Source organism: Ascidiimonas meishanensis, assembly GCF_037782385.1.
GTDB lineage: Bacteria > Bacteroidota > Bacteroidia > Flavobacteriales > Flavobacteriaceae > Ascidiimonas > Ascidiimonas meishanensis.
Genome location: NZ_JBBEXD010000003.1, coordinates 461,371 through 576,713 on the forward strand (window position 1 = coordinate 461,371; position 115,343 = coordinate 576,713).

At 35.8% G+C, this 115,343-nt stretch carries 74 protein-coding genes (1 of these 74 running past the window's edge); 38 read left to right on the forward strand and 36 right to left on the reverse strand.

Annotation, left to right across the window (positions count from 1 at the left end):
• On the reverse strand, positions 1–75 hold the 5' portion of the coding sequence (locus WBG07_RS07060; RefSeq protein WP_340199881.1) for a hydroxymethylglutaryl-CoA reductase, degradative. Its footprint begins 1,248 nt before the window's first position; only the first 75 of its 1,323 coding nucleotides appear in the window; it begins with the start codon at positions 73–75; its stop codon lies off the left edge, out of view.
• A gap of 173 nt (positions 76–248) precedes the next feature.
• Here WBG07_RS07060 and WBG07_RS07065 point away from each other — a divergent pair, with 173 nt between their 5' ends.
• Both WBG07_RS07065 and WBG07_RS07070 read left to right on the forward strand, forming a co-directional pair.
• Entirely contained in the window at positions 249–2,405 is a 2,157-nt protein-coding gene (locus WBG07_RS07065) for a S9 family peptidase (RefSeq protein WP_340199883.1), read from the forward strand.
• Between the two features lie 18 nt (positions 2,406–2,423).
• Entirely contained in the window at positions 2,424–4,013 is a 1,590-nt protein-coding gene (locus tag WBG07_RS07070) for a peptide MFS transporter (protein ID WP_340199884.1), read from the forward strand.
• On the opposite strand, the gene WBG07_RS07075 is transcribed toward WBG07_RS07070, so the two are convergent.
• From WBG07_RS07075 to surE, 5 genes are read right to left on the reverse strand one after another with little or no spacing between them, the layout of a single operon-like run.
• Positions 4,010–6,043: a ComEC/Rec2 family competence protein gene (locus tag WBG07_RS07075; RefSeq protein WP_340199886.1), complete on the reverse strand. Its 2,034-nt coding sequence runs from the start codon at positions 6,041–6,043 to the stop codon at positions 4,010–4,012. The two genes, WBG07_RS07070 and WBG07_RS07075, sit on opposite strands and share 4 nt — an antisense overlap.
• Before the next feature lie 29 nt (positions 6,044–6,072).
• The gene (locus tag WBG07_RS07080) at positions 6,073–6,624 is read right to left on the reverse strand and encodes a C40 family peptidase (protein WP_340199887.1); all 552 of its coding nucleotides are present in this window, start codon (positions 6,622–6,624) and stop codon (positions 6,073–6,075) included.
• Positions 6,625–6,672: 48 nt separating this feature from the next.
• Complete coding sequence (lpxB, locus tag WBG07_RS07085; RefSeq protein ID WP_340199888.1) at positions 6,673–7,791, reverse strand: lipid-A-disaccharide synthase; 1,119 nt, start codon at positions 7,789–7,791, stop codon at positions 6,673–6,675.
• Positions 7,792–7,793: 2 nt separating this feature from the next.
• Positions 7,794–8,084 carry a hypothetical protein gene (locus WBG07_RS07090; protein ID WP_340199889.1) on the reverse strand — a complete coding sequence of 97 codons (291 nt, stop codon included), beginning with the start codon at positions 8,082–8,084 and terminating at the stop codon, positions 7,794–7,796.
• Entirely contained in the window at positions 8,077–8,856 is a 780-nt protein-coding gene (gene surE / locus WBG07_RS07095; RefSeq protein WP_340199890.1) for a 5'/3'-nucleotidase SurE, read from the reverse strand. Before surE ends, WBG07_RS07090 begins: the two co-directional genes overlap by 8 nt.
• 142 nt (positions 8,857–8,998) lie before the next feature.
• Between surE and WBG07_RS07100 the strand changes: the two genes are divergently transcribed.
• A complete protein-coding gene (locus WBG07_RS07100; RefSeq protein ID WP_340199891.1) occupies positions 8,999–11,131 on the forward strand; it encodes a carboxy terminal-processing peptidase in 2,133 nt (710 codons plus the stop codon).
• 160 nt (positions 11,132–11,291) lie between these two features.
• Positions 11,292–12,095, forward strand: coding sequence for a DNA/RNA non-specific endonuclease (locus WBG07_RS07105; protein ID WP_340199893.1), 804 nt, complete (start codon positions 11,292–11,294; stop codon positions 12,093–12,095).
• 229 nt (positions 12,096–12,324) lie between these two features.
• On the opposite strand, the gene rodA is transcribed toward WBG07_RS07105, so the two are convergent.
• From rodA to WBG07_RS07140, 7 genes are all read right to left on the reverse strand, one after another.
• Positions 12,325–13,608 carry a rod shape-determining protein RodA gene (rodA, locus tag WBG07_RS07110; RefSeq protein ID WP_340199895.1) on the reverse strand — a complete coding sequence of 428 codons (1,284 nt, stop codon included), beginning with the start codon at positions 13,606–13,608 and terminating at the stop codon, positions 12,325–12,327.
• Positions 13,601–15,466, reverse strand: coding sequence for a penicillin-binding protein 2 (mrdA, locus tag WBG07_RS07115; RefSeq protein ID WP_340199897.1), 1,866 nt, complete (start codon positions 15,464–15,466; stop codon positions 13,601–13,603). Before mrdA ends, rodA begins: the two co-directional genes overlap by 8 nt.
• A complete protein-coding gene (locus tag WBG07_RS07120; protein ID WP_340199898.1) occupies positions 15,463–15,972 on the reverse strand; it encodes a rod shape-determining protein MreD in 510 nt (169 codons plus the stop codon). Before WBG07_RS07120 ends, mrdA begins: the two co-directional genes overlap by 4 nt.
• Positions 15,965–16,780, reverse strand: coding sequence for a rod shape-determining protein MreC (gene mreC / locus WBG07_RS07125; protein WP_340199899.1), 816 nt, complete (start codon positions 16,778–16,780; stop codon positions 15,965–15,967). The genes WBG07_RS07120 and mreC overlap by 8 nt, the downstream gene beginning before the upstream one ends.
• A gap of 17 nt (positions 16,781–16,797) precedes the next feature.
• On the reverse strand, positions 16,798–17,826 hold the full coding sequence (locus WBG07_RS07130; RefSeq protein ID WP_340199900.1) for a rod shape-determining protein: 1,029 nt from the start codon (positions 17,824–17,826) through the stop codon (positions 16,798–16,800).
• A 64-nt stretch (positions 17,827–17,890) separates the two neighbouring features.
• The gene (purH, locus tag WBG07_RS07135; protein WP_340199902.1) at positions 17,891–19,417 is read right to left on the reverse strand and encodes a bifunctional phosphoribosylaminoimidazolecarboxamide formyltransferase/IMP cyclohydrolase; all 1,527 of its coding nucleotides are present in this window, start codon (positions 19,415–19,417) and stop codon (positions 17,891–17,893) included.
• An 82-nt stretch (positions 19,418–19,499) separates the two neighbouring features.
• Positions 19,500–19,955 (reverse strand): GAF domain-containing protein, encoded by a 456-nt coding sequence (locus tag WBG07_RS07140; RefSeq protein WP_340199904.1) that lies wholly within the window; start codon positions 19,953–19,955, stop codon positions 19,500–19,502.
• Between the two features lie 91 nt (positions 19,956–20,046).
• Here WBG07_RS07140 and xrtF point away from each other — a divergent pair, with 91 nt between their 5' ends.
• Together xrtF and WBG07_RS07150 are read left to right on the forward strand one after the other, a co-directional pair.
• The gene (gene xrtF, locus WBG07_RS07145) at positions 20,047–20,574 is read left to right on the forward strand and encodes an exosortase family protein XrtF (RefSeq protein WP_340199906.1); all 528 of its coding nucleotides are present in this window, start codon (positions 20,047–20,049) and stop codon (positions 20,572–20,574) included.
• A complete protein-coding gene (locus tag WBG07_RS07150; RefSeq protein WP_340199908.1) occupies positions 20,571–21,002 on the forward strand; it encodes an exosortase F system-associated membrane protein in 432 nt (143 codons plus the stop codon). Before xrtF ends, WBG07_RS07150 begins: the two co-directional genes overlap by 4 nt.
• A gap of 342 nt (positions 21,003–21,344) precedes the next feature.
• Here WBG07_RS07150 and groL read toward each other — a convergent pair whose 3' ends face one another.
• The 7 genes from groL to miaB form a co-directional block, all read right to left on the reverse strand.
• Positions 21,345–22,982 carry a chaperonin GroEL gene (groL, locus tag WBG07_RS07155; RefSeq protein ID WP_340199909.1) on the reverse strand — a complete coding sequence of 546 codons (1,638 nt, stop codon included), beginning with the start codon at positions 22,980–22,982 and terminating at the stop codon, positions 21,345–21,347.
• Between the two features lie 49 nt (positions 22,983–23,031).
• Entirely contained in the window at positions 23,032–23,310 is a 279-nt protein-coding gene (locus WBG07_RS07160; protein ID WP_340199910.1) for a co-chaperone GroES, read from the reverse strand.
• Positions 23,311–23,454: 144 nt separating this feature from the next.
• Positions 23,455–23,808, reverse strand: a complete 354-nt coding sequence (secG, locus tag WBG07_RS07165) for a preprotein translocase subunit SecG (RefSeq protein WP_340199911.1) — start codon at positions 23,806–23,808, stop codon at positions 23,455–23,457.
• Between the two features lie 7 nt (positions 23,809–23,815).
• On the reverse strand, positions 23,816–24,664 hold the full coding sequence (locus WBG07_RS07170) for a hypothetical protein (RefSeq protein WP_340199912.1): 849 nt from the start codon (positions 24,662–24,664) through the stop codon (positions 23,816–23,818).
• A 3-nt stretch (positions 24,665–24,667) separates the two neighbouring features.
• The gene (locus tag WBG07_RS07175; protein ID WP_340199914.1) at positions 24,668–25,171 is read right to left on the reverse strand and encodes an LptE family protein; all 504 of its coding nucleotides are present in this window, start codon (positions 25,169–25,171) and stop codon (positions 24,668–24,670) included.
• A gap of 44 nt (positions 25,172–25,215) precedes the next feature.
• On the reverse strand, positions 25,216–26,472 hold the full coding sequence (locus WBG07_RS07180) for a sigma-54 interaction domain-containing protein (RefSeq protein WP_340199916.1): 1,257 nt from the start codon (positions 26,470–26,472) through the stop codon (positions 25,216–25,218).
• Positions 26,473–26,534: 62 nt separating this feature from the next.
• Positions 26,535–27,980, reverse strand: coding sequence for a tRNA (N6-isopentenyl adenosine(37)-C2)-methylthiotransferase MiaB (gene miaB, locus WBG07_RS07185; protein ID WP_340199917.1), 1,446 nt, complete (start codon positions 27,978–27,980; stop codon positions 26,535–26,537).
• Between the two features lie 130 nt (positions 27,981–28,110).
• On the opposite strand from miaB, the gene WBG07_RS07190 reads away from it, so the two are divergent.
• The 12 genes from WBG07_RS07190 (at position 28,111) to WBG07_RS07245 (ending at position 43,878) form a co-directional block, all read left to right on the forward strand.
• On the forward strand, positions 28,111–29,025 hold the full coding sequence (locus WBG07_RS07190) for a lipid A-modifier LpxR family protein (RefSeq protein WP_340199918.1): 915 nt from the start codon (positions 28,111–28,113) through the stop codon (positions 29,023–29,025).
• 75 nt (positions 29,026–29,100) lie between these two features.
• Complete coding sequence (gene topA, locus WBG07_RS07195; RefSeq protein WP_340199920.1) at positions 29,101–31,593, forward strand: type I DNA topoisomerase; 2,493 nt, start codon at positions 29,101–29,103, stop codon at positions 31,591–31,593.
• A gap of 6 nt (positions 31,594–31,599) precedes the next feature.
• Positions 31,600–32,757 (forward strand): formimidoylglutamase, encoded by a 1,158-nt coding sequence (locus WBG07_RS07200; protein ID WP_340199921.1) that lies wholly within the window; start codon positions 31,600–31,602, stop codon positions 32,755–32,757.
• A gap of 129 nt (positions 32,758–32,886) precedes the next feature.
• Complete coding sequence (gene porK, locus WBG07_RS07205; protein WP_340199922.1) at positions 32,887–34,248, forward strand: T9SS ring complex lipoprotein PorK/GldK; 1,362 nt, start codon at positions 32,887–32,889, stop codon at positions 34,246–34,248.
• Between the two features lie 42 nt (positions 34,249–34,290).
• Complete coding sequence (gene porL / locus WBG07_RS07210; protein ID WP_340199923.1) at positions 34,291–34,935, forward strand: type IX secretion system motor protein PorL/GldL; 645 nt, start codon at positions 34,291–34,293, stop codon at positions 34,933–34,935.
• Between the two features lie 35 nt (positions 34,936–34,970).
• Positions 34,971–36,536, forward strand: a complete 1,566-nt coding sequence (porM, locus tag WBG07_RS07215) for a type IX secretion system motor protein PorM/GldM (protein WP_340199925.1) — start codon at positions 34,971–34,973, stop codon at positions 36,534–36,536.
• 16 nt (positions 36,537–36,552) lie between these two features.
• A complete protein-coding gene (gene porN, locus WBG07_RS07220) occupies positions 36,553–37,443 on the forward strand; it encodes a type IX secretion system ring subunit PorN/GldN (protein ID WP_340200083.1) in 891 nt (296 codons plus the stop codon).
• Between the two features lie 121 nt (positions 37,444–37,564).
• Positions 37,565–38,620 carry an NAD(P)/FAD-dependent oxidoreductase gene (locus tag WBG07_RS07225; protein ID WP_340199927.1) on the forward strand — a complete coding sequence of 352 codons (1,056 nt, stop codon included), beginning with the start codon at positions 37,565–37,567 and terminating at the stop codon, positions 38,618–38,620.
• Positions 38,621–38,862: 242 nt separating this feature from the next.
• Positions 38,863–40,305, forward strand: a complete 1,443-nt coding sequence (locus tag WBG07_RS07230; RefSeq protein WP_340199929.1) for a hypothetical protein — start codon at positions 38,863–38,865, stop codon at positions 40,303–40,305.
• 4 nt (positions 40,306–40,309) lie between these two features.
• Positions 40,310–41,335, forward strand: coding sequence for a caspase family protein (locus WBG07_RS07235; protein ID WP_340199931.1), 1,026 nt, complete (start codon positions 40,310–40,312; stop codon positions 41,333–41,335).
• Positions 41,322–43,013 carry a helix-turn-helix domain-containing protein gene (locus WBG07_RS07240; RefSeq protein ID WP_340199932.1) on the forward strand — a complete coding sequence of 564 codons (1,692 nt, stop codon included), beginning with the start codon at positions 41,322–41,324 and terminating at the stop codon, positions 43,011–43,013. Before WBG07_RS07235 ends, WBG07_RS07240 begins: the two co-directional genes overlap by 14 nt.
• Positions 43,014–43,092: 79 nt before the next feature.
• Positions 43,093–43,878, forward strand: a complete 786-nt coding sequence (locus tag WBG07_RS07245; RefSeq protein WP_340199934.1) for a class I SAM-dependent methyltransferase — start codon at positions 43,093–43,095, stop codon at positions 43,876–43,878.
• A 44-nt stretch (positions 43,879–43,922) separates the two neighbouring features.
• Here the strand turns inward: WBG07_RS07245 and WBG07_RS07250 are convergent, their stop codons facing one another.
• The 4 genes from WBG07_RS07250 to WBG07_RS07265 form a co-directional block, all read right to left on the reverse strand.
• Entirely contained in the window at positions 43,923–44,846 is a 924-nt protein-coding gene (locus WBG07_RS07250; protein WP_340199936.1) for an alpha/beta hydrolase, read from the reverse strand.
• 86 nt (positions 44,847–44,932) lie between these two features.
• On the reverse strand, positions 44,933–45,325 hold the full coding sequence (locus WBG07_RS07255) for a hypothetical protein (protein ID WP_340199938.1): 393 nt from the start codon (positions 45,323–45,325) through the stop codon (positions 44,933–44,935).
• A gap of 101 nt (positions 45,326–45,426) precedes the next feature.
• The gene (locus WBG07_RS07260) at positions 45,427–46,185 is read right to left on the reverse strand and encodes an acetolactate decarboxylase (RefSeq protein WP_340199940.1); all 759 of its coding nucleotides are present in this window, start codon (positions 46,183–46,185) and stop codon (positions 45,427–45,429) included.
• Between the two features lie 2 nt (positions 46,186–46,187).
• Complete coding sequence (locus WBG07_RS07265) at positions 46,188–46,574, reverse strand: DUF983 domain-containing protein (RefSeq protein ID WP_340199942.1); 387 nt, start codon at positions 46,572–46,574, stop codon at positions 46,188–46,190.
• Between the two features lie 67 nt (positions 46,575–46,641).
• On the opposite strand from WBG07_RS07265, the gene WBG07_RS07270 reads away from it, so the two are divergent.
• A complete protein-coding gene (locus WBG07_RS07270; protein WP_340199943.1) occupies positions 46,642–48,555 on the forward strand; it encodes an ABC-F family ATP-binding cassette domain-containing protein in 1,914 nt (637 codons plus the stop codon).
• Positions 48,556–49,652: 1,097 nt separating this feature from the next.
• On the opposite strand, the gene WBG07_RS07275 is transcribed toward WBG07_RS07270, so the two are convergent.
• The 4 genes from WBG07_RS07275 to WBG07_RS07290 all read right to left on the reverse strand — a co-directional run bounded on the left by WBG07_RS07275 (position 49,653) and on the right by WBG07_RS07290 (position 54,702).
• Positions 49,653–51,833: a hypothetical protein gene (locus WBG07_RS07275; protein ID WP_340199945.1), complete on the reverse strand. Its 2,181-nt coding sequence runs from the start codon at positions 51,831–51,833 to the stop codon at positions 49,653–49,655.
• Positions 51,834–52,110: 277 nt separating this feature from the next.
• A complete protein-coding gene (locus WBG07_RS07280; RefSeq protein WP_340199947.1) occupies positions 52,111–52,920 on the reverse strand; it encodes a hypothetical protein in 810 nt (269 codons plus the stop codon).
• Positions 52,921–53,192: 272 nt separating this feature from the next.
• Entirely contained in the window at positions 53,193–54,113 is a 921-nt protein-coding gene (locus WBG07_RS07285; protein ID WP_340199949.1) for a hypothetical protein, read from the reverse strand.
• Between the two features lie 385 nt (positions 54,114–54,498).
• Positions 54,499–54,702, reverse strand: coding sequence for a hypothetical protein (locus WBG07_RS07290; protein ID WP_340199951.1), 204 nt, complete (start codon positions 54,700–54,702; stop codon positions 54,499–54,501).
• 620 nt (positions 54,703–55,322) lie between these two features.
• Between WBG07_RS07290 and WBG07_RS07295 the strand changes: the two genes are divergently transcribed.
• The 10 genes from WBG07_RS07295 to WBG07_RS07340 all read left to right on the forward strand — a co-directional run bounded on the left by WBG07_RS07295 (position 55,323) and on the right by WBG07_RS07340 (position 69,916).
• Entirely contained in the window at positions 55,323–55,481 is a 159-nt protein-coding gene (locus WBG07_RS07295) for a hypothetical protein (RefSeq protein WP_340199953.1), read from the forward strand.
• A 94-nt stretch (positions 55,482–55,575) separates the two neighbouring features.
• Positions 55,576–57,867: a beta-glucosidase family protein gene (locus tag WBG07_RS07300; RefSeq protein ID WP_340199955.1), complete on the forward strand. Its 2,292-nt coding sequence runs from the start codon at positions 55,576–55,578 to the stop codon at positions 57,865–57,867.
• A 484-nt stretch (positions 57,868–58,351) separates the two neighbouring features.
• Positions 58,352–61,255, forward strand: coding sequence for a hypothetical protein (locus WBG07_RS07305; protein WP_340199957.1), 2,904 nt, complete (start codon positions 58,352–58,354; stop codon positions 61,253–61,255).
• Positions 61,252–62,889, forward strand: a complete 1,638-nt coding sequence (locus tag WBG07_RS07310; protein ID WP_340199958.1) for a metallophosphoesterase family protein — start codon at positions 61,252–61,254, stop codon at positions 62,887–62,889. The genes WBG07_RS07305 and WBG07_RS07310 overlap by 4 nt, the downstream gene beginning before the upstream one ends.
• Entirely contained in the window at positions 62,886–63,287 is a 402-nt protein-coding gene (locus WBG07_RS07315; protein ID WP_340199959.1) for a hypothetical protein, read from the forward strand. Before WBG07_RS07310 ends, WBG07_RS07315 begins: the two co-directional genes overlap by 4 nt.
• Positions 63,288–63,469: 182 nt before the next feature.
• Entirely contained in the window at positions 63,470–63,913 is a 444-nt protein-coding gene (locus tag WBG07_RS07320; protein WP_340199960.1) for a MarR family winged helix-turn-helix transcriptional regulator, read from the forward strand.
• 12 nt (positions 63,914–63,925) lie between these two features.
• Complete coding sequence (locus WBG07_RS07325; RefSeq protein ID WP_340199961.1) at positions 63,926–65,056, forward strand: efflux RND transporter periplasmic adaptor subunit; 1,131 nt, start codon at positions 63,926–63,928, stop codon at positions 65,054–65,056.
• 3 nt (positions 65,057–65,059) lie between these two features.
• Positions 65,060–68,266 (forward strand): efflux RND transporter permease subunit, encoded by a 3,207-nt coding sequence (locus WBG07_RS07330; RefSeq protein WP_340199962.1) that lies wholly within the window; start codon positions 65,060–65,062, stop codon positions 68,264–68,266.
• Positions 68,250–69,575 (forward strand): TolC family protein, encoded by a 1,326-nt coding sequence (locus tag WBG07_RS07335; protein WP_340199963.1) that lies wholly within the window; start codon positions 68,250–68,252, stop codon positions 69,573–69,575. The genes WBG07_RS07330 and WBG07_RS07335 overlap by 17 nt, the downstream gene beginning before the upstream one ends.
• 158 nt (positions 69,576–69,733) lie before the next feature.
• Positions 69,734–69,916 (forward strand): CPXCG motif-containing cysteine-rich protein, encoded by a 183-nt coding sequence (locus tag WBG07_RS07340; RefSeq protein WP_340199964.1) that lies wholly within the window; start codon positions 69,734–69,736, stop codon positions 69,914–69,916.
• Between the two features lie 186 nt (positions 69,917–70,102).
• Here the strand turns inward: WBG07_RS07340 and WBG07_RS07345 are convergent, their stop codons facing one another.
• The 3 genes from WBG07_RS07345 to WBG07_RS07355 are packed head-to-tail and all read right to left on the reverse strand — an operon-like array spanning position 70,103 to position 70,561.
• Positions 70,103–70,231: a hypothetical protein gene (locus WBG07_RS07345; RefSeq protein WP_340199966.1), complete on the reverse strand. Its 129-nt coding sequence runs from the start codon at positions 70,229–70,231 to the stop codon at positions 70,103–70,105.
• 12 nt (positions 70,232–70,243) lie between these two features.
• The gene (locus tag WBG07_RS07350; RefSeq protein ID WP_340199968.1) at positions 70,244–70,366 is read right to left on the reverse strand and encodes a hypothetical protein; all 123 of its coding nucleotides are present in this window, start codon (positions 70,364–70,366) and stop codon (positions 70,244–70,246) included.
• 51 nt (positions 70,367–70,417) lie between these two features.
• Positions 70,418–70,561, reverse strand: coding sequence for a hypothetical protein (locus WBG07_RS07355; protein WP_340199970.1), 144 nt, complete (start codon positions 70,559–70,561; stop codon positions 70,418–70,420).
• A gap of 245 nt (positions 70,562–70,806) precedes the next feature.
• Between WBG07_RS07355 and WBG07_RS07360 the strand changes: the two genes are divergently transcribed.
• Together WBG07_RS07360 and WBG07_RS07365 are read left to right on the forward strand one after the other, a co-directional pair.
• Positions 70,807–70,971: a Lacal_2735 family protein gene (locus WBG07_RS07360; RefSeq protein ID WP_340199972.1), complete on the forward strand. Its 165-nt coding sequence runs from the start codon at positions 70,807–70,809 to the stop codon at positions 70,969–70,971.
• Between the two features lie 90 nt (positions 70,972–71,061).
• Positions 71,062–71,439: a DoxX family protein gene (locus WBG07_RS07365; RefSeq protein ID WP_340199974.1), complete on the forward strand. Its 378-nt coding sequence runs from the start codon at positions 71,062–71,064 to the stop codon at positions 71,437–71,439.
• On the opposite strand, the gene WBG07_RS07370 is transcribed toward WBG07_RS07365, so the two are convergent.
• On the reverse strand, positions 71,436–71,795 hold the full coding sequence (locus tag WBG07_RS07370; protein WP_340199975.1) for a DoxX family protein: 360 nt from the start codon (positions 71,793–71,795) through the stop codon (positions 71,436–71,438). The two genes, WBG07_RS07365 and WBG07_RS07370, sit on opposite strands and share 4 nt — an antisense overlap.
• Positions 71,796–72,089: 294 nt before the next feature.
• Here WBG07_RS07370 and WBG07_RS07375 point away from each other — a divergent pair, with 294 nt between their 5' ends.
• Positions 72,090–72,311, forward strand: coding sequence for a hypothetical protein (locus WBG07_RS07375; protein ID WP_340199976.1), 222 nt, complete (start codon positions 72,090–72,092; stop codon positions 72,309–72,311).
• Positions 72,312–72,341: 30 nt separating this feature from the next.
• Positions 72,342–72,713: a DUF2237 family protein gene (locus WBG07_RS07380; RefSeq protein ID WP_340199978.1), complete on the forward strand. Its 372-nt coding sequence runs from the start codon at positions 72,342–72,344 to the stop codon at positions 72,711–72,713.
• A gap of 14 nt (positions 72,714–72,727) precedes the next feature.
• On the opposite strand, the gene WBG07_RS07385 is transcribed toward WBG07_RS07380, so the two are convergent.
• The 3 genes from WBG07_RS07385 to WBG07_RS07395 all read right to left on the reverse strand — a co-directional run bounded on the left by WBG07_RS07385 (position 72,728) and on the right by WBG07_RS07395 (position 92,679).
• Positions 72,728–81,955, reverse strand: a complete 9,228-nt coding sequence (locus WBG07_RS07385) for a Tc toxin subunit A-related protein (protein WP_340199980.1) — start codon at positions 81,953–81,955, stop codon at positions 72,728–72,730.
• Between the two features lie 68 nt (positions 81,956–82,023).
• Complete coding sequence (locus WBG07_RS07390) at positions 82,024–89,811, reverse strand: SpvB/TcaC N-terminal domain-containing protein (protein ID WP_340199982.1); 7,788 nt, start codon at positions 89,809–89,811, stop codon at positions 82,024–82,026.
• Positions 89,812–90,375: 564 nt separating this feature from the next.
• Positions 90,376–92,679, reverse strand: a complete 2,304-nt coding sequence (locus WBG07_RS07395; RefSeq protein ID WP_340199984.1) for an FdhF/YdeP family oxidoreductase — start codon at positions 92,677–92,679, stop codon at positions 90,376–90,378.
• A gap of 435 nt (positions 92,680–93,114) precedes the next feature.
• Here WBG07_RS07395 and msrA point away from each other — a divergent pair, with 435 nt between their 5' ends.
• Together msrA and WBG07_RS07405 are read left to right on the forward strand one after the other, a co-directional pair.
• The gene (gene msrA / locus WBG07_RS07400; RefSeq protein ID WP_340199985.1) at positions 93,115–93,609 is read left to right on the forward strand and encodes a peptide-methionine (S)-S-oxide reductase MsrA; all 495 of its coding nucleotides are present in this window, start codon (positions 93,115–93,117) and stop codon (positions 93,607–93,609) included.
• Between the two features lie 135 nt (positions 93,610–93,744).
• The gene (locus WBG07_RS07405; RefSeq protein ID WP_340199987.1) at positions 93,745–94,689 is read left to right on the forward strand and encodes an aldo/keto reductase; all 945 of its coding nucleotides are present in this window, start codon (positions 93,745–93,747) and stop codon (positions 94,687–94,689) included.
• Between the two features lie 92 nt (positions 94,690–94,781).
• Here the strand turns inward: WBG07_RS07405 and WBG07_RS07410 are convergent, their stop codons facing one another.
• Positions 94,782–95,210: a hypothetical protein gene (locus tag WBG07_RS07410; RefSeq protein ID WP_340199989.1), complete on the reverse strand. Its 429-nt coding sequence runs from the start codon at positions 95,208–95,210 to the stop codon at positions 94,782–94,784.
• 488 nt (positions 95,211–95,698) lie between these two features.
• Here WBG07_RS07410 and WBG07_RS07415 point away from each other — a divergent pair, with 488 nt between their 5' ends.
• From WBG07_RS07415 to WBG07_RS07425, 3 genes are all read left to right on the forward strand, one after another.
• Positions 95,699–97,405, forward strand: a complete 1,707-nt coding sequence (locus WBG07_RS07415) for a hypothetical protein (protein WP_340199991.1) — start codon at positions 95,699–95,701, stop codon at positions 97,403–97,405.
• Between the two features lie 690 nt (positions 97,406–98,095).
• Entirely contained in the window at positions 98,096–106,075 is a 7,980-nt protein-coding gene (locus tag WBG07_RS07420; protein WP_340199993.1) for a SpvB/TcaC N-terminal domain-containing protein, read from the forward strand.
• A gap of 76 nt (positions 106,076–106,151) precedes the next feature.
• Positions 106,152–115,025 (forward strand): Tc toxin subunit A-related protein, encoded by an 8,874-nt coding sequence (locus tag WBG07_RS07425; RefSeq protein ID WP_340199995.1) that lies wholly within the window; start codon positions 106,152–106,154, stop codon positions 115,023–115,025.
• Positions 115,026–115,343: the final 318 nt, after the last annotated feature.

Consider the following 115,343-nt stretch of genomic DNA (forward strand, 5'->3'; position numbering starts at 1 on the left):
GAAATAATGCGAAGTTAGCCATGTTATCTTCTGTTCCTTAGAAAGTTTTGAGAATCCTTCTACAACTTTATTCATAATATATAGCCTTTATTAAGCGTAGCAAAGATACTAAATATGAGTGCTTGTAGTATTCTGGTAATTTTTTTGTTGAATAGTATAACGTCTACTCTTATGTTTAACGAAAAAAGTTTACTTTTTTGTTAAATTATTAGTAAACTTGACGTTTTATTAATCAATCTTTAATTTGAATGAGAAAACTATACACGTTTATCTTTCTTTTTACCGGTTTTTGCAGCCTATTGCAAGCCCAACAACAATTAGATTTACAGGAAATTTGGAGCGGTACTTTTACTACAAAAAGTATGGACAAGCTCAATTCCTTAAATAACGGAAAACAATATGCAGTTCTTAATTCAAATCTGGGGGTTTCTACAGTAGATAAATACGACTATGAAACATTGGATAAAGTAGAAACTATCGTGTCTTCTGCTGATTTGGAGTCTGTAGAGGCTTTTTCGTCCTATACTTTCAGTAAAGACGAATCTAAAATACTATTAGCAACAAAGGTAACTCCTGTTTACCGTCGTTCACGACTCGGAAAATATTTTGTATATAATATAAAAAGTAAAGAAGTTCAATTGGTTTCTGAAGAAAAAATTCAGGAACCTTTATTTTCTCCAGATGCCTCTAAGGTAGCCTATGTTTTTAAAAATAACATTTACATAAAAGATCTTACAAACGGAGAAACTACTCAGGTAACCAAGGATGGGGAGACCAATAAGATTATAAATGGTGTAACTGATTGGGTTTATGAAGAAGAATTTAGTTTTGTGAGAGCATTTGAATGGAATTCAACTGGATCTCATTTGGCATTTATAAGGTTTGATGAAACTAATGTTCCAGAATTTTCTATGGATATGTATGGTAAAAATCTTTACCAAACACAACATGTTTTTAAATATCCTAAAGCAGGAGAGACAAATTCAATAGTTTCATTACATGTTTATGAGCTTATGTCTACTAAAACTGTAAATGTTCCTTTGCAAGATGCCTATTATATTCCTAGAATAAAATGGACTAATGCTGCAAACAAATTAAGTGCTCAAATACTTAATCGTCATCAGAATAGATTAAGCCTGGTAATTTATAATACCAAAGATGAGTCTGTAAAAGAAATTTATCAAGAAAAAGATGAAGCATATATAGATATTACTGATAACCTTACATTTCTTAATGATAATAGTTTTCTTTTTACAAGTGAAAAAGACGGGTTTAATCATATTTATTTATTTGATAAAAATGGAAAATTCATTCGGCAGATAACCAAAGGGTCTTGGGAAGTAACAGCTTTTTATGGTTTTAGTCCTAAAACAGCTCGGGTTTATTATCAGTCTACAGAGCAAGGTTCAATTAACAGAGCTGTTTATTCTATTGGTATTAATGGCAAGGGTAAAAAATTGTTAACTGAAAGAATTGGTAGTAATTCAGCAGTTTTTAGTGAAGATTACACTTATTTTATTAACACCTATTCCAGTATCTCTACTCCTTACCGTTATACCCTACGTAAAGGAAAAGACGGGAAAGAGCTGAAAGAAATAGTAAATAATAATGCCTTGTTGACAAAGCTTAAGCCTTACGAGTTGTCACCAAAAGAATTTTCAACAATCACTGTAAATGGGAGTGAACTAAACATGTGGATGATTAAACCTAAAGGCTTTGATCCAGAAAAGAAATATCCGCTATTTATGTATCAATACAGTGGTCCAGGTTCTCAACAAGTAGCGAATAGATGGACTGGTATTAATGATTATTGGTATCAAATGCTGGCGCAACAGGGTTATGTGGTAGTTTGTATAGATCCAAGAGGAACCGGTTTTAAAGGAGCAGCTTTTAAAAAAGTAACATATCAAGAACTTGGTAAGTATGAAGTAGAAGATCAAATTGCTGCTGCCAAAGAACTTGGAGGTAGATCTTATATTGATGAAAGTAGAATAGGGATATGGGGTTGGAGTTACGGAGGCTTTATGTCGTCAAACTGCTTGCTTAAAGGTAATGATATTTTTAAAATGGCTATTGCGGTAGCTCCCGTTACAAGCTGGCGTTTTTATGATACTATCTACACAGAGCGTTATATGAGAACCCCGCAGGAAAATGCTTCTGGTTATGACGAAAATTCACCCATCAATCACGTAGAGAAATTAAAAGGTGCCTTTTTGCTAGTGCATGGTTCAGGTGACGATAATGTACATGTGCAAAATACAATGAGAATGGTAGAAGCATTAGTACAGGCCAATAAACAATTTGATTGGGCAATCTATCCAGATAAAAATCATAGTATTTACGGAGGTAATACACGCTTACAACTTTATACAAAGATGACTAATTTCATTAAAAACAACCTATAATAATAAAACTCAAAATTTATGGAATTTAAATATGGCGGTTCAGAGATCAATCAAAGAACAGTTTTAGGGCATCCTTCTGGTCTTTTTGTTTTGTTCTTTACAGAAATGTGGGAAAGATTTTCTTACTATGGTATGAGAGCTTTGCTGGTACTTTTTCTAACCAAATCTATTTTAGAAGGTGGATGGAACTGGGAAAGAGCAGATGCTACATTACTTTATGGTTGGTATATTGGATTGGTTTATTTAACTCCAATTATAGGGGGTTTTATTGCCGATAAATTTTTAGGATTTAGAAATGCGGTAGTTTTGGGAGCGCTCATTATGACCCTAGGGCATGCATCTATGGCGCTAGAATTATTTTCGGAAGTCTTCTTCTATTCAGGACTTGTATTATTAATATTAGGGAACGGGCTTTTTAAGCCCAATATCTCTTCTATTGTAGGGCAACTATATAAGAATAACGGAAAAGAAAAAGATGCAGGATATACTATTTTTTATATGGGAATCAATGCAGGTGCTTTTTTAGGGATTTTGTTATGCGGATATATAGGCGAAAAAGTAGGGTGGCATTATGGTTTTGGCCTTGCCGGTATTTTTATGTTCTTTGGAATGCTACAGTTCTTTTACGCTCAAAAAATATTTGGTAATATAGGGTTGTCTCCAAAAAATCAACCAGAGCTAGATGATGCAGTAGAAGATCAAGTAGAAAAGGTGCAAGAAGATCTGTCTGCCGTGGCTAAACAAGCTGAGAAGTCAAAAATTGACAGAGATAGAATTATTGTCATAAGCATTTTTGCGCTGTTTACAACCTTCTTCTGGTGGGCTTTTGAGCAAGCTGGTGGCTCTATGACCATCTTTGCTTCTGATTATACCGATAGAGCATTAGAAGGCTCTGCAGCAACTACCTTTAAAACTGTTAACGCAATAATAACGATAGTTCCACTACTGGTGATTACTTGGGTTTTAATCAAACTGTTTACCCAAACATTTAAAAGTTACGGTTTGTCAAACACATGGCTAGGAATTAGTTTTTTGATTATATGGGGTATTGTTATCTGGATGCTTTTTAGAGAATTTTCGAGCAATCAAACTGAGGTTGCGGCTTCTTGGTTCTCCGTTTTAAATTCATTGTTCATTATCATTTTTGCGCCACTCTTTTCAAAGATGTGGCAAAGTAGGTTTAACCCTTCTGGCCCTATTAAATTTGCACTGGGTCTTATTTTGGTAGGTGTTGGGTTTGCGGCATTAGCTTATGGAGCTTCTACCATTCCTCAAGGGGCTAAAACCGCTTCAGTAAGTATGCTTTGGCTGGTATTAGCCTACTTATTTCATACACTGGGAGAATTATGTCTTTCTCCGGTGGGTCTCTCTTATGTAAGTAAGTTAGCGCCTTTAAGATTAGTAGGAATGATGTTTGGGATTTGGTTTATATCCAATTTCCTAGCAGGAGTAATTGGAGGGTGGACCGCAAGTTATATGGATCCAATATTAGAAGATTATGGACTCTCTACTTTCTTTCTTATTTTTACTCTAATACCTATAGGGATGGGATTTGTTATGATTGCTATAAGCCCTATTATAAGAAAAATGATGCATGGGATTCGCTAATATTCAGTAAAATCTAAAATATAAGCTCCCTTTTCATAGGTATCATGAAAAGGGAGTTTTTCTTTTTTACATGTTTGTTTCCAACGTTTTTTTAGACTGATATAATTACTGCCATCAGAAATAATCATTTTTGGTTCATAAAGTTTAATGATGCGTTCTAGATTTATCTTAGGAGAGTTTACTAGTAAAATAATCTGCCTCTTAGGTATAGGTATAGGATCCTGAAGGGAATCTAAAATAATAATCCGCTCTTTATGAGTAGATAACGAAACCGGAAGCATTTCCTTTTGAATCGTTTTTGCAGGGTGCTGAATCTGATAATTTTTTATAGGGTAAGATGTTTCAGGTTTCTTTAAAAGATCACCGTAAATAATCAATTTTTCACCTTTGTGTTTTGCAATAAGCGTTTCCCGATTTTGATGAAATACAATTAAGGAATCTTGTTTTTTTATGGCAATGTTATTCCAAATAATGAGTCCAAATAAGCATAGAAAACCTACTGTAGAAATAACAATATTCTTTTTTGAAGTTTTTTGCAGTAGAAACACTAAACCAATAATCAACACATAGGATGCAATGAGCATTTTGATGTCAAAAAAGAGACCCTTAAAAACAAAAGCTTCCTGTTGGGCAATCCAGCTTACAAATTGGTGAAGTAATTTTAAAATATTGGCATAGAAGGTCACCAAAAAATTGGGAAGCAGATGTGTCATGGATAATATAATAATTAGAACTCCACTTCCTAAGATAAGTCCAAGAAACGGTAAAATCACAAGATTAGATAAAAAGAACAAACTTGGAAACTGGTGAAAGTAGTATAAGCTCAAAGGCAATAAACCCAGTTGAGCTGAGAATGTAACACAAAGTATAGACCATAAATATTTCGTAATCCAATATCTTGGAACCCATTTTTTATAAATGATAGGTTGTATCCAAATAATTGCAAGTACAGCTGAATAACTCAATTGAAAACCAACATCAAAGATAAGAAGTGGTTTGAATAGTAATAAAAAAAACATACTTGTAAATAATACATTGAAGGTGCTAGTAAGTTTTTTCCGGTTTAATGCATAAGCGAAGAAAGAAAACATAGTAACAGATCTTACTACAGAAGGGGAAAATCCGGTTAACAAAGCAAAAAGCCATAGCAATAAGATAACAATGATAGATTTGTAAACCGTGCCATTCTTTACAGATGCCAAAGGGCTAAACATATAATTTAAAAACAAAAGTAAAATGCCTACATGAAGTCCAGAGATAGCCAAAATATGAATAACACCAGCTGCTGCAAAGTTTGCATACATTTCTTTGGAAATATCATTCCTGTATCCTAATAACAACGCATTCATAATTGCTAGTTCTTTTGCATCAAAGGCGTACTTCTCTAGATTCCTTCTAATCGTTTCTCGATATTCTTGGGTAAGAACAAGTAGGGAAGGAGTTGTTTTTAGCGAAACAAGTTCTTCCTGATTTATGTATAATTGATGATAGATTTGCCTCTTAGCCAAGTAATCTTCATAATTAAATTGACCGGGATTTAGTGGTTTATTTATTGATATAAGAGTTGTGTTTGTAGCAAATTCGGTACCCGTAGGGAGCGTTTTGGAATTATTTATTTTAATGTTTATAAGTACTTTGCCTCTAACCTTTGATGAGTCCATCTGTAATAATACTCCTTCATATCGATTGTAATTAGCGGACGATTTAAGTGCATGTGTTACTTTTACAAACCAAAGATGTTCTTTTTGGTAATTGGTTTGATGTGTGTAATGAGTTTGAAAGTTTTTTTCAAGATGAATCTGCATTACAATACCACCAAGAAGAAAGAAAATAAGGAAGCTTACTAAAGTAAAATCAGATTTTTGTAGAAACCGTTTATTGGCTTTTTGTTTAAAAAATAGAAACAAACTAAAAGTTACTCCAAATACAATGATAATTGGTGCCAAAGAAAGTTGCAGGTAATAACCTGTAACGATTCCTAAAATGTAGCACAGCACTAGTACTGAGAATTTATAATTCAGTAATTTCATATATAAAATTACTGAAAAATCTTATAAATTTACAAAATACGTCGTGCTTCTTTAAAGGCATAATTCCAATAACCTTCATTTATAGAAGAAATTAAAACCCCTCTGGAGGTTGTGGAATGAATGAATTTTACATCATTATTTTTAACAGCAACCACTAGACCAACATGATTGATTCGTCTTTTATTTTTTCCAGTCGTGAAAAAAAGTAAATCTCCTTTTTGAACATCTCGTATTTTTATCTTTACTCCTTGAGATGCCATCATAGAAGAAGTACGTTGAATAGGCACTTCATGTTGTTTGAATGCAACGAATAACAATCCAGAACAGTCCATTCCTTTAGATGTTATACCCCCATATTTGTAACGTGTTCCGCTGTAGGATAGCGCGGTACGCACAATTTCATTTGCTAACGCACTTTCGTTTTCGACAGTATTGTTAACAGTATTGCTATCAGAAGTATTTTCGTCCTCATCAGGAGCCTTGACGGTAATAGAAACAGGTTTAACGGAAGTAGTTTTTTTTGAAGATTTACAACCAATAATAACCGTAAGTAAAACAAGTAGGGGCAGTATTCGTTTCATTAGTGATCATATTTTACTGCAAAATACTACAAATCTTTAAACATAGACTCATTTTTTAATTGCTTGAATAATCAAATCCGCAGTTTTTTTACTGGCTCCTCCTCCGCCAAGCTTTTCTTCTAACGCATCATATTGAGCAATTAATTTGTTTCTATGGGAAGGTTCAAGTATTAATTCCAATTCTTTTTGAAGGCGTTTTCTGGTGAAATCACTTTGAATAAGCTCTGTAACCACAGGTGCATCCATGATGAGATTCACCAATGAAATATACTCTAAGGAAATAATACGTTTTGCAATTTGATAAGAAATCCAGTTTCCTTTATAGCAAACAACCTCGGGTACTTTAAACAAGGCAGTCTCAAGGGTTGCAGTTCCACTAGTTACTAAAGCCGCATATGCTACACTTAATAAATCGTAGGTTTTATTAGAGACGAAGTAAATATTTTTATCGGAAATAAAATTTTTATAGAAATCATGATCTAAACTTGGAGCCCCTGCAATTACAAATTGATAGTCAGGAAAATCTGGAGCAACAGCCAGCATCACCTGGAGCATTTTTTGTATTTCTTGTTTTCGGCTTCCGGGAAGTAAGGCGATAATTTTCTTTTCCTGATCCAAACCGTGTTCAATGCAAAATTCAGATTTAGTTTTAGTAATTCTTCCAGAAATTGCATCAATTAATGGGTGGCCTACAAAATGCACCGGGAATAAATGCTTCTTTTCATAAAACTCCTTTTCAAAAGGCAGAATTACATACATTTTATCTACATCACGCTTTATAGCCTGAATTCTACTTTCTTTCCAAGCCCAGATTTGAGGTGATATATAATAGTGTGTGGGAATACCTTGTTCTTTAGCCCATTTTGCAATTCGGAGATTAAAACCAGGGTAATCAATAAAAATGATAACATCTGGAGAAAAGGCCGCAATATCTTTTTTACAAAATGAAATGTTTTTAAGAATCGTACGCAAATTCAACACTACCTCCAGAAAACCCATAAATGCAAGATCCTTAAAGTGTTTTACCAATACTCCCCCTATATTTTGCATGAGATCTCCTCCCCAGAAGCGTACTTCTGCGTCTTTGTCATTTGCAAAAATATACTTCATTAAATTGGAGCCATGAAGGTCTCCTGAAGCTTCACCAGCAATAATGTAATACCTCATAATTACATAATTTTGTATAAGAGAATGAGCATAGCACTTAATACTGTTGCCATTAATACTCCTCTGGCTCTATAATCCCTATTTAAGTGTAAAAAAAGAAAAAAAGAAATAAGATTCATAATGCCACCCATAGCTATGATACTTCCTATACTTCCCTGAGAAAAAGCCAACTCATAGGTAGTTTTCATTGTGAGTTTTGTATAATAAGATAGTGCTACTATAGCAAGTAGAACACCTAGGGAGTTAGAAATAACCCCAACAAGGAAGCCAATAAAAATTTCCTTCTTAATCATTTAAGTCCCAAGTATTGATATCTTGTATGGCATGATGCGCAGTAAGATCAAATTGAACCGGTACTACAGAAATATAATTATTGGCTAGTGCCCATTCATCTGTATCTTCACCTTTATCTTCGTTTACAAATTTACCAGTAAGCCAATAGTAATCTCTCCCTTGAGGATTTGTTCTTTTGTCAAATACTTCCACCCAGTTTGCTTTAGCCTGTCTGCAAACCCTAACCCCTTTTATTTCTTCTTTTTTAGCCTTTGGAATGTTAACATTAAGCACAACACCTTTAGGCATACCATTTTTAAGGGCATTGGCAGTGATACTTTTTGCATATTCTTTAGCAACTTTAAAATCTGCTTCCCAAGAATAATCGCAAAGTGAAAAACCAATGGCTGGAATTCCTTCAATACCAGCCTCAACCGCCGCACTCATGGTTCCAGAATAAATTACGTTAATAGAAGAGTTAGAACCATGATTGATTCCACTTACACAAATATCAGGTCTTTTATTAAGAATTTCATTAACTGCTAGTTTTACGCAATCAGCAGCTGTACCACTGCAAGTATACTCAATTTGTTCTTCCTCATCATCTATAGATATGGGACTGCAATACAAAGTAGAATTGATGGTTATGGCATGACCCATCGCAGATTGCGGACTGTCTGGAGCAACAACAACTACATCTCCAATTTCGTTCATTACACTAATAAGAGCTCTCAATCCAGGAGCTGTTATGCCGTCATCATTTGTTACTAATATCAATGGTCTACTCTTCATAGCTATATCTTAATTTAAAGAAGCAAAAATAGGGAATTGATGCGTTATATAGACAATATAGTATGTTTAACAAAAAATTAGTAACATTGTATAAAGCTGGCATGGTTTTTTCAGTAAATTAGACATATTAAAATTGGATATTATGAAAAGGAATTTGTTATTCTTAATGGGAGCGTTTATTATTTCAATTGCTTCTTGTAGTTTCACTAATAAAACATTTGAAAGTTCAGACAAAGACAAAGTTCTTATAGAACTTATAACATATGTATTGGAGAAGGGTCATTTTGACCCCAGAGAGGTAGATGATAACTTTTCTGAAAATGTATTTCGCGACTACATTAATGCCCTTGATCCTTTAAAGAGATTTTTTCTGGCTTCAGATATTAAGGAATTCAAATCTTATAAGTATAAAATAGATGATCAGCTTAAAGAGTTAGACATTACTTTTTTCAATCTTACTTATACAAGGTTGATGAAAAGAATGGAAGAAAGTAAAGATATTTATAGAGAAGTATTGGAAAAACCTTTAGACTTTGCTCTTAGTGAAACAATAAACACAAATTATGACGCCTTACCCTATGCCAGCTCAAAGAAAGAGTTGAAAGACAGATGGAGAAAGCAGGTTAAATTTTCTACCCTTTCAGGATATTTGTCTCGACTAGAAGAAGAGGAATCAAAAAAAGAAGAAGATCCTTCTTATAGTACGAAATCTGAAATAGATCTTGAAATAGAAGCTAGAAAGTCTACTTTAAAAACTTTTGATGAGTTTTTTGACCTTACCAAGGATTTGGAAAGAAAGGATTGGTTTAGTCAATATATCAACAGTATTGTAGAAGAGTTTGACCCGCATACATTCTATTTAGCTCCTGAGGACAAAGAACGCTTTGATATTAACATTTCTGGTAAATTTGAGGGAATTGGAGCCAGACTTCAAAAACGAAATGACAATATAAGGGTGACAGATGTAATTTCTGGAGGACCAGCCTGGAGAGGTCAACAGGTGGAAGTTGGAGATGAAATATTAAAGGTAGCCCAAGGAGACGAACTCCCAGTTAGTATTGTAGGGATGAGGCTTGATAATGCCGTAAAATTAATTAAAGGTCCCAAAGGTACAGAGGTTCGTCTTACCTTAAAACGTGTTGATGGTACCATTGAAGTAATTTCAATTATTAGGGATGTAGTAGAACTAGAAGAATCGTATGCTAAATCATCTTTAGTGAAAAAGAATGAACGCACATTTGGAATCATTAATTTACCTAAATTTTATATAGATTTTGATAATTATAAAGAACGTAATGCCGCTTCTGATGTAGCTAAAGAAATAGAGAGACTAAAACGTGAAGGTATGGAAGGATTAATTCTTGATTTACGTGATAACGGTGGAGGATCTCTTAAAACAGTGGTAGACATGGCTGGATTGTTTATAAAAGAAGGTCCAGTAGTTCAGGTGAAAACTACAGGTCCCGGAAAAGAAGTTTTAAGCGATGATGATGAGCGCATTCAATGGGATGGCCCATTGGTGATTTTAGTCAACGAATTGTCTGCTTCTGCTTCGGAAATTTTAGCCGCAGCCATGCAAGATTACAAAAGAGCTATTGTAATAGGGAGCAAGCAAACCTATGGTAAGGGAACCGTTCAAAATGTAATAGATCTTAATCAATTTCTCAAAAGAAATAATGAGTTTGGAGATGTAGGCTCATTAAAGCTTACCACTCAAAAGTTTTATAGAATTAATGGAGGTTCTACTCAATTAGAAGGTGTTAAAAGCGATGTAGTAGTGCCAGATAAGTACAGCTATATTGAAATAGGAGAAAAAGATCAAGATAACCCTTTACCATGGGATAAAATTGAGGCTGCAGATTATGAACCTTGGAATGAATATATTGATTACGAAACTACTATAAAACGTAGCGAAGAAAGAATGACAGCTAATCCATTGTTAAAATTAATTGATGAGAATGCAAAATGGGTAAAACAACAACAAGATAATTTTGAATACCCGTTAAACTTGGATGCTTACAAAAAAGAGATTGAGGCAAATGAAGAAAAAGCTAAATATTTTAAAGGAATAACCGATTATAAAACAAATCTCACTTTTGAGTCTCCTTTATATGAACAAAAACTCTTCTCACAAGATACCGTTCTAAAAGATAAGCGCAACAGATGGCATAAGAATCTTTCAAAAGATGTTTATGTAGAAGAAGCGGTGAATGTTTTACTTGATTTGAAACTTAGTAATATTAAGAAAGGTAAGGTGGCAGGGATAAAAGGATAAAATAATGAAATACTAATTTCTAGTAACCTGAACTGAAATGTTCAGGTTTTTTTTGTTTTTAATATCTAGAGGCTAAACAATATTTCTCTATTTTAAAATGCCAAAATAAGGAGGCTGTTTATTTTTAATGATTCACAATGGATTCGTAAATTGCGAAATTATGAAACTAAAACAACAGTATATTTATCCTTTGTTGATGGGTCTTGTGATTGTTGGGTTTTACCTATACGAACAGAAACAAAGTATAATAGCAAAACCAGACTTAGAAGAAAAAGGTAATAGCGCATACAACAATTTCTACCTTCCTTCATCTACCACCAATCAAATCGTACACCATGAATTTTATTCTTTATCCTACAATGAATTGCATGAGCAGGCAGAATGGGTAGCTTATGAATTAAAGAAGGAACATGTATCTGATGCAGATCGTAAAAGGCCTTATTTCAATGAAGATCCAAAAGTCTCCACGGGTTCGGCGGGTTGGCGTAATTATAAGAATTCAGGATATGATCGGGGTCATCTTTGTCCAGCTGGTGATAGGCGTTTTTCGCTTGAAGCTTATAATGAAACATTCTACACAAGCAATATTAGCCCTATGGAACACACCTTTAATAGTGGCATTTGGAATAGATTAGAGCAACAAACTCGAAAGTGGGCTAAAAGATATGATGGTGTTTTTGTGGTTACTGGAGGAATCTTAGGCGATAGCCAAAACGCTATTGGTTCGGAAAAAGTTACCGTACCAACTTATTTCTATAAAATACTGTTAGACAATCGGCTAGGCAGCTATAAACTCATTGCATTTTTAGTGCCTCACCAACAAAGCAATGATGATTTAAAAAACTTTATTGTTACTGTAGATCAAATTGAGCTACTTACCGGAATAGATTTTTTTCCTAATCTTCCTGATGATCAGGAAAATATTGCAGAAGCTAAAGTCTATCTTAGAGATTGGAGCCTTTAAATATTTAAACTAAGCATAATAACCCGCACAAGGAGAGTTTTCTGGTAAGATACATAGAAAGTTATCCCACTCTCCAAGGCAATAATGTATACATTGTCTTTGAGTAATGAAATCTACTCCACCTGTAATAAACCGTTGTTCGGATCTGCTCAGTTTTTTGCAGTAATTTATTGAATGTATTTTTTTCATCATTTTTATTTACTTTAAAAGTAATAAAATTCTTTCAAAACTACAACCACTCATTAATACGATTTGCATCTAGTTTTAGAAATATAAAAAGTAAAATTGTAAAGCCTAGTAATCCAGACCCTCCATAACTAAAAAATGGTAAAGGAATCCCTATTGTTGGCAATAGACCTATTACCATACCTATATTAATGGCAAAATGAAAAAAGAGAATGGAAGCAACGCTATAACCATAAATTCGGCTAAACTGAGACTTCTGCCTTTCTGCCAAAAATAGAAGTCGCAAGAGTAAGATCGTAAACAAAATCACAACGGCGGCACTTCCTAGAAAGCCCCATTCTTCGCCAACAGTGCTAAAAATATAATCAGTATGCTGTTCTGGCACAAAGTCTCCTTTAGTACGAGTGCCCTCTAAAAAGCCTTTTCCAAAGAATCCACCAGAACCAATTGCTTCTTCAGATTGGTTGGTGTTGTACCCAATAGTTTTTTTAATCTTCTCTAACTTTACCGGATCTTTCTCTAACCTTAGCCAGAGACTAAAGCGATCTCGATGTCTTTGTTCAAAGACATTGTCATAAATAAATCTTACGGAAAAAGAAAAAATAATGCAACTAGTTAAAGTAACAAGAAAAGGGAGTATAGAAGTGCGCTTTTTCTTCCTTTTCTGGATAGCAAAAAAGATAATTACAGCAAAGAAAACAATAACTGCTACCCATGCCGGACCAAAAACCAGCGTAGCTACAAATAACGCGGCAGCGCCTAAACCAATCAGTAAGTAAACAGGAGAGAGGCCCTCTCTGTACAAGACAAAAAAGAAAGCGGCATAAACCATAGCACTACCGGGGTCTGGTTGTGGAATAATGAGAAGCGCAGGTAAAGCAATAATCAGAAATGACTGCATTTGATCTTTTAAAACATGAATATTGGTTTGAATATCACTTAAATGTTTCGCAAGAGCTAATGCTGTTGCTGCTTTTGCAAATTCTGAAGGTTGTAAAGTAATACTACCAAAAGAATACCACGATGTAGCCCCGTTTATATTTTTACCAAATAAAAACAAAGCTACTAAAGAGACTAATGAAATGAGATAGATAATACTTGAAAAACGCTCATAAAACTTGGCATCAACCGCCATGATAAGCATAATGGTTACTAGAGAAACACCAATAAACAAAAGCTGTTTGCCATAGGACTGAGTTAGGTCTAATAGAGAGTGATCTACTTCAGTTAACGTGGCAGAATAAATATTTAACCATCCAATAAATACAAGTATTGCATAAATTAAAATGGTGAACCAGTCTGTTTTTTGGAGGAGCTTATTATTCATTAATTTTAAAGGATTCTCCGCTTAATGGTTTCGCATACTCTTCTTCAAGGCTCATTTCAAACATCCTTTTCTCAAGGTCTGTGCGAGTGATCTCTCCTTTGATATATTTTTCAATCATTAATGAGGCAATAGGGCCAGCATATCTTGAACCCCAGTAGCCATTTTCTACAAATACAGCAATCGCTATCTTAGGGTCATCAACAGGTGCAAAGGCAACAAAAATGGAGTGATCTGTAAGCTGGGTTCTTTTACCATCTATTCGCGTATAGTTTTCTGCGGTTCCAGTTTTCCCGGCAATTGCTATATCTTTAACTTTTAACCATTTTGCAGTACCATAATTATAAACATCATACATGCCTTGTACAACAGGCTCAAAATGCTCAGGATCTATGGTTGTCTTTTTAGGAATTGTATATTTCTCATTTTCAATAGGGTTGCCATTTACTGTTTTTATAATATGAGGTGTATAGAAATATCCTCGGTTGGCAATTGCGGCGGTTATATTTGCTAACTGTATAGGAGTTGTCAAGATCTCTCCTTGCCCTATAGCATTAGATAATGTGTTGGTAGCGAACCATCTGTTTTCACCATAAACCTTATTATAATAGTTTGTATTTGGAACTTTACCAGACTTTCCAATTGGAAGGTCATAACCCAGATAATCACCAAGTCCAAAACTTCTCACGTGCTTCTCCCATACAGACATCCCTAAAGCTGCCTTAGGGTATTTCTCAATAATTCTTCTGTAGGTATTTGCAAAATAAGCATTACATGAATTGTAAATCCCGCGATTTAACTTATTTACAGAACCACTGGGACAGTGACAACCCATAAAAGCACTTCGTCCATAGCGATAACCATGGTAACAGGTAAAAGCCGTTTCAGTAGTGATTACACCTTCTTGCAGACCTATCAGGGCATTAATTGCTTTGAATGGAGATCCTGGAGGATACATGGCTAGTAAGCCTCTGTCATAAAGGGGTTTTGCAATAGAGTCATAGTATAACTCTGTGTAATTTTTTGATCGTTTTCTCCCTACAAGGAGCGAAGGATCATAGGTAGGAGCAGATACTAATGTCAATATTTCACCAGACTTTGGATCTAGTGCTACAATACCTCCTCTTTTATTTTGCATCAATAATTCTCCATAGGCCTGTAGCCTACTATCTATGGTAAGGCTAATTTCATTTCCAGGTTTAGGTAAGGTATCAAACATTCCATTTTTATACGGTCCTAAATCACGATTAAAACGGTCTTTTTGAATATATTTTACTCCTTTTCGTCCTCTAAGTAAGTCCTCATACTCTTTTTCTATTCCTTGTCTGCCAATAATTTCTCCTTGCACATAATATGGGTTGTTCCTCAGGTCACGCTCATTTACCTCACTAATGTAACCTAAGATATTACCCGCGTTCTTGGTTATATAATTTCGCAAAGATCTTTTTTGTATATAAAATCCTTTATATCTACGCATTTTTTCTTGTAGAGAAGCATATTCTTCTTTTGATAACTGTGGGACAAAAACGGAGGGAAGTCTAGGAGAGTAATTTCTGGCTTTTGTGTATTGTTTGATAAATTGTTCTTTGGAAATATTTAGAAGTGTACAAAACTCCAAAGTATCAATTGCTTTTACTTCTCTGGGAATAACCATCACATCATAGGCAGGTTGATTCGCTACCATTAAAATGCCATTACGATCGTAAATATGCCCCCTTTCTGGGTAGTCATAAAAAGCTTTGATAGCCGTATCATCTAAAATATTTCCCGTAGGAGGATTTACAATTTGTAAATACGAAAGTCTACCAATATATGTTAGTGCAATGATGATGATGATAGATGACAGTAAAAGCTTTCTCATGTTTTCTTTCGTCTAAATAGAGGTATCGCCAAGAAACTCAAAAAAATAGTGAATATTCCTGTTGATAACGTTTTTTTAAGAATAGAAAGTATATCTACAAAGCTAAAAATCTCTAACGAGAACAATAGTAAATGATGTGTTAAAATAAGAATACTTACATAGACTAATCTCTGTCCTAAAGCGGTTTGGCTTATTTTTAAATTTTGAAATTCATAGACATTACCAAATGCAAATTTCAATACACTAGGTCTCATATATGCAATAGCTACAGATGCAGCAGCATTTACGCCTCCGCTATCGCTAAAGATATCTATCGTGAGTCCTAGAAAAAATGAAGCTATTAAAAATAGTCCCTGTTTGTCTTTGCGCACCGGATAGAGCAGTATAAAAAGCACATAAATAAATGGGCTAATAAAACCTAGAAAATAAACATGATTAAAAATAAGTACTTGTAGAAGTACTAAGGTAATAAACCTGAAAGTGTTTACGATAACTTCATTATTCATCCTTTATCTGATTTTCAAGTTGAATAATTTCTTTCCTGTCTTTGTTTTTAATAACATATACATGTTTTACATTGGCCATGTCATTAAAAAGTTTCACGGAGATGTTATAATAATTGTCAGAAGTAGTAAGCTCAAAATTCTCTATGGTGCCAATTAAAATATCTTTTGGAAAAATAGTTGACATGCCTCCAGTTACAATGGTATCTCCTTTTTTGATGTTTACGTTTTTTGGGATATCAGTAAGTTGAACATACCTGTAATCTTTCTGGTTCCAAACTAAGGTTCCAAAGTAAGAAGTGTTCTTAAGACTTGCATTTATTTCTGATAAGGAGTTTAATACCGATTGAACAACACTGTAATTCGCTGAAGTATTATCAATAATTCCAATAATTCCCTGAGAGCTAATTACCCCCATATCGTTTTCAATACCAAGTGATTTTCCTTTGTTAATAGTTAAATAATTATTGGTTTTCTTAAAGCTATTTTTAATAATACTTGCAGTAATTAAATTGAATTGTTTGGTGGAATCCATAGGTATAGAATCTATAACCTCATCCTGATTCATCAATAAACCACGAAGTCTTTTGTTTTCTTCTAGCAATTGTTGGTTCTGATCTCTTAAACCAAAATAAGATGAAATATCATTTACGGAAGCATATAAACCTCCGGTTAACCAGTTGGCAGAATTAATAAATTTACTTCTGTGGTAAGTATGTGATTGTATTGTTAGGCTTAGAGAGACTACAAAGAGCAGAATAAACAGGAAGAAAATCCGGTTTCTTAAGAAAAATGCTATGATATTCTGCATGGAGACCTATTCTTTTCCTATCTAATAAGAATACTTTTATACCTGTCAATGTTTTTTAGTGCAATACCCGTACCTCTAACGACGGCTCTTAATGGGTCTTCTGCTATAAAAACAGGTAAATCTGTTTTTTGCGAAAGTCTTTTATCCAGTCCGCGAAGCATAGAACCACCCCCTGCAAGATAAATACCAGTATTATAAATATCAGCAGCTAGTTCTGGTGGAGTTTGTGATAGTGTTTCCATTACCGCATCTTCAACGCGTAGGATAGACTTATCAAGTGCTTTGGCAATTTCTCTCCAAGTAATCTGTACTTGTTTTGGTTTCCCTGTAAGCAAATCACGTCCCTGTACACTCATTTCTTCTGGTGGAGTTTCTAAATCTTCAGTAGCCGCTCCTATTTGGATTTTTATATTTTCAGCTGTAGTTTCCCCTACATAAAGGTTGTGCTGGGTTCGCATATAATAGATAATGTCATTTGTAAAAACATCTCCAGCTATTTTAACTGATTTGTCGCACACAATTCCTCCTAACGCGATAACTGCAATTTCTGTAGTACCTCCCCCTATATCAACAATCATATTACCTTTAGGCTGCATGATGTCAAGACCTATACCTATTGCCGCTGCCATTGGTTCGTGTATAAGATAAACTTCTTTCCCATTTACCCTTTCTGCGGACTCTTTTACTGCTCGCATTTCAACTTCTGTTATTCCAGAAGGAATACAAATTACCATTCTTAACGAGGGTGTGAATAATCGTTTTTTTAATGCTGGAATATTTTTAATGAACATATTGATCATTTTTTCCGAAGCATCAAAATCTGCAATAACACCATCTTTCAAAGGGCGGATAGTTTTTATATTTTCATGGGTTTTCCCTTGCATCATATTAGCTTCTTTCCCAACCGCAATAATTTTCCCGCTTATACGATCTCTTGCCACAATAGATGGACTGTCTACCACTACCTTATCATTGTGAATGATAAGTGTATTTGCAGTTCCGAGGTCAATGGCGATTTCCTCGGTTAAGAAATCAAAAAATCCCATATACTTTCTTGTTTTTTAGAGTTTAATCAATGGTTTCTAGGGCATGCTATCAAATGTAATGAATTTAATGCTTAAAATGACGGGTGCCTGTGAATACCATAGCCATATTATTTTCATTACAATAATCTATACTCAATTGGTCTTTAATAGAACCTCCAGGTTGTATTACAGCGGTTACGCCTGCATCACCAGCAATCTCTACACAGTCTGGAAATGGAAAAAATGCATCACTTGCCATCACACTGCCTTTCAGGTCAAAATTGAAATTATTGGCTTTTTCTATAGCTTGCTTTAGCGCATCCACACGACTTGTTTGCCCAGTACCACTGGCGAATAATTGTTTGTTTTTTGCCAGTACAATTGTGTTAGACTTCGTATTCTTGCATATTTTGGAAGCAAAAATGAGGTCTTCTAATTCTGCTTCAGTAGGCTTATTATTTGTTCTGTAGGTAAGCGCTGCCAAAGAATCTGTTTTAAGATCTTTATCCTGAACCAAAACGCCATTTAGGCACGTTCTCACAATGGTTTCAGGCAATAGAGTGGTTTTTTGTACAAGAACAATTCTGTTTTTCTTGGAAGTAAGAACTTCTAAAGCTTCTTTTTCAAAAGAAGGTGCAATTACCACTTCACAAAAGAGCGAATTAATATCTTCAGCAGTTGCTTTATCAATTTCTTTATTGCTTATTAGAATGCCTCCAAATGCTGATATTGGATCTCCAGCCAATGCAGCCCCATAGGCTTCTTTGACTGTTGATCTGGTAGCAATTCCGCAAGCGTTATTGTGTTTTAAAATGGCAAATGTTGGCGCGTCATTTGTAAATTCAGCCATTAGATTTATAGCCGCATCTACATCTAAAAGGTTATTGTAGGAAAGTTCTTTTCCATGAAGCTTATCAAACATTTGATCAAAATCACCAAAAAAGAATCCTTTTTGATGCGGGTTTTCACCGTATCGTAATTCTTTACCTTTTGTAATACTGGCTTTGTAAACAGTTTCTTCTTCATTAAAGTAATTGAAAATGGCAGTATCATAGTGAGATGATACATTGAATGCCTTTGCCGCAAAGCGTTTACGCTCTTGAAGACTAGTTGTGCCTGCTGAGGTAGTAATTAAATTTAAAAATTCTGAATAATCATCTACAGAAGACACGCATATTACATCCTTGAAATTTTTGGCAGCCGCACGAATAAGTGAAATACCACCTATATCTATTTTCTCGATAACTTCCTGCTCTGAAGCGTCACTAGCTACTGTTTTTTCAAATGGATACAAATCTACAATCACAATATCAATTTGAGGTATTTCATACTCAGAAAGTTCTGCTACATCTGTTGCATTATCCTGTCTGTTAAGAATCCCTCCAAACACCTTTGGATGTAATGTTTTTACTCTTCCGCCGAGAATAGAAGGGTAACTAGTTATATCTTCAACTGGAATTACATCAATTCCAAGATCTCGAATGTATTTCTCCGTTCCGCCGGTTGAATAAATAGTAATTCCCAGCTCATTAAGTTTTTCAACAATTGGTTGAAGGCCATTCTTGCTAAATACAGAAATTAAGGCAGATTTAGCAGTTTTTAAAGTGTTCATTATGACGGTGTTGTGATTGACTGCAAAAGTAATTTTTTTACCTTAAAATCAACTCAATATTATGGAATAAAAATGTAAAAAATTAAAGAATTGTAGCAACTTGTTTATTTACAAATTCTAAGAATTCCTCATCAGCTTTAGAAAAAGGATTAGCTGTATGAGAATCTATATCAATTTGACCAATATTTTCGCCATTTAGGAAAAGCGGAATCACAATCTCTGCTTTTACAAAAATACTACAGGCAATATAGTTATCTTGTGCTTTAACGTCTGGCACTACGAAATTTTCATTGGAAACCGCCACTTGTCCACAGATACCTTTTCCAAATGGAATAATTTCATGATCTGTAGGTTCTCCAGCAAACGCTCTTAGTTTAAGCTCATTCTTGTTGCCATTTTTAAAATAGAAGCCTACCCAATCATAATACGCTATTTCTTCTTGAAGCAGCTCGCATATTTGAGTGAGTTTTTTAGAGGTGTCTGCGTCTTCTGTATTTAGAATAGAATTAACACTGTTTTTGAGTAGCTCAAAATTCATGGATGTATTTTTAAGTTTCCAAAAGTATTTAAAAAATCGTACACAAAGGAAGCATAAATGCATATTTTTGTTATAGTTAACAATAAGTCTCTTGTTTAAAATTTTAAAAAAATATCAGCCCGCCATTGCTTTTGTTGTGAAGTTTTTTTTAGTTTATGGCGTACTTACCCTACTTTATAATTATTATTTAAGTCATTACAATCAAGAACCAGATAGCATAACCCAGTTAGTAGCATATCAAAGTGAAAAGTTAATGGATGTAATTAACTATGAAAGTACTACCCATATTTTAGATGGCGAGTCTTTTGTGCGTTTTTTAGTGCGTGATAAACCCATAGCAGTTATTGTGGAAGGATGCAACTCTATAAGCGTTATTATTTTATTTCTTTCGTTTGTAATTGCATTTAAAGGGAGTTTTTTAAATACAATTCTATTTATTTTAGGAGGAAGTTTACTGATTTACTTAGTAAACTTGTTTCGGATTGTGCTTTTATTGATAGGTTTTTATGAAGTACCTGAATATAAAGACTTTTTACATGCCATTATTTTTCCTTTAATTATTTATGGGATTGTTTTTTTGATGTGGATGATTTGGGTTTCCAAACTAGCTAAAAAATGAAAAAATATTTGAATTTTTTTTGGATTCTATTATTGTTCGTGTTATTGGTTTTGGTGAGAATGTTTGAAAGTCAATTGTTTTATGATCCTTTTTTGAATTATTTTAAAGGTGGCTTTTATGCTAATGAAGTGCCAGAATTTAATGGAACTAGACTATTTCTCAGTCATTTTTTCCGGTACATTATTAATACCGTGATATCACTTTTATTACTTTGGATTATTTTTAAAAACGGTCAATTTATAAAGGTAGCTATAGTTCTTTATGTAATACTGTTTGTAATTTTAATACTGGCATATTTTTTACTTATTGAATACAAATTAGAAGAGCATCATCTTTGGACTTTTTATACGCGTCGTTTTCTCATCCAGCCTTTATTGGTATTTATCTTAATACCTGCCTTTTATTATCAAAATAGATTTTCAGAATAGGTAGTATTGTTTTTTAATTTTTAAAAGAACAATACATAAAGAAAGAAAGAAGAATCATATAAATAATGTTTATATGTTTTAGATACTTAGGTCTTAAATAGATTTACTTCCATAACAACGTAATCTTGAATAGGATAAAATCTTAAAGGAAAAGATAATATTTTCAGATCTTCCTTATTTTACAGAAGCAAAGTTGAACTACGGTATTGCGCAGAAACCACTTTTGTACATCTATTTAGCCCAACACTTTTTTGAAATTAAGGTATCTAAAATCTCTACATAAAAAATGAGGCTACTTAATAAGCAGCCTCATTTTTTTTTATAATTAAAACTATTAAGTTATTACATCATGCCTGGCATTCCGCCACCCATTGGGGGCATTCCGCCACCTGCAGGAGCATCTTCTTTTATGTCTACTAAAGCACATTCTGTTGTAAGAATCATTCCGGCAACAGAAGCAGCATTTTCTAAAGCAATTCTAGTTACTTTTTTAGGATCAATAATACCAGCTTTCAGCATATCAACGTATGCTTCAGATTTAGCATCGTATCCAAAATCTCCTTCACCTTCAATTACTTTAGCAACTACTACAGAACCTTCTCCACCTGCGTTTTCAACAATAGTTCTAAGCGGTGCTTCTATAGCACGTGTAACTATTTGTACACCAGTAGCTTCATCTGGATTTTCTGTGTTTACTTTACTTAAAACACTTTTAGCTCTTACTAGTGCAACACCTCCACCTGCAACAATGCCTTCTTCAACTGCAGCTCTTGTAGCATGCAGGGCATCATCCACACGATCTTTTTTCTCTTTCATTTCTACTTCAGAAGCAGCGCCCACATAAAGAACAGCAACACCACCTGCAAGTTTAGCAAGACGTTCCTGTAATTTTTCACGATCGTAATCGGAAGTAGTTGTTTCAATCTGAGCTTTTATTTGATTTACACGTGCTTTAATGTCATCTGCAACACCAGATCCATTTACAATAGTAGTAGTATCTTTATCAATACTCACTTTCTCAGCTGTACCTAGCATTTCAATAGTAGCATTCTCAAGTGTAAATCCTCTTTCTTCAGCAATTACAGTACCCCCTGTAAGAATGGCAATATCTTCAAGCATTGCTTTCCTTCTATCCCCAAATCCTGGAGCTTTTACTGCAGCAATCTTAAGAGCACCTCTTAGTTTGTTAACTACTAGAGTAGCGAGTGCTTCTCCATCAACATCTTCGGAAATAATCAAAAGAGGTTTTCCAGTTTGCGCTACAGGCTCTAAAACAGGTAAAAGGTCTTTCATTGTAGAAATCTTCTTGTCAAAAAGAAGAATATATGGATTGTCAAGGTCAGTAATCATTTTTTCTGAATCCGTCACAAAATAGGGAGAAAGGTATCCTCTGTCAAACTGCATTCCTTCTACTACATCTACATAAGTGTCTGTTCCTTTGGCTTCTTCAACAGTAATCACACCTTCTTTGCCAACTTTCTCAAACGATTGTGCGATTAGTTCACCAATGGTTTCATCATTATTTGAAGAAATGGAAGCAACCTGCTTAATTTTTTCAGAAGAGTCGCCTACAGATTTTGTTTGTTTTTCAAGATCAGCAACAATTGCCTCTACTGCTTTATCAATTCCTCGTTTTAAATCCATGGGATTTGCACCAGCGGCTACATTTTTAAGACCTTCCTTTACAATCGCCTGCGCCAGAACGGTAGCGGTAGTAGTACCATCACCTGCTAAATCATTTGTTTTAGAAGCAACTTCCTTCACCATTTGTGCTCCCATATTTTCAAGCTCATCTTTAAGCTCAATTTCTTTTGCAACAGAAACACCATCTTTGGTAACGGTTGGAGATCCAAAGGATTTGCTTATAATAACATTACGACCTTTTGGTCCTAAGGTAACTTTTACCGCATTTGCTAATGCATCTACACCACGTTTTAAACCATCACGTGCTTCGATATCAAATTTTATATCTTTTGCCATAATTGACTATTTTTTTAGAATTTATTAATTGGAGTTTGAAATGATTAAATTAAATAACGGCAAGAATATCACTCTCACGCATCATTAAATAATCTGCACCTTCTAACTTGAGCTCTGTGCCAGAATATTTACCATATAAAACAGTATCTCCTACTTTTACGGTAACGGGCTCATCTTTTGTACCAGGGCCAACTGCCACAATTACACCTTTTTGAGGCTTTTCTTTTGCAGTGTCTGGAATAATAATACCCGAAGCAGTAGTAGTTTCTGCAGCAACTGGTTCTACCAGCACTCTGTCTGCTAATGGTTTAATATTAACTTTACTCATTTGTATAAAATTTTGTTTGATTAATGTTTTAACGTTCCTGCATTATAGACAGAAATTGTGCCAACTCATATTTACTGACATGTATACATAAAAAAATGCCAGCTTATGACAAGCTGGCATTTTTGATGCTTATAAAGTATTCACTTAATTTGTTTCCGTAGAATCATTTACCGCTGCAGGAGTCTCGGTTTCTTGATTTTCTGCCGGGATTGTATTTTCTGTATTTTGATTTTCAAGAAGTTTAGAATCTCGGGTAGCTCTACCATCTTTTGCCACCGTATTTGATAGCAATATTAAAGCTATTAGGATAGTAGCTAAAGTCCAAGTACTCTTATCAAGAAAGTCTCCTGTCTTTTTTACACCTCCAACAACTTGATTTCCTCCGCCTCCAAAAGAAGAAGATAAACCTCCACCTTTAGGGTTCTGTACCATAATCACTAATACGAGTAGTATAGAAACTACGATGATTAGTATTAAAAAAATCCAAAATGCACTCATTTCAATATTAATTATTTTGCTGTATTCTTTTTATCGCCTTAATTTGGTCTGCAAAGAAACCACTTTTTTCCGGATATTTCAAACTTAAAATTTTGAAAGCTTGTACGGCTTTTTTATACTTTTTTTGTTCAACATAAACCCTTGCAAGTGTCTCTGTCATAAGTCCTTCTGCCTCTATTTTGTTTTCCGTTGCCAAATTAATATTTGGTATCTGCTCTTTTGAGGGAACAATTTTTGGATTGGTAGAAATAAATCTTTCTATTAACGCAAATTTGCGCTCTTTTTCTGAGAATCCTTTTTTTTGTAGTTGAATTTCTTTTGATGTATCTTCTTTTCTTTCAATAGGTTTGGCGGCAGATAATTTCAGCCATTCAGAAAAGGAATGTTTCTCACTTCTGCTAAATTCCAATGGTTTCCCCATTTCAATTTTTACATCTCGTTCCGGATCTTTGGGTTGAAATAAACCGGGATCTAGTACTGCATTGGCATCACTTTTAGAGCCTAAGTATTCTTCAGGGATATGCGCCCTGTCTTCTGCTTTAATTTCTTCTACTTCAACAGGTATATTAGAAAGTTGTAAAGAGTGTTCCGTAATTGCTTCTGCTATGCTATTTTGCTTAAACTCTTTTGAAGTAATAAAATCAAAAAGAATGGCCCTGTCTGTAGTTAGTGAAGCTGTTTTTTTAAGTGCTTGATTGTATTTAAAGCTTTCTAGATTTTTTAACCCTTTAAGGTGAATGGCGGCGGCAGCCTGAAAATATGGATATGCCTCCAATACTTTTTCTAGTTCTGCAGTTTGCCCCGGGTCTATATGTCCTGGGTTTTGAAGCAAATATGTGAATTCCGAAACTACCATACGTTACCAGTCTGCTAATGAAGCATTAAAAATATCCTGACCTATCCGCTCAAAAATTGCTTCATGAGCTTCAGATTTAATAGATTCAATGGCTGTGGATGCAGGGTAGTCAAAGAAAAATGAAAATCTACGTTCAAAATCTTTTTCATCCTCTACGTTATTTGTATATCGTAGACTCACCGCAATAGTAAGTCTATTTTGTGCTGCTGTTTGATCTGCAGTAGCACTATTAGGGATGATTCTGTATTCTACAATTTCTCCTTCGTAAACCAAATCGGCATCAGCAGTTGTTAAATCCAGGTTGGTTTGGGTTACAATTAGGTTTTGGAGAAATTGAGTGAAATCTCTATCCAGTCCCGGTTCTATAATGGGTGCGTTGTTTTGAAAATAATTTACTTGAAAAGTTTTGGCATTACCTGTGTTACCTCCCGTAAAGTTATAGGCACCGCATGCACTCAGAAAAATGCTGGTAAAAATTGTAATTACTATAATCTTACATATTCTCATATTCATATAAACCTTAAAGATAAGATCATTATTTTAATTCATATTTAAAGGTCAAACTGCTTTATTTTTCGATATAAAGTACGTTCAGAAATACCTAATTCGTTGGCGGCAGCTTTTCGCTTTCCTTTGTTTCTTTCCAAGGCTTTTTTAATTAATTCTAGCTCTTTGTCTTGTAGTGAAAGTGTTTCTTCTTCTTCAATTTCTTCTGCGAAATGATATTTGTCTTCCGTTACAATAGGAGTTGGTTCACTATGGTCTGCAATTTGGAGTACTTCCATTGCTTCATCAGCAGACTCATAAGTTACCGTGTCTTCGTCTCCGTAGATTTTTTGAATAAGTCCTTGATTTTCCTTTTGAACTTTTTCATTATTTCCACTTTCCATTAATTCCATTGTGAGCTTTTTAAGATCATTAAGGTCGTTTTTCATGTCAAACAACACCTTATAAAGAATCTCTCTTTCATCACTGAAATCGTTCTTTGACTTAGTTCCAGAAATTACAGCAGGCAAGTTACTTCCCATATTAGGCAAGTAACTGCTGAGAGTGGAAGCAGAAATCTCCCTGTTTTTTTCCAATACAGAGATTTGTTCGGCAACATTTCTCAATTGTCTTATGTTTCCGGCCCAGTGATATTTAGTCAATAATGTTAGTGCTTCTTCCTGAAGCCTTATGGTTGGCATTTTGTATTTATGAGCAAAGTCTGATGCAAATTTTCTAAATAGTAAATGAATATCATCTTTTCTTTGCCTTAAAGGTGGAAGATTGATTTCAACAGTACTTAATCTATAGTACAAATCTTCTCTGAATTTCTCTTTTTGAATAGCTTCAAACATAGCCACATTGGTAGCTGCTACTATTCGCACATCTGTTTTTTGTGCTTTTGAAGAGCCTACTTTAATAAATTCGCCATTCTCCAGAACACGCAGAAGTCTTACCTGAGTAGTTAATGGTAATTCACCTACCTCATCTAAAAATATGGTGCCACCATTTGCTTCTTCAAAATACCCGCTTCTTGTGGAGGTAGCTCCAGTAAAAGAACCTTTCTCATGTCCAAAAAGTTCACTATCTATAGTGCCTTCTGGAATGGCACCGCAATTAACAGCAATAAATTTGCCATGTTTTCTATGTGAAAGTGCATGAATAATTTTTGGAATACTTTCTTTTCCAACACCACTTTCGCCAGTAACTAATACCGAAATATCAGTAGGCGCAACCTGTATCGCTTTTTCAATTGCACGATTTAATTTGATATCATTTCCAATGATACCGAAACGTTGTTTTATGGCTTGAACATTCTCCATATTAAGTCAATTGGTTTACGAATAGCGTACATTTAACAACTATGGTTGCCAATTCAATCTATTTAATTATTTGATGAATAGCCTACTGCCTCACCAATAAGAGTGGCAGAAGTACAATCGTTAATTTTTACATTTACAAACTCACCCATCTTATAATACTCTTTAGGAAAAACCACTACGGTATTTTGGCTATTTCTACCCATCCAATGTGCATCAGATTTTTTGGAAGTTCCTTCAATAAGGACTTCTTCTATTTTGTTAAGGTGTTGTTGAGTTCTAAATGCTGAGTGCTTTTGTTGCAAAGCAATAATTTCTGAAAGTCTTCTTTTCTTAACATCTAAAGGAACATCATCATCCATCTTTCTTCCGGCGAGTGTCCCTGGCCTTTCAGAATATGCAAACATAAATCCAAAATCATACTTTACAAATTCCATTAATGATAAAGTGTCTGCGTGATCTTCTTCTGTTTCTGTTGGGAAACCAGTGATCATATCTTGCGAAATCGCACAATCTGGTATAATCTTCCTAATACTCTTTATCAAATTAAAATAATCTTCACGGGTATGTAAACGATTCATTTCTTTCAAAATACGATCGCTTCCACTTTGAACAGGTAAGTGAATATAGTTACAAATATTCGTATAAGCGGCAACGGTGTGCAGTACATCTACTGTCATATCTTGAGGGTTAGATGTAGAGAATCGAATACGCATTTTGGGTTGCGCTTCTGCAACCATTTGCAATAACTTTGAAAAGTCTACTGCAGTGGCTTTTTGTATTTCGGAAGCCGTTTCAAAATCCTTTTTCAATCCGCCGCCATACCAAAGATAACTGTCTACATTTTGCCCTAAAAGAGTCACTTCTTTAAAACCCCGTTCCCATAAATCATGTACTTCATCAAGTATTGATTTTGGGTCACGGCTGCGTTCTCTTCCACGGGTAAATGGAACTACGCAAAAGGTACACATATTATCGCACCCTCTTGTTATAGAGACAAATGCGGTAACTCCATTACTGTTTAAACGCACCGGAGCAACATCACCGTAAGTTTCTTCTTTTGATAGGATTACATTTACCGCATTTCGGCCTTGATCAATTTCCTGTACAAGGTTGGGTAGGTCTTTGTATGCATCCGGACCTACCACCATATCTACAATCTTTTCTTCTTCTAGAAACTTGCTTTTTAATCGCTCTGCCATGCAGCCCAAGACTCCCACTTTCATAGAGGGATTGATCTTTTTAACAGCATTAAATTTTTCGAGTCTCTTACGAACAGTTTGCTCTGCCTTGTCACGAATAGAACAAGTATTAATAAGCACCAAGTCTGCTTCTTCCAATAATTGAGTAGTGTTAAAGCCTTCCTTAGATAAAATAGAAGCAACAATTTCGCTATCAGAAAAATTCATCTGGCAGCCGTAACTTTCTATGTATAGCTTACGACTACTATTGGTTTGTTTTGTTGTAATAAGCGTCTCTCCTTGCTTATTTTCATCAATTATTTTCTCCATAAAATCAGTCTGCAAATTGAGCGGCAAAGATAACCTAAAATTATGGAGTGTCAAAGTGTCAGTTCTATTAGAATCTTTAAAAAACTTATAAATATTTGCTTTTCTTTGAAGCTCAGAAATAAATACGCTTTTGACACGACTTTTGTATTTACTCTTTCTTGTTTTTAGTGTTGTTTTTTCTCAGGAAACGAACTTTGATCAGCAGTTTTCGCTTCAGCATGATAATGATGTGTTGACGGGTTCAGATCGTTATTACTCTATGGGTTTATTTTTTCGTTATAAAAGAGAATTGAACAGTACTTTTATTTTTCCAAAACCCATAAGCGGCAAGCTGCAATTAAACCTTATGCTGAGTATGAAGGGGTATACTCCTGATAAGATAGATGAAAACGATAGTTCCCTTTTTGATCATCCATATGCTGGTTGGTTGTACATTGAAGGTGCAGTGGTGAGCGTAAAAAGAAATCAATTAATTACCATTGGTTTACAACTAGGTATTACCGGGAAACCTTCTTTAGCAGGAGAATTGCAAAGATGGTATCATAGATTTGCTGGAATAGATAGCAAACCTAATTGGTCTGAGCAAATATCTCCGGAATTAATGACAAATGTTATATTTAGGTATGTAGTAGATATTCCACTGGGAACTATCCCAGCAGTATTTATAAGCTTGAATAATAAAGCTGCTTTGGGTACAAAAGATATTTTTACGGAGCCAGGAATTTTGTTATCGGTAGGAAGAAGAAGTAATTTAAGGACTTCTTCACTTTTTGGAATGATAGGAAATTCAGCTTCTGAAAATTACTTGTACTTAGGCACTTCATATAGATTTGTAGTGCATAACTCTTTAATTGAGGGCAGTTGGCTAAATAATAACGCTCCTTTTACACTCCATCCAGAAAAAGGAAGACACCGTATTATTGGAGGTATAAGTTTGCATAAGAGACATAGTACTTATAAAATAGAATATAACTATATCTCAAGACCTACGCCGCAAGCTGGAAACCATGATTTTATGAAGTTTATTTTTGAGTATAATTTCTAAAGTATTCCTAAAAGTTAGTTCTTTGGCATAGAAATTAGCAAATTCTGTTACTTTTGTATTCTCAAAAAATTACCCATGGCAAAGAATTTAGTTATCGTTGAATCGCCTGCGAAGGCAAAAACCATCGAAAAATTTCTTGGAAAAGATTTTAAGGTGGAGTCAAGCTTTGGCCATATAGCCGATCTGCCTTCAAAGGAATTAGGAGTTGATGTAGATAAAGATTTTGCACCAAAATATATTGTTTCTTCAGATAAAAAGCCTGTGGTCAAGAAGTTAAAAGATCTGGCAAAAAAAGCTGAAATAGTTTGGTTGGCCAGTGATGAAGATAGGGAAGGAGAAGCAATTGCATGGCATTTAGCAGAAGAGCTTAAGTTAGATGAGAAAAAAACAAGACGTATTGTTTTTAATGCAATAACTAAAAATGCCGTAACCAATGCAATTGAAAATCCTAGAACAATTGATTATAATCTTGTAAATGCACAGCAGGCACGGCGGGTATTAGATAGATTAGTGGGTTATGAGCTCTCTCCAGTGTTGTGGAAAAAAATTAAAACGGGTCTTTCTGCCGGTAGAGTGCAATCTGTTTCTGTAAGGCTTATTGTAGAACGTGAGCGTGAAATACAAGATTTTACTCCTGAAGCTTCTTTTAAAATAGTTGCTGAATTTAGTACCCATGATGGTAAAAAATTTAAAGCAAAATTATCTAAAAACTTTCACACTTTTAAAGAAGCAAAATCATTTCTGGAAAAAAATAAGGAAGCTATTTTTAAAATTGACAACCTTGATACCAAACCTGCTAAGAAGTCTCCTGCGGCTCCATTTACTACCTCTACATTACAACAGGAGGCGTCAAGAAAACTGTATTTTTCAGTAGGTAGAACTATGGGTGTAGCACAGCGATTGTATGAAGCGGGTCTCATTACTTATATGAGAACAGATAGTGTAAACCTTTCGGGTGAAGCTATTGAAGCAGCTAAGAATGAAATCACGAATGTGTATGGCGATAAATATAGCAAACCCAGAAAATATAAAGGGAAGAGTAAAGGAGCCCAAGAAGCGCATGAAGCAATTCGTCCTACAGATATGTCTAAACATACTATTAACGCAGAGAGAGATCAGGCTCGTCTTTATGATCTTATATGGAAACGCACGGTGGCTTCTCAAATGAGTGATGCACAATTAGAACGCACCAATGTAAAAATAAAAGCAAGTTCGCATCAAGAGCAATTTACTGCTAATGGAGAAGTGCTCAAATTTGAAGGGTTTCTTAAAGTATATCTTGAAGGAACAGATGAAGAAGATGAAGAAAAAGACGGAATGCTTCCTGCACTTTCCGTAGGGGAAGAGGTAACTAATGTGTCTATTACTGCAACAGAACGTTTTACCAGACCCCCTTACAGATACACAGAAGCATCATTGGTTAAAAAATTAGAAGAATTAGGTATTGGTCGTCCCTCTACCTATGCGCCAACCATCTCTACCATTTTAAATAGAGGTTATGTAGAGAAAGGTACTGTAGAAGGAGAAGAAAGATCTTATGTACAGCTTGTTTTAGAAAACAATGCTTTAAAAGAATCAAAACTTACCGAAATAGTAGGTTCAGATAAAGGTAAATTAGTGCCTACAGATATAGGAATGATTGTTACAGATTTTCTGGTGAATCATTTTTCATCTATTCTTGACTATAATTTTACTGCTAAGGTAGAACAGAACTTTGATGATATTGCCGCAGGGGATCAAGACTGGACTAAAATGATGAAAGATTTCTACAAAGATTTCCATCCTAATGTCAAAGATGTAGAAGAAAATGCAGAGCGCGAAAGTGGTGAAAGAATCTTAGGCAAAGACCCAAAAACAGGTCGTCAGTTAAGTGTAAGACTGGGAAGGTTTGGTCCTATGGTACAAATAGGAACTGTGGATGATGAAGAAAAACCTCAATTTGCAAGTCTTTTACCAGATCAATCTTTAGACTCTATTACATTTGAAGAAGCGCTTGATCTTTTTAAGCTTCCTAGAAGTTTGGGTGACTATAAAGGAGAACCCGTAGAAGTGAATGTAGGTAGGTTTGGCCCCTATGTTCGGTTTGGGAAATCTTTTGTTTCACTTGAAAAATCAGATAATGTGCTTGAGATTTCTCTGGAGAGAGCTTTGGAATTAATAAAGGTGAAAGAGGAGGCAGATGCGCCTATAGCGGTTTATAAAGACAAAGATGTAACCAAAGGTAAAGGGCGTTTTGGTCCCTTTATTAAATGGGATAATATGTTTATCAATGTTAATAAAAAATATGATTTTGATAATCTCTCACAAGCAGATATAGAAGAATTAATAGAGGCTAAAATCAAGAAGGAGATAGAAAAAGTGCTTCAAAATTGGCCTGACGAAGGTATTCGTATTGAAAAAGCGAGATGGGGAAGGTCTAATATAATTAAAGGCAAGATAAAAGTTGAGCTGTCAAAAGATGTTGATGCAGCGAACATGAGTTTAGAAGAAGCCAAAGATTTATTAGAGAAAAAAGCCCCAAAAAAGAAAGCTGCTAAAAAGAAGGCTACTTCAAAATCAAAAAAATAGATTGTAATGGATTTTGATTTTCTATCACCCGTAGAAAGTGTGGTGCTTGCTCATAATCAACTACTGCCATTACAGGCTTTAGGAAAGAACATCTTAATTCATACCGACAAAGAAGGGATTCCTGTTTTAAAGAATGTAAAAATTGCCATCGTAGGGATTGATGAGAATCGCAATGCTATAACAAGCACTAAAAACAATCTGAATCTATCTAATATAAGGGTTGAACTCTATAAATTATTTTTAGGTAATTGGGATCGTAAAATCGCAGATCTTGGTAATATTTTAAAAGGAGAAACTGTTGAAGACACCTATTTTGCCTTAAAAACACTAGTATCTAAACTAAAAAAACAAGATATAGTTACCTTATTAATAGGAGGGAGCCAAGATCTTACGTATGCAGCATACAGAGGTTTTGATATTACAGGGCAGATGGTTAATATAGTCTCCATAGATTCTAGATTTGATTTTGGAAGTGCAGATGAGCTCATTTCTTCTAGCTCATATATGAGTAAAATCATAATTGAAAAGCCTAACAATCTCTTTAACTTTTGTAATCTTGGTTATCAAACGTATTACAATGCGCAAGAAGAGATAGATTTAATGGAGAAACTTTTCTTTGATGCCTATAGATTAGGGAGTATTTTAAATGATATTACCATTACAGAACCTGTTCTTAGGGATGCAGACTTGGTGAGTTTGGATATGAAATCATTACAATATCAAGAATTAGATTCTAAAGAGCATATTGCTCCCAATGGTTTTAATAGTCGCGAAATATGTGCAATTTCCCGATATGCTGGGATCAGTGATAGGGTTTCTGTTTTTGGAATTTTTGAAGGAATGGAAACGGCAGTGAGTATCCAGTTAATTGCTCAGATCATTTGGTATTTTATTGAGGGGGTTAACTTTAGAAAGAATGATTATCCCAATCCAGAGCTTAAGAACTTTGATAAGTACTTGGTTCCTGTTGGTCAAGATGAACTTCATTTTTATAAAAGTCATACATCAGGAAGATGGTGGATTGAAATACCAATTATTCCTAATTTGAATAATAAATTAAAAAGACATGCGTTATTACCTTGCACCCACCAAGATTATGAGGATGCCTGTAATCAGGTAATACCAGAAAGATGGTGGAAAGCATATAAGAAAACAATGATATAAATAATAATGTCGTTCAAATTGCGTTTAACCACTACTCACAAGGTGTTTTACAACAAATTATTGTGTAATTGGAAAAATATAAATAGGTTTACAGCCTTGAATCTTAAATTTAACTTAACCTAATATTGTATGAAAAAGCTATTTCTATGTGTAGCCCTTAGTTCATTACTTTTTAGCTGCGGCTCAAAAGATAAAGGTGAGCTTACCGGTGTGAAAGGGAAGAAATGGTACCCCGAAAAGCCTTACGGTATGACTTTGATACCAGGAGGGTCTTTTATCATGGGTAAAGCAGATGATGACTTCGCTCAGGTATTAAATGCGCCAACAAAAACGGTGACTGTTCGTTCATTCTACATGGATGAAACTGAAATCACTAATAGTGAATACAGACAGTTTGTAGAATGGGTAAAAGATTCAATAGTTCGTACCAAATTGGCTATTCTAGCCGATGAACTTGGAGAAGGCCCTGGTAATGAAGGTATTGGTGAATTTGCATTTAAAGATGCAGATACCGCAAACCTTTCTGTGTATGATAAGTATATGCTTGATAATTACGCAGGAATGGGAGAAACTGGTTACGAAGGCCGTGCGCTGAATAAAGAAATAGATTTGGTTTGGGATACGTCTGATTTCCCCGATGAATACTATGCTGAAGTAATGGATTCTATGTATGTTCCTTTAGAAGAAGCATATAACGGCGTTAGAACTATAGATGTTAAAAAATTGAAATTTAAGTATACTTGGATGGATATTCAAGCTGCTGCTAGAGCAAAAAAAGGTTCTCGTAAAGACTTTGTTAAAACGGAGGAGCTAGCTATATATCCTGATACTACTGTATGGATTAAGGATTTTGCATATTCTTATAATGAGCCCATGCATAATGACTATTTCTGGCATGACGCCTTTAGTGATTATCCTGTAGTAGGTGTCAACTGGAAACAAGCAAAAGCATTTTGTGCTTGGAGAACCAAATATAAAAATGATGATCAGCGCGCGAGAAATCGCCACAATGTAAACCAGTTCAGGCTTCCAACGGAAGCAGAATGGGAATATGCCGCTAGAGGTGGTTTAGAATCTGCAACCTACCCTTGGGGTGGTCCTTATGTAATAAGTGATCGTGGTTGTTTTCTAGCCAATTTTAAGCCAAATCGTGGAGATTACGCTGCAGATCAAGCATTGTATACGGTGGAGGCTAAATCTTACGAGCCAAACGATTACAATTTATACAATATGGCTGGAAATGTGTCTGAATGGACCAATTCTTCCTATGACCCCAACTCCTATGAATACGCTTCTACAATGAACCCGAATGCTTATGATGATCAAAATCGTCGTAAAGTAATCAGAGGAGGTTCCTGGAAAGATGTCGCCTACTTCCTGCAGGTAAGCACAAGAGATTATGAATATCAGGATTCGGCGAGAAGTTATATCGGGTTTAGAACTGTACAGGATTACCTTGGTACAGAAGCAACACCTGGTACTAATCAATAACCCAATTTTTAAATTTTATACTTAACTAAATCCAAAATTACTATGGCACAATCAAAATCAACTAAAAAGCTGTTTAACCTTGCTTACGGACTTGGAGCTTCAATTGTTATTTTAGGCGCACTTTTTAAAATTCTTCACTGGGAATTAGGCCCTCTTAATGGTGGTTTTCTTCTTGCAGTAGGTCTTATAACAGAAGCAATTATTTTTGCAATCTCTGCTTTTGAACCTGTAGAAGATGATTTAGACTGGTCTTTGGTGTATCCAGAATTAGCTGGTGGACAGTCTAAAAAGAAAGATGCTAAAGAGGCTCAAGATGCCGAAGGTTTGCTTTCTAAAAAATTAGATAATTTACTTAAAGATGCTAGAATTGACTCAGAGCTTATGAGCAGTCTTGGTGAGAGTATCCGCAATTTTGAAGGAGCGGCTAAAAACATGTCTCCTACGGTAGATGCAATTAGTTCTACAAAGAAATATAGCGAAGAATTATCGTTGGCAGCTTCTCAAATGGAGTCACTTAACAGTCTTTATAAAGTACAGTTAGAAAGTGCAAGTCGCCAGGCTAGCATTAATGAGCAAGTTGCTGACAACGCAGGTAGACTTAAAGATCAAATGGAGTCATTGACAACTAATCTCTCTTCACTTAATGGTGTTTATGGCGGGATGCTTTCTGCAATGAATAGAAACTAATTAGTAATAGTAACTTAACCTTAATCTAATTAGAAATGGCAGGAAATAGTTTATCTCCAAGGCAGAAAATGATTAACCTCATGTACCTAGTATTTATTGCTATGTTAGCGCTAAATATGAGTAAAGAGGTATTATCCGCCTTTGGACTTATGAATGAAAAGTTAGAAACTTCTAACGAAAAGACCACCCAGTCAAACCTCGCATTTTTTGACGGTTTGGCCACGAAAGCATCAGAACAACCTGAAAAATTTGGAAAGTTGTTTGAGAATGCTCAAGATATTAAAGAATATTCAGCAGATTTTTATGATTATCTGGAAAGGCTCAAAGGCAAAATGACCGCAAAGCTAGAAGATAAGAAGGATTATGAAACCATGGATAAAGCTGATTTTTTAGATCAGAAATTTTTCGAAGGTGACAAATATACTTCAGCAGGGCAAAAGTTCTTAGACCGGATGAATAAGTATCGCGAAAATGTATTAAATGCTTTACCTACCGAAGGATTTGAACAGACACGGGAAGCCGTTGAAAATCGTTTCAGCACAGGAGAGAATGGAAAAGCTACCAATAGAGACGGAAAAAAAATAGACTGGTTAAACTACCACTTTGAAGGATTTCCTTTGATTGCTTCTTTAACCAAGATTACACAGATTCAGGCAGACGTAAAAGCGACAGAAGAAGAAGCTTTATCAAGAATGTTGGAAGGTCAGTTAAAGAGTGAAATTTCTATGACTAACTATTCTACCTTATTACAGCAACCAAAATCTGCTTACTATCAAGGGGAAACTTTTGACGGATCTATTGTTTTAGGAAGAACAGACCAGACTACAAAACCTAATGAAGTGGAGTTATTTTTAGATGGTAAGAAACTTACTGAGAAAGACTATACTTTAAATGGAGGTGCTGTAAAACTTAATGTTAATGTAGGGAGCGCAGGAGATCACAAAATTACAGGAAATCTGTATTTTGATCAGGATGGTGAACGCCTTCCAGTTGAAGTAAATCAAACATTTGCAGTAATTACAAAACCAAATGCAGCGGTAATTTCGGCAGACAAAATGAATGTTGTTTACCGTGGGGTTGCAAATCCTATTACAATCTCTATACCTGGTATACCAGATAATAAAGTAGGGGCAAGTGCTCCTGGTCTTAAAAAAGCATCTGGAAGCAAGTACATTATGAATCCAGGGACAGGAAGAACGGTTAATATCACCGCTACGGGTACTTTACCTGACGGACAAGGAATTAAAACTACTTCTCAGTTCCGTATCAAGGATATTCCAAGACCATCTGGAACCATTCGTGGAGAAGCCAATAGTGCTAAGATGACAAAGAACAACCTTTCAATTTCAACTGTAGGAGCTATTCTTGAGGATTTTGATTTTGATTTAAATCTTGCGATTAGTGGATTTAAATTTAAGGTTCCAGGACAGCCTACTGTACAAGTAAGAGGTGGTAAATTGGACGCAAGAGCAAAAGGAGCGCTTAAGAGAGCTAAGAGAGGTGATGCAGTACAAGTTTTTGATATTGAAGCTTATATAACAAATAACAGGACGTATAAACTGAAAAAAGTATCTCCTGTAGTGATTGAGCTTACAAACTAATATAATTGGTGTTATGATGAATTGGAAAAATGTTTTATTAACAGCAACGGCCTTTTTGGTCACTATGGGAAGTTTTGCGCAGGCAAATTTACTGAATGCTAAAAAGCCCGAAGAAATCGGAAAGCGCACAGATGCGCAAATAGAAGCGGATAATGATACGCCGCTACCGTACGGTTATGTAGACGATAGAGATATACTCTGGTCTAAAACTGTTTGGGAGATAGTAGATCTAGATGAAAGAGTTAACTTTCCTTTCTACTATCCCATAGATACGGTAGATATAGGTCCAAACAGAAGATCTTTGTATGATGTTCTTATGAAGAGTATTAAAAATGGCGAGTTGCAAGATATTTATGTAGACTCTTATTTTACAGAGAAAAGAAAACTAGAAGATCTTCAGGCTACTCTTACCAAAGTAGATACTACAGATTTAGGTTACGAGCAGTTTAATGCTGGTGAACAAATTTCACCAGAGTACATAAACAGAAGAGACCTAAGCGCAGCAGATATTGAAGAGTGGCATGTGAAAGGATTGTGGTATTTTGATAAGCGTCAGGGAGAATTAAAATATCGTTTATTAGGAATTGCTCCAGTGGCACCCGATGTAAACTTTATTGATACTGATGCAGCAGATAAAGTAGAATTGTTCTGGGTTTGGTACCCAAGTGTTCGCCAAATTCTACATGAATCCAAAGTGTTTAATGGTCGTAATAGTGCCAGACCAATATCATTTGACCATCTGCTTAATTCAAGACGATTTAATGCAACCGTTTATAAAGAAGATAACGTATATGGTGACCGAAGGATATCCGATTACCTAAAGGAAAATTCCCTTTTCCAACTTCTTGAATCACAAAAAATCAAAGAAAGCATACGCGACTTTGAACAGGATATGTGGAGTTACTAAGGTTTCAGTTCCAATTCTGAACATAAAAACACATAAAAAACACTCGCTTTGGCGGGTGTTTTTGTGTTTAAAGTAATTCCTTTTATTTTTAAAAAAGAAGGTATCGCGTACCTTTGTAAGTATGATAGACTATATTGTAGTTGGACTGGGACTTGCAGGTATGGCATTTTGTGAAACACTGGAAAAACAAGGTAAATCGTTTGTTGTTTTTGATGATGGATCTCAAAAATCTTCCGGAGTAGCAGGTGGCTTATACAATCCGGTAATCCTAAAACGATTTACAAAAGTTTGGATGGCACAAGAGCAGCTCGCTGTTGCAATGCCGTTCTATGAACAATTGGAAAAAAAATTTCAGGAAAAATATGACTATAAAGTTCCTGTTTATAGAAGATTTACCTCAGTAGAAGAACAAAACCTTTGGTTTGAAGCCGCAGATAAACCCAGATTAAGTGAATTTATGTCTCTGAGCCTTCATAAAAATCAATACAATCATATTCACGCACCTTTTGGTTTTGGAGAAGTGTTACAAACGGGAAGAGTTGATACCGCTAAATTACAGCGTACGTATGCCAACTTCCTTAAAAAGTATCATAAACTTAGGGAAGAGACATTTGTAGTACCCCAGATACAGTTGGCTAATAACTACGTAGCCTACAAAGATATCAAAGCGAAACATATTGTTTTTGCCGATGGATTTGGAATGAAATCTAACCCGTATTTTAATTACTTACCTTTAAATGGTACTAAAGGACAATTAGTAACTATAGAAGCACCAGATTTACAACTGGACTTTGTGTTAAAGTCATCTGTATTCATTATCCCACAAGGGAATCATCTCTACAGAATAGGAGCAACGTATGAATGGGAAGATAAAACCAATACCACCACTGTAGAGGCTCGTGAAGAATTGCTAACCAAGCTAGAAACCTTTATGAAATGTTCTTACGAGGTAGTGCATCAGGAAGCAGGCATTCGTCCTACAGTTACAGATCGTCGTCCGCTGGTAGGAAGACACCCAATTCACAAACATCTTTTTTTGTTGAATGGGATGGGGTCAAGAGGAGTTATGATAGCACCTTATATAGCGATAGAATTATTTAATTTTATTGAAAGTAAAACGTCGCTGCCTCCTGAAATTGATATTCAACGATTCCATAAAAAGTTTATGAATAGGTAATATAAAACAAACTTATCTTACCTATTTTTTGTTATTTATCGGTAAATAAAACATTTCATCAGCCACATTTTATCCGATGAAATTTATGTATTATATTTAAAATAGCGTAATTTTTTATTTTCCAATGTCTTATAAAATATTTGGTAAAACAAAATATCTAAGCAAATTCCCCCTTTAGGAAGATTAATTACAGAGTAAATGAACTTTTATAATTAATAAACGCAACCACGTTAAACCAACTAATGGAAGAAAAAGAATTTATTGTAAATGTAGGCCCCGGAGCTACATTTACACCGTCTGGTGACTTCTATACCCGTCCTGAGGATGTAGATGCTATGTTCCAAAGATTTCAGGAAAACAATTCAAAAAACATAACCCTATACTTTCATGGAGGGTTGGTAAAAGAAAAAAGCGGAAGAGAAACTGCCGCAAGGGTTCAACCTTATATAAGTGAAGCTTCACAAGAGCCCATATTTGTTGTTTGGGAAACTGGACTTTTTGAAACTTTTTCCAACAATATCAAACAGGTTACAGATACCAAACTGTATCAAAAGGTATTGAAAATGGTGATTAGAAAAGTTTCAGAAAAATTGGGATTTGATCTAGAAGAAGGAAGGAGTGCAGGGGTCATGAAAAGTGAAGATGAAGTGGAAGCAGAACTGGCAAAACCCATCCCTTACCAGCATTACTCCAGAGATGAATTTACAACGTCTGGTCGTGGAGCAGAAGCCATTGCTGAGCTTCCTGATGATGAGCAAATGATGGAGCAAATGCTTAACGCAGAATTCAGGCGTATGGTACAGACAGATGCAGAGATACCAGAACTGATAGAAGAATCTGATGTGAGAATGGATGAAATGGCAGGTAGGGGCATAGTTAATACTGCAATGTTGGTTAAAAACTTGGCAGCTATTGCATTTCGGGTCATCAAACGCTTTATCAAAAAAAGAGATCATCATTTCTATCCTACCATTGTAGAAGAAACTTTGCGACAAATTTACATTGCAGATATAGGTGCATGGGTATGGACTAAAATGAAGAAAAAATCCGCAGATATGTGGAAAGATAATGACGATAAAGTGGGACTAGGTCAGCATGCTGGTAGGTACTTGCTAGATAAATTAGCAGTCTTTGTTGCAAACCATCAAGATGTTCAGGTAAATTTAGTGGGCCATAGTGCAGGTTCTATTGTAATTTGCAATCTACTTAAGAAAGCTTCAGCACATTATCCCGCATTAAAATTTAATAAAATTGTCTTTATGGCACCTGCATGTAGAGTAGATTTATTTCATAAAGAGGTGGTAAAGAATACAAACAGATTTAATAGTTTTCGTATGTATACCATGACAGATCACTACGAAACACAGGATATGATGATTCCTTATTTCTATACACATTCATTACTTTACTTAGTCTCAGGAATATTGGAAGATGAAGGTGATAATTACGACATTCCAATCTTAGGTATGGAACGTTTTATAGACGGCAGAGTTCCCTATCAGGATATGGAAATTATTAGAGAGACAAATACGTTTTTATATGAAAATAGCAAAAGTAGTTTAGTCTTTTCCGTTACAGAAACAAGCGCTGTGGAAGGAGAAAAATCAACATCAGAAGCACATGGCGATTTTGATGATGATACTCCTACTTTGAAGAGTCTTACTCATTTTTTAAGAAGTAATTGAGTCTATGAAAGAAGATTATGCATTGGTAATAGGAATAAATAATTATACCCCTCCTAAAAAAAGTGGTCTACGCGCTTTAAAAGGAGCTATTAATGATGCCAATTATTTTGAAGCATGGCTTACCAGTCCAGAAGGTGGTAATTTATCACCTGATAATTGTTATAAAATTATTTCAACCATAAGTCCATTAACTCCACTGCAAGAAGAAGTAGACTCAAAAATAGAAGAGATGATTGCCCAAATAAAGGCAAATGGAGGAAAAGCACGCAGACTTTATTTTTATTTTGCCGGTCACGGGCTGGGGTCTATGGATGATATAGAAGACATCGCTTTATGCCTAGCAAAATGGTCTGAATTGAGAAGAAATATGGCACTTTCTTCTAAGAAGTATAAAGAAAGTATTAGACAGTTTGGGTATTTTGAAGAAATATTTCTCTTTGCAGATTGCTGTAGAAACACCAAAATTAACGTAAAACCGCTACAACCCACATTTGCACCTTTTGAACCAAGTCCATTATCTGGAAGCACCAGATTATTTATAGGCTATGCCACCCAATACCAAGATCAGTCTTTTGAAGCAGAAACCGGAAATTTAGAAATGAGAGGTGTGTTTACAAGGGTGTTAATTGAAGCCTTAAAAGGAGCAGCAGCAGATGAAAACGGGGTGATTACTGCTGATGGACTAAGAGATTATTTATGCTTGCATACTCCCATTGAAGCGCAGAAGGAAGGGTATAAACAGAAACCAGATATTACACATTCTTTTACGTCTACTTCTCCGCCCGTATTAACACTTGCCATAGATGAAAACACTGCTACTAATTGTCATATTACTTTTGATGAATACCGCAATAGTACCGTTGAATTTATAGGAAATGAGGGGATTTTAGAAACCTTTAACGCGGCTCAAGATAAGAATGTAACCGTTGCTTTAACAGAAAAATTATATCTTCTAAGAGATACTTCTAACAACGATAGCTTGCCAATTTACGTTTCAACTACAAATACAGATCTTCATGTTAGCTTCTAAGTCTCCATCCAAAACACATGCGCAGCTTAAGCTCACCATACATATTGATTATGTGTATATTCATTTGGTAAAAGTATCATTGTTTGATACACATAACCGAGAAGTAATTCCCTTAGAAAAAAGTAACCAGCATCATTTATACTTTGAAATACCATCGGGTTTATACACACTTAGAATGGTAATGAACGGGCAGGTAAAGGATAAGGTGTTTTTGCTTGATAAAGATAAAAGTTTTAATATCGCTAACCATCATGGTGAAAACGTAATAAAGCCACCCAAACAATTTTCATCTGTATTGGTAAGTGAATTATATGAATCTTCTCATGAATATTATACAAACCCTGCGGTAGAATGGAGCCAGAAAGATACGTTTACCCATGGCAAAAGTATTGTGCATAAAGAAGCAAACTCATCTCTATTTATCTTTTTGCGTTTTCCCTCTGTGGAACATTATAATAGATTAAGAGAAGAATCTGGTTTTGAGTTTTTTGATAAATTTAAACTAACAGACGAAAATGGAAAGGTGCTTTTTTATTTGAATGATGAAAATGCTACCCAGATGGATAGAAATACGGGTTGGCTGGCCGTTAATTGTAAATTGATTTCGGGCACTTATTTCTTGCTATATGAAGGAGAGCAAGCTAGACAGATACCCGTTAATATATTTGAACATTGGCACACACAGCTTTTTTTAACGGTGGGAGCACAACCTTTGTTTGGAACACTTAGAATATTCTTAGCACGTCAGCGTAGATTTGACCCTCATAACGAAACCTACAAATACATAGATATTTTGCTTAATAAGCTACAAAATAGAGATTATAGCCTAGGTAAGGAATTAGTTGAAATGGCAGCCTATGGAAAGTTTGAATCTCCAATGATTGGTCTGGTAGCAGCATACATTTATCTTAAAAGTAAGGAAACTCATGAAGACAATCTCTTCAAAGTTATTACAGAAAACATGCAGCAGGCTATTTTAAAGAAAAATGAAGATTCACCTGATTTGAGGGCACTTACAATTTTGGCATCTCAACATTTTGACGATTATAACTTTGATAAGACAGTGGTGAAAGGAACCCCCATGCTAAGAGTTGGTTTTGAGGCACTATTAAGTGCAGCTGTTGATAATGTAAGGCTTATAAAAGAGAATTCAATTAACGATTATATTTCAGAAAATCTTTATTTTGACTCTCCTTTCAACACCTTTAAACCTTTCCCCTTTCCTAAAGACAGATCAAAAAGGACAAAGAAACCTTCTAAAAAAATACGAAATCCCAGACCTGGTCATAAAGGAGGTTTTGGAGCTTTAGGTAGTGGAGATTTTTTTGATAAAACGAACGAACCTGCTTTTAGTAAAGAGATCTTATCTGATGAGGTATTCAATGAATGGGATTCTAAGATGATGGAGGAAGAAGCAGTAAATTACCAACCAAAAATAACAGGCACGAAGCGATTTAAGGTTTCTGTAAAAGATTTATTTGACAAAAAACTATTAAAATTTGTAGATAAAGGTTCAGAAGAGAAGGTTAGAAATAGCTGGGTAAAACAGGGTATTTATGAATTAGTAACAAAAGATAAAAAAATTACTATGAATGAGATTTCATCTCAATTGGGAGTTTCAAGAAATACAGTAAGCCGCATTTTTGCTGAATGGGAAGACGAAGCGAATTCAAATTAGAAAACATACGCTTAGAGATTAGATGGAAGTGTTTAGAAGGAGAAAAATAACGGTCAATAAAAAATGAAAGGATACTAGTATGAGAGCAAAATATGATGTGATTGGAAAAGAGTATAACACTACCCGCTGTGCAGATACCTTTATTTCAGAAAAATTATATCAATTGCTGTCTCCTTCTAATGAAGGGGTATACCTAGACATTGGTTGTGGCACAGGTAATTACACCCATGTGCTTCATCAAAAAGGAATTAAATTTATAGGGGTAGACCCTTCTTTTGAAATGTTGCGAAAGGCAAATGCACAGAATCCAGAAATTGACTGGAGACAAGGGCATGCAGAAAATACCGGATTAGAGCCTGAATCGGTCTCCGGAATTATAGGAAGCCTCACCATTCACCATTGGTTAGATCTTAACACCGCTTTTACAGAGTTATATAGAATCTTAAAACCAAAAGGGCGAATCGTAATTTTTACCTCCACACCTAAACAGATGAAAGGGTATTGGCTCAATCACTATTTTCCTAAAATGTTGGCCAATTCAATAGAACAAATGCCCTCGTTAGAATCTGTATTTAAGGCTATTCTTGAAGCAGGATTTAAAGAATTAGCCGGAACACCCTACTATGTGCAAAGAGACTTACAAGATTTATTTTTGTACTGCGGCAAGTATAATCCATCTTTGTATTTAAGACCAGAAGTGCGCCAAGGCATCTCTTCTTTTAGTTCTTTGGCTAATAAAGAAGAGGTAGATGCAGGTCTAAAAAAATTAAAGACCGATATAGCTACTGGAAAGATAGAAGAGGTAATGGCATCCTATAAAAACGATCTGGGAGATTATGTTTTTATAAGTGCCATGAAGGAGTGATCTATTTCAATTGACGTGTTTTTCAAAAAAGTCATCTATTCTTTTTAATTTCTATTTTCAAGAATGAAATCCACTACCAGATCCCTATAAATACTCTCTTTTTCAAAAGATAAGTTTTTCCAAAGTTCACCATGCGATAAATGGTGGATGTAAACGGATTGGATTTTTCTAAAATTAGTGGCCCTTATTTTGTCTTCAAACAAACGGGTATAATTGTAAATATTGTTATCTGAAACTAGTAGAATAGGTGTTTTTAAATTTTTGAGATAATGAGTAGGAGAGGCGTTTAGAAACACTTCTTCTCCTTTGCCAAACACAGCTTCTACATGCAGTACTGCTAATTCAGGTTGGCTTCCTTGCGCCATAGCACGATGATAATCTTTAATATCATAAGTGCCCGAAATAGGAATCATGCCTTTAAACAAATCTGCTGGCAAGCCCACCTCTTCTAGATAGGTAGGATTTAAATCTAATAAAGCAGCCAAATGCGCTCCAGAAGAATAGCCACCTACATAAAATAGGGTTTTACTGTAGTTGTATTGATCAGCTTGTTGGTATAACCATTTGGTAGCCGCTGCCACGTCTTTGATATGGGCAGGATGCTGCACTCCCTTATTCAGAGTGCTGTCTCGCCAGATAGCTGGGCTCATTCTATGGCTTATACTTGCCACCGCAATTCCTGCTGCTGCTAGCTTACGGGCAAGAGGCATTTCTTGATTTCTATCTCCATAAGACCAGGCACCTCCACCAATCCAGATAAGTAAAGGAACATTTTTTTTAAAGACTGGAAGTACTAGGTTTAAACGCTGTAGGCTATCACTACGCACCTCATTTTTGGCTACATAAAGCAGGTTGTTAATTTCTTTGTAAGTAGCCGTCGTCAATTCTTGCGCAAAAAAAAGGTTGCACGAAAGCAATAGCGCAAGAAGCAAAAGAGATTGCTTTTTAAATGATAGCAGTAACACCATGATTTGAATAAATTTACACAATAGGGATACTAAATGAATTTCATACACTACCGTACATAAAACTAAAACACTGTAAGCTTGAAAACTTATTTTTTATCAAAAAGTTCTTTTATTTGCGGCATTTGTAATAAAGAAATGGTAAAAGCACCCAAAAACATCCCTAAAATTCCAGTAAGACAAGTTAAAATAGCGATTACAAAAACAAATTCGTATTTCTTCAATTGTTTCATGTATTTAGACGCTAGTAATTGTAAAATTCCCATTACAATGCAAACTACAAAGCCAACAATTCCAATAATCACAAAAAAATAACCAGGGTTAAAAGGCAGTTCATTTCCGTTTTTAGAAAATTCATCTACACTGGCAAAATATGCGCCAAAAGCACCGTAACCAATAAAGAACAAAGAAAGAACAAGCGTGAGAATACCTTTTACCAAAAATAAAATTCTAAATACATTGAGACGGTTAGAAGCTTGCATATTGGTTTAGGTTAGGAAATGGCGTCTACTTACTAGCTTTAAAAATAACACTTTTTTAAGGTTGTTAAAAATAAAATATAATTACCAGCCAGGTAGCGCGTTTAATTACTCCCTTTGGGTAAATGCAGTGTTATAGGGCTGTTGCCAAAAACCAGACTATCTACATGCCCCATTAAACTAAGGTCTTTGGTTATAAGATGCAGGTGTATAAAAGAATCATGGTGTGTGAAAACTCCTTGATGCGCTCTAGAAAAAAAGCCTAAAACAGTAACTTCTTTGTCTGCTACGCTATAGGTTTGCTGCCCTTGATGCGCTTCTGCCGGAGAACTTACTTGTGTGCCTTCCGGTAAATTTTGGAGGTGAATTTTAGCACTTTTAATGCTTCCGGTGAGTTTAAAGGCAAAAGGTTTACCTTCATTTTGTATTTTTAGATCCAACCAGTTTTCAAAATCGGTTAGAGACTTCAGGGTCTTTGGAATTGATTCTTTTTCCCATTCGGCAACATAAGAATACACAAAAAATGGTGCTTTTACATCAAAAGTCTGTCCTATAGCCATAGAAGTATCTGTTGCAACCCTTCCCACATAACTTTTACCATCTATAACGAGAAGCTCTCCCGTTAAAAAAGCTTCTGGTCCCAAACCATTTAACATGCTTTTTTGGTCTAAAGTGTCTAATGAAATTTGCCCATCTAGCGCTCCTTTCCACATTACATCTTTCATAGCACCCTCTATTTGTACGTAGGCTTTGACATTTGTGTCTTTATCTTTCTTTTCAGCATTGCATGCTACTAGCAGAAGGTAAAAAATAACAAATATGCGCAAGGGTTGAGATGCGCTGGCAAGTTTTTTTGGATGCATAATTAAGTATTGGTTGCCGCTTTAGGGTCATAATTCAGAAACATATTAATCCAGATATTACGAGACAAACGCATAATAAGAGGCATAAAAGCAAGCATAGTGCCAATAATAGCGACAAAAGCGGTTTTTAGATTGGTGCCGATAAAAAGATAACTAATTACAAAAGCGGCTACAGCAAATGCAACTCCTACTCCATAACTCACATACATAGCTCCATAAAAAAAAGAAGGTTCCATTTTATATTTGGTATTACAATGGGAACAACGCTCGTTCATTTTTAAAGTTTGAGCCGGATTATAGGCATTTGGAGAAACATACATGCTTTCTAGATGACATTTGGGACAAGTTCCTGTTAAAATGCTGTAGAGTTTCGATCCTTTTTTTAACATTTGCACTAATTTTATACAAAAATAGGAATTATACATTCCTTCTTGTGTAATTGAAGTTACAAAAGTCATGTTAAATATCCATAATCTGTCGGTTTCCTTTGGCGGAGAATATCTTTTTGAAGAAGTCGCTTTCAGGCTAAATCCCGGAGACCGTGTTGGGCTCGTAGGTAAAAATGGAGCGGGTAAGAGTACCATGCTTAAAATACTCTCTCGCGAGATGGAACCCGATTCTGGAAGCATTGCTTCCGATAAAGATGTGCGTACTGGTTTTCTCAAGCAAGATATTGATTTTGAGCAGGGGCGTAGTGTACTAGAAGAAGCCTATCAGGCATTTTCTGAGATCAAGGCATTAGAATTGCAACTAGATCAAATCAATCACCAATTGGCAGAGCGTACCGATTATGAGAGTGAAGGCTACCACCAACTTATGGTAGATCTTAACGACGTTACGCATAGGTATGAGATTATAGGCGGTTATAATTATCAAGGTGATACGGAGAAAGTACTACAAGGACTTGGTTTTCTTAGGGAAGATTTTGATAAACTTACAGATACTTTTTCCGGCGGCTGGCGTATGCGAATAGAATTAGCAAAGCTGCTGCTGCAACAAAATGACGTCTTGTTACTAGATGAGCCTACCAACCACTTAGATATTGAAAGTATTATTTGGTTAGAGCAATTTCTAAGAGGTTATACGGGAGTGGTGGTGATTGTTTCGCATGATAAGATGTTTCTGGACAATGTAACCAACCGTACCATTGAAATTTCATTAGGGAAAATATACGATTACAATAAACCCTATTCTCAATACCTGGAGTTGCGTAAGGAGATGCGCGAGCTGCAGTTAAATGCACAAAAGAATCAAGAAAAGCAGATTCAACAGACGGAGAAGCTTATAGAAAAGTTCCGAGCGAAAGCAAGTAAGGCTTCCATGGCACAATCCCTCATCAAGAAGCTAGACAAAATAGACCGGATTGAGGTAGATGAAGATGATAATAGTGTGATGAAGGTTAAATTCCCTGTATCCGTTACACCTGGAAAGGTGGTAGTAGAGGCAGAAGGCGCTGGTAAAAGTTATGGAGACAAACTGGTCTTAGACGCAGTAGATCTCTTAATAGAACGCAATACCAAAACTGCCTTTGTTGGGCAAAACGGACAAGGGAAAAGTACCTTGGCAAAGATGATTGTAGAAGAAATTCCCTATACCGGAAAACTCAAACTAGGGCATAATGTACAAATAGGCTATTTTGCCCAGAATCAGGCAGAATATTTAGATGGAGAAAAAACGGTTTTACAAACCATGGAAGATGCTGCTACAGATGGCAACCGTTCCCGTGTTAGAGATATGCTGGGTTCCTTTTTATTTAGAGGAGATGAGGTAGAGAAGAAGGTAAAAGTACTTTCTGGAGGGGAGCGTAACCGTTTGGCATTGTGTAAAATGCTCTTGCAGCCTTTTAATGTATTGGTGATGGATGAGCCTACCAATCACTTAGATATAAAATCTAAAAACGTACTTAAAGATGCCTTAAAAACTTTTGAAGGCACCTTGCTTTTAATTTCTCACGACAGGGATTTTTTACAAGGACTAACCAATACGGTTTACGAATTTAAAAACCACCAGATTAAGGAGTATCTAGGCGATATTAATTTCTACTTAGAGCAACGCCAACTAGATAATTTACGAGAAGTAGAGCGCAAAGAAAAGGCAGCTGCCAAACCCAAAGCGCAAAACAATGCGCAGAGTTATGAAGACCAGAAAAAACTCAAATCTCTTAAGAATAGGCTTAGTAAAACCGAAGCAGAAATTAGTCAGCTAGAAAAAGAAATCGCGGCTATAGATGTAGAAATGGCCATAGATTATGATAAGGTAATTGCCAAAGAAGGCTTTTTTGACGCCTATGAAGCCAAGAAAAAACGCTTACAAACCCTGATGCAAAATTGGGAAACCATTGCAGAAGAATTAGAGGGGATTGCTTCTTAGCCATGAATAAAATGTTATTTTGATTCTCTTTTTATTAAAAATGAGAGAGAAAGCTGCCCTTATTTAGCGGAAATTCAGAAAGCAAAGCTTGAAAAAAATAGAAATCCTCTCCGGTAGATTTTTTCGCACCTCAGGGCATTGAGGCACTCCAAATTACTGGTATTTTAGAAAGCCCCACGCAGTGCAATTCCTTCAGGATTTTATGTTTTGATGCCGAGCTTCCCACCCGGGCACTGAGGCACTCGAAGTGCGAGGGGTGGACAAGCAAAAAAGAATAGACCAAAGCTTTCTTTATTTAACCGCCACGCAGACTGGTTAATCACTATAAATAGCAAGTATTGTTGTGATGTCGCAGACCATTCTATTATGTTTTATAATTGGAGCACTTAGAGCCTCAGTGGCCTAAAGCGAGAGTCTCATTGCTCCCAAACAAGATCTTTAGTGCTCAGTTTTAGGATTCAATAGGCATTGTGCTAATCATCAGGCACCCCGAAACTTCGAGGTTAGTCACTACGCTTCGTCGAAATGGCCGTACCTTAAAAGCACTACGTAGTGAAAACCCTCTGGGGGCGCATAGAGTTTCTCAGTACCTAAATTAGAATGCAATAAATCCGAACTATGTAGATTATACTTTACACACTTTTGATACGCAACCTCCAAAAAGTACATTTAGATTTTTAAAACGTAAATTTTAAAAAAAGCTTTGCATAAACGCCTTAGAACCTCCTTATGTTTATACCAAAACCTCCGCAACAATAAGTTGTTTTATGCGGAGGTTTCCACTGTTTCCTCCGCATCTTTTGCTAAAAACCTTTAGAATAGTCGTTTTTAAGGAGCTTTAACGCTGTTGCATTTTATTAGTTGTAAAGTATACTTTACAATAAAGAGTATAGTTTATATCTTTCTGCTGCCTAGGTAGCTTGATGATCGTAGGTTAAAGTTTGGGTGTTTTTTTATAGAGAAATTGTATAAACAACACCTTACGGCTAGAATTTAAGTTGTTTAGGTAAGGCTTTACCTAAAAATCAAAACTCTGCCATAGTTCACATTGCAGCGTGTTTGTTTAAAAATTACTTTTTGAGTTAAAGGAAGTTTAATTAACTGGATTTTTTAGGACTTTTTGATCTCTCTTTTTTTGGCGTAGATTTCTTCTTATTAGCGTTCTCGGGAATGGTTGCTATATGTTCTTTTTGTTCAGTACTATTTGACACCTCCTTTAATGAAGCAAGGTTACTAACTACTGAAGATGTTTTTCCGTTAGAATCTAAACTTGAAAGACTGTTCGTGCTTTCTGTTGTACTAGAGGTTGCGGTATTAGCTAAGGATGGCATTGAAGTAGAAACAGCCATACCTTCTTCAAAAGGTATTTGATCTTTTTGAAGTCCTTTTTCTTTTAATGTATCCTTATAACCAGTACGTTTTGCATAGTCTGTATCTACTGGCTGTATTGGAATAGCAGTTTCATAATGATCTACAGACAAATAAAATTCAGAGTTTACTTCTGCTGTTTCTTTAACTTTTTCTTCAGAATCAGTATCTTCTGATGTTGAAGTAGTTTCTGCTTTTTTATCAATTCTCTCTTTTGCTTTGATGTCAATACTAGCTTTATCAGTAAAGAGTACTCGGTTTTCATCCCTTCCCACGCTTTGATACGCTGTAAGATCTGCCTCACCCCAAGCATCTTTAGTACTTTTAAGGCCTTCAGCAGCAGTACGAGTTCCTTTTCCAGACTGTTTTAATTGAGGTAAAAGCCTTACGTCTACTATTTGATTCCTTTCTTTTTGAATAATTTCATTCAGTTTTTCAGTAATATTTACTATTGCCTTAGATTTCTCTTTATCGTTAAGATTAAAAATGTTCTTTACGCTATCTGCAAGCTCTGTAAATTCGCTGGGTACTTTACTTTTACTAACTTCTTGACTAATGGCGCTTTTTATTTTTTCAAGATTTTGAATAGTGTCAAAAATTTCCTTGTATTTTTCAAGTTTTGGAAGAGGTTTATTTATCTGACTAATTTGTTTATTGATACCTGCCTTTTTATTCTTGCTTGCTTGCTGTTTTTGCTCTATATCTTTCTTTTCATTATCATTAGTAGCGTTTTCTTTTAGCCTTTTCCAATTTGTGTTTCCAATTTCTTTTTCTTCTGATTTTAAAAGGGCTACTTCTTCATTTATTTTTAGAATTTCTGCATTAGCATGATCAATATCTGGAATATGGCCAAATTCTGGATTCCTCAATAAATCTTGAAGATCAGGAATCTTTGTTTGAATATCTTGGGCAGTATAAACGTCTTCAAGTCTATAGGACGGTTCTTGATTTTTAAATTTTTCAAGTTCTTCAACTATTTCATCCAGTTTGTCACTATCTTTCTGTTTTTCTAGACCTTTAATATCACTTTTAATTTTCTTAAGCTTAGCAATAGTGTCCTCTCTTTTTACTTTTTCTCTCTCATTTAGGTTGTCATTTAAAAATTCATCCTCACCAGAAATGAATATAGGATCTCCTGCTTTTTTTATAATACCAGCATTTATTAACACATTAGTTTCCCTAAGGTTTAAAGCCGTGTCAAGAGCCTCAAACCTACGAGTATGGGTGTCTTTTATGGAGTCACCATCTTGCAGTTTTCTCATCAATGGGTCTGCTTTTGCTGCCATATCCATCACTTTTTGATGTCTTTGTACAAAACTTAAAGCTTTACTATTTGCGAAAGTACTTTTATTATTTTCTGCGAAAGAACTGGTCTGTTTCTGGGTCTTTGAAATTTCGGTATCTCTCTTGATTACCGCATTATCAAGAGGCTTTCTAATTTGTTCTCTAGATTGATTAGCTATTTTAATTGAATCTTCCTTCCATTGACGATGAGCTTTTCGATCTTTTTTTTCAGGTTCAGGGTTATTTTTTTTCCAGTTTTCTAATACAGTCATGTCAAATTTTTGCAAATACTTTTCTGCAGTTATTATGGGGGAATGTTTTAACGTAACTGCTTTTTTAATTTGGTCGTTTCTGCTATACTGTAATAGAAAGTTTAATTTATCAAAAACACCTCCTTCTTTGGTTTTTACTTGTAACGTTTTTTCAGCGAGTTCAATATTCCCTTGGTCATTTTTTACAAGTTGCTCTGTCTTCATTGCATAGCTTTTTCCTTGTTTAACCTGCTTTTCTCCGGGTGGTATAGTACTTAGTGTATTTAGAGATTCTAATTCTTGCTTAATTTTCTCTTGTTGAACAGCATCTTGAGTAGTCGGATTATCAGCATCATTTTTTTCTTCACTCTTCATAAGGTAGGTACTTTAAATCTAAAATAACAAATTCCACTTACAATTTTATGAAGTTTCTATTTTTTTTTGGAAAGCGCTGTCCATTGCTTTGTAGAAAAACCATTTTTTTGATTGATTACTATGTATTATGCTTCTTTATAAGTTTGGACTTTGTTTACAGTTTTATCCAGAGCTATTTGGATAACGCATTTAGAATTACAAGAAAATTGAGCGTATTCTTTTAATTTCAAGAGACGAGTTTTAAAGTATTGTTATTCTATCATTTAGGGAGGTATTCTTAAGGTTTAGGATTATTTTTTTTAGCGGGTGTTCTAGCATCTTTACTTCGTTCTCTAGCTGCTTTAGACGAGGTGGGCTTAGGCTTAATTTTCCGATCGCCACTATAACTTTCTTCAAAAATAGGCATAGAAGCTGATTTACGCATTCCTCTAAAAGGATTGGTTAATGCTTCCAAACTACTAGCTTTAGTTAGTTTTTGTAGTTTTTCTAAAGTGTCTGAAAGTTGTTCTTCTTGATTTATTTTAGGATCCTTATCAGGAAAAGCATTGTCTTTTGTAAGATACTGTTCTGTATGTTCTTTGGTCATACCCACAATTTGAAAGAAAGCTTCTTGAAAATTATCGGCAAGATCATTGCTGATTAAGGTATCTATCCCTTCTAGAGTATGCGTGCCAAAATTAGGAGATGTAACTTGATCTTTGGTTAGCTCATACTCAATAACTCCTTTTGTTTGTATTTCATTTAACCCAGATACCTTTTCAAATACTTCTGGATTATTCTCACCCATATCTTCCATAAAAATGAGATAGTTCATGGCTTCTAAGGTATGTTTTCCAAAGTTAGGAGTTTGTACTTGATCCAGCCCTAAATTGTAAAACCTAAGTCCTTCTACCTGAGTAGCATCTAAATCCTGCACCATGCCAAAAGCTTCTTGATTATCTTCAGCTTTATCATAAGTAGTGAGAAAATCAATGGCTTCTAGGGTATGAGATCCAAATTTTGGGTTTTCTACTTGTTCACGGGTAAGTTGATATTGTGTAAAAGCTTTAATTCTTGCTTCTGTAATTGGATCTAGCTCAGAATTCATTTCGTATGAAGTTTACTTCTTTAGTAACAGTATTTTTTTTAACCGATACCCCCCATTTAAAAGCAAATAAAAATCTTACTTTTTAGAAAGGCAGCTATCATTAAATGAAAAATGAATTCAGGACATCTTTAAATGTCTATAGTTAACTAGAAAACAGAATTTTTTATCTAGTAATTAAAATGTAGAAAACGGTGTTGAACAGGATGAAGTATTTTTATGATTTCAATAAAAGAACCGTGTTTAAAGTATCATTTTTTCTATACGTAGGATGATTAAATTTTAGGATTTTTACGAGACTTATTTTTAATGGGTCCTTTGGCGTCTTTAACCTGTTTAGAAGGAGGTGGTTTAGGTCTGCCTTTTTTAATTATTGTTTTACCATCATCATTTTTTTTAGAAAGAGCCCCAGAAGCCAGAGGTTTCATAGCAGCATGTAACTTCTTAGAATCAAATTCCTCCAAATTTAGAGGTTTAGTAAATGTATCTAGTGTTGCTTTGGTGAGTTCAATTATGCTTTGTTGAACTACCTTTTGGTCTTCGCTAGGATGTTTTATCTTGCTTTTAGGATCTTTGTCAGCAAGATCATCTTGAGTTTTATCAGTAGAAGATTTACTTTCTGTAAGATTTTGTTCTGTTTGGTCACTAGCGATACCTCCAATTTCAATTAGGGAGAAAGCTTCTTGAAAATCCTCCGCAAGATCATTGCTTAATAAGGTATCTATCTTTTCCAAAGTATGGGCACCAAAATTAGGAGCTGTAACTTGATCTTTGGTTAACTCATACTCAATAACTCCTTTTGTTTGTATTTCATTTAATCCAGATACCTTTTCAAATACTTCTGGATTATTCTCACCCATATCTTCCATGAAGATAAGATAATTCATGGCCTCTAAAGTATGTTTTCCAAAGTTTGGAGTTTGTACTTGATCTAGCTCTAAATTGTAAAACCGAAGTCCTTCTACTTGAGTAGCATTTAAATCCTGCACCATGCCAAAGGCTTCTTGATTGTCTTCAGCTTTATCATAAGTAGTCAGAAAATCAATGGCTTCCAGCGTATGTGGTCCAAACTTCGGACTTTCTACTTGCTCATTGCTAAGTTGATAAAATCTTCTGCCATTTTCTTTTGCTTCTAGCTTCTTTTGCTCTTTCTTTATATCTATTTCCGGGATATAATTTACCATGTCTATAGGCATACTTCAAAAAATATTATGGATTAGTCTTATCAATTAAATGATTAATTAAAATTTAAAACAAACTATTGTTACTTTAAAGATAGTAATTTTTTCAACATTCAGATTTTTACACTAATGTAATATGTTTTAATACTTAAATCTGATATGATATTTCTTATAACAATGTAATATCCCAAATTACATATTTAATTATATGCTGTGTGAGACAAAGAAGAATACTTTTTAATGAAATTGATTGGGTAAAATTTGTTTTTAGCTTAAAATGTTTAAGTTGGAATGTAAAAGACGTGTGTGCCACGGAGTGCTATACTAACTTTACATAAAAAACAAAAACTCTGCAATAATTCACATTACAGAGTTTTCTATCTAGAAATAAGAAAGGGTCTTAACCATAATAACAATCCCAAATGGTGTCGCAAAATCTATTACAACTCCCACAAGAACCTCCATATGATATAGGCAAGCAGATGAATCCGCAACTGGCATACATAGTAGGGCTGTCAGAATCAATACCACCTTTAAGGTTTAAATCTATTTTTGAAACTGTAGTTTTCTTAAGTTGTAAATGCGCTAATTTTTTCTTTTTCATCGGATTAAATTTTAAAGATTTGTTTAAAATTATAAATCGATGGGGGGCGACACATCCCTACTAACTAGGTAGTTTGTTATTTTGTTTAACTCTTATAAATGTAACTAAAAAAATAGGGGGTAAGAATAGATAGCATGATTATTATCTGTCAAGGGATCATTTTTACGGTATTGTTATCGTGATCATCTGGTTTTTTTGTCGATTTTTTTTACTGATACTAAAAATAGTTTAAACTCCTGTTTTTTATTTCAAAACAAGACAATCTAGCGCCATTACGATATATTTTTTGTCTTATCGCTTTATAATTCGTACATTTACTTGATAATAAGAAGTTTATAGTATCCCTATTCCCCCTCACCGCTAGATAGAATTATCTATTAGCACGCTAACTATTTAAGACCACACGATTTTTTTGTGAGACTTTAGTAAGTGAGTAGTTTTAAGAAGTTTCATTAGTTCTATAGTAAAGTATACAGGCAGTTAATTATATCCAGTAATGAAAGGCTGGAACAAACCAACCTTCCAACTTGAAAGACCCACCCAACTACCGATCCAGGGGTGGGTTTTTTGATGAATACCTAAGCTATACCTCTCTCAATGCGAAAAACAAATGATTAGACATGGATATTCCTAATTCAATTATGGAAGTAACCTTGAAAATAAGTGCGTTGGAGGTAGGCAGCAGTGTAGGAATTATGTATTTAGCATCATTTGATCTTGCACACAAATGCCATCTTACAAGAATAGAACTATTGATGAGATGGCACATTGTAAAATAAATAAGGCCCTTTAAATGGGCAAAGAGTTTGGTAGATTTTCTTATTTTGAATCCTAAAAAAATGGTAACTTTCCCTTGTTAAAATTAGTACTTCCATGAAACGCCTCTTCTATAGAATACTTAAAGGATTAGTTATTCCTATTGCTTTATTAATACTTGTTTTAGGAGTTTTTTATGAATCCAGAAGTGAGTATGAGGTTGCAGAGCTTACCACCAAGGCCGATCAATTTGTAAATGTCAAAACACAAAAAGAGATCGCACAACTGGCGAAGCAATTGGTGAATGAGATGACACTGGACGAAAAGATAGAACAGTTATACGGAGGAAAGAAGTACAATGTATTAAGCAAGCTAGGGGTTAACATATTAATCAACAAACGCTTTCCACATATTTATGCCGGAGGTAATGAGAGGCTTCAGTTACCACCTTGGGTATTGTCTGACGGCCCGCGAGGAGCCCGTGTAATGCACCCCGATGTAAATGCCGTAACCGTATTTCCTGTAGCCATGTCCAGAGGTGCCAGCTGGGATGTAGATTTAGAAAGACGTGTTCATGAAGCCATCGCTATAGAAATGCGAGCCAACCAGATTAACTATGCTGCTACGCCTTGTATTAATGTACTGCGACATCCTGGCTGGGGAAGAGCGCAAGAAACCTATGGTGAAGACCCATGGCATTTAGGGTCTTTTGGTATCGCAGCGGTAAAAGCCATTGAAAAACATAACTTAATGGCATGTCCCAAGCATTTTGTGATGAATAGTATTGAAAATTCACGATGGGTAGTAAATGTAAAAGCAGATGAACGTACCCTACGTGAAGTCTATCTGCCGCAATTTAAACGAACTGTACAACAAGGCAAACCCGCCTCTATTATGAGTGCCTATAACGCTGTAAATGGAGCATTCTGCGGAAGCAATAAATACTTGCTAACCGATATCTTAAGAAACGAATGGGGATTTGATGGATTTGTAACTACCGATTGGCTCTACGGACTCTACGATGGTGTAGCCGGAATAAAAGCAGGTCAAAATGTAGAAATGCCCATGCAAAAAGCCTATAATGAGAATAGTATTAAAGAAGCATTAGAAACCGGAAGCATTAAAGAAGCTGAAATGGACACCTTAATCCTTCAAACCTTAAGAACCCGCATCAAGTATATAATAGCAGAAGATACACGTGCTTATACCTTTGATGATATTGCCACCCAAGAACACAAAGACCTAGCTCTGGAAGCAGCAGAAAAAGGGATGGTTTTGCTAAAAAATGAAGGGATATTACCTTTTAAGAATGAAAGCGGAAAGAAAATTTTGGTCATAGGTCGTTTAGCAGATGTTGCCAATACCGGAGACAAAGGCAGTAGTGATGCTACTCCCCCCTACGTAATTACCCCCTATCAAGGTATTAAAGCAATGCAAGAAGCCTTAGGGAATGAAGTTACCTTATACAATGGCTTAAGCACAGAAAGAGCCCGTTTGTTGGCAGAAGAAGCAGATGAAGTAATTGTGATTGTTGGTTTTACCAGTAAAGAAGAGGGCGAGTTTATTATTTATGACCGAAAAAAAATGTTAGCCTCTGCAAAAGCAAAAAGACGCTTAGGCTCTTTTGAAGAAGGAGGAGACAGAGAAGACCTTTCTTTACCAGAGGCAGACAGAAATATGCTTAAAGCCCTTGCTGGAAGCAATAAAAATATGGTAGTTACTTATATTGGCGGTGGAGGAATCCATCTCCCTGAATGGATTAGAGAAATGCCAGCCATTCTTTTTGCCTGGTATGCAGGGATGGAAGGTGGTCATGCACTGGCAAATATACTTTACGGTAAAGCCAATCCTAGCGGGAAGCTTCCGTTTAGTATTGCAGCCGATCAGGATGATTATCCTGAATTTAACCCTTATACAGAAGAAGCAACCTATGGGTATTACCACGGCTATACGTTATTTGAGAAAGAGCAAAAAGAAGTTGCCTATCCCTTTGGTTTTGGACTCAGCTACACCAATTTTAAAACCCAAAACCTGAAAATTGCCAAAAAAGCAATTACTCCGGAAGATAAAATCACCGCTTCCATAGAGATTACCAATACGGGAAATGTAGCAGGCAGCGAAGTCATACAATTATATATAGGTTTTAAAAACTCTAAAGTAGATAGGCCCGTAAAACTCCTTCGCAATTTTCACAAGATTCTTTTAGAACCCAAACAACAACAAACCGTTACCCTAAGTGTACTCCCCGAAGATCTAAAATGGTACAATCCAGAAACCAAGCAATGGGAATTAGAGCAAATGGATTATGAGTTGTATATGGGCACTTCTTCTAATGAGAAAGACCTATTGCAAACTAGGTTTAGTATCACAGTACCCGAGATAATCCCTGAAGTTAAAGAGCTGTTGTAAAAAAACAGTGTTAGTAAAGGAGCAAGGGGAGGTGCTGCTTTATAGAACTAATAGCACTAGAGTGCCCGATTTTAGGATTCAATAGGCATTATGCTAATCGTCTGGAACCCCAAAAATTCGGGGTCACCCCGCTGCGCAGGGAGTTTGGAATGACCGTTTTTTAAAAGCATTAGGTTGTGAAGCTCTTTCGGGATTCTTTGTTTGGATGCTGAACCCCGATTTGGGCACTGAGGTACTCGAAGCGCGAGGGGCGGACAAGCAAAAGAAATGACAGGCAAGTAAAAAAATATTTTCTAATGGAGAGGTGTTATGATGAATTAGCTGCCATGGCAGATTCATTAGTAAGATAATTATAATTCTTTCAAACAAACAACACATGTATTACAAAAAGTATTTACTATTTCTGCTTATGCTTTGTAGATAAATAAGAAAAAAATTGTTAAGAAATTATTAAATTGCAGTTACAAATTGAGTGAGATACAATATGGGCGTAGAGAATTTTGCCATTCACTTGGCATATAGCACCTTCCCGACAGGCAACGAACGTGATTTTATAGAGAATAAACTGCATAATTTTACCCGTTATGTAGAAGACACACAGCAATGTATGATAGAAGGGCAAGAATTAGATGCCTGTCTCTATAAGCCGCTGGTATTTCATTTGTTTGGAACGTTTGATGTTGTTTTTATTTCCTTAATAGATAATTATAAATTTTGCCAGAAGGTTTTTGATATAGAACCCTCTGGTTTTGATGTAACTACCAACTATCAAATTGTTACAGGAATATGTGATCCCAGGTTTACTGCTGGGAATAATTCCTCTAGAATAACCTCTTTCTTTCCTTGTGATAATACAATTGAAGAGCGCTCACCGCATTCCAAATTTGTGCATATCACCAACTTTAAAGTAAACAATGGATTGTTGATTGGAAACGGAAATCAACTCATTCATGCTATTTTGGCAAAACTTACCGCAGATTTAGGAGATACTGATTTTATCTTATTTAAATCTTTTAGTTGGTCTGAGATTATTTTGGTGCAATTAGGAGACGATCTTGAAAAAATGCAGGAACGAGTCATTGAATTTCGGGAATTTAGCCTAAGAGATGTGCTTACCGCTTCAGAAAATGCAGTGTCTTCTTTAGAGCAATTGGAGCAAGATTCGTTGTACGCTTCCATCTTGTTTGAAATAGAGGCGTTGACAAAGGAAAAGGTATCCTTGGCAGATAGCCATGTATTTGTAGATACACATTCTTATTCTGGGGTAGACTATTTTCAGTTTAATAAAGATTATGAAGAAAAAAACAATCCATATCTCTTAGATAAGTTTAAATCTTCTATAGAACTTCAGGTAAAACCAGGACATCTCCATAAATTATATGCTATTCTTGATGGTCATCCTATTTTTGATGCGCAAAAGCTAAAGTTTAAAAATGGTAAAACAGATTTTCTGATTAAAGAGAAAGAACATGGAGGGTTTTATTCTAATTATATTGTAAATCAAGTATATCGGCATTTAAATTCAGATATCAAACACCATGTGCGCAAATTGAAAACAAATTTTCTGTTTGATATGGTTGAAGAAACAGGAACCCATCCTGTTACTCATGCCTTAAAAGCAGCGTATCAACCAGCAAAGGAAGCAAATAATGGAAAAGGGATCGTTAACTTTAATCAGTTATTAGCCAATAAATACACCATAGATATCAGGGGGTTGAAGCCGCAAATTAAAAGATTAGGTTTATCAAGGCAGCTAAGAGAAAAGATCTTAAAAGCATTCTCTAATTATAACAATCTTATTAAAGATCCAATTCTTTATGGGGAGTTTATAGAACTCAAAGAATACCTTAGTTTCCTTAAAAAGGATATCAATAAAGAAGTAGCACGTCTAGATGACTTTTTTACGGATCCCATACTATTTTCCGGAAGAGACCAACCAAAATTTCTGAGCTTGCGTTTGATAGAGAAAAAATGGACGGCTTTGTTGGAAATTTATGAAGATGCCTATCACAATAGGGTACACAATAATTATTTGTATGAAGATATTAATGAGTTTAGTATAGATTTTAATAGTGCGGTTAATCAAATAAATAGTATTCAAGATTATATTGTTAAAAATGTAAATAACATTTTCTTTCCTTATTTTAAAGATCAGATTATTGTAACCCAGAATGAAGTAGATTCTAAATCTAATGTGGTAAACGTAAATTATAATGTATACCACTACCTGGAGCCTACTTTAATATTTACGACACTTTTTAAAGAAGTAATGAACGGTGTACTTGAAAAAGCTGGAAATAACAAAAAATCAACCAATAAGGAGTTTTACTTTCAACAGATTTTCAATTTAGATTACTTTACGCAGCTTAGGACGGCAGTGATAGCTAAAAATAAAGGAATATTCTCAAAAGAGCAATCACAACTAATAGAGAATTTTGACTTCTTTTATTTCTTTTCAGATCTCACCAAAATGGCTTTTACCTTTTTATTTGATTATGAATTGTATGAGTTCTGGTGCTGGACCTACTTTTTACAGGATAGCAGTATGTATACTACCAAAGGTTTACCGGATGCAGAACTGTTTCAAAAAGAATTATTGCGCATTGCCTTAATAAAAAAAGTATTTAAAAAGGATGAAGACGATTCTTTTGTGAAGAATCCTGCGCCGGAAATATTTGACCTTTGGCAGAAATACGTTGCTGAGGTAGATACGTTGGCAGAAATTATTGTACAAACTTCAGAATTTCAAGTGGCTAAAGAAAAGTTTAGTAGCTATATATTAGGGCAAAGCTTTGGAACGCTCTCTGATGAAGATCAGGAAAATCTGTGGAATGAAAATAATGCCATGGAATCTTATATAGCCAGTAATCAAAAGCTAACTGGTATTAAAGGACCTAGAATTAGTGATATTGTTAGAAAATTAGATTCTGGGTTGATTAAAATGGCAAAAGATGATGATGTATATAATAACCTGATCACCCAATTTCGTTTTATAAAAAATAGAGGGATTTTATTTGAGACTTATTTAAAAACCAAAGATTATGATTTTTTAAAGATGGACGGATTTTCAGGAGAAGATTATGTTCATAACAAAGAGAATTTCTATATGATTTGTGCGGTAGGGCACGCGGTGCTTTCGTTGTTTCAAAAGGAAATAGGAACTACCAGACTGTTGCGCCGTAACTGGCAAGAAGGAAGCCCCATTGAGAAATTTATACGGTATGAAGATGCCGGAATCTTTATAGACCCTTGTGGGGGATTCTTTTACAATACACCAGCAATAAGAAAAAAATGCTTTGGGTATGTAAATACCATTATTGATTACTTGTGGAATGCGGCGGAAATTGATAAAAAAAGATTGTTTAAATTTAATCTTGATGCAGAATGAAACGAATTCTTTGGATAAGCGATATTCATCTTAACGGTAATAAAACAGATAGGGAAACTAAAAAGTTACTCAGTTCTTTTATATCTTCATTAGATGCTATTGCCAAAGCTCCAGATGTGCTTATTATTAGTGGGGATATTGCAAAATCAGGAAGCGAACGAACGCATTATAACCAATTTCAAAAGCTTTTAATAGACCCGGTTAGAGAAAAGTTTCCAGTGATTAGTATAGTATGTGTACCTGGTAATCATGATGTGAATTGGGATGAGGTAAAGAAGGAGTTGGTCATGCATGTTTTGGAGAATCCAGACGATAAAAACGTAATTACCTCTTTTAAGGAAACCATTGGGGAGAAGTATTTTTTTAATACCTTCAATCAATACGAACGTTTTCATGATAAGATCAAAGCAACTAATGAAATGTCTGATACCTTCTCAGCGGTTACTAAGATAGATTCCCTTGCGGTAATTACCTTAAATAGTGCCTGGTTATCTATTGGAAGTCCTGTGAGTGGATCTGAAATCAAGTCTAGAACCGTTAATAAGATTCTCAATCATAGCATAGAAGTGGAAGGAGCTGATGGTAACAAAGTGCTTTTTGAAGAATTGGGCAATCAAACCTATGGGTTTACGATTCCTGAAGTGAAGAAGGAATTAGATAAAATCTCCGATAAGCTTTTGGAAGAGCCGTATAAAGACCTGTTTAAAATTTTAGTAGTACACCACCCACCTAATAACTGGTTGCATTGGGAAGAGTTATACTCTGATAGAGAATCTGAAAAAAGTGCTTTTCACAACTTTATCATAGACGCAGATATAGATTTAATAGTGAGCGGTCATGAACATACCTCTCTTGTAGAAGGAGGCTTGTTGTATGGGAAGTCATTAGTTTTATACGCCGGAATGTTTTTAGATCATCATGAAAAAGAATATTCAAACTCTTGGTATAAGGTATTAGAAATTGAAAATGAAACCAATCCAGCACAAGCTATAATTAAAGAAAAATGGTATCATTATTCTAATACGGATGGAGGTAATTGGAAAGAAAAAACAGATTTTTCCATGGGGTATCAAGGTTGGAAAAAGGTGAGTAACAGGCTTGAAGCTATAGTACTAAAAGAGCATACAGAGGCAAAGAATGAAGATGCTACGAGAAAAAAAGCGGTAAAAATACTTAGTGAAGCGGCTTTAAAAAAGCGCTTAAAAAAGCAAAAAATAACCGCAGAGATCATTAAGGAAATTTCAAAACTCACCTCATGTAGCGAGTATGTCTCTAGACACATTAAACCAGAAGGTAGGGGTAAACAACCAATTCAAGTTTTAAGTGATGAAAATAGTGTAGTTTTTATAATCAATAATGTATCTGATTTATTTGAAGACTATGATAACAACTTAGAGAAAAATTTGTATCTTTATAAGATTGTTAGTGAAATGAAAGAAATTTCACGCATAAACATTTTTGTATTTTATCTTTATGAAGATGCTAAGAATATTTTAACCAAAGCAGAAAGCAAAAAATTAAAAGAAATTGTTCAAAGTAAATTTGAGCAGTTCAGGCATAAAATTTTTAAACTAGATAGTGTTGTAGAAAATTTAAAAAATGCTAATTTTGCAATCCGCAATTTTAATGAATGAATACTACAGAAGTAAATAAAGACCTTAAAAATGCCATAGCAAGCGTTTTAGACGGCATCATTGAAGTATCTGAAGCAAAACCAGGGGCAATTGAGTCTGGGTTGCTTAAGAAGATTATACACAAAAATAATCGTTCAAAAGTATTGAGTACCGCAGGTGTTCGTTCTGTAAAGCAGGCATACTGGGAGATAGTAGACGAAGCAAGCACAGAAGAAAACTTTAGAAAATTACATCATGCAGAACCTTATTTAAATAAAGGTATCGCATTATTATCTAACACAGGTGCTAAGTCTTTAAGAGTTCCTAACGTAGAGATAAAAGATGTAAAAATGCCAGCTCTAAATGTAGAAGCACTAGAGTATAGATACAATAATGATAAAGAATCGTTTAGCTTTTAAATAAAGACCATTTATTGTTTTTTATAGTTCCATTACCCATAAGGTAATGGTTTTTTGTTTTAAAAGGGTTTGACTATTCGCTAATAGTTCCTTTAAAATTTAGCAAATTTTTAACGATGGTTGCACATGCAACTAATGAAACGTTCCAGTACATTTGCTTTTTGTTTAATCTTTTTACGATCATGTTATTCAATTTTGATGTCACCTTGCTTCCCTGGGTGGGTAAAATTAATAAAGACTTCTCTTTTTTGGTTTCCCAGCGTTTCTCCATGGCATCAATTGATCTAACCGCACATCAATGGCTTTTATTGAAAAAGTTGGATGAATTTGGAGAGCAGCCACAACAAAACTTAGCTTTCATTACAGATAGAGATAAAACATCTTTAACCCGTCTAATAAATATTGTAGAGCGCAAAAAACTAGTAAAAAGAGTACCTTCTAAAGAAGATAAACGCGTAAATAATATTCATATCACAGGTGAAGGAACCAAAACTCTGAAGAAAGCGCTACCTATCATGCAGCAATTAATAGTAGAAATGGAAAAAGGAATAGACCCTGCAGAAATAAAAGAAACAATAGATACTTTAAAAAAAGTACGCCATAACTTAGAAGAACTTACTAACTAAACCATCCCACCCATGCGTAAAATTATTAATGCAATTCTCGGCATCTTACTTATAGTAGGAGCTATTTTTGCGGCGAAAGCACTAATTGCTTCCAAAAAAAAACCTAAACCACGTATAGATAAGGTAATGAAGACCGTATTTATAGATACGGTAAATAATGGTACCATCCCTATTATTATTAAGTCTAATGGAAACTTAACCGCTAAAAACAGAATTGAATTGTTTACAGAAGTTCAAGGGATCTTTAAAGGTAGCAGCAAACCGTTTAAGGAAGGGCAATCATTTACCAAAGGTCAAACATTGGTTAGGATGGATGCTTCTGAATTTTATGCGGGGGTACAGTCTCAAAAAAGCAATCTTTATAATCTAATTGCAGCAGCTATGCCAGATATTAGATTAGACTATCCAGAGGTGTTCCCAAAATGGCAGGCCTACCTTACCAGTTTTGATTTAAACAAAGTAACTCCAGAATTACCGGAAATGACCTCAGATAAAGAGCGCTATTTTATTAATGGACGCGGAATTATTCCTGCATATTACAATGTAAAAAATGCAGAACAGCGTTTGGGAAAATATACGATTACCGCCCCTTTTAACGGAATTCTTACGGAATCATTGGTTACAGAGGGTACCTTAGTGCGAAGCGGTCAACAATTAGGTGAATTTATTGATCCTACAGTATATGAAATAGAAGTGGCAGTTAACAAATCTGTAGGCAACCTATTGAAGGTAGGTAAAGAAGTAAAGCTTACCGATTTAGGAAATCAGATGAACTGGGTTGGAAAGGTAATTAGAGTAAATGGAAAAGTAGATCAACAAACTCAAACCGTAAGTGCTTTTGTAGAAGTAAAAGGTGAAAATCTTAAAGAGGGAATGTATCTGGAAGCCGCATTAAATGCAAGAGAAGAACAAGACGCCATAGAGATCTCCCGTGATTTACTCAGTGAAGAAAATCAAATTTTTGTGGTAAAAGACAGCTTACTAGATGTGATGGATGTAGTGCCTGTGTATTTTTCAGATAAAACAGTGGTACTTAAAGGGGCAAAAGAAGGAACCATCATGCTTAGAAGACCTGTTCCTGGCGCATACCCTGGCATGTTGGTTAAAATATATGAGGAGAAAGAATCCAACAAACCTGAATAAGCCATGCGAAAAATTATAAGTTATTTTATAAAATACCATGTTGCTGTAAATGTGGTTATTCTGGCGTTTTTGGTTTTTGGTCTTATTGGAATGTGGTCATTAAAATCCTCTTTTTTTCCATTAGTAGAATCTAAAATCATCAATATTACCATAGCTTATCCCGGAGCATCTCCTATGGAAATAGAGGAAGGGGTAGTATTGAAAATTGAAGAGAACCTTAAAGGGCTTGACGGTATAGATAGAGTTACCTCCAGTTCTTCAGAAAATTCTGGGGTAATCACCGTAGAAATAGAAAAGGGTAGAAATATTGATTTCATGCTTCTTGAAGTTAAGAACGCGGTAGATCGTGTCCCTTCCTTCCCTACAGGTATGGAACCTTTAATTGTGGCGAAACGAGAAGAAACGCGTCCTACTATTTCTTTTGCTGTAAGCGGCGAGAACATTCCACTAGCAACCTTAAAACAAATAGGGCAGCAAATAGAGAATGAATTGCGTGGTATCGATGGAATTTCACAGATAGATATCACAGGGTATCCGCAAGAAGAAATTGAAATAGCAGTTAATGAAAATAAATTACTTGCTTACGGAATGACATTTAATGATGTGGCACTAGCCGTAGGTAATGCAAATATTCTTGTGACTGGAGGAAATATTAAAACGGCCACTGAAGAATACCTTATTAGAGCCAACGCTCGTAATTACTATGCAGATGAACTTTCAAATCTTGTGGTGAAAGCAGATCCTTCTGGTAATACGGTATACTTAAAAGATGTAGCAATTCTTCGTGATAGATTTTCTGAAAGTCCTAACGCAAGCTATTATGACCGGAATCTTTCTGTAAACGTAACCGTAGTTAGTACCAATAGTGAAGACCTCATCTCTTCGGCAGATAAAGTAAAAGAATATATAGAAGAATTTAATCAGAAATACAATAATATCAAATTAGATGTAGTAAGAGATCTTTCTATCACATTGGTACAAAGAACAGAGTTACTTACTAAGAATGCTATTACTGGGATGTTGTTGGTACTTGCATTTCTCTCGGTGTTTCTTAATACCAGACTTGCTTTTTGGGTAGCATTTGGCTTGCCAATCTCCTTTTTAGGGATGTTTATTTTTGCAGGGCAGTTTGATGTTACTATTAATGTTCTTTCACTTTTTGGAATGATTATCGTAATTGGTATTCTGGTAGATGATGGAATTGTCATCGCAGAGAATATCTATCAGCATTACGAGAAAGGAAAGAAACCAATAGAAGCAGCAATTGATGGAACCATGGAAGTGATACCCCCTGTTGTTTCTGCTATAATTACCACGCTGCTAGCTTTTTCTACCTTCCTCTTTTTAGATAGTAGAATTGGCGAGTTCTTTAGTGAGGTGGCTGTAATTGTAATTCTTACTTTATCCGTTTCATTAATTGAAGCACTTATTATATTACCTGCCCACCTTGCCCATAGTAAAGCACTACAGCCTAAAAATGATAAACCCAAAAAAGGGATTGCAAAATTCTTTGCAAAGATGCGTGGTGTAAATGAATACGGTGATAAAGTGATGGTTTGGCTTCGCGATAATTCATATGCTCCCTTGCTTAAGTTTACCATAAAGAACAAGCTCTTAATGTTTGGTGTTTTTGTAGCAGCCTTTATTCTCACTATAGGTTCTATTGGAGGCGGGATTATAGGCGTAACCTTATTTCCAAGTATAGCAAGTGATCAAATTAATGTGGAGCTTGCAATGCCCAGAGGTACTAATGAAGAGATCACAGATTCTATTATAAGTATGATAGAAGACCATGCATGGGACTTAAATAAAGAACTCACTGAGGAATATCTTGGAGGTACTCAAAAAGTAATGTTTGAGAATACCATTCGTAATATTAATAGTTCTTCTACAGCCAGATTGAGTATAAACATGCTTCCGGGAGAAGAAAGACCAGATGCAGTAAATGCTTCCTTAGTTGCCAATAGGCTTCGGGAGTTAGTTGGACCGGTATTTGGCACGGAAAGGCTCATCTTTGGTTCTGGCGGTAATTTTGGAGGGAGCCCTGTTTCCGTGTCCTTACTAGGAAACAATATAGACGAATTAAAAGCCGCAAAGAAAATTCTTAAAGGAACACTTGAGAAAAATCCGTTATTAAAAGATGTTGCAGATAATGATCCGGCTGGGATAAAAGAAATAAGACTTCAACTAAAAGAAAACGCCTATCTCTTAGGATTAAATGTGCGTTCTGTTATGAATCAGGTGCGAGCTGGATTCTTTGGTCTACAGGCACAACGTTTTCAAAGAGGTGAAGATGAGATACGAGTTTGGGTGCGGTATGATCGTGAAAACAGAGCTTCCATAAATGATTTAGACGATATGCGTATTGTTACTCCTACTGGCGATAGGATTCCATTGGGAGAAATAGCTGATTATTCTATTGAAAGGGGAGATGTAGCCATTAATCACCTTTCTGGAAAAAGAGAAATTCAAGTAACTGCAGATCTTAAAGATCCATCAAATAGCGCTACCGATATTCTTGATAATGTGAAAGCTGAAATTATTCCAGAAATTCAATCCCGATTTCCTACGGTAACTGCATCTTATGAAGGACAAAATAGAGAGGCTGGAAAATTAAGTAGTTCTTTTAATAAGGTGGGGCCAATTATTTTGTTACTGATTTATATAACTATTGCTTTTACGTTTAGAAGTATGAGTCAGCCTTTATTATTGCTATTGTTAATACCCTTTAGTTTAACAGCAGTTGCTTGGGGTCACTGGATCCATAATTTTTCATTAAATGCACTTTCTATGTTAGGGATCATTGCACTAATAGGAATTATGGTGAATGATGGCTTGGTATTGATTGGGAAATTCAATTCGCTACTAAGAGAAGGGTTAAAATTTGATGATGCACTTTACGAAGCAGGGAAAGCACGTTTCCGAGCTATTTTCTTAACTTCCTTAACTACCATGGCCGGTTTAGCTCCCTTGATTTTTGAAAAAAGCAGACAGGCGCAATTTTTAAAACCAATGGCTATTTCTATTGCTTACGGAATAGGTTTTGCCACTTTTCTCACCTTGTTAATGCTGCCCTTGTTTCTTGCTTTTAGCAATAAAGTTAAGGTATTTGCAAAATGGTTAAAAACAGGTGATAAAATTACAGAAGAAGAGGTAGAACGTGCAATTAAAGAACTTAAAGAAGAAGAAGAGTATGCAGAAGTACATTAATTCTATATTTATTGTTTTAGGGCTTATAGCTTACGCACCTATACAAGCACAGGAAATCCTTACTCCAGAAGCGGCAGTAGAAGAAGTGCTAGAAAGTAATCTGGGGATTAAAATAGCTAGGAATACAGAAGCAATTGCCAATAATAATGCAAGTATTTTAAATTCTGGTTACCTACCAACAGTTACAGGTCTGGCAGCAGGAAGTATTGATCGTCAGACAACAGAAGGTACATTGGCTGATGGAAATACAAGGTCTGCGGATGGTGCGGAAACCCGAAGGTACAATGCCTCCATCAATGTAAATTATACCCTTTTTGATGGGTTAGGCAGAATGTATGAATATCGTGCTTTAAAAGAACGGGCGGGTCTTTCTGAGCTAGAAACACGTGAGACCATTGAAACCACTATTTTACAATTGTTTTCTGTGTATTATGAAGTGGCTAGACTGGAAGAGAATGTAACCAACCTTCGCAAAGTTCTTACCATTTCAAAAGATCGTTTAGAGAGAGCAACCTATTTACAAGAATATGGACAAAATACAGGCTTAGATCTTTTAAATGCCAGAGTAGATGTGAATACAGATAGTATTAATTTGTTAAACGCAAATCAACAGCTAAAGAATACAAAAAGAGATTTAAATTTGGTAATTAATAGAGAACTCTCAAAAGAGTTTAAAGTAGATACCACGGTAGCATTTGTTCCGGATTTAAAGATGCAGAATTTATATAAAAATGCTAAAGAGAATAATATAAACATGCTGCAATTAAAAAAGAATCTGGCTATCAATATGCTGGCTGTAAGAAGTGGTTATAGTAACTTTTTACCTACTGTTGGTCTTACAGGTTCTTATGGCTGGAATGAAAGTAATAATAATAGTCCGCTCGCATTTTTAATACAAAATACTTCTAACGGATTTACTGGTGGAATTAATTTAACCTGGAATTTGTTTGATGGCGGAAGTTCCGTTAATACGGTACGAAATGCTAAAATAGCATATGAAAATATGGAGTTACAAGAGCAACAAACAGAACTCCAGATAGAAAGAGATATTAAAAATGCATGGGAAACCTATCAAAATGCATTATTTGTATTCGAGGCACAGGAAGAAAATGTTGCTGTAAACAAAGACAATTTTGATAGAACCGAAGAGCGTTACAAATTAGGACAGGCTACTTCTATTGAATTTAGACAAGCACAAATTAATTACTTGAATTCGTTAATTTCAAAAAATCAAGCCAAATACACAGCTAAATTATCAGAATTACAACTACTGCAAGTGAGTGGCCAATTGTTGAATACAGATTTTTAATTGCGGTTGTAACAAAATGATATGAGGTACTACTAATGTGATAAAATGGAAATTATGAAACCGGAAACCAAGAAAATTATTTTAATTGTTGGGTTATTTGCCTTAGGCTTTATTTTTGGATATTTTGTCATAGGCGAAATTTTATAAAACGATAAAATTTGGAAGAACATTTTTTTCAATGCCCATATTGTTGGGAAGAAATTTCTATGTTACTAGACAGTTCAATTCGTCAGCAGACCTATGTGGAAGATTGTGAAGTCTGTTGTAATCCTATAGAAATTACACCTATTTTTGAAGATGATATACTTCTTGAATTTAGGGCCGTAAATCTAGAACAATAAAAGCCCGCTCCTAAGACAGGAGCACGGACTTTATTTTGCTTACTCTCCTTAATTTGTTGCGGTTTCTTGGTGTATCTGATGTCGCTGAGCTTCTTGTTTTTAGCATTAGTACCTCCAAGAATTTTTTCTAAAGTAAATTTTGGTAATTGAAAGTTTTTTAATTTTTAAACTGTATTCATTTTTGAGCTATATCTTAAATTGATTTTTCTCAGCCCTTCTTTCGTCAGTTTCTGTACCTCCAATAATTTTAGCGGTTAGAAGCCTAATAGCCTGCTTGCCTCTTAAATATTCAATTGATTTTTTTAATGTATCCATTTCAAATTTGAATTATGCCATCATTAGTTGTATTACCTTATTGTGTATTTTAGAAGCACTTTTTGCTCGATTAATCGAAGTTTCTCTATGCATTTCATTTATTTTAGTACCCCCAGTTACTTGGAAGCTTTTCATTTTTGAAATGCTTTTCAATTTTAAAAGATTATTCATAATTAATGATTTTTATTAAGATGATATGTATTGTGTTATTTTATTGAAAGCTTTATCTGCCATTTTAGCTTTATTTACAGTAGTTTCTGAGCCTCCTTTAAGATGATGAAGTTTCAATGGAGATACCTGCCTATTTAAATGTTTTTTTAATGATTTCATTATATTTTGTTTTGAATGTTCTTAAATTTAAGGATTAATCTTTTAGTAGCCAAATATTTACGTTTCCCTAAGGAGTACTCACATAGGGTTGGTTACTTAAGAATGGGTAAATTATTTTTAAGATCTAGCTTTCCTGTTAAATCTTTTACAATTATTTACCAAGCTTACTCATAATCATTTTAGCATTTGTATTTTTAAAAAAAATCAAGCTTGCTAAGTTCCTGCTTGTTAAAAATGGAAAAGAAATGTTTGGATTGTTTAAGAAAAAGTCAGAAAAAGAGGTACTTCAAGCTAAATATCAAAAGCTGATGAAGGAAGCGCATAGTTTATCTACTTCTAATCGTAAATTAAGTGACGAGAAAGTTTTTGAAGCAGAAGAGGTAATGAAACAAATAGATCAATTAGAATAAAGGAAATAGATAAAATATTTATTTATGCTTTCATGATTTATCAGTTTGTAATATTATTTTATTTGGTTATATTCAAACAAAATGTATGTAATGAATTATCTAATTATCGCACTTCAAATTATAGTTGGTGTAAGTATCCTCAATGTATGGTTGATACAAAATAAGAAACCTACTCGCTGGCGCGGTGGTGATGCAAAAACCATCATTGAAGAGTTTCAAGTGTATGGATTACCCGTATGGATGTGCTATTTGATAGGGTTTTTGAAGGTTTCACTTGCTATAGCTCTAATAGCTGGTATTTGGTATCCTGTTTTGATACAGCCAAGTGCATTAGGACTTACCCTTTTATTGTTAGGATCTGTAGTTATGCATTTTAAAATTAAAGATCCTCTTTACAAATCTTTTCCCGCGTTGCTTTTTCTATTGATGTGTCTAGTTATTGCGTTTAGGGATCAGCTCTTACCTTAATTGGCTAAAAGAAAAAGTTTGAAATAATAAATAAACAAGTAAAGATTTAAGGCTGCATAAAAGAAAGCAGGAGAAGAAGCAAGAACCGTATCTTTTATCTTGATACGCACTCCGAAGCCTAAGATCATAAGCAAACATAATCCGGCAGCAGATACTGCTGCTAAAACAGGTGAAAACCAAAATCCTGCCAGGAGACCTAAGCCTCCTATAAGCTGTAAAATTCCAGTTGTGATTCGCCACTGAGGTATCTTAAAACGAATAAATTCATCTTTCATATGTTTTGTTAAAATACAAGTAAAACCGTAAATAAGAAATGATATGCCAGAAATGAATGTAGCTATCAGGGCGACTTTCATAGATTGAATGAATTAAAAAATAATTTACTTCAATTGCGCAAATATCAAATTTAATTTTGCTTTCATTGATAATAAATTGACGTTTGGAAGATACGCACTTTTAAAGCATAATTTGCAGAATTCAATTTCAAATACCCAATAAAATTGTCATAAAATTTACTTTAAAGCTTTTTTTTTGTTGTAGAATGATTTTTTTTGAGAAATTATGCCTTTTTAAAATAAAATTTAGTTAATTTATATTTAATGTATAGAACCAATTGGTTTAGGTTCTTTAATTTTGGAAAAATTTTTAGTATGACATTAATTGAAAGAGCATTGGAATTTGAAGGAAGGAAAATGCGAAATATGAGTACTAGTGATAGAGTGGAGGCTTCTCGCGAGGCAAAAGCTTTGATCTTAGAACTCAATGAAGTTTATAAGGAAAGCAAAGACCCCTATCTTATGGAAGTGATGAAACTTCTTACTGCTAAAAAGCGCACTATTGAAAAGCGACTTAAAGGAGCACCTTTGGTTTAAAAGATATGAGTTATTGTAAATTCATCTCTGGTGCATAAAGGTCTTAATGTTTTAGGTACAGCTTTAGAACCTTGTTGTAATGCCCCTGTAACTGGATATTTTAGAGACGGATACTGTCGTACCATCTCAGAAGATACTGGCACTCATATAGTATGTGCGGTTATAACAAATGATTTTTTAGAATTCACCAGACTTAAAGGTAATGATTTGTCAACTCCTTTGCCCTATTGGAATTTTCCAGGTTTAAAGGAGGGAGACAAATGGTGTTTATGTATTTCCAGATGGCTTCAGGCAGAGAGGGCCGGAGTGGCACCTCCCATTATCCTAGAAGCTATCCCTGAAACAGCACTTAATTATACTGATATTCAATTATTAAAGAAATATAGTTACAAGACTTCTTAGTTCAATCTTTAATTTTAAAAACTATATTTCACAATCATAAATAATTCCTCGAGATTTTCCTTATCTCCGTCTGCAATAGTTAGTGTGAAAGAAGTTTCTAGAGCTATATCTGATGTAGAAGCTTTCACCATTCCCAAATCATCCACTTTTGATAGATTTATAGGAGTACCATCTAAATCTAAAGGAAAACTGGCTGGATTACCTGTTACTGTCGCCATGAGTAACACATTGTCAATGGTAGGAGTTAAACTTTGCACTAAATAGGGCAAGCGTGATTTTTCCAAAGTCATGGTAAGGGTACCATTCTCTTTTAACAAATGCCAATCTTGCGGAAGATCATTTTTAACATTAATAGCTACGTGAAGTCCGGTTTCACCAAGCCCTTGGTTCATAGCAAATAATTGATCTGTTAATGCTGTATTTGCGATCGTTTTAAGTCCGGAACCGCCCTCGCGTGCCGTATATTTTACATGAATAATGGCATCTGCTATTGTTTTATAATCAAACTGTTTTGCTACCTCCGGCAATTCAAGACGCCAGCTACTGATGGCTCCAGTATTTTCAAAAGGCAGGTATCTGTCATCTCTAAAATTCAGTTCAAATACACCACTATCATTTTGTGAAGCACTGGTAGCTATAGATTGAATAGCACCTACATTATAAATAAAACGCTCATCGTTACCTGGATCTTCTGCATATCCTGTTGCTGCTGCGTTATCTGGGTTCGTGTTTTTACGATATCTATTAGTGACTAATGATAACTTGGCACTTACAGAAGTATAGGGGCCAGCAACACATGGAATACTAATACTGATTGATTTTATTCTTCTAAAATACTGTCCTGCATGGTCTATGTCGTACAATACCTCAGGTATTTCAAAATCACAACTTCCAGAGGCTCTTAACGCTACTAGCGCAATAGGATCCAGTTGTGCTAATGAAACATGTTTAGTAATTTCATATTCTCGTTTATTCTTGTCAAGGAAAGAAGTTTCCATGCGTTTGATGTCATGAATTAGGTGATCTGCGCTTTGCAGCCCTTTCTTCATACTATCCCAATATCCAAATGATATAAACGAATCATTATTTCCTAACTCAAAACGATAACACCGTTCTGCTTTTTTAGCAAAGTCGTGTGTTAATTTATAGGCTTTAAAATACACTGAACTAATTTGCCCTATCATCCAATCGTACAATTCTTTGTTGGTGAATTTAGATCGCATAAAATCATCAGTTTTCTTTGCATTTTCAATTTGAAGCTCTTGATTTTTAAGATCGGTTTCTGCGATTTGTTTTCTTATTTCTGCCGCAGCTATTTGTTTTTTAATACTATTTATTTCTTTATCGGCAATACGCTCCTGCAATTTCCACTCATCAAACCTACGGTCATAACTTCCTAAAGTAGAGGCTCTACCTGCTTCAAAAGACGCCACGGAACCTAAAATATTAAGGATGTCTGCACCAATATTGGTAGCTGCAGACAGTGCAGAACCTCCCAGCTGAAAGACTACCTGTGGAGAACCACCAAAGCCGGAAGCACCTACATGAAATTCAGGGACTAGACGCAATGCTCCGGCAACTGTTTTTACAATTTGTGATTTAAACTGATAATCGTTAGCCTCACTTAGTTTATCCAAATTTAGTTGTTCTTTGGAGCTTATTTTTTCAATGGTTTCATAGTAAGACTTTCGTTCTTCAGTTACCAGTTTTGTTCTTTTTAATACTTCTATTTGCTCCTTAGATTCATCTATTTGCAGTTTTTTAATATCTACAACCGCATTGAGTACCTTGAGTTCTAACTTACTTCGCAACAAACTCATCGCTTCTGCATCTTTTTTCTCCAATGCCTGGAGCAGAGAATTACCAAGACTCCTTACTTCCTGTGCAAGTTCAGTTGCTTTTTGAGATAAAACGGTAAATCTATAGTAGGGTGTAGGTGCATTTAATCCACCAATAATAGCAGATAAGTCTAAACCAGAAGCCGCTGCTTTTACTAACATGCCTGGGTCAATAGGAGGTGCAAACAAGGCAAGGCTCCTTTCAACACCGTCAATATTCTGGCAATTTCTTATTTTAAATAATCTATCGGCGATGGTGTCCCAATAGGCATTCATATTTTCATTGCCTGGAATACAAAAGTATAACATAGAAAGCGTGACTGGTGGAGGTGGAAGTTCTGCGCCTGCTTCAGGTAGTACTGAAAAATCGGGAAGTATATTCTCTAGTTCAATCAATGCATTACCAAAGCTATCTAATTTCGCTTCCATTTGATTATAGGTTTCATAGGGCTGTTTGATAGCGGAAGGTACTATTCTAGGTTTAGGTCCTAATAATTTATCAGCGAGAATATACATTTGCGTAGCTTGTGCTAAAGACTCCATAGTGTCTTGCCTAAAAAGATAATCGCCCCACTCTACAAGATTGTCAATATACTTCATGAGTAACGCTTTTTGATAGGCAACAGGCCTGGTACGCATGATAACATCTGGTCTAAAAGGTTTGGCTCTCCATTCTGAGATAGCAAACTCCAATTCTTTTATTTCTAGGGTTGCTGGATTTGCCACTGCATTTAGTAAGGTGTCAATACGCTGTGCGATATAATCTGCTCCTTGGTTTAGATAGAAAGGTTTGGTTACCCAGTATTTCTGAACTCCGTTACCTGATAAAGCTCCTGTAGGGTTAAACATATAGTGAAACCAGGTAAGCGCTTCTTCAAAACGTTGATTTTTGGTGAGACTTCCAGCAATATGTAAAGGTACACGGAAAAATAAATCCCAATTATAAACACTATAACTACCTTCACTAGTGAAGTCAACATCTTCTATAGGATAGGAAAGTGTTTTGGAGCCGTCTTCATTCTTAATAAAAGTTTGTGGAACAAAGCCAGAAGGACCATAATGATCTTTAAAATTGAAGTTGGTTACCTGAGTTTGTGTATCTCTTTTCATAAGAGCAGGAATACCGTCTTTGTATAAAATGCTTCTGAGTTTACATACCAGCGGATGGTACATATTCTTGAATTGTTCTCCATATACCAGTCCTTGACTGGCTTTAAGCTCTCTAATCCAGTCATCAAACTCTGCATCTCCTGTATTTCCAATAAGAAAATTGAAAACAAAATCCAGGGTTTCATATTTGGAAATTTCCATTAAGATATTCTGAAAATCAGCATCATTAATTATCGTTTGAATTGCTGCATCATCATTTGCTGGTGGTGTTTCATCAAATTCAGCACTTATCTTTTTAAACCAATTTTGAATATCTTCAATAAGTGTAAATACATCTGATGCGGTTCGTTTTTCACTGTCATTTAGGGTTCTAACAGAAGCTGCTCCGGGAATATTGGTTTCACTGTCTTTTTTATAAAAACCGGGAATAATAACATAACTATGGTTACTGTCTTCTTTAAAATAAGGGAGCAGTGTGCCTAATGGAAGCTTGAACCCATAACGTTTATCTCTCACTACGATACCAATAAGTAACCTGATGAAAAGTTGAACCATCAAAGCAATAAAGTCTAGTGAGGTGAATTGATGTGGATAGCTTATTCTAAATTTACCTGGAGTTTTATCCAATAGTTCGTAGAAAAGGAAAATAGAGAGTCCGTTTCTAATTGAGAGATCGTCTGGGTTTACTCTTGGTTGAGAATTGGGCCAGTTAGGTCTTTCAAAATAGCGTTGTGCCTTCAGTTCAGCATCTTTAAAATCAGGATAAAAATCAGGAAAAGAGAGACTTCCTTCGGCAATAAGTTCTGGGTATCCTTTACATCCCGTAATATCAAAAACACCATTTAATTCATGGTAATCTATATCGTCAAAAGTACTTCTCACAACTAGTATTTGATCTGTGAATTCAGAAAACAACAGGTTGTAACTTTTTTTGTCAAAATAATCACTATCAGTAGTGTATTCTTGAGGAGTACTAATACCTTCGTGAGATACCCGTTTAGGTTGCCATTGTTGATTTGCATATTCGCTTATTGCGAGTTGTATTTTTAGCTTTTTACGAGGTTTGGCAATAGGCTGTTCTGCAGTGCTAGATTGATCTGGTAGCGCCGCTCCTTGATTTGGATCTGCTTCCTCTGTAAACACAGGCCAAGAAAGATGTAATCTATTATTACGCATAAATGCTAACAAATGGTCTCCAGTTATTTCTAGTTCTACTTTTTCCCAAGGAGTCCAATAACGTTCTTTTTCAAATCGGCGATAATAATAAATACTAGGATCTCCTCCTTTAGTGCGAGCAAAAACATGCATATTTTTCACCTTAGGATCATACCAAGTTGCCATTACTTCCAGAAATGCAATTTCATCTAGTTTTTCCAGATACTTCTTTAAAGCTTCTTCGGCAGAATCATTGGTAAGTTCGTTTTGTTGGATTTCATTAATAAATTCATCAAGCAAATACGACTTATCATCGGTTAGAGTAACATCGTACCAATTTTCTGGATAAAGAAATACCTTCCGGTTTGCTTCCCATACCCGGTAGTTTTTCATCCATTTCCATTGTTCCCAATTAGGATCATCTTCCAAATCTGCAATAGCATCTGGTTCTAACCCCATTAGACATCTTTGTGCAAAAAGCTGAATGCTTCCATGTGCCTGAACAATTCTTGAAGATGGCATACAGGCTTCCATTTGTACATCAACTAAAAGATAATCATAAAGATCATTCTCATCTTTCATCTCTGGATTAGTAGCCAGCAAATAGGTAACAAGCGCATCTCTTTTTTGAAGGCGAATGGCATCCATAATTTCTTTAAGTGTACTAAGCCAGGTACTTTCATCATACCTTGATTTCAACGTAGCACGTAAGTCATTGGCTTCTGTACTAGTTAGCGTAGGTTTGATATATGTTTTAATTTGCTCAAGAGAGGCACCAGAAGTTCGTATGATTTCTGCGGAATCTAGCCATAGTTTCCAATTTTCCGGATTCCGGTAAAGCGTGCTATCAAACGCAGCAAATCTATAAGCATCAACAGCATCTAAATCGGTTTTTTCATACCCAGTAAGAACAGACATTGCTGTAAGAAAAGCATCCCGATTTGCAGGAGATGTTAGCATATCTGCAATAGTAAAGAACGTTACAGGGTTTTCAGCATCTACCGGATTAACCACTGGATTAAGTTCGCTATGATATGCAGCGATACGACAAAAATCAATATAGTCTGAAAAGGCAATGGCTACATGCCCAGCTTCATAAGGGAGTTTGTCAAACTCAAGCCAATTTAGGGCTTCATTATTGGTAAGAAACCATGCCAGACTTTCTTCATCCATTTCAAATGCCTCAACTAGGGGGAACATTTTGTGTAGTAATCGCAAGGCTCCATATTGCTTCGGATAATTAATAGCACTTACGGCATTGTTAAAAGAATCTGCAAGCAAAACCGCTATTTTATCAGTCCCAGGAGCAGGTTGCTTCAGCATTGCATTTTCTAAAATCACTTTGGTAATTGCCAGATCAGCATTAAAAGCGGTTGAAATAATGCGTTCAAGTTCTAATTGTTTTTCTTTTTTGATATTAAATAGCGCTATTTCATCTAAAAGTGCTTGCACTAAATCTTTTTGCTCTGCATCAGAATTTGCGTTAACAGGAAGTGCATTTAGTGCATCTATAGCGGCATTAATTGGGAGGCGGTTTATTTCAACATTAAAATGATCATCAATAAAGGTCTTTGCACCTGCGGCATCAGTAACATCTGTCCAGTCTCTCTCTAAAAATTTAAGTATGGTTTTTACATCTTCTTCAGAAACACCTTCTAGGGCTGCAAGGGTATTATTAAGGTTTTCTTGTTGTTCTGTTGCAGATAGATTCTCATCAAAAAGAGATTTGTGTGTTTCTAAAATTTCCTCATAAGACTCTTTTAAAAGGGTTAGTTGCTCTTCAATTTTTTCATCACTAATAGTTCTGTCATCTAAATTAGTAGCCTCATGTGCCAGCATATATTTTATAGCTGTCGCATTTAAAGGGGAGTGTTTGAAATGTTCTGTTATTTTAATGAATTGCAAGACTTTCTCAGGTTCAGATGAAAAGTCAATTCCACTTAATTGTATGATTTCTGCAAAATCTTCTGCTTTAAGCTTTAGCTTTTTACTAAGTCTAGATAATAATAACAGAAAACTTAAATTTTTAAAAGTAAGATTGTCATCTGCTAGCAGAGGCAGTAGAAATTCAAGGTCTTTCTCCTTCACTTGAAGGCAGGTGCTAATATATGCTTTAAAAGTACTTATCAATTGTGATCCATCTACTTTTTCAGGAAGCAGTGCCTCTTCTATAATTCCGTTTTTTGCCTTGTTCAGGAAAATTTTGTGATAGAGAGGTTTGGGTGCGTCTTCATCGTAAATAGAATGCGGAATTTCACCAAAACAGCCTAGCAGCTCTTCTAGCTTGATTTTAGTTTTTTCTGTGATCTCTACTAATTGAGCTGCGATAATAAGGCATGCATCGTTTAAAGAACCTTTACCAAGGTTGGACTGTGAAATAATTTCTTCTAATTCTTCATGTTTCCAGCCTGTTTTTTTCTGTAAGCGAAGAAAGCGGTGCAATCTATCTAGCACCTCTAAATCAAGATTTTCAATTTCTTTTTCTGAAGTGTCACAACTAAGATCGTTATGTTTAATAAATAAATTACCATTTGTGTCAATAAAGGGAAGTTTAAGTAGCAAATCTAATTCCGTATAGGTCAAATTAGTACGATCTAGAAACTGATCTACCTTTTTTAAATAGGAAACGGTATTTCCTGGCGCTGGAACATTCCAATAATCTTGCTGGGCTGCATTGTTATTTGGATTTGGTTTTTTAGTAATAATACCTCTTTCCAATTCTGTTAGTCCAAGCTTTTCTGCTGCAATGACTTCATCAGAAGGATTAGCACCTACTTTAAAGGTTTTCATTAAAGCTGCTCTTTCCAGATCAAACCGCTTTAGATATGCTTTTGCCTCTGTATGGTCTAAATCAAAAGGAAGCCCAAAAGCATAGGTTCTTTTTTTAAGCTCTTCGTAAGCATTTGAGTTTACATATTCTGGCGCTGCATCTAACTCTTCAGCAGAAGAAAGTGTTTGCCTAAGTTGATAAATTTTATAGTTGTTTCCTCCTGTATTTACAATTTTGCATACCAGTTTGGTATCTCTTAGGTAATGCGGTAATGTAGTGGATGAAACATTTGATTCAGTTTCAAATATTTGAGCATCTTTGGTCACCGGAAGTTTCGCAAGGATTAAAGCATCATAGAGCGCACCAGCTATTTTACCTTTAAGCGGGTCTGTTCCATCAGAAAGCACACCGTTGTAGTCTATCCCTTGATCTGGTGCGATTAATTCTTCCAGCAATTCACAAACTAGGTCAATATACTTTACAGGTGTATTGGCATTGGCACAGCTCAAATCTATTTCTCCCAAGTCTGGTCTTCTAGAAAAAAGTTCTGTTTTGGCATTACCAGCAACCACACTACGGTTGTTTATAAATTGCAGAATTTCTACGAGGTATGCTGCTGGGCTGTATACAGATCTGCAATGTTCACATTCGCAGGTATCGGTAAGTTTGAAGAGCGACTTGAGATTAGGAAAGTCGTTACTCACTGCTTCCAGTTTAAGAGCCAATGAATCCGTTTCAAAAGAAGCAATATCCAGAATACTCATGCTGTCCTGCAATTCTCCTATGAGCAGCATGGCAGCCGTATTTCGGTTTTCGGCTTTTGCATAGATTTCTTCCGCTTCAATTTTGCCAATTCCAGCTTTGGGTGCTATTTCATTTACAAACCTATGTGATCCTATAGAGGTAATTGCATAAGCCGAATGGATCTTTTCTTTACGCAATGCCATGGTTTTTGAATAATTGGGCGCAAGCTTGAAAATTCGTTGGATTGATTTTAGTTCGCCCGAAATAGCTTCATGGTCTTTTTTGGAAACTTTTTTAGCTTTTAAGTAGGGGTCAATTGAATCTTTTTGAAGGTCAAAATCCTCATTTTTATTTAAAAAAGCAACAATCTTTTTTTGGTTTTCCAGTACTGGCTTTTTTGCTCTTTCTAATTGTGCTGTAAATGCTAATGTGGGATATTCTTTTTCAAGCTTTCGCGTAATTGTTGATGCGTAACTTTCAATAAGTTTCTTATCATTTAAATTAGGTTGTACTTTGCTTATTTCTTTAACCCACTCTTTTGTATTTAGTTTCGCCAATTCTCTGATTGCTTGTGGTTTTTTAATACCACGTGATTTGGCTACTTTTTTAATGATTTTAGCTTCAAAACCTTTAAGATCTAAAAGTTTGTTTGTTTGCTTTGTTTTTTTAGATCGTTTTCCGGTTTCAAATAGGCTAGGATCAGTAATTTGATCTAGAATCTTTAAAGGATCATTCTTGTGTTGAGTGAATATATCTTGAATTTCCTTTATTTTTTTAGTGTTTAGGGCATTGCTTAGAATATTAATTGCTTTTTCTGAATGCTCTTTTTCGTAATAGGTATTTGCTTGTTGTTCGTATGAAGAAAGTAATTTTAAGTAACCATCTAGATTTTTAAGAACATCCGAAGAAATGATCATTTCCTGAGCAGCCTCCTCTATATCTTTTTGTATTTTTTCATGGGCTGTAAGTGCAATATCGTAAAGGAGTATTTGGTCGTTATTATTGATTGCGACACTTGCTCTAGCTTTTAGTGTTGAACCCGCTTCATTGAAAAGCAGGGTGTTTTTTCTAAATAGACCATAGAAGAAGGCCGCGGCCATTTTGGTCTTTTTTTCGAGTCGGTGTGCAACAGCAAGGTGTTCTATTTTGTCTGGAAATTCATTGAGCTCACGAGATAAAAAGGTAACATCTTTATTTTTATTTGATTCTTCTAGTGTGGCAATGGCAACTTTACCAGCTAGAAAAGAAACATCTTTAACTAATCTGTCAAACTCTATTTCTTCAGGAAGAAAGGAGGTTGAAACAACAAGGGTAAACACTTCTCTTTTACTCGCATTAAAACGGATATCTTCGGTAGTAGATTTATAAAGTTCTTTTTTATGAATCGTCGTAAATATTTTAAAAGCCAGATCGGCAGTTTTCTTTCCTCTACCTTTTAGCTGGCTGTGTTGCCATGAAAGTTCAAAGTTCCCATTTTTATCCGTAGCTGTTTCTGAAAGTAACTGCCATGAACGCATATCGGCATCGTATACCGAAACGTTTACCCCAATTACTGGTTTCCCACTGGTGTTGATAACTTTACCGAGTATGCTATTTATTTGCTGATTTTTGATTGTTGTTGCCATGATGTTTTCTTTTATGATGGTTAAAGAATTTTATTTTATAGTTTATCTTTTTCAAATTAGCCTAGTGTTTACCAATAAGAGGTTATAAATCCTCCTATAGCTCCAGCTGCTCCTCCAATAACAGCACCTGCTGCAGTACCTAATCCTGGCACTACAGATCCAATTGCGGCTCCTACTAATGCACCGGATGCTGCTCCTGCCGCTGTTCCGGCGGCAACACCTACTTCTCTACTGCCGGTAGCTTCAGTTACATGTTCTTCTACTACGTCTCCAACAATTGCTCCCGTAGCACCTGCTGCTACGACGGTTACTGCAGCTCCTGCCACTACTGTACCACTTGCACTTGCGGCAGCTGTTGCCACAGTTCTACCAGCAGTCACTACGGGTTGTACGGCTAATCTTGCGGCATTACCTACTCCGCCAACTGATCTGACTACTGAAGCAGCTTCGGCAGCTTCGGCTGCACCAGGTACCAATCCTCGTACGAGTGTTCCACCAACTGCTCTGGCGGTAGCTGCTGCTCCTGTACTTGCTACTGCGCCCCTGTTTCTTGAAACAAAACTAGCTGTGGATGAGGCAGCTCCTCTAACAGCAGATCCTACCCTTGAGGTTAAAGATGGAGTAGGTGCCGGTGGTCTTGGTGCTGGTGGTCTGGGCGTGGCTGGTGTACTGCTCGCCGATGATGATCTGCTGCTAAAGTCAAAAGACAATTGCCTAGGAGTGGCAGATGCTGTTGCATTAGATGGCGCTGAAGGGGTTGATGATGCAGGTAGTGTTATTGCAGGTGTTTGCTGTGGTGGACTAGCTGCAGAACCAATGCGAACTAATCTTGAATCTCTTAGGGCTGGCGGAAGTGGATTAGGCGGATTGCGTCGCCCTTTAGATGCAATTCCGCTTGGAGTCATATCATTACCCCCCGTTCTTGTATAACGTCCTGCTGCTCTTTCGGTTGCTGCAAGACTTCTAACAGTACCTCCTCCATCACTTCTATTTTCACTAGCAAGTTGGGGTCCAACTGGGGAAACCTCGCCAGATCTTAGCAAAACAAAGGGTTTTCCCATATGTCCTACATCTACTTTAGATGTGTAATCTCCGGTCCAGATTCGGTAAACACCCGTCATCCTATATCTAAGATTCTGTGAAATACCTCGTGAGCTATAAGTAGCAGTTACATTTGTCTGGTAAACAGGTAATTCCCAAAAACCCATTTGTGGTCTGGCTTGTGTACCGCTAGTATCTGAATGCATCACAGGGTTGTTTCCTGCATATGCATAAAGGTTTACGCCATCTGCTATACCAATAGGATCTGTATTTAACCACCTGCCTAACCACGGTAGGTAATACCTGGCACTGTGATATTCCAGTCCGGTTTCTTCATCGCGTTCCATTCCTGTAAAGCGATAACGTTTGGCTACCGATTTGATAGCCGCATTTTTTGCTTGATACGCCGTGGTACCAAAGGGATGGTATTCTTCATAGGAGATTACTTCGGAATTTTCATCTAATTCTAAGGCTGCAGACCCCAAATGATTGTGTAACTGATAACGAATGAGTTTTACCTCGCTACCATCATCAATTCCATTTCGGGTTTCCACCATCACGAATCGTTTTCCTTGATCTATAAGACTCAGAGTTTCTCTCTCTAGACCCGCATTGGTGCCGCTATGTTTTTTGTATAATTCATAACCAGAAATATAAATACGTTCTTCTTTTTTAGTGGGCGTTAATCCGGGATCGGCTTGATTTTCAGTAATTTTTCTGAGTCTTTGACCACTTCCATCATATTGATACCAAGTGGTTTCTGGGGTGCCTCCATCGGTTCTTTTTTGACGGATGCTTTTAATTAATTCTTCTTTAAAATTATATGCTAGTTCTTCCAAATGAGGCATCTCCGTAATAAAACCGTGTTGAAGATGATGCTGATAGTTATAAGTAAATGCTCCCGCCTGTGTATTGATAAGCCTGTTGTTAACCGCCTGATAATTATAAGTTCTTGTCCAGTTATTACCCACAGAAGCGTGTTGCATGCTACTAATGTTTCCAACCGAATCGTAGACGTAGGTCTGCGTATAGTTACGCACGGCCATAGGGTCTCCCGGATTCATTTGATGCATAAAAGCGTCATCTCTCCATTTATCCTTATTGTCAAAACTGGCTACGGAGTCATTTTCTCTTCCCGTTGCTTCCACTAATTGGTAAAGAGCATCATAGGTGTACGTAGCTATACCTGTAACTTTTTGATTATTGAAAAAAACCTGTGGAATATTTCTATCTTCAATGTGTGTGACATTACCAACACCATCAAAGGTATATCTCCAGTCCTGTAAAGGATCATTATTTTGACGTTTGCTTTCAATTCTGGTTAAACGAAAAGTTTGCTTGTCATAATAAAAATGGGTGCTAACATCATTCCCATACAAAATATGTGCTCGTTGTCCTTTTTCATTGTATTCAATGTTTTTGATATATTGAACTGGCTGGATGGCTCCCGGATGCAAAACACTTTCAGAAGTCAACACTCCAGATTCATTGTAAGAAGGAGTAATAATACTACCATCTGGTGCTATTTGCTGTGAAATACGACCCAGTGCATCTGTTTCTGTAGTAAAAGTGAATATATCTGTTTCAAGGTCAATAACAAGATTGGCAGGAATCCAATTGGCTACTTCCTTATATTTTTTAAAGAGTCTTCTGGTAACCGCTATTGGTTTCCCTTTAAAATTATAATCAGGCATGTCTACTAGTCCGCCGGTATCATATGATTGTATAGGTTTGCCAAGAATATTTCGCGCTTGTAATGCTACCTCGTTTGTTCTGCCAGGTAAAAGCAGGCTTTCTCCATAAACTGTTTTTTCAAAAATATGATCTAATGGCAGTGTTCCATCACCTCCCATAATCTTGGCATACAATGGTCTTTGCAAAATATCATAGAAATGTTGAAATTCATGATTTCTTTCATCCCAGTTTCTCAGTGGCATTCCCAAGATATTTTGTAATTTCCAACGCTGCCCGGTATCCATGCTTTCTTGGTACACCATGGTTCCAAGCATATTATACTTATAAGACATTACAGTATTACCTCTTGCATCTGTTAAACTTCTGAGATTACCTTCAGTATCCAGCTCAGATTTGGTTTCTGTAAAAACATCTGCTAATGTATTAACGTCTTTATTATGCTGAACCATTAAAATAGCTCTGCCAAGGGTATCAAAATGAAGTGCTTGGGGCGTATTGGCATGTTTTACAGCCATGTCTGCGGCTAACTTTTCTCTACCAGGATCTTTCCCATCGGCAATGAGTTCTGCATCAATAAGGCGATTGCTTCTATTGGTGTACCATGGTGCTTCTAAAAGCGTATCATTGGCATCGTAAAGAAGTTGTTTCCAAGAGTCAAATTCTACCTTAGAAAAAGTACCGTCTGGCATCTCTGTTTTGGTAAGTCTGTTAGCAGCGTCATAATACAAAACGGAGGTTACCCCATTTTCTACTAGTTCCTTATAGTCTTCAAATTGGTGCGTTACAGAATAATAAGGCTCATATTGTTTTACTTTATTTCCTTTATTATTTTTAACCGAGCGTCCAGACCCCATCCATCTTAATTGTTTGGGTACAAAAAGTGAAGTGTCTACGGAATTAATTACAATAGTGTCATTTGGATTTACGGTTACTTGCTTTGCAATACCTGGAGTTGCCTGCACCTTTTTCATGATGACTTCTCCAAGACCGTTTGAATATTCAAAAACAATTTGAACAGGACTGTTTGGATTGTCAACAAAATGTTGTTCTCTTTTTATACTGGAAATTACCACTGGTTTCCCTGAATTTTGATAGGCTTCCAAATCATAGACAAAGCGTGTAGAGGCTCTTTGCAATAGTGTTTTAGCTCTAGAGGTAAGTTGAACAGAGTCTCCTGAATTAAAGAAGTCCAAAACAGCATTTCTTTCTGCGACTTCTGTAATTTCTGTGAGCCCGGTTAGTTCGTCAGCTTCTGCGCCTTTCCCTAGAATGGCCATGGCTTTCAACATTCCTAGTTCATCACTAATGCCTTCTGAGATGTTTCCATTGATATCAATCATTCGTTCTGCAGAAAGGGTACGGAAATTAAATGAGTCTACGCTGGTTTTATTACCTAAGGCATCTTCGGTCTCATCTACCATCATAAAGTACGTGCCATAGTAGGTAACTCGGGTGATGGCACCAAACGGATCTGTATGCGATACAGGTGTAAAAAAACGATTTTGAGCATCTGTAAACGTCTCAACACCTTCAATAAACTGAATAGTGCCAGAGCGAACCCACCAGTTATTATCTCCTTCACTATGTATAAATTTACCTTCACTGAGTAAAGGGGCAGTTACCAGAGTTCCAAATATATTTGTCAATAATTCAGGGGTATATGCTAATTGATAACTTTCATAAGGTATTGCCAGAGACTCTAATTGATGTAAGGGCAGTGGTGCAGTTAAATTATTTCCATAATATAAAGACCTGGTATGCTCAAGAAGCCTTTTTTGTGCCTTACCTATTACAAGTGGTTTATCTAATTCATGATAATGAGCGCTATCTGAAGATGTATCTGATAAGATCTCTTCAAAATCCTGAGGAGTATAAAACGAAGTGCCTTTTGCTACGCCTTTTAATTCAAAAGTTTTGACTTCTGAAGGCATGGGCAATCTATATGCAGCACTGGTATTAATAGCATTTGTATACCTGTTTTCGGTATAGATGATCTTTGTTTTTGCTTGTTCTAGCTGAGTTTCTACTGGTAAAGCAGCGTCAGCTATAAGACGGGGATATACTACGGAAGCCGATTCAAGAATGTTTCCATATGCATCCAGTTTTATATTCAAAGAATGTGAAATGCGTGCATCATCTGGTTTTCGCTCGTACGTATATGAAATGGCTTCGCTTTCTTTTACTATGAATACTGCATACTTGTTTTTTCCTCTTGGTTGGAGCAGTTCAATGATACAATTACTGGTTTCTACGTTGTATGGGGTGAGTTCTCTTCTTCTTGCTTCTTCTGTACTTCCAAAGTCTATGGCATCTCTGGCAAAGGTTTCTGAGCGGAGCGGCATGCTTTTACATGCTCTGTAGGCTTCTCTTAGCTCATCTGCTGACAGATTAGAGATCGTGTTAATATTCATCTCTGGAGCCGCTATAATACGTGCATCTGGCAATGCCACTTCCGGATGTGAAACCAGAAACCCCTGCCGCGCTATTTCATTGTACCAATAATCATCTTCAAATTGTGCTAAGATCTTTTTATTACGCAAAAATGCTCCTGTGTGAAACCATGTTTTGGTGACTACAGGCTCTTGATGAAGCGTTTGTTCTGTAATGTTAGAAGCACCGCTTTTTACCCAATGTTCAAAGGTTTCAGTATCTTTTTGTTCAACCATTCCAAACCCTCTGAACTCTCTTTCTTCATGATCAAAATACCCATGATGATAGCTGTATTCGCTTACGTATTTACTGCCTCCAATTTTGTCTTCAATAGTAGACTTAGAAACGCAATATACCGGGAAATGAAGTTTAGTTACCCAAGGTTTTCCTGCTGCTTTATCTTGTAAATAGAATTTGGTAGATGGGGTGTACTCTAGTGACACCTCTTTTCCCATATTATTCTTATAAGAAACCATTATATGGGGTTTCTTACTATTCATAAGGTCAATGTATTTTACAGGAGTAATCGAATCTTTTGGTAAAGGGGAAGACCAGACAATACAAGATAATCCGGTGCCCAGAAGATCTGCTATGGTTACCGCAGCCCTGTCATGTATTTCTGAAAAAGGATCTATTTCAAAGGGAAGTATTGAAAAACGGTTACCGCTAAGATTTTTATAACATGTAAACTTGTTTTTTCCCAGATAGATAATATCTGCCGTGCCAGAGCCATCCAAATCACTTATTTTGATATATTTTGGATTAAAGGCATCTGGATGATCAAATGCAGGAGTATTATCTAGTGCTACTTTAGATCCAAAGTGACCATATCCCAGATTTGGCCAATAGCAGATTTCACTATTTCTTATTCTAACAATATCAGTCATGCCGTCTCCAGACATATCTGCCAGAAAAATACTTTCTTTGGTATCTGCAAATACCAAATGAGGCCCTTCTTCTTCATTAAAAGGTTTGGAAGTTTGTTTTGAAGGCGAAAAACCTGCTCTTCCCTTAGATGGGTACCATCTAAATACATGGTTTTCTGAAATAAGAAGATCTGGTTTGCCATCTCCATTTAAATCTAGCATTCTGGTATTAGCATCGTTAAAATCAATATTAGGAAGCTCTTTAAAGTTTTTTAAACTGGCCCATTCTTCATCATCATTTAATTCAAAATATCCTTTCGGAGAAGTTTGATAATTTATTAATTGTTTGGTTCCATCAGCATCTAGATCAGATAATATCAAGGTGTTACCTACTCCTGAGAAAGAGGGTTTAGGTGAAATAAGTTTTAAGGGTTCAAAGTTGCCATCACCTAGATTATGTTTGTAATACAATCCAGAGGCTTGTTCGGTAAGTATTCCAGATAAACCTTCATTGAATAAATCTGTAAATTGGTAGGGCGTCTGAAAGGGACCAACAGGCGCATTCTCAAGTTCTTCTGAATTTAGCTGTTTAATTTCGGTATTCCAATCATGCTGTTGATACGTAAATTCTAAAGAGGGAAGACTTTTAGTGGAATAGGAGCCATCATTCCTCTTGATATAACCCAAAATAGTAACACTACTTAGAAAGGTAAAATCTTCTTCTATTCCTAAATCGTATGAGAAATTTACCGATTTTACCAGACCTTCATATTCATTGGCATTGGTAAAATGGTGAAACAGCAGTACTCTTTTACAAAGTCTGGTGGTGCGAATTTCAAAACCGGGCTTATAATTAGAAAAAGCATCAGGTCTAAAGTCCCAGTCCTTAATTTTCTCAAAAGGACTGTTTTCATCATACTCCCCATAGTCAAATACGGTAGAAAATAAAAAGTTGGTACTAAGAGGAAAGGCATCACCAAAATTTTTGTAGGGGGTCTTATTTCCATAACAAATCTTCTCAAGATAGGTATTTGTATAGGTTAGACTCCCATCTTTTAGCCGGTTTTTATGATGGAGTAATAAGGTGTCAAATCCATCTGAATTTTCCTTTTTGTAAAAATATCGGGAACAATTGCCTTTGTCGTCAAACACAAATTCAGGCAGCCATTCAAATATTTGAGTTGGCTGACCAGGATTCGCAATTCTCGAATTTACACTCCATCCAAATAAAGAAGTTGTATTATCATTTGAAATAATACGCCATTTAAAAATCCCGGTAAGTTTTTCTTGCCAACGTTCCATGCGGGCAAATGCACCTTCAATTCTAGGTTTATAATATCTTATGATGTGCAACCCATCAGATGCATCTTCTTCTTTGATTATAAAATCGCCGTCCAAATTTGTTTGGAAAGATCCATCTAAGTTTTTTTTAAACTCTGGAACAAGATCTTCGCTTTCTGAAAAAATGAAAGTATCAGAATCAATAGTGTCAAGATATTGCGGGAGTTCTTTAGCTGTTTTACGTTTAATAGAGGTAAGGTTTAAATTCCAACCTAGCCCAAAAATGCTGTTTCCACTACCAGAATTGTAAGAAACATCCAGAGAAGGCGTAGCACCTCTGGCATTAGAAAAAGGAAGCGGGATGAAAAAACCTGAAGTTCCGTTAACCGCGTTTACAGAGAATTTTTCATCAATTCCTTTTATGGCGCCACCTCCTTTTGGTAAGTTTATGGAGGGAGCCTCAATGGCAATAGATTCTGATTTTCCTCTATCTGTTTTAAAAAACTCAGAGGATGAGGGTGTGTTTTGGTTTTGTTGGCTCATCTATCCTTAATTATTAGGTAGGTGAATCACGAATGAGTTATAGCACTATGATTTGCTATCATCTTTCCTGATTACCAATTCTATAAGGCTTATTACCTTAAATAATAATTTGTTATGTGTTCTGTAAACATTAGATTCCTGTCTTTTGTTTACTTAAAAGGGGGGATGTTTTTCAATGGAATAACCATTGTAGGAACCTTAATTTTTCTAACCTTTATTCTAGTAAAAGAGTCATATTTTTTATGATTTAACTAAAACATAGGTTGTTAATATCGCCATCGATATTAAGTTTCGTCAAAATAATCTATAGGTTGAAAGTATTACTATAAAGTTAGTGATTATTTAGACGAAAACAAAGGGTTTTTTCCTGTTTAATCTATGGGTGATTTTCCGATAATTTAACAATTATGGAGGTTAATAGTACGATGGCAAAATCTAATACGAGGCATTACTAAGAATAGAATACAGATTTTAAGTCTCGAAGTTCTAAAATCATCAATGAATTCCACTCCATAAGAGGCTTAATAAATGATGGATTAAATTGTACTAGTCAACTAAGAATATCTACTCATCTGCCAAGGCTACACTTACTTTAATTGATTTGCTTATGGGTGTTCTACTTCTATCTGCATACTGATTATAGGGTATCAATACATTGGTTTCTGGAAAATAGGCAGCAAGATTACCTTCAGGGATATTATATGGAACTATTTTGAAATTATGGGCAACTCTTTTTATATCGTCATAATTGCTAATGAGGTTCAGCACATCTAGTTTTTTAAAACCATATTTAGAGATGTCTTTTGGGTTCATAAATAAAACACGGCGTTCATTGTATATACCACGGTATCTGTCATCCATACCATATATGGTAGTGTTAAACTGGTCATGTGAACGAATGGTCATTAACATAAATTCATGATCCTCTAAAGTGTGTTCTGGCAATCTATTGATAGTTATCTGAGCTTTTCCGTTGGGAAGCATACTAAAATCCAGCTCCCTAACATTGTTAGGTAAATAGTACCCAACACCCTTAGAACGCTCACTTGTTTTATCAAAGCCCTTAGCCACTTGATCAATTTTTTTTCTAATGAGGTTGTAATCTTCTCCCATGGCTTTCCAGTTTACAGGGTGATCTTTTCCGAAATGAGTGTGCGCCAATTCCGCTATAATATCTGGTTCACTTTTTATATGTTCTGAGGTTGGTTTTAACAGCCCTTTAGATTGCCTCACTCTTCCCATGCTGTTTTCTATGGTAATAAAACGAAGATTTCCATTTTTCATATCCTTTTCAGAGCGGCCAAAGGTGGGTAAAATTAAGGCGGTTTTTCCGGTAACCAGATGAGTTCTATTGAGTTTGGTACTTACCTGTATCGTAAGCTCACAGTTTTGAAGTCCTTTAGCAGTATACTCAGTATCTGATGCTGCCATGAGGAAATTGCCTCCCAACGCCATAAAGATCTTTGCTTTCCCTTCGTGCATGGCTTCCATGCAACCAACGGTGTCTACTCCTTCTTTTTCTGGTGGGGTAAAACCAAGGTGTTTTTTTATTCTTTCATTTAGGCCTTTGTTTACATAATGCATAATACCCACACTGCGATCACCTTGTACATTGCTGTGACCTCTAACCGGGCAGGTACCGCTATTAGGCTTGCCAATAGCGCCCTTCAATAAAAGCAGGTTTACAAATTCTCTGATGGTTTCAACTCCGTTTTTATGTTGGGTTAGCCCCATTGCCCAACACACAATAATCTTACTTTTTGTTGCGAGCAATTGTACGGTTTGGTTAATCTTGTCTTCTGATACCCCACATTCATTCAATAAATCGTCAGAACTGTATTTGTTGAGGTCTTTTATGAAGTCTTCATACCCATTTGTATAGGTGTTGATGAAATCGTGGTCAAAGACATTTTTATTTTCTTTATCTAATGCTGCGAGTTTTTTAATAATTAGCTTAGCCAATGGGATGTCCTGATTAATCTTTACCTGTAGATGAATATCTGCCATTGCTTCACCGCCGCCTATCCAACCTTTAACTTTCTGCGGATTCTTAAAGTTTACGAGTCCGCTTTCTTCTAAAGGGTTAATGCTTATGACTTTGCCGCCATTCTGCTTACATTTTTCAAGTGCTGAAAGCATTCGTGGATGATTGGTTCCTGGGTTTTGACCCGCAACAATAACAACCTCTGCTTTATAAAGGTCTTCCAAAGTTGTAGATCCTTTACCTATGCCTAAAGTTTCACTTAGCGCCACACCGCTAGATTCGTGGCACATATTTGAGCAATCAGGCATATTATTGGTGCCAAAAGCTCTGGCAAACATGCCATATAAAAAGGCGGCTTCATTACTACTTCTTCCCGAAGTATAGAAAATAGCTTCATCTGGATGGTTTAACTTTTTAAGCTCATCAGAAATAAGCAGATAAGCATCTTGCCAAGAAATAGGCTCATAATGAATCTTATCTGGTTGTAAAACCAATGGTTCTGTAATTCTGCCAAATTTATTTAACTGGTAATCGTTTAGTTGCGAAAGCTCTTCTACAGAGAATTGTTTAAAAAAATCTCGTCCAATATGTTTGTCAGTGGCTTCATCTGCTAATGCTTTTGCACCATTTTCACAGTATTCTGCAATAGGAGAAGGATTTTCAGGGTCTGGCCAGGCGCAACTAGGGCAACTAAAACCGTCCTGTTGATTCATGTCTAGGAGCGCTTTCATAGACTTTAATACGCCCATTTCCTTAAAACCATGTTGTAATGCGGCTTTCACCCCGAGCATTCCAGCAGCATCTTTTAACGGTTCCCCAACTTTTATTTTTGAAAATTTTTCTGAACCGCGGACGGAAACATTTCGCTTAAAATGGCTACTCATAATTATGGAAATTAAGAAATAAGGCACATGAATACCTTAATTTTTTAAAATTATTAATTTTATAATGAAACCTGATATCAAGAGTTTAATTTTTGTACTATTTTAATCAATTTAGCACAAAAACTCAGGTAATGAGTAATTAAAAGGTTTTTGAATTTTACTTTAGTAATTTGCATAGAGAAGCGCATCGCAAATGAAGGGCGCTTGTTTTTTTGTTCCTTAGAATTTTTACGTTTTTTTATAGAAATATGTACTGCTATATCTTGGGTACGTCGATTTTAGAGGTTGCAAAATCAATGCCTTTAGATATTCTAAGAAGGGAGGTGTATAAAATTAACTATGGTATAACCAAGTAGACTTTTAATGACGGGAAATCTTTTAAGATATTTGCAGAAGAGTTTTAAGGGATCAATTTACTTAATTAAACATTATTATATGAATAACTATAAGAAAGCATACGTAGCAGGAGGATGTTTTTGGGGAATGGAAGACCTATTTAGAAAGCAACCGGGGGTAATAGATACCGAAGTAGGTTATATAGGTGGTACAAATGAAAACCCCACGTATAGAAACCATCCAGGACATGCAGAAGGAATAGAGCTTACGTATGATTCAAAAGAAACCGACTTCAAACATTTGTTAGATTACTTTTTTAGAATCCACAATCCTACTACTATTGACAGGCAGGGAAATGACATAGGTTCTAGTTACCGATCGGCTATTTTTTTTCAAAATGAAGAAGAAAAATTTCAGGCCATGGAAATTATCAACATTGTGAATGAGTCTAAAAAATGGGATGCCCCTGTTGCGACTAAACTCGAACCATATACTACATTTTGGCCGGCCGAAACAGCGCATCAGGATTATTTGGTTAAAAATCCTAATGGTTATACATGTCATTTTGAAAGGTTTGAAGAAAGCTTTCTTTAAGAATAGTGAAATGAATTTTTAAGAGGAACAGCCTCCATCCTATCTTAATAATCCTAAGTTGTATTTCTAATGCCATAAATTTACTTTAGAAGAAGTAATTCTCTTTTTTAAAATATTATCACATAAACGTATCATATGCATATTGGTTTAGGAACCGCAGCATTGGGAAGACCCCAATATATTAATATTAAGCAAGAGAAAGGAAGTGCTTTGTCTTTAGATGATTTCAAAGAACGTAGTCTAAAAACTTTAGACTATGCCTATGCCAAAGGAGTTCGTTATTTTGATACCGCGCCAGGCTATGGTATGGCTGAAAGACTAATCACTGAATGGCTTGATCAGCAAAATGATTCCTCCATAGTTATTGCTACAAAATGGGGTTATACTTATGTGGCAAATTTTGACCCTAAAGCAAAAGTTCATGAAATAAAAGAGCATTCTTTTTTTAAATTAAATGAACAATGGAAAATTTCTAAAAAGTTATTACCGTTTTTAAAATATTATCAAATTCATTCTGCAACTATAGAGACAGGAGTATTGGAAGACAAGAAAGTCTTAGAAAGACTGTTTGAGTTAAAAAATGAATACCATCTTAAGGTAGGTTTGACTACTACGGGAAGTAATCAGGCTGAGGTACTTCAAAAAGGGATTGATGTTCATTTTAGAGGCGAGCAGTTATTTGAAGTGTTTCAATGCACGTTCAATCCATTAGACCAAAGTATTTATAACCTTGGTCACCAGATTTTAAAAGCGAATAAAAAATTAGTGATTAAGGAAGCCATGGCTAATGGAAGGCTTTTTCCCAATAAAAAATTTTCTAATCATGCTTCTTTACATAAAGAACTTCAAAGAATTGCCATTAAGTATAGGGTAGGTGCGGATGCTGTTTTATTGAATTATAGTATGTCTAAGTTTAAACAGGCTATTATTTTAAGCGGAGCCAGTACACCTGATCATTTATTACAGAACCTAAAAGCTACGGATTTTCAATTAACCCAGGAAGAAATTAATCATTTGTCTCAATTTAAAATGAGTCCAAGTGATTATTGGTTTGAAAGAAATAAGCTTACCTGGAATTAGGCTTTCTGTTCCTATTCTAGAAGATTTATACAAATTCCCAACTAGAGGCTTGATCTTAAAATAAAATGTCTTTAGTAGTCCTTTAGTTTACCTCATTTAAAATTAGAAGAGACTAAAGCATTTACAACACCTGTCCTCAATTGATAATCCAAAGGAGTGATACAGGAATCTATTTTCCCGATGGTTTGTTCAATTTCTTTGTAAATAGTGCTTAAAGATTGGTAATAATCTAACCATCTAATATTTGAGGCGCTTAGGTCTAGGTAATTACACCAGACTAAGAAATCATCGGATTTGAGATACAATTGTAAAGAACTAAAGGTTAAAAACAAATTAACCAACGGTTTTTCGGGGTCAAAGTCCAGATATTCATCATCAAGCAATAGCTGCCATGTGTTTTGATTAATGGAGAAATTAATAAAAAAAAGAGCATCGTTTATGATTTTATCCGACTTCTGTATTTTGATATTAAATTTTTTGAAATAGGCTTTTAAGGCTTCTATTTCTGGGTAGTGATTCATAGTAAACTCAATATAATATTGCTGCTATTCAAGATAATATTAATTAATTGAAAATGTTGTAGACTGCCTACGATTTTTGATATGGATTTGTATTTTACTAAGTTTTAACCTCTCGGTTTCAAAAATTTTCAATTCAAAGATGTCTTATTATTCTGGTCAGTTAAAAAAATGAGTGAATGATAAGAAATATTTTATGAATGCTATTTATTGTTGAGTTAGTTGGTTTTATCTTCAGACAAGATCAAAATAAACATATTTTATCAGCAAATTTATTGTGCCTTTTTAAATAAGTTTTATCAAATTAGTTGTTATTAATATTTCAGTATAATCAGGTGTTACAGATGAATAGCAGTTTGCTTTTTAAAAAGAACTATCATTTTAAGAGAGTACCTTTAAAGCATATTCTTTAGATTCACTAAGCCTAAAATGAATCCTTTGGGGGAAATACCTATTATTTCATACTTATTTATGTTTTAAATACAGTAGTTATGACTGAAGAACAGGATGCCTCAAATGATTTTAAGCTTGAATGTACAGAAGGGATTTCTTTTTCTACAAGCTTAAATCAAGAAAAAAAGGACTACTCTCAAGAACATGAAAAAGTCATAACCGATTGGGCTTACCAAGCATCGGTTACAAATGGTGATGTTTTTGATTTCACACAAGAAATAGCAAAAAGATTGTTGGCGGTTTATGACGCATACATAACAATGCAGATGCAATTTGATATAGCACCTGTTTTTGATTTAGAAATGGCGAGAACATTTAAAAGAACGATGGGCATGACGCATCAAGGGATTTTAAAGTTACAAGAATTAGCCAAGTCGCCAGAATTTTTGGTCTTTTCCAAAGAGATGGCCTCTATGAACGACACCGAAAGAAAAGAACTATGGGAAACCTTAATTGCAGTTAGAAATTCGTCTAATTCTGGCAGTGAAGTGGATAATATAAAAAAGGAGAATCCTCAACACACCAAGGCAATAGACACTTTTTTAAGCATACCTAAAGGATTAAGAAATTTTGATGAGTTGACATATGTAAAAGTAGATAAATTATCACTTTTAGTGGATTATGCGGAACGGGAAATACGGTTAAGTAGAACGCTTTTTCCTTCATCATATCACAAAAGAAGATGGAAAAGTCAAGATAAAAGAGATAGGGTGCTAACGGAAATAAATCAACGTAATGGAAGCTTTGCATCTGAGGAGTTCACTAAAAGTAAATTTGGCAAAGCTGCCACATACAAGGCAGGAGAAATTGGCGGAGTCTTGAGTTTATTATTTCATGTAGATCCTAACTTAAGTCATATAAAAAATGGGAAGCAGAGAGAAGAAGCGCTTGCAAGAAAAGAAAAAACCTCTAATGATGCTTTGTTTAGAGCTGTAATGACGTTTATGCCATCACAGCACTTTTTAATGAATGAAATATATAAATTACCTAAAACTCAGTTTGAAGCACTAAACAAAATTTTAAAGGAAAAGCATGATTTCACATTAGATTCAGATCAGGATGCCCTTATTCAAACTTCATTAGAATCTGGAGGAGGGGCTTATGCGGTTTTCTCTAACAATAATATCAGAAAGTCAAAAACCGAACAAGAGAAGAAAGCTCATTATGCTAGTTTAGAAGAGACTGCCGAGGCAAGACTCTATGGAACTCTTAAAAACTTGAGTAAACTAGAGAAATTAGGAATTAAAAATATAGAAAGAGCACATGGTGCCACGCATCTTTTTAGAGGGGGCGATATTTTTTCTGTTCCCCTTAATGCCAGGCAAGTATGGTCTGCAGACAAAAAAGCAAAAGAATATATGCTTTATGCAGAACAAAAAGGGTATCCAGTGGCATGTGGTATCTCAGGAACCACAAGCAGGAACTTTGCGCTTGCTTATGCATTAGGTTTGTTGAAGAATCAAAAAAATCAAAGTCATCTTTTAACCGCTTGTATAGGTTTTATGGTGCCATTAAAGCATCATTCTATTTACGAAATGGTTACTACCTTAAAATCTTTTAATTTCCCTTTTAAACATTCTTTAGGCCTAGTTAAGGGGATTGAAGATTTTACAAAAATCCCTAATTTTTCAAGAGATATTCAAGAGAAAGTATCGCGTATTCATGATGAGCAGAACAAAGCAAAATCCAAGAAAAATTCTGAAATAAAAAGAAAAAAGGCAGGGCAATCAGGAGTAAGAAGATAATATTGAGATAGAAATATGAGTCTTTTTATTTTCGTAAAATGTAGCTTAATTCTTTTAAAAACAAACCTTAAGGAGTGAAATGCAAACGCATCGATAATTTTATATGCATATCAGTACATTTCTAAAACCATTTATTACTATTAGAAACTGAGTTTTTAGAGTGAGAAGGCTACTTCTTACATGTATTTAGCTTATTCACTTCTAAAACTAGTTTTAAAATTCTTCATTCATTGTTTTACAGCCAAAATAGCAGAACGTTTCTTCTGAAGCGTTTCAAGCAGGGTCGCGTGTGAAAAATCGGTTGCCTTGCAATCAGAGGGCATTCTATATTGGAATCTAGCAGCTATCTATTCGCGCTTAAATAGGCTACTTGAGTTTTTGTGTAAATTTAAATATGTTATTTTTTTAAATATAAAATTCTTACTCTTCAATATGTAAATACGGCACTCATAAATTTACCAAGACGTATTAGCGATACCGCCTATCAATTTTTATGTTTTTGCTTTCCATACATTGCTTTTGAACGCTAAAAATCAAAAGACGAATAACTTATTTAGTCTTTTTTTTTGCAAATAATTTCTTTGTATTTTATATAAAAAATACGAAAAATAAATGAGATTTTAGCTATTGAAAATGGTAATATTATTTCTTAACTTTAAGAAAAACAGTTGATTATATGAGATTTCGACCATGGAAACAACTAATCAATATAATAACCAATCTTCGGTTTCAAAAAGTAATGTTAAAGGTGTAATTGACATAAACTCTTTAACAAGGGAGAATAGTACTGAATCCAACACCATAAAAATACCTAGAATAGAACTTCCTAAAGGAGGTGGAGCACTTAAGGGAATAGATGAAAAGTTCAAAGTTAATGGGGCTAATGGTACTGCGGGTTTTTCAATTCCTTTCCCTATTACTTCTGGGCGCAATAATTTCTCACCATCTCTTTCCTTATCCTATAATTCTGGTGGCGGTAACAGTCCATATGGTCTAGGATGGTCTGTAGATTATCCAATTATTCAACGAAAAACAGATAAGCGATTGCCAAGGTATCGAGATGGTTCAGATGAAGATATTTTTATGTTTTCCGGGGTGGAGGATATGGTTCCATATTTGGTAAAAGAGGGAAGTGTATGGAAGGAAAAAGAATATTCTAATACAAACAGTTATTCTGTGAAAAGATACAGACCTCGAATTGAAGGAAGTTTCGCCAGAATTGAAAAAATATATCACGAAGATCATGGTGTTTATTGGAAAGTAACAACAAAGGAAAACACAACCACCTTTTTCGGAAGGAGTATTGATACCAGAATTGCGAATCCTGAAGATGAAAAGCAAATTTTTCAATGGTTGCCTGAATTTAGTTATGATGATAAAGGCAATTGGATACAATATGAATATAAAAAAGAAAATTTGGACAAGGTTCCAAATGAGGTTTATGAAAAAAACAGAATCAATGGTAGTCAAGCCTTCACCAATAAATATCTAAAAAAAGTTAAATACGGCAATAGGAAAGCATACTATGCAGATGTAACCAAACCATACGATCCCCAAACTCCTTTAGACAATGAATATTTCTTTGAATTGGTTTTAGATTTTGGGGAACACGATGAATTATTCCCAACTCCTAATGAGGTGAATCTTTGGGATTACCGGCTAGATTCCTTTTCTTCCTATCGCTCCGGATTTGAGATAAGAACAAATCGTTTATGTAAAAGAATATTGATGTTTCATCATTTTAAAGATGAAAAGCAATTTAAAGGAACTTCAGAGGAGGAGAATTTTGGCGAAAATTACCTCATCCGGTCTTTGGATCTGGAATTTGAACCTTCCTCCATTAATGCTTCCGGACAGTCTGAAACTACCTACTTAAAGACCATAACACAAAGTGGTTACATCCGTAAGCCTAATGGCAACTATTCTAAAAAATCGCTCCCACCTGTTGAATTCAAATACGAAAAACTAAACTGGAATAAAAAAATAAAAACAATCAGTCCTCAAAATATTGTAAATGCACCAGTAGGTTTGACCAATAATTACCAGTGGGTAGATTTATATGGTGAAGGTATTTCAGGAATACTTACTGAACAGGGTGAAGGATGGTATTACAAGAGTAATTTAGGTGATACAGATGAAGATGGAGAGGTAGCTTTTACTACAGCGAAAAAAGTAATTCCCAGACCTTCTTTTACTGGATTGTCAACTGGTGTACTTTCTGTTCAGGATATTGTAGCCAACGGAGAGAAACAAATGGTGGTTTATAGTGATGAGATCAAAGGATATTTTGAACTGACTCATGAGAACGGATGGAAGCCTTTTAAACACTTTGAGCAAGTTGCCAATATTGATCTGCGGGACCCAAACACTCGGTTAATTGACCTTAATGGCGACGGACAACCCGATGTGGTTATTACAGAAGAAAATGCATTTACCTGGTATGCTGCCGATGGTAAAAGCGGACACTTACCCGCTGAACGTACACTAAAAACTTTTGATGAAGAGAAAGGCCCTGCAATTGTTTTTGCAGACCCATTGCAGACCATTTTTCTAGCTGATATGTCCGGAGATGGCCTCACCGATATCGTTCGAATCCGTAATGGCGAGATCTGCTATTGGGCAAATAAAGGCTATGGTAAGTTTAGTGCGAAAGTAAACATGAGTAATGCGCCTTTGTTTGATAATCCGGATCTTTTCAATCCGAAATTTCTACACCTAGCTGATATTAGCGGAACAGGTGCTACAGACATCATCTACCTGGGTAAAAATAAATTCAAAGCCTTTATTAACCTAAGCGGAAATGCCTTTAGTGATGCTCATGAGATTGAACCTTTCTTTCCTGTAAACGAAAAAAGTCAGCTATCAGTTATTGATTTATTAGGAAGCGGTACTTCCTGCATTGTATGGTCATCAGATTTACCAGCTCACGCAAATGCACCTATGCAGTATATTGATTTGATGGATAGTAAAAAGCCACATGTCCTCATCCAATACAAGAATAATTTTGGTAAAGAGACCAACATCCAATATAAAAGTTCAACTCATTTTTACTTAAAGGATAAGCTAGAGGGGAAACCGTGGATCACCAAATTACCCTTCCCTGTGCAAGTAGTTAGCAAATCCATAGTAGAGGAAAAAATAACCAATGTTCGGTTCACTACTCAATATCGGTATCATCATGGTTATTACGACCATCCCGAACGGGAATTCAGGGGTTTTGGTATGGTAGAGCAAACTGATTCAGAGCAGTATGATTTGTGGCGTCTAAACAATGTCACAAATCAATTGGAAAAGTCAGAAGAATTATATCAAAAACCGGTACTCACCAAAACTTGGTTTCACACTGGGGCATTTTTAGACCGAAAAAGAATACTGTCGCAATTTAAAAAGGAGTATTGGATTGAAGAATACAACAAAAGATTTCCAGCCTCACCAATTGGTATTAGCGAACCTGAAATACCTGACGCTCGTCTTATGGACGCTGTAAAGGCGTTGAACGGAGATGAATATCGTGAAGCCTTAAGAGCCTGCAAAGGGATGATGCTTCGTCAGGAAATCTTTGCACTAGATGCCCCCGATAATCCGGAAGATGAAGAGCTGCAGTTGCAGATGAAGCCTTATACGGTGGCTACGCATAATTGTAATATCCAATTATTGCAGCCCAGAGAAAAGAATGAATTCGGTGTTTTTTTAGTCACTGAAAGTGAAGCGGTTACCATTGCTTATGAAAGAGATGAAACCGATTATCGGCTATCGCACACCCTCAATATTAAAATTGATGAGTTGGGAAATATTCTGGAAAGCGTTGCGGTAGTTTACGGTAGAGATCAAGCAAAGGCAGATGCCGATTTTCAGGAACTTACCAATCGGGTTACCGATTTTTCAGAAGACGTGCTAAACACCAATGTGGCACAAAAAGCAAAACTGCAAAATGCATTTGCCAACAACCTTAAGGCGGCCAAAAATGAACAGCTTAGGACACACATTATTTACACTCAAAACAACTTTTCAAGATATGATGACGGGACCTCCGTTTTTGATGATATAGACCTTCCCTATGCTTACAGGTTACGAATGCCTTTTGAAACCAAAACTTATGAATTAACGGGCTTTAACCCTGCGTCAGACCTTTTCAGTATTTCAGAATTAGAGAATGCACTGTCTGGTACTATACTACTGGATTATCATGAACCCCCAACAGGGGGCAAAGAAAGCCGGCTTATTGAACACCTAACATCGAAATATTTAGACAATAATTTAAATGAACTAAATTTTGGTTTCTATGATACCATAGGCCTTCCTTTTGAAAGTTACCAGCTGGCATATACTCCAGATTTGGTAAAAGAAATCTACCAGAAAAATGGCAGCGAATTGCAAGTAGGAGGTACAGACATAAGCAACTTTATGGAAGCCAAAGGAAAATATTCCCAAATTGATGGGAATTTATGGGTTCGTTCTGGCATCACCCATTTTAAGGCTAATAGCGGTGAGCCGCTAGCTAATGTGAAAAGCCGGTTTTATGCTCCTGTTGCCTTCGAAGATCCTTTCACCACTACAACTCAGGTGGTTTATGATAGCGAAACCTTTACCGGGGCCAACAGGAATAATGACGGGTATTACCTTTTTATCAGATCTACCGAAGTTAAAGATGATAATAATATCCTTAACAGTAAATCGCAGGTTGCTATTTTCAATTATAGAACGATGTCTCCTTCGCGAATGATTGATATTAACGCAAATGCCTCTTTTGTTTTAGCGGATGAACTGGGTATGGTAAAAGCCATGGCAGTGGAAGGTAACGGAGTATTCACCGATGCGTCAAGAACTACGGTACATATCCTTGAAGATGCCGATAGCATTTCGGGACTAAAGGAATATAAAGATGCTGCGGAAGATGCTTTTAGGGCTCAGCTATTTGGTGCTGCAACCCAAAACAGTACAAATACCAATCAATTGAGGCAGGCCAGCAATAATTTGTTGCAAAAAGCCTCCGTGCGTTTTGTGTACGATTTTGAGACGTATCAAAATACGGGTAATCAGCCAGCAATGGTAGTTTCCATCATCCGAGAAGAACATTTTTCAGTTAATAATAACAGTGATATTCAATTGGCTTTTGAATATTCTGACGGATTGGGAAATGTAGCCATGACCAAAGTACAGGCAGAGTCTGGCAATGCATTCTTTATAGAGAACGGGCAACTTAAAGAAAAAGATACCGGTGTAGATCTTAGATGGATAGGAAACGGACGGAGCGTTTTAAACAATAAAGGCAATCCTGTAAAACAATACGAGCCCTATTTTAGCACGAACTTCTTATATGAAGATGCACCCGAATTGGTTGAAATTGGTGTGACACCCATACTTTTTTATGATTCGGTAGGAAGGTTGATAAAAACAAAATATCCAGACGGTACTTTAACCCGTATAGAATTTGATTCATGGAAGCAGTGTAATTTTGACCAGAATGACACGGTGCTGGAAAGTGAATGGTATCATAACCGGATTAACAATCTGATAGATACACAACTGTTAGCTCAGGGTAAAGACCCTGCTAAAGAGAAATTAGCGGCTCAAAAAGCTGCTGTCCATGCAAACACCCCTTCATCTTTGTATTTAGACTCATTAGGGAGACCAGTATTAACCATGGGGCATAACAGTAATGATGGTGCTGCAAAAGAGAAGCTTTATGCTACTTTCATAAAACTTAATATTGAAGGAAATGCAAAAGCCGTATTCGATGCATTTGGCAATACCGTAATGGCATATAAATATGATATGCTGGGTCATAGGTTGTATGAAAACAGCATGGATGCCGGTGAACAATGGATTATGAATAATTCAATGGGAAATCCTGTTCATCGCTGGGATAGTAGGAATCATGTTTTCAGCATTGAGTATGATGTCTTGCAAAGGCCTGTAATCATGAGCGTACAAGGTGGTGATGGTCTGGTAGATTTAAACCATATTTATGAACGCATTTTTTACGGTGAAGGACAGCCTGATGAATATGAGAAAAACCTGAGAGGACAGGTTTTTGAGCACTATGATACAGCAGGTAAACTTAACTATCTTCTTTATGATTTTAAAGGAAATATTCTTGAATCCAGCCGAAGATTTAGTAACGATTACAAAAACATACCCGACTGGTTACCTGTGAACCTAAATAACAATTCTGTATTTGATAACAGCCTATCGTCTTATACCTCAAAAATAGAGTATGATGCCTTAGACAGGGCAATCAAAACCACGACTCCAGATAATAGTGTAACAAAACCAATTTTTAACGAAGCTGGATTGCTAGAACAGGTAAAGATTATCCAGACGGGAGTCGCAGAAAAGCTGTTTGTAAAAAATATAAACTACGATGCTAAAGGACAACGAGAACACATCGTTTACGGTGATAAAAACGGAAACAATCTGGCTACTACCACGTATCGTTACGACCAAGAAACTTTTCGGCTTTTGCATTTAAGAACCGTAAAATCTAATGGGGATTTATTACAAGACCTTTATTATACCTATGATCCTGTTGGCAATATTTCCGAAATAGAAGACAAGGCCATTCCTGATAAATTTTTCAGCAATTTTAAAATTCAACCCAAAGGTCTTTATAAATACGATGCCCTTTACCGGCTGGTTGAAGCCAACGGTAAAGAACACGCCGGGCAGGCTATTAATTTTGATCAGTGTGATCAATGCCACGACAAAAATTTCATAAAATCTTATAGTCCTGGTGATGACATGGCATGGCGCAACTACACTCAAAAATACACCTACGATCCCGTTGGAAATATTCTTGAAACCAAACATATCGCAACCGGAGGAAATTGGACACGTCAGTATCAATATGAACTTCACAATAACCGATTAATACAAACTGATGTGGGTGGTCAGGTATATAACTATTCACATCATGCCAAACACGGATTCCTTACTTCACTACCACACCTTTCAGAAATGAAATGGAATTTTAAAGATGAATTGCAGGCTACTGCTAAACAGGTTGTTTGCAATGCTAACAATCCACCGGAAACCACTTATTATGTATATGATTCTAATGGTCAGCGGGTCAGAAAGGTTACTGAAATTAATGGAGGAGGTAGTAAAAAAGAAGAACGCCTGTATGTAGACGGTATAGAGGTCTATAAAAAACACATCGGAACTAATGCCGGACTAGAAAGAATAACACTGCATGTGATGGATGATACTCGCAGGATTGCGATGATAGACACTCAAAATGGGTTAGATACTAGTACCGATTTAAGGACGGTTCGTTTTCAGTTTAGTAACCATTTGGGGTCTGCTTCTTTAGAACTCAATGACACCGGTGCAATCATTTCTTATGAAGAATACCACCCTTTTGGAACTACAGCATACCAAGCTGTAAATAAAAATATAAAGGCTGCTGCTAAACGCTATCGCTATACTGGTATGGAACGGGATGAAGAAACCGGTCTGGCATATCACAGCGCCAGATATTACCTGCCGTGGTTGGGGCGTTGGTTGAAGCCTGATCCGATTGGAATTGAAGGAGGAATGAATTTGTTTCGATATAGCAATAATAATCCGATAAAATTGAGCGACCCCTCTGGTTTGGACGCCAGATTAACAGTCGATCAGCAAAATAGAACCATTACTTATGCAACTACAGTTCATTTTTATGGTACTGCAGCCGAGATTGCACGCATGAGAACAGCAGCAGCTAGAACAACTGCGTTTTTCAGCAATGCTTCTGGTAATGTACAAATAGACGGAAACACCTGGCAGGTAAATTATGATGTGCAATTTCAATACCACACGGTTACCAGTGGCTCTCCTATGCCTGCCGGTATTACAGGAGCTATTAGAGAAGTAAACCGAAGAGTAGGTATCATGGCAGGATTAATCGCAGGAACTACGAGCCCTAATCAGGTTCCACCTCCCGGTTTGATAGCGATCTCAGATGATGCAGTACTGCGAAATTTCAGGACGGCGACAACTCAAACGCGAGGGTTCAGGCAGGGAGATACAATTGCAACATTAACAAATCTTGCAGGTTTGTCGCCAACACTTCGTCCGGCTGGTGTAACAGTAGGAATGACTGCTTTACCATCAGCAGGTAGCACTGCCCCTGATCCACTCAAGGCATTAATAGCCTTGGATCAGAGCAGAAACCCTGCGAGTACGAATGAAGAGGTTTTGTTTAGAACGTTGACACATGAAATAGGTCATGCTTTAGGCTTTGGTGAACGCTATGGGATAACAAGAGGAGGCCCTGTAGCTCATGAGCGATTTGGAGATGATTTTATGGGCAATGTTGGCGGAACACCTACTTTCAATATGCATGCTTCCCACAGGGAGGCTTCAGCCAGATTTGCAATTTTTGTTGCTAACCGGCAAAATATTACAAGCGGAGTTATTCGCAATTTTAGAGTAGATGATACTGGTCCGCAGGGAAGTGTTCCGGAGTTTCACCGAGGAGGCCTCAATCCTGCTTACACCGCCAGACAAAGAAGATTGAGAAGTACTGAATGGAGTAGGTTCCGAACTCAGTTCAGACCGGTACCTCGACCTACCATTCAGATATTTCCAAGGCCAAATATTACGCCAAGAGCACCAATACAAATTTTGCCTCAGTGGGACAGGAATTCAGAGCAGCAAGCTCCTACAATTTTCAGATGGAATTTCTAATAAGTTTTCTGCTGAAAATGAGAGTCTTTTAAAAGACTTAAAACAATTTACTTAATACCAATTAATACTTACAGTCATGACAACTCAAAATGAACAAAAACAATATACGGTAGAAGGAACAATTACTAACCAGAACAAACAGCCAGTTAAAGGTGTCATGGTAAGAGCTACCGATCAGGATCCTAACACCCCTGAAAATCCTTTAGGCAAGCCAGTTCGTACCAATGAAAAGGGTAAATATAAAATTATTTATAAAGATGAGGACTTTAGAATTGGCGGTCTGGAAAGTGGCGGTGCAGATATTATTATTAGGGTGTATGATCATAATAATAAGCTTCTGGGTGAATCTAAAATGTATAAAAACTCAGGTAAAAAAGCTAAGATTAATCTCACCATAAATGAACAAACTGAAGATGAAATTCTTTTAGGTCTGAACTTATCCAATGCCAAAGTTAAAGATTTGGAAATATTTCCAGAGGCGAGCCGGCAGGTAGTGAATAAGGTATTGAATAAAAAACTTGAAAACAGGTTTTTGGAGATTGCCGGAAAAGAAAGAGGCTATTTGAAGGGTGTGCTGAGAAAAGTGAAAGTAAATTATCAGTTGGGCAAAGAACTAAAGGTGGATGAGTACTTCAAAAAGTTTGTAATACCCGAAGTTGAAAAGCTAAAATTATCGCATGAAGAAGTACAAGCATTAAAAGAGTTGATAAGCCAGAATGCAAACGGTAAAATAGAAGATCTCCTCGAGCTCGAAGGTACTTTTAAAGAGAATACCGCTTTAAAAAGGGAAGTCAGACGCGTTCAAACCTTAGAATTTTCCAAATTAAATGGATTGAAGGCTAAATCGAAAGAAGCTTTATTGAAAGCCAACCTGGATTGGTCAGACGTAAATGAAGCAACACTTTTACCACTCATATCGGACGGATTCATCACAGAAAATGAAAAGGATAATTTAATTATAACTTCCGAACTATCCAGACTTACGGGAGACAACCTACCTTTAATAAAATCACTTAAAACCTCCAAACTACGATCTCTGGATGATCTGGTAAGCATGAACCATGAAGATTGGGTAAAAATCATAGAAGATAACAAAGTGCAGATTCCTGGTGCTGAGGATTCTAAAGAAACCTATGCTGAGAATCTCCGGAAAAATATAGAAGCAACGTATCCAACAAAATACTTTTTGGAGCGTGTTGTAAAAAGTAAATACAGTAAAGAATACCAGTTGTTGAAAACCGTTGAGAGGTTACAGGCAAACAACAAAACGATCATTACGGATGGTACTGTGCATATCAATAACCTTAATTGGAAAGGGATTAGCAAAAGAAACAGAAAAAAGATGGAAGCCGATTTAAAGGAGCTAGCCGCCTTTGCCAATAGGTATCTGCATCTTGGTGTAACTGAAATTGTCAATGATCCGGCACTTAATGAATCTAAAAAGAAAGAACAAATTCATAAACGGTTAAAGGCACTCAAAAAGTTTCAGGAAAATAATCCTTCAATAGAATTTGCAAATACCAATTTTATTGATGAGAAGAGTTTTAATTGGGACGGAATAAAGAAGGAAGACAAAAAACCTGTTAAAAGGCAAATGCTGGCGTATCAAAGAGTTCAAATTATTACTGATGATTATGAAACAAGAAAAACCCTTCTAGATACAGGGTTTGATTCTGCCATGGCCGTAGCAAGTATATCAGAAGAACAATTCATGAAAAATAGTGGGCTTGAGTATGAAAAAAGCCGAACCGTGTATTTAAAGGCCAAAGAACAGGCATTGGCTAGTTGTCATTATTTTGAGGCCGTGCGTGATGCTTTGCATGGATCATTTCATGATTTAGAAATTTCTAATCAGCCTTCTCTTGTCAATGACCTTAAAGAAATTGACGGTTTCGATGATTTGTTCGGGAATCAGGATTTTTGTGATTGCGAGCATTGCCGTTCTATATTTAGCCCTGCAGCCTATTTCACAGACCTAATGTACTTCATTGATGAAAATGTTTCAAAAAAACTTTTTAACCCGCAACGCTTACAGCATCCATTGTATTTGAAAAATCGTAGACCCGATTTATGGAATCTTAAATTAACCTGCGCTAATACAACTACACTTATTCCTTACCTGCAATTCGTTAACGAAGTATTGGAAGCATATATAAAGAAGGCCGAAGGAGTTAGTGATGTGTTTAAAAGTAGAATCAAAGATGCAAAAATAGCAACTACGCTGCCAGTAAATTTACCATTAGAAGAATTGAGAGTTTATAGCTCACATTTTGGACAAAAACTTTATGAAATTTATAAAACATTAGGTTTATCACGTAAAAACCAACTTAGAGAAGCATTAAAACTTTCTCAAGAAGAATTGTTTATCATTATTACCTCCGATGCTGCGAATGTGCAGAATCGCTTTGGGAATGAATCTTTAACTAATTTTAATGTTCAAAGGTTCATTCAGTATGCAAACATTACACGAGAAGTATTAACAGAGGTATTGAAGACTACTTTTTTTTCCGAAATTTCAAAAGTAAAAGTAGCACTCAAAAAAGACACTTCAGATATACAGAAATATGAAGAAGTATTAAAAGGATTAACCCAAAATAGACTCGATCTTATACATCGCTACCTTCGTCTTTGGAAAAAAACGGACTGGTCAGTTCGCGAATTCGATTTGCTGCTGAATAGTTTAAAAAAAGCAGGTTTAATCAATAATTTTGGTAGCATAGATGCGAATGGTGACCCATCTGTGTTGCAGCTGGCAGATGTTATGCTTTTAAAAGAAGAATTGAATCTTTCGGCTGAAGAACTTTCTGCCATCATTCATCTTTTACCTTTGACTGCCGTAAAAGACCATCAAAAAAGCCATTTTGAGCGTTTGTTTGATCTGGAGAAAATTTTTGGGGTAGCTTCGGTAGACGCCAATGGTAAGAAAACATACAAAACCACCGCCACTTTGCTCGCAAATAAAAGTCAGGACAAAATAACTCCACTTTTGTTGGCAGGATTAGGAATTCAGGAATCTGATTTAATAGAATTATTTAAATTCTTAGGCATTGATATTACCTTAGATCAGCAACTGAATTACTCTAAGGTTACCAAACTTTACCGACATGCCAGAGTATGTAGAGCCTTAAAATGGTCTGTTGAAGATTTAATTATAGCGGCTAACATTTTATTTTCAGGTTCTGAAATTTCAAATCTAGCACAGATACATGATTTAATAGAATTTAACGACTGGCTAAAAAAGTCTCCTTTCTCCCTATCAGATTTAACATTTATTATTGAAGGAAAAGAAACTGGAACCATACGTTATGAAAGCAGGAACGAGCGCATTGCAAAGTCTGTTTTAGAAATACAAAAAGCCCCAAAGCAAGATAAAAAAGAATCATTAGTAGCGCATCTCGCGCAAACGTTCAATCTCTCATCAGATCAATTACACAAAGAAATTTTTCCTAATCTGGTTACCATAGATATAAACGCAGCAGGCATTAATACTGCCCTTAATGCCACTTTTACTAACGAAAAGCCTAATAACCTAAATGATTTTGATGCCTTAACAGCTCTAATGAAAGAACTGGAAAGGATTTCCTTGCTTATCACTAAATCAGAACTTACCCCTGAAGCAATTACCTTTCTAGTAACCCATAAAGATGTATTTGGGATTACTGATTTGAAAGTAAGAACGCTTGATGAGGTCAAATTGATTGATGTTTATCAAAAACTGGCTGGGATAGGATTAGAGTCCGAAAGGGAGCTTTTGCTTCAGGATGCGCTGGTTCAGTACCAGACAGATGGAACCTTCAATAACGATTCTCTGGCTTTGATGGCTTCTAACTGGGAGCAGCCTTTAGGGCGGGTAGCATCCTTGCAAACCACTTTTACCTTACCCTTGGTTGCCTTGGAGGCCATAAGATCTCTGCAAAAATTAATTTCACTTGCTGATACTCTGGGTTTGGAAGGGCACAACTTAAAAAAATTAACTTTTACTTCATACGATGAGTTGGTGGTTGCCAGAGATATTGCTTTAAGTGTATTTACTGCAAAATATTCGGAGGAGAAAGAACGCAAAGAAAAGCTCGAACCCTATCTTGATAAGATAAACACTCTAAAACGAGATGTCCTTTGTGACTACATCATTGCAAAAAAAGACACCTTTAAGTTTAGCGACCGTTCAGATCTATATAATTTCTTCCTGCTGGATGTAGAGATGAGTGGCTGTTTCAGGACTTCTCGTCTGGTTTGCACCATTTCAAGCTTGCAATTATATATTCACCGGTGTTTAATTAATTTGGAACAATCAGATAAGAACCTTAACCCTGCCATTGAAGATGTAAAAGTAAACCCTACCTGGATTCCTGCGGAAGAATGGAAATGGAGAAAGAATTACCGGGTGTGGGAAGCCAACAGAAAAGTATTTCTTTATCCTGAAAATTATATTGACCCAACGCTAAGGGCTAATAAAACGCATATTTTTAAAGAACTTGAAGATGAATTGCTTCAGGAAAAAATCACAAAAGAATCTGCCGAATCCGCGTATAAAAAATATGTCTCTCAATTTAATGAGTTAACCAAATTACGCTTTGCAGGGGCCTATTATGAGAGTGTCCCTGTAGATTTTAATTATTGGAATATGGGAATAACAAACGCTTCTGGCTTTATACTGCTCACCAGTGTTTTCTTTCCTCTTGAATCAAATGAAAGTAAGTTTTATTTTTTTGCAAGAACCCATACAGATCCTTATCAGTATTACTATAGAACCTATAACCATTACAAGCAGATTTGGGGAAACTGGATTAAGATGGAAGTGGCCATTGAAGCAGCCGAACTTTCTGCATTGGTTTTTCGAGGAAAACTTTACGTGTTCTGGACCGAAGTTCAAACTAAAGAAATAAATAATATCAGTGGAGGAGATGCAACATCAGATGGAGCAATTTTTAAAGTACATACCAAATATTGCTTTTTAAAAGAAGACGGCAAATGGAGCACCCCACAACGTGTATATTTAGGGTACCTATCTGCCGAAGAAGAAAAAATTTATCGTAGAGGTATAAATACCTATCCGACGAGTGAAAAGATTAGAGACAAAAAACACGATGAAGCATTTTTAAAATTTGAAAAAAAGATTTTCAGAAAACCTTATGTAATAAAAAGTACTAATCCAATCCACCCGTTTTACCTAGCTTATATTTGGTCTCAAAATAAAGGTATTCATCAAAAAAATTATCGAATTAATAGTGCTACTAATATATGGATGAATTTTCAATTTTTAGGAATTGCAATTAGAATATACCTGATTACTCCAACTGTTGATTTTAGTATATTTAATGACAATTTTTCCAATGCAAAAAAAACAGTCAAAGGAAGGATAAAGCACGTACGAAACAATGCAATCGTAGCTAACGATGAAAAAGACTTTACATTTCACCTTGAAAATGCAGCAAAATGTACTGTAAAAGTAGGTGACATATCTTATACACTTCCGGTGAATTCTATAACAACTCCAAACAATATTGAAGCTTGTAGTTTTCCACTTTCCTTATCCAGAAATGAACTGGTAGGCATGACAAATGAAGAGATTAATGCCATGTCCGTAAGTATAACGAACGGATCCTATAATTTTTTAAAAAAGGAATTTGATATTGCTTATATAGAGAATGGAGACACCTCGTTTTACGTAGAGAATGGCTTTAAAAGTTTTACGAAAGCAACCAGAACAATAACTCAAACCCAATCAGGGCATAGTGTCCTGTTACTTGGTGGGACTCTGGTACCTTTAACCACGGTGAATACCGACGAATTGATGGATATTCTTTATGCAAAAGGGTTAAAACAATTTCTTTCACTTCAAACACAGAACATTACCAACAGTAGTGGTCAAAAAGTTGACCTAAAAGGAGCATACGGTGAATATTACTGGGAGATGTTTTTCCATATTCCGTTTTTAATAGCAAATCATCTAAATGCTAACCAAAAATTCGAAGAGGCAAAATGGTGGTATGAACGTATCTTTAACCCAACAGCAGAAGAAGAACCAGGCAATCAAAAGCCATCAGATCACAATTGGCAATTTAGGGCTTTTCGAAATCTTGATATTGAGAAGCTAAAAGAGATACTAACCGATAATGCTGCCATTGATGCCTATGAAAAAGATCCGTTTAATCCACATGCCATAGCTCGGTTGAGATTAAATGCTTACCAAAAAGCAATTGTGATGAAATATGTAGATAATCTTTTAGATTGGGGTGATTATCTCTTTACTCAGGATACCCGCGAATCTATAGGTGAGGCAACCATGCTTTATGTATTGGCTCAGGATATCTTAGGCAAAAGACCGGTTAAACTTGGAAAATGTGAAACAGCAGACGAGACTAAATTAACCTATGACAAAATTAAAGACAGGATAGCCAAGGGATCGGAATTTCTTATTACCCTTGAAAACTCCTATTGGATTACCAAACAGGACTATAAATACAATATTAAACCAGTTATTGCATCCAAATCCCTCATGGCCTCTTTGAAAAATGAAAACAGGATACAAGAAACTAATCAGTTGATGGAAGTAGCTAGTATGGCTCAGCAAAAAAGGGTGTCAGATGCGCTTGTAATAGCTTCAAATAGTGGTTTAGTGGATAATACCCTCGCAACAACTATGTCAGCAGGAATAAGATATGGTAATAACTACGAACGAGTAGAAACATATGAGCGGGTTTTTGAGGTGGTTTATGAGGCAAAAAAACGCAAAAAAAGATGGACAGACCTTGAAAAGGTAGATAGAAAAGACATTATTGAGAAAAAACCGGGAAGGTTACCATTATATGAACTGGTAAAAGAATCGCAATTGGTATTTTGTGTCCCTCATAATGAAGATTTATTAGATTACTGGGATAGGGTAAATGACAGGCTATACAAAATAAGGTTTTGTATGAACATAAAGGGTATAAGGAGAAGCCTGGCATTATTTCAACCCCCCATTGACCCTGCACTTTTAGTAAGAGCAAGGGCAGCAGGGTTAAGCATGGAAGACATTCTGTCAATGATCGCCGGGGCAGCCACCCTGCCACCATACCGTTTTGAATACTTATTGGAAAAAGCAAAACAGTTTACTCAATCCGTACAGGGCTTTGGCAATGCCCTGCTAAGCGCCCTTGAAAAGAAAGATACTGAAGAACTGACGCTTTTACGGTCTACACATGAACAAAATATCCTGAAACTCACCAAAGATATTAAGAGAAAACAGGTTAAAGAAGCAAAGGCACAGTATAAGGCAATGCAGGAAACTCTTAAAAATGTAGAAAATCGGGTTAATTATTATCAGGGATTAATTGAGACCGGATTAATTCCATGGGAGCGAACACAACAGATATCAAAACATGCTGCGGGAGCACTTAGAACCGTTAGCAGTATATTTTTTGCCACTGGGGGAATTACAAATTTGATTCCGCAATTGGGGAGCCCTTTCGCCATGAAATGGGGAGGAGAGGAATTGGGCGACAGTACCGATGAATGGGGTAAATTTATGAATACTCTGGCTTCTATTCTGGATGATGTGGCAGCTTCTGCTGGCCTGGAAGCTTCATTTCAGCGCAGGGAAGAAGAGTGGGAACAACAACTAGCTCTGGCCCAACAAGAAATTAAGCAGGTAGATCAACAGGTTCTTGCTGCAGAAATTAGACAGCAGCTAGCCGAAAAAAGCCTTGAAATCCACGAAAAAAGTGTGGAACAGGCCAAAGAACTGCATGATTTTTATAGAAATAAATTTACCAGCCTAGGGCTTTACAACTTTTTGTCCTCCAATCTAAGCCGTATTTACAGGCAGGCCTATAATATAGCCGCAGATATGGCAAGGATGGCAGAGCGGGCTTATCAGTTTGAAATCAATGACAACACCTTCTATATTGCTGGAGATAATTGGGAGTCTGATAAAGCAGGGTTGTTGGCAGGAGACCGGTTGATGCTTCAGCTCCAGCAAATGGAACAGGCATTTATTAAGGGCAATGTAAGAAAACAGGAAATTGCTCAAACGTTCTCTCTTGCTATGCTGTCACCTTCTGAGTTACTTACCCTACGCCAGACAGGGAGCTGTAATTTTAACATCCCTGAAATAGCCTTTGAACTACTATATCCAGGGCAATACAGAAGACTCATGAAATCTGTAAGAGTAACTATACCCGGTGTTACAGGTCCATATACCAATGTAAGTGCCAGGCTTACCCTATTAAAAGGCGAAATTGAAAAAGAAGACGGTGTACCACTTGAAGAACACCTGATAGCAAAAAATACCTCTATCAGCCTCAGTGGTGGATTAAATGATACTGGAACTTTTGAGCTTAACTTGAGAGATGAACGGTATTTACCTTTTGAAGGAGGTGGTGCTATAAGTGAGTGGAAAATTGAGTTACCTTCAAAAGTGAGATCTTTTAATTATGATACCATTTCAGATGTATTGCTTACTATTGGGTATACTGCTCTGGAAGGCAACAGGACTGCGGCAGAAAATGCCTTGGCCACCACGTTAACAAATTACGCTACCACCAACGGGCTCTTAAGACTAATAAGTCTTAGACATGAATTCCCTAATGCCTATCATCAATTACTTTCTCCTGATGATGGAGATCCGCAATTTGTAGAGTTTGATATAGAAAAAAATCATTTTCCATACTTATTACAGGAGAAGAATCTTACTTTGACACAAACAAAAGTCTATTTAAAGCCAGCAAGCGAAAATACGATCATCCCCCCTAATCCTTTTAAAGTAAATGATACCAATATAACATGGACTACCGGTGATGATATTGCGCATTCTGCTAGTACAGGTAGCAAAAACAAATTAAAAGGTGGAACCATTGGCTTAACGGGCTCTCCTATCAAAAAATGGAGTATTGATGCCGGTTTAAGCGGATTAGATAGAAGTAAACTAGATGATATTTTAGTATTGATGAAGTATAGAATCAATTAAAGGTGCCAACTACCCCCCTGCATGAAGGTTTTTAGGAAAAGTACTTTTTTAGAAAATATATAGTATCTTTTAAATGTTCAGGGGGTAGTATATTATGGTTTTCAATTAACAGAAGTAGTTGTTTGGTAGGTCAACTAACCAATAAGTAAAATAACGTGAGTTCGATCTAATTTCAGTTTTATATTTTTAATCTTAAAGAGGTTTTTGAATTATTAAAAACAAGTTATTAGCCAGAATATTTGCTGTAGTCAAAAGAGGCACACCATATGTTGATATTATGGCTTATGCAGCATAAAAGTGAAAATAAATTTGTTTTAT

Coding starts and splice junctions, on each gene's coding strand:
- purH (WP_340199902.1), bottom strand. CDS start 19,417: ATGAACACTTTAAAAACTGCTAAATCTGCCTTAATTTCTGTATTTAGC.
- topA (WP_340199920.1), top strand. CDS start 29,101: ATGGCAAAGAATTTAGTTATCGTTGAATCGCCTGCGAAGGCAAAAACC.
- WBG07_RS07075 (WP_340199886.1), bottom strand. CDS start 6,043: ATGAAATTACTGAATTATAAATTCTCAGTACTAGTGCTGTGCTACATT.
- WBG07_RS07065 (WP_340199883.1), top strand. CDS start 249: ATGAGAAAACTATACACGTTTATCTTTCTTTTTACCGGTTTTTGCAGC.
- porK (WP_340199922.1), top strand. CDS start 32,887: ATGAAAAAGCTATTTCTATGTGTAGCCCTTAGTTCATTACTTTTTAGC.
- mrdA (WP_340199897.1), bottom strand. CDS start 15,466: ATGAGAAAGCTTTTACTGTCATCTATCATCATCATCATTGCACTAACA.
- surE (WP_340199890.1), bottom strand. CDS start 8,856: ATGAAGAGTAGACCATTGATATTAGTAACAAATGATGACGGCATAACA.
- WBG07_RS07175 (WP_340199914.1), bottom strand. CDS start 25,171: ATGAGAATATGTAAGATTATAGTAATTACAATTTTTACCAGCATTTTT.
- WBG07_RS07315 (WP_340199959.1), top strand. CDS start 62,886: ATGAATACTACAGAAGTAAATAAAGACCTTAAAAATGCCATAGCAAGC.
- WBG07_RS07390 (WP_340199982.1), bottom strand. CDS start 89,811: ATGAGCCAACAAAACCAAAACACACCCTCATCCTCTGAGTTTTTTAAA.
- WBG07_RS07170 (WP_340199912.1), bottom strand. CDS start 24,664: ATGGTAGTTTCGGAATTCACATATTTGCTTCAAAACCCAGGACATATA.
- WBG07_RS07080 (WP_340199887.1), bottom strand. CDS start 6,624: ATGAAACGAATACTGCCCCTACTTGTTTTACTTACGGTTATTATTGGT.
- WBG07_RS07335 (WP_340199963.1), top strand. CDS start 68,250: ATGCAGAAGTACATTAATTCTATATTTATTGTTTTAGGGCTTATAGCT.
- WBG07_RS07395 (WP_340199984.1), bottom strand. CDS start 92,679: ATGAGTAGCCATTTTAAGCGAAATGTTTCCGTCCGCGGTTCAGAAAAA.
- WBG07_RS07105 (WP_340199893.1), top strand. CDS start 11,292: ATGAAACTAAAACAACAGTATATTTATCCTTTGTTGATGGGTCTTGTG.
- WBG07_RS07275 (WP_340199945.1), bottom strand. CDS start 51,833: ATGAAGAGTGAAGAAAAAAATGATGCTGATAATCCGACTACTCAAGAT.
- WBG07_RS07230 (WP_340199929.1), top strand. CDS start 38,863: ATGGAAGAAAAAGAATTTATTGTAAATGTAGGCCCCGGAGCTACATTT.
- WBG07_RS07235 (WP_340199931.1), top strand. CDS start 40,310: ATGAAAGAAGATTATGCATTGGTAATAGGAATAAATAATTATACCCCT.
- WBG07_RS07385 (WP_340199980.1), bottom strand. CDS start 81,955: ATGGCAACAACAATCAAAAATCAGCAAATAAATAGCATACTCGGTAAA.
- WBG07_RS07290 (WP_340199951.1), bottom strand. CDS start 54,702: ATGAAAAAGAAAAAATTAGCGCATTTACAACTTAAGAAAACTACAGTT.
- WBG07_RS07150 (WP_340199908.1), top strand. CDS start 20,571: ATGAAAAAATATTTGAATTTTTTTTGGATTCTATTATTGTTCGTGTTA.
- WBG07_RS07070 (WP_340199884.1), top strand. CDS start 2,424: ATGGAATTTAAATATGGCGGTTCAGAGATCAATCAAAGAACAGTTTTA.
- porM (WP_340199925.1), top strand. CDS start 34,971: ATGGCAGGAAATAGTTTATCTCCAAGGCAGAAAATGATTAACCTCATG.
- WBG07_RS07140 (WP_340199904.1), bottom strand. CDS start 19,955: ATGAATTTTGAGCTACTCAAAAACAGTGTTAATTCTATTCTAAATACA.
- WBG07_RS07240 (WP_340199932.1), top strand. CDS start 41,322: ATGTTAGCTTCTAAGTCTCCATCCAAAACACATGCGCAGCTTAAGCTC.
- WBG07_RS07260 (WP_340199940.1), bottom strand. CDS start 46,185: ATGCATCCAAAAAAACTTGCCAGCGCATCTCAACCCTTGCGCATATTT.
- WBG07_RS07370 (WP_340199975.1), bottom strand. CDS start 71,795: ATGAAAGTCGCCCTGATAGCTACATTCATTTCTGGCATATCATTTCTT.
- WBG07_RS07310 (WP_340199958.1), top strand. CDS start 61,252: ATGAAACGAATTCTTTGGATAAGCGATATTCATCTTAACGGTAATAAA.
- WBG07_RS07250 (WP_340199936.1), bottom strand. CDS start 44,846: ATGGTGTTACTGCTATCATTTAAAAAGCAATCTCTTTTGCTTCTTGCG.
- WBG07_RS07265 (WP_340199942.1), bottom strand. CDS start 46,574: ATGTTAAAAAAAGGATCGAAACTCTACAGCATTTTAACAGGAACTTGT.
- WBG07_RS07415 (WP_340199991.1), top strand. CDS start 95,699: ATGACTGAAGAACAGGATGCCTCAAATGATTTTAAGCTTGAATGTACA.
- WBG07_RS07120 (WP_340199898.1), bottom strand. CDS start 15,972: ATGAATAATGAAGTTATCGTAAACACTTTCAGGTTTATTACCTTAGTA.
- msrA (WP_340199985.1), top strand. CDS start 93,115: ATGAATAACTATAAGAAAGCATACGTAGCAGGAGGATGTTTTTGGGGA.
- WBG07_RS07330 (WP_340199962.1), top strand. CDS start 65,060: ATGCGAAAAATTATAAGTTATTTTATAAAATACCATGTTGCTGTAAAT.
- WBG07_RS07245 (WP_340199934.1), top strand. CDS start 43,093: ATGAGAGCAAAATATGATGTGATTGGAAAAGAGTATAACACTACCCGC.
- WBG07_RS07425 (WP_340199995.1), top strand. CDS start 106,152: ATGACAACTCAAAATGAACAAAAACAATATACGGTAGAAGGAACAATT.
- WBG07_RS07300 (WP_340199955.1), top strand. CDS start 55,576: ATGAAACGCCTCTTCTATAGAATACTTAAAGGATTAGTTATTCCTATT.
- WBG07_RS07405 (WP_340199987.1), top strand. CDS start 93,745: ATGCATATTGGTTTAGGAACCGCAGCATTGGGAAGACCCCAATATATT.
- secG (WP_340199911.1), bottom strand. CDS start 23,808: ATGAGTGCATTTTGGATTTTTTTAATACTAATCATCGTAGTTTCTATA.
- WBG07_RS07285 (WP_340199949.1), bottom strand. CDS start 54,113: ATGCCTATAGACATGGTAAATTATATCCCGGAAATAGATATAAAGAAA.
- lpxB (WP_340199888.1), bottom strand. CDS start 7,791: ATGAGGTATTACATTATTGCTGGTGAAGCTTCAGGAGACCTTCATGGC.
- WBG07_RS07360 (WP_340199972.1), top strand. CDS start 70,807: ATGTTTGGATTGTTTAAGAAAAAGTCAGAAAAAGAGGTACTTCAAGCT.
- miaB (WP_340199917.1), bottom strand. CDS start 27,980: ATGGAGAAAATAATTGATGAAAATAAGCAAGGAGAGACGCTTATTACA.
- WBG07_RS07350 (WP_340199968.1), bottom strand. CDS start 70,366: ATGAAAAGCTTCCAAGTAACTGGGGGTACTAAAATAAATGAAATGCAT.
- WBG07_RS07130 (WP_340199900.1), bottom strand. CDS start 17,826: ATGGGATTTTTTGATTTCTTAACCGAGGAAATCGCCATTGACCTCGGA.
- WBG07_RS07420 (WP_340199993.1), top strand. CDS start 98,096: ATGGAAACAACTAATCAATATAATAACCAATCTTCGGTTTCAAAAAGT.
- porL (WP_340199923.1), top strand. CDS start 34,291: ATGGCACAATCAAAATCAACTAAAAAGCTGTTTAACCTTGCTTACGGA.
- WBG07_RS07410 (WP_340199989.1), bottom strand. CDS start 95,210: ATGAATCACTACCCAGAAATAGAAGCCTTAAAAGCCTATTTCAAAAAA.
- WBG07_RS07280 (WP_340199947.1), bottom strand. CDS start 52,920: ATGAATTCTGAGCTAGATCCAATTACAGAAGCAAGAATTAAAGCTTTT.
- WBG07_RS07365 (WP_340199974.1), top strand. CDS start 71,062: ATGAATTATCTAATTATCGCACTTCAAATTATAGTTGGTGTAAGTATC.
- WBG07_RS07270 (WP_340199943.1), top strand. CDS start 46,642: ATGTTAAATATCCATAATCTGTCGGTTTCCTTTGGCGGAGAATATCTT.
- WBG07_RS07160 (WP_340199910.1), bottom strand. CDS start 23,310: ATGAGTAAAGTTAATATTAAACCATTAGCAGACAGAGTGCTGGTAGAA.
- WBG07_RS07320 (WP_340199960.1), top strand. CDS start 63,470: ATGTTATTCAATTTTGATGTCACCTTGCTTCCCTGGGTGGGTAAAATT.
- WBG07_RS07295 (WP_340199953.1), top strand. CDS start 55,323: ATGGATATTCCTAATTCAATTATGGAAGTAACCTTGAAAATAAGTGCG.
- WBG07_RS07200 (WP_340199921.1), top strand. CDS start 31,600: ATGGATTTTGATTTTCTATCACCCGTAGAAAGTGTGGTGCTTGCTCAT.
- WBG07_RS07180 (WP_340199916.1), bottom strand. CDS start 26,472: ATGGAGAATGTTCAAGCCATAAAACAACGTTTCGGTATCATTGGAAAT.
- WBG07_RS07325 (WP_340199961.1), top strand. CDS start 63,926: ATGCGTAAAATTATTAATGCAATTCTCGGCATCTTACTTATAGTAGGA.
- WBG07_RS07355 (WP_340199970.1), bottom strand. CDS start 70,561: ATGAAATCATTAAAAAAACATTTAAATAGGCAGGTATCTCCATTGAAA.
- WBG07_RS07345 (WP_340199966.1), bottom strand. CDS start 70,231: ATGGATACATTAAAAAAATCAATTGAATATTTAAGAGGCAAGCAGGCT.
- rodA (WP_340199895.1), bottom strand. CDS start 13,608: ATGAATAATAAGCTCCTCCAAAAAACAGACTGGTTCACCATTTTAATT.
- groL (WP_340199909.1), bottom strand. CDS start 22,982: ATGGCAAAAGATATAAAATTTGATATCGAAGCACGTGATGGTTTAAAA.
- mreC (WP_340199899.1), bottom strand. CDS start 16,780: ATGCAGAATATCATAGCATTTTTCTTAAGAAACCGGATTTTCTTCCTG.
- WBG07_RS07305 (WP_340199957.1), top strand. CDS start 58,352: ATGGGCGTAGAGAATTTTGCCATTCACTTGGCATATAGCACCTTCCCG.
- porN (WP_340200083.1), top strand. CDS start 36,553: ATGAATTGGAAAAATGTTTTATTAACAGCAACGGCCTTTTTGGTCACT.
- WBG07_RS07225 (WP_340199927.1), top strand. CDS start 37,565: ATGATAGACTATATTGTAGTTGGACTGGGACTTGCAGGTATGGCATTT.
- WBG07_RS07100 (WP_340199891.1), top strand. CDS start 8,999: ATGAAAAGGAATTTGTTATTCTTAATGGGAGCGTTTATTATTTCAATT.
- WBG07_RS07255 (WP_340199938.1), bottom strand. CDS start 45,325: ATGCAAGCTTCTAACCGTCTCAATGTATTTAGAATTTTATTTTTGGTA.
- WBG07_RS07375 (WP_340199976.1), top strand. CDS start 72,090: ATGACATTAATTGAAAGAGCATTGGAATTTGAAGGAAGGAAAATGCGA.
- WBG07_RS07090 (WP_340199889.1), bottom strand. CDS start 8,084: ATGATTAAGAAGGAAATTTTTATTGGCTTCCTTGTTGGGGTTATTTCT.